The 111398-nt window shown below is 70.7% G+C and carries 108 protein-coding genes, 1 tRNA gene, 13 pseudogenes and 1 riboswitch (2 of these 123 cut by a window edge); of the genes and pseudogenes, 56 read left to right on the plus strand and 66 right to left on the minus strand.

Features of this window, described 5'->3' with window-relative positions:
• Positions 1-365: the 5' portion of an SAM-dependent methyltransferase gene (locus WJ438_RS22160; RefSeq protein ID WP_406726778.1), read on the minus strand. It extends 328 nt beyond the left edge of the window; 365 of the gene's 693 nt are visible here — the first part of the coding sequence; it begins with the start codon at positions 363-365; its stop codon lies beyond the left edge, outside the window.
• A gap of 133 nt (positions 366-498) precedes the next feature.
• Between WJ438_RS22160 and WJ438_RS22165 the strand changes: the two are divergent.
• A pseudogene (locus tag WJ438_RS22165) lies at positions 499-804 on the plus strand (hypothetical protein); the annotation flags it as partial.
• 302 nt (positions 805-1106) lie between these two features.
• Here WJ438_RS22165 and WJ438_RS22170 read toward each other — a convergent pair.
• The 7 genes from WJ438_RS22170 to WJ438_RS22200 all read right to left on the minus strand — a co-directional run bounded on the left by WJ438_RS22170 (position 1107) and on the right by WJ438_RS22200 (position 6051).
• Entirely contained in the window at positions 1107-1571 is a 465-nt protein-coding gene (locus WJ438_RS22170; protein ID WP_406726779.1) for a hypothetical protein, read from the minus strand.
• Between the two features lie 203 nt (positions 1572-1774).
• Positions 1775-3877, minus strand: coding sequence for an ATP-binding protein (locus tag WJ438_RS22175; protein WP_406726780.1), 2103 nt, complete (start codon positions 3875-3877; stop codon positions 1775-1777).
• Between the two features lie 105 nt (positions 3878-3982).
• Complete coding sequence (locus WJ438_RS22180) at positions 3983-4300, minus strand: hypothetical protein (protein WP_406726781.1); 318 nt, start codon at positions 4298-4300, stop codon at positions 3983-3985.
• Positions 4297-4647 (minus strand): RRQRL motif-containing zinc-binding protein, encoded by a 351-nt coding sequence (locus WJ438_RS22185; RefSeq protein ID WP_406729772.1) that lies wholly within the window; start codon positions 4645-4647, stop codon positions 4297-4299. Before WJ438_RS22185 ends, WJ438_RS22180 begins: the two co-directional genes overlap by 4 nt.
• Positions 4647-5507 (minus strand): protein spdB, encoded by an 861-nt coding sequence (locus tag WJ438_RS22190; protein WP_406726782.1) that lies wholly within the window; start codon positions 5505-5507, stop codon positions 4647-4649. The genes WJ438_RS22185 and WJ438_RS22190 overlap by 1 nt, the downstream gene beginning before the upstream one ends.
• Positions 5504-5785 (minus strand): DUF6303 family protein, encoded by a 282-nt coding sequence (locus tag WJ438_RS22195; protein WP_406726783.1) that lies wholly within the window; start codon positions 5783-5785, stop codon positions 5504-5506. The genes WJ438_RS22190 and WJ438_RS22195 overlap by 4 nt, the downstream gene beginning before the upstream one ends.
• The gene (locus WJ438_RS22200; protein ID WP_406726784.1) at positions 5782-6051 is read right to left on the minus strand and encodes a DUF6284 family protein; all 270 of its coding nucleotides are present in this window, start codon (positions 6049-6051) and stop codon (positions 5782-5784) included. The genes WJ438_RS22195 and WJ438_RS22200 overlap by 4 nt, the downstream gene beginning before the upstream one ends.
• Before the next feature lie 506 nt (positions 6052-6557).
• Here WJ438_RS22200 and WJ438_RS22205 point away from each other — a divergent pair.
• Both WJ438_RS22205 and WJ438_RS22210 read left to right on the plus strand, forming a co-directional pair.
• Positions 6558-7325 (plus strand): GntR family transcriptional regulator, encoded by a 768-nt coding sequence (locus WJ438_RS22205; protein WP_406726785.1) that lies wholly within the window; start codon positions 6558-6560, stop codon positions 7323-7325.
• Positions 7322-7891 carry a GNAT family N-acetyltransferase gene (locus WJ438_RS22210; RefSeq protein ID WP_406726786.1) on the plus strand — a complete coding sequence of 190 codons (570 nt, stop codon included), beginning with the start codon at positions 7322-7324 and terminating at the stop codon, positions 7889-7891. Before WJ438_RS22205 ends, WJ438_RS22210 begins: the two co-directional genes overlap by 4 nt.
• 86 nt (positions 7892-7977) lie before the next feature.
• On the opposite strand, the gene WJ438_RS22215 is transcribed toward WJ438_RS22210, so the two are convergent.
• Entirely contained in the window at positions 7978-9432 is a 1455-nt protein-coding gene (locus tag WJ438_RS22215; RefSeq protein ID WP_406726787.1) for a hypothetical protein, read from the minus strand.
• 802 nt (positions 9433-10234) lie between these two features.
• Here WJ438_RS22215 and WJ438_RS22220 point away from each other — a divergent pair.
• Positions 10235-10315 (plus strand) — tRNA-Ser (locus WJ438_RS22220).
• A gap of 141 nt (positions 10316-10456) precedes the next feature.
• Here WJ438_RS22220 and WJ438_RS22225 read toward each other — a convergent pair.
• From WJ438_RS22225 to WJ438_RS22245, 5 genes and pseudogenes are all read right to left on the minus strand, one after another.
• The gene (locus tag WJ438_RS22225) at positions 10457-11512 is read right to left on the minus strand and encodes an HNH endonuclease (protein ID WP_406726788.1); all 1056 of its coding nucleotides are present in this window, start codon (positions 11510-11512) and stop codon (positions 10457-10459) included.
• Between the two features lie 130 nt (positions 11513-11642).
• Complete coding sequence (locus tag WJ438_RS22230) at positions 11643-13124, minus strand: PIN-like domain-containing protein (protein ID WP_406726789.1); 1482 nt, start codon at positions 13122-13124, stop codon at positions 11643-11645.
• Between the two features lie 55 nt (positions 13125-13179).
• Positions 13180-14220 (minus strand): LPO_1073/Vpar_1526 family protein, encoded by a 1041-nt coding sequence (locus WJ438_RS22235; RefSeq protein ID WP_406726790.1) that lies wholly within the window; start codon positions 14218-14220, stop codon positions 13180-13182.
• Between the two features lie 651 nt (positions 14221-14871).
• A pseudogene (locus WJ438_RS22240) lies at positions 14872-15448 on the minus strand (hypothetical protein); the annotation flags it as partial.
• A gap of 637 nt (positions 15449-16085) precedes the next feature.
• Positions 16086-16464, minus strand: a pseudogene (locus tag WJ438_RS22245) (tyrosine-type recombinase/integrase); the annotation flags it as partial.
• A 181-nt stretch (positions 16465-16645) separates the two neighbouring features.
• Between WJ438_RS22245 and WJ438_RS22250 the strand changes: the two are divergent.
• The 6 genes and pseudogenes from WJ438_RS22250 to WJ438_RS22275 all read left to right on the plus strand — a co-directional run bounded on the left by WJ438_RS22250 (position 16646) and on the right by WJ438_RS22275 (position 21296).
• Positions 16646-16831 (plus strand): hypothetical protein, encoded by a 186-nt coding sequence (locus WJ438_RS22250; RefSeq protein ID WP_406726791.1) that lies wholly within the window; start codon positions 16646-16648, stop codon positions 16829-16831.
• A 231-nt stretch (positions 16832-17062) separates the two neighbouring features.
• Positions 17063-18337, plus strand: coding sequence for an ISL3 family transposase (locus WJ438_RS22255; RefSeq protein ID WP_406723578.1), 1275 nt, complete (start codon positions 17063-17065; stop codon positions 18335-18337).
• A gap of 112 nt (positions 18338-18449) precedes the next feature.
• On the plus strand, positions 18450-18677 hold the full coding sequence (locus WJ438_RS22260; protein WP_406726792.1) for a hypothetical protein: 228 nt from the start codon (positions 18450-18452) through the stop codon (positions 18675-18677).
• 6 nt (positions 18678-18683) lie between these two features.
• The gene (locus tag WJ438_RS22265; protein WP_406724448.1) at positions 18684-19727 is read left to right on the plus strand and encodes an IS630 family transposase; all 1044 of its coding nucleotides are present in this window, start codon (positions 18684-18686) and stop codon (positions 19725-19727) included.
• Positions 19728-19763: 36 nt separating this feature from the next.
• Positions 19764-20198 (plus strand): annotated as a pseudogene (locus WJ438_RS22270) (class I SAM-dependent DNA methyltransferase); the annotation flags it as partial.
• 87 nt (positions 20199-20285) lie between these two features.
• Entirely contained in the window at positions 20286-21296 is a 1011-nt protein-coding gene (locus WJ438_RS22275; protein WP_406726793.1) for an IS30 family transposase, read from the plus strand.
• On the opposite strand, the gene WJ438_RS22280 is transcribed toward WJ438_RS22275, so the two are convergent.
• From WJ438_RS22280 to WJ438_RS22315, 8 genes and pseudogenes are all read right to left on the minus strand, one after another.
• Positions 21256-21708 carry an NUDIX hydrolase gene (locus tag WJ438_RS22280; protein ID WP_406726794.1) on the minus strand — a complete coding sequence of 151 codons (453 nt, stop codon included), beginning with the start codon at positions 21706-21708 and terminating at the stop codon, positions 21256-21258. The genes WJ438_RS22275 and WJ438_RS22280 overlap by 41 nt on opposite strands.
• Positions 21705-22088 (minus strand): annotated as a pseudogene (locus tag WJ438_RS22285) (NUDIX hydrolase); the annotation flags it as partial. The gene WJ438_RS22280 and the pseudogene WJ438_RS22285, both read right to left, overlap by 4 nt.
• A 168-nt stretch (positions 22089-22256) precedes the next feature.
• Entirely contained in the window at positions 22257-22631 is a 375-nt protein-coding gene (locus WJ438_RS22290; protein ID WP_406726795.1) for a hypothetical protein, read from the minus strand.
• Positions 22632-22650: 19 nt separating this feature from the next.
• Complete coding sequence (locus tag WJ438_RS22295) at positions 22651-23238, minus strand: class IV adenylate cyclase (protein ID WP_406726796.1); 588 nt, start codon at positions 23236-23238, stop codon at positions 22651-22653.
• A gap of 11 nt (positions 23239-23249) precedes the next feature.
• Positions 23250-23912 (minus strand): class I SAM-dependent methyltransferase, encoded by a 663-nt coding sequence (locus WJ438_RS22300; protein WP_406726797.1) that lies wholly within the window; start codon positions 23910-23912, stop codon positions 23250-23252.
• On the minus strand, positions 23830-24402 hold the full coding sequence (locus WJ438_RS22305; protein ID WP_406726798.1) for a hypothetical protein: 573 nt from the start codon (positions 24400-24402) through the stop codon (positions 23830-23832). Before WJ438_RS22305 ends, WJ438_RS22300 begins: the two co-directional genes overlap by 83 nt.
• Positions 24403-24463: 61 nt before the next feature.
• Positions 24464-25366 carry a radical SAM protein gene (locus tag WJ438_RS22310; protein WP_406726799.1) on the minus strand — a complete coding sequence of 301 codons (903 nt, stop codon included), beginning with the start codon at positions 25364-25366 and terminating at the stop codon, positions 24464-24466.
• A 106-nt stretch (positions 25367-25472) separates the two neighbouring features.
• Entirely contained in the window at positions 25473-26165 is a 693-nt protein-coding gene (locus WJ438_RS22315; protein WP_406726800.1) for an HAD family hydrolase, read from the minus strand.
• 95 nt (positions 26166-26260) lie between these two features.
• Here WJ438_RS22315 and WJ438_RS22320 point away from each other — a divergent pair, with 95 nt between their 5' ends.
• Positions 26261-27034, plus strand: coding sequence for a helix-turn-helix domain-containing protein (locus WJ438_RS22320; protein ID WP_406726801.1), 774 nt, complete (start codon positions 26261-26263; stop codon positions 27032-27034).
• A complete protein-coding gene (locus WJ438_RS22325; protein ID WP_406726802.1) occupies positions 27021-27488 on the plus strand; it encodes an NUDIX hydrolase in 468 nt (155 codons plus the stop codon). Before WJ438_RS22320 ends, WJ438_RS22325 begins: the two co-directional genes overlap by 14 nt.
• On the opposite strand, the pseudogene WJ438_RS22330 reads toward WJ438_RS22325, so the two are convergent.
• Positions 27476-28033, minus strand: a pseudogene (locus WJ438_RS22330) (HD domain-containing protein). The gene WJ438_RS22325 and the pseudogene WJ438_RS22330 sit on opposite strands and share 13 nt — an antisense overlap.
• 574 nt (positions 28034-28607) lie before the next feature.
• Between WJ438_RS22330 and WJ438_RS22335 the strand changes: the two are divergent.
• The 3 genes from WJ438_RS22335 (at position 28608) to WJ438_RS22345 (ending at position 30300) form a co-directional block, all read left to right on the plus strand.
• Positions 28608-28925, plus strand: a complete 318-nt coding sequence (locus WJ438_RS22335; RefSeq protein ID WP_406724450.1) for a transposase — start codon at positions 28608-28610, stop codon at positions 28923-28925.
• An 11-nt stretch (positions 28926-28936) separates the two neighbouring features.
• Complete coding sequence (locus WJ438_RS22340) at positions 28937-29842, plus strand: IS3 family transposase (protein WP_406729773.1); 906 nt, start codon at positions 28937-28939, stop codon at positions 29840-29842.
• Positions 29843-29985: 143 nt separating this feature from the next.
• Positions 29986-30300 carry a hypothetical protein gene (locus WJ438_RS22345; RefSeq protein WP_406726803.1) on the plus strand — a complete coding sequence of 105 codons (315 nt, stop codon included), beginning with the start codon at positions 29986-29988 and terminating at the stop codon, positions 30298-30300.
• Here the strand turns inward: WJ438_RS22345 and WJ438_RS22350 are convergent.
• A complete protein-coding gene (locus WJ438_RS22350) occupies positions 30297-30491 on the minus strand; it encodes a hypothetical protein (protein ID WP_406729980.1) in 195 nt (64 codons plus the stop codon). The genes WJ438_RS22345 and WJ438_RS22350 overlap by 4 nt on opposite strands.
• 66 nt (positions 30492-30557) lie before the next feature.
• On the opposite strand from WJ438_RS22350, the gene WJ438_RS22355 reads away from it, so the two are divergent.
• Positions 30558-31016, plus strand: a complete 459-nt coding sequence (locus WJ438_RS22355) for a helix-turn-helix domain-containing protein (RefSeq protein WP_406726804.1) — start codon at positions 30558-30560, stop codon at positions 31014-31016.
• 169 nt (positions 31017-31185) lie between these two features.
• On the opposite strand, the gene WJ438_RS22360 is transcribed toward WJ438_RS22355, so the two are convergent.
• Positions 31186-31788 (minus strand): hypothetical protein, encoded by a 603-nt coding sequence (locus tag WJ438_RS22360; RefSeq protein WP_406726805.1) that lies wholly within the window; start codon positions 31786-31788, stop codon positions 31186-31188.
• 832 nt (positions 31789-32620) lie between these two features.
• Between WJ438_RS22360 and WJ438_RS22365 the strand changes: the two genes are divergently transcribed.
• The 3 genes from WJ438_RS22365 (at position 32621) to WJ438_RS22375 (ending at position 33728) form a co-directional block, all read left to right on the plus strand.
• Positions 32621-32977 carry a PRC-barrel domain-containing protein gene (locus WJ438_RS22365; protein WP_277328617.1) on the plus strand — a complete coding sequence of 119 codons (357 nt, stop codon included), beginning with the start codon at positions 32621-32623 and terminating at the stop codon, positions 32975-32977.
• A 93-nt stretch (positions 32978-33070) separates the two neighbouring features.
• Complete coding sequence (locus WJ438_RS22370) at positions 33071-33241, plus strand: hypothetical protein (protein WP_406726806.1); 171 nt, start codon at positions 33071-33073, stop codon at positions 33239-33241.
• A gap of 136 nt (positions 33242-33377) precedes the next feature.
• Entirely contained in the window at positions 33378-33728 is a 351-nt protein-coding gene (locus WJ438_RS22375; protein ID WP_406726807.1) for a hypothetical protein, read from the plus strand.
• Positions 33729-34094: 366 nt separating this feature from the next.
• Here the strand turns inward: WJ438_RS22375 and WJ438_RS22380 are convergent, their stop codons facing one another.
• From WJ438_RS22380 to WJ438_RS22390, 3 genes are read right to left on the minus strand one after another with little or no spacing between them, the layout of a single operon-like run.
• A complete protein-coding gene (locus WJ438_RS22380) occupies positions 34095-34991 on the minus strand; it encodes an aminoglycoside phosphotransferase family protein (protein WP_406726808.1) in 897 nt (298 codons plus the stop codon).
• Between the two features lie 29 nt (positions 34992-35020).
• Complete coding sequence (locus WJ438_RS22385) at positions 35021-35995, minus strand: zinc-binding dehydrogenase (protein WP_406726809.1); 975 nt, start codon at positions 35993-35995, stop codon at positions 35021-35023.
• A 52-nt stretch (positions 35996-36047) separates the two neighbouring features.
• Positions 36048-37208 carry an FAD-dependent oxidoreductase gene (locus WJ438_RS22390; protein WP_406726810.1) on the minus strand — a complete coding sequence of 387 codons (1161 nt, stop codon included), beginning with the start codon at positions 37206-37208 and terminating at the stop codon, positions 36048-36050.
• 141 nt (positions 37209-37349) lie between these two features.
• On the opposite strand from WJ438_RS22390, the gene WJ438_RS22395 reads away from it, so the two are divergent.
• The gene (locus WJ438_RS22395; protein WP_406726811.1) at positions 37350-38063 is read left to right on the plus strand and encodes a pentapeptide repeat-containing protein; all 714 of its coding nucleotides are present in this window, start codon (positions 37350-37352) and stop codon (positions 38061-38063) included.
• A gap of 124 nt (positions 38064-38187) precedes the next feature.
• Here the strand turns inward: WJ438_RS22395 and WJ438_RS22400 are convergent, their stop codons facing one another.
• A complete protein-coding gene (locus WJ438_RS22400; protein WP_406726812.1) occupies positions 38188-38688 on the minus strand; it encodes a hypothetical protein in 501 nt (166 codons plus the stop codon).
• Positions 38689-38873: 185 nt separating this feature from the next.
• Positions 38874-39449, minus strand: coding sequence for a TerD family protein (locus WJ438_RS22405; protein WP_406726813.1), 576 nt, complete (start codon positions 39447-39449; stop codon positions 38874-38876).
• 153 nt (positions 39450-39602) lie between these two features.
• Between WJ438_RS22405 and arfB the strand changes: the two genes are divergently transcribed.
• Positions 39603-40040, plus strand: a complete 438-nt coding sequence (gene arfB / locus WJ438_RS22410; protein WP_384208899.1) for an alternative ribosome rescue aminoacyl-tRNA hydrolase ArfB — start codon at positions 39603-39605, stop codon at positions 40038-40040.
• A 15-nt stretch (positions 40041-40055) separates the two neighbouring features.
• On the opposite strand, the gene WJ438_RS22415 is transcribed toward arfB, so the two are convergent.
• Complete coding sequence (locus WJ438_RS22415) at positions 40056-40640, minus strand: flavin reductase family protein (protein WP_406726814.1); 585 nt, start codon at positions 40638-40640, stop codon at positions 40056-40058.
• Between the two features lie 293 nt (positions 40641-40933).
• Here WJ438_RS22415 and cdgB point away from each other — a divergent pair, with 293 nt between their 5' ends.
• Together cdgB and WJ438_RS22425 are read left to right on the plus strand one after the other, a co-directional pair.
• Positions 40934-42619: a diguanylate cyclase CdgB gene (gene cdgB / locus WJ438_RS22420; protein WP_406726815.1), complete on the plus strand. Its 1686-nt coding sequence runs from the start codon at positions 40934-40936 to the stop codon at positions 42617-42619.
• A 117-nt stretch (positions 42620-42736) separates the two neighbouring features.
• Positions 42737-43678 (plus strand): carbohydrate-binding protein, encoded by a 942-nt coding sequence (locus WJ438_RS22425; RefSeq protein WP_406726816.1) that lies wholly within the window; start codon positions 42737-42739, stop codon positions 43676-43678.
• Between the two features lie 19 nt (positions 43679-43697).
• On the opposite strand, the gene WJ438_RS22430 is transcribed toward WJ438_RS22425, so the two are convergent.
• The 3 genes from WJ438_RS22430 to WJ438_RS22440 form a co-directional block, all read right to left on the minus strand.
• Complete coding sequence (locus WJ438_RS22430) at positions 43698-44627, minus strand: 1-phosphofructokinase family hexose kinase (RefSeq protein WP_406726817.1); 930 nt, start codon at positions 44625-44627, stop codon at positions 43698-43700.
• A 142-nt stretch (positions 44628-44769) separates the two neighbouring features.
• On the minus strand, positions 44770-45957 hold the full coding sequence (gene nagA / locus WJ438_RS22435; RefSeq protein ID WP_406726818.1) for an N-acetylglucosamine-6-phosphate deacetylase: 1188 nt from the start codon (positions 45955-45957) through the stop codon (positions 44770-44772).
• Complete coding sequence (locus WJ438_RS22440) at positions 45957-46913, minus strand: ROK family protein (protein WP_406726819.1); 957 nt, start codon at positions 46911-46913, stop codon at positions 45957-45959. The genes nagA and WJ438_RS22440 overlap by 1 nt, the downstream gene beginning before the upstream one ends.
• A 131-nt stretch (positions 46914-47044) precedes the next feature.
• On the opposite strand from WJ438_RS22440, the gene WJ438_RS22445 reads away from it, so the two are divergent.
• Together WJ438_RS22445 and WJ438_RS22450 are read left to right on the plus strand one after the other, a co-directional pair.
• The gene (locus tag WJ438_RS22445) at positions 47045-48313 is read left to right on the plus strand and encodes an extracellular solute-binding protein (RefSeq protein ID WP_406726820.1); all 1269 of its coding nucleotides are present in this window, start codon (positions 47045-47047) and stop codon (positions 48311-48313) included.
• A 60-nt stretch (positions 48314-48373) separates the two neighbouring features.
• A complete protein-coding gene (locus WJ438_RS22450) occupies positions 48374-48607 on the plus strand; it encodes a DUF3263 domain-containing protein (RefSeq protein ID WP_406726821.1) in 234 nt (77 codons plus the stop codon).
• 49 nt (positions 48608-48656) lie between these two features.
• Here WJ438_RS22450 and otsB read toward each other — a convergent pair whose 3' ends face one another.
• The 3 genes from otsB to WJ438_RS22465 all read right to left on the minus strand — a co-directional run bounded on the left by otsB (position 48657) and on the right by WJ438_RS22465 (position 52288).
• On the minus strand, positions 48657-49562 hold the full coding sequence (gene otsB / locus WJ438_RS22455; RefSeq protein WP_406726822.1) for a trehalose-phosphatase: 906 nt from the start codon (positions 49560-49562) through the stop codon (positions 48657-48659).
• Between the two features lie 83 nt (positions 49563-49645).
• Entirely contained in the window at positions 49646-51061 is a 1416-nt protein-coding gene (locus tag WJ438_RS22460; protein WP_406726823.1) for a trehalose-6-phosphate synthase, read from the minus strand.
• Between the two features lie 261 nt (positions 51062-51322).
• Positions 51323-52288, minus strand: coding sequence for a glucosyl-3-phosphoglycerate synthase (locus WJ438_RS22465; protein ID WP_406729774.1), 966 nt, complete (start codon positions 52286-52288; stop codon positions 51323-51325).
• Between the two features lie 205 nt (positions 52289-52493).
• Positions 52494-52687: riboswitch (SAM riboswitch) on the plus strand.
• Between the two features lie 18 nt (positions 52688-52705).
• On the opposite strand from WJ438_RS22465, the gene thrC reads away from it, so the two are divergent.
• The 5 genes and pseudogenes from thrC (at position 52706) to WJ438_RS22490 (ending at position 58560) form a co-directional block, all read left to right on the plus strand.
• Positions 52706-53998, plus strand: coding sequence for a threonine synthase (gene thrC / locus WJ438_RS22470; RefSeq protein WP_406726824.1), 1293 nt, complete (start codon positions 52706-52708; stop codon positions 53996-53998).
• A gap of 124 nt (positions 53999-54122) precedes the next feature.
• Positions 54123-54398 carry a MoaD/ThiS family protein gene (locus WJ438_RS22475; protein WP_406726825.1) on the plus strand — a complete coding sequence of 92 codons (276 nt, stop codon included), beginning with the start codon at positions 54123-54125 and terminating at the stop codon, positions 54396-54398.
• Between the two features lie 430 nt (positions 54399-54828).
• Complete coding sequence (locus WJ438_RS22480) at positions 54829-55032, plus strand: cold-shock protein (RefSeq protein ID WP_004986573.1); 204 nt, start codon at positions 54829-54831, stop codon at positions 55030-55032.
• 504 nt (positions 55033-55536) lie between these two features.
• On the plus strand, positions 55537-57159 hold the full coding sequence (gene groL / locus WJ438_RS22485; RefSeq protein ID WP_406726826.1) for a chaperonin GroEL: 1623 nt from the start codon (positions 55537-55539) through the stop codon (positions 57157-57159).
• Between the two features lie 271 nt (positions 57160-57430).
• Positions 57431-58560: pseudogene (locus tag WJ438_RS22490) on the plus strand (NADH:flavin oxidoreductase).
• Positions 58561-58620: 60 nt separating this feature from the next.
• Here WJ438_RS22490 and WJ438_RS22495 read toward each other — a convergent pair.
• The 3 genes from WJ438_RS22495 to WJ438_RS22505 form a co-directional block, all read right to left on the minus strand.
• Positions 58621-59190, minus strand: a complete 570-nt coding sequence (locus tag WJ438_RS22495; protein WP_406726827.1) for a hypothetical protein — start codon at positions 59188-59190, stop codon at positions 58621-58623.
• 38 nt (positions 59191-59228) lie between these two features.
• A complete protein-coding gene (gene murQ, locus WJ438_RS22500) occupies positions 59229-60167 on the minus strand; it encodes an N-acetylmuramic acid 6-phosphate etherase (RefSeq protein WP_406726828.1) in 939 nt (312 codons plus the stop codon).
• Between the two features lie 125 nt (positions 60168-60292).
• The gene (locus tag WJ438_RS22505) at positions 60293-61201 is read right to left on the minus strand and encodes a MurR/RpiR family transcriptional regulator (RefSeq protein ID WP_406726829.1); all 909 of its coding nucleotides are present in this window, start codon (positions 61199-61201) and stop codon (positions 60293-60295) included.
• A 55-nt stretch (positions 61202-61256) separates the two neighbouring features.
• On the opposite strand from WJ438_RS22505, the gene WJ438_RS22510 reads away from it, so the two are divergent.
• Complete coding sequence (locus tag WJ438_RS22510) at positions 61257-61676, plus strand: hypothetical protein (RefSeq protein WP_406726830.1); 420 nt, start codon at positions 61257-61259, stop codon at positions 61674-61676.
• The gene (locus WJ438_RS22515) at positions 61673-61966 is read left to right on the plus strand and encodes a DUF4031 domain-containing protein (RefSeq protein WP_406726831.1); all 294 of its coding nucleotides are present in this window, start codon (positions 61673-61675) and stop codon (positions 61964-61966) included. The genes WJ438_RS22510 and WJ438_RS22515 overlap by 4 nt, the downstream gene beginning before the upstream one ends.
• Here the strand turns inward: WJ438_RS22515 and WJ438_RS22520 are convergent.
• From WJ438_RS22520 to WJ438_RS22530, 3 genes and pseudogenes are all read right to left on the minus strand, one after another.
• Positions 61948-62990 (minus strand): annotated as a pseudogene (locus WJ438_RS22520) (GNAT family N-acetyltransferase). The gene WJ438_RS22515 and the pseudogene WJ438_RS22520 sit on opposite strands and share 19 nt — an antisense overlap.
• Before the next feature lie 34 nt (positions 62991-63024).
• Positions 63025-63687 (minus strand): hypothetical protein, encoded by a 663-nt coding sequence (locus WJ438_RS22525; RefSeq protein ID WP_406726832.1) that lies wholly within the window; start codon positions 63685-63687, stop codon positions 63025-63027.
• A gap of 51 nt (positions 63688-63738) precedes the next feature.
• The gene (locus WJ438_RS22530) at positions 63739-64740 is read right to left on the minus strand and encodes a type I restriction-modification enzyme R subunit C-terminal domain-containing protein (protein ID WP_406726833.1); all 1002 of its coding nucleotides are present in this window, start codon (positions 64738-64740) and stop codon (positions 63739-63741) included.
• Here WJ438_RS22530 and WJ438_RS22535 point away from each other — a divergent pair.
• From WJ438_RS22535 to WJ438_RS22560, 6 genes and pseudogenes are all read left to right on the plus strand, one after another.
• Positions 64735-65181, plus strand: a pseudogene (locus tag WJ438_RS22535) (DUF5753 domain-containing protein); the annotation flags it as partial. The gene WJ438_RS22530 and the pseudogene WJ438_RS22535 sit on opposite strands and share 6 nt — an antisense overlap.
• Entirely contained in the window at positions 65178-65381 is a 204-nt protein-coding gene (locus WJ438_RS22540) for a DUF397 domain-containing protein (protein WP_406726834.1), read from the plus strand. The pseudogene WJ438_RS22535 and the gene WJ438_RS22540, both read left to right, overlap by 4 nt.
• A gap of 158 nt (positions 65382-65539) precedes the next feature.
• Complete coding sequence (locus tag WJ438_RS22545) at positions 65540-66445, plus strand: DUF3800 domain-containing protein (protein ID WP_406726835.1); 906 nt, start codon at positions 65540-65542, stop codon at positions 66443-66445.
• Positions 66446-66640: 195 nt separating this feature from the next.
• Positions 66641-67519: an alpha/beta hydrolase gene (locus tag WJ438_RS22550; RefSeq protein WP_406726836.1), complete on the plus strand. Its 879-nt coding sequence runs from the start codon at positions 66641-66643 to the stop codon at positions 67517-67519.
• A 63-nt stretch (positions 67520-67582) separates the two neighbouring features.
• Positions 67583-68263, plus strand: coding sequence for a maleylpyruvate isomerase family mycothiol-dependent enzyme (locus tag WJ438_RS22555; protein WP_406726837.1), 681 nt, complete (start codon positions 67583-67585; stop codon positions 68261-68263).
• A gap of 104 nt (positions 68264-68367) precedes the next feature.
• Entirely contained in the window at positions 68368-69066 is a 699-nt protein-coding gene (locus WJ438_RS22560) for a copper homeostasis protein CutC (protein ID WP_406726838.1), read from the plus strand.
• A 20-nt stretch (positions 69067-69086) separates the two neighbouring features.
• Here WJ438_RS22560 and WJ438_RS22565 read toward each other — a convergent pair whose 3' ends face one another.
• Complete coding sequence (locus WJ438_RS22565) at positions 69087-71168, minus strand: HelD family protein (protein WP_406726839.1); 2082 nt, start codon at positions 71166-71168, stop codon at positions 69087-69089.
• A gap of 350 nt (positions 71169-71518) precedes the next feature.
• On the opposite strand from WJ438_RS22565, the gene WJ438_RS22570 reads away from it, so the two are divergent.
• The gene (locus WJ438_RS22570; RefSeq protein WP_406726840.1) at positions 71519-71722 is read left to right on the plus strand and encodes a hypothetical protein; all 204 of its coding nucleotides are present in this window, start codon (positions 71519-71521) and stop codon (positions 71720-71722) included.
• Here the strand turns inward: WJ438_RS22570 and WJ438_RS22575 are convergent, their stop codons facing one another.
• The gene (locus WJ438_RS22575) at positions 71723-73516 is read right to left on the minus strand and encodes an alpha/beta hydrolase (RefSeq protein ID WP_406726841.1); all 1794 of its coding nucleotides are present in this window, start codon (positions 73514-73516) and stop codon (positions 71723-71725) included.
• A gap of 189 nt (positions 73517-73705) precedes the next feature.
• Between WJ438_RS22575 and WJ438_RS22580 the strand changes: the two genes are divergently transcribed.
• Positions 73706-74086, plus strand: a complete 381-nt coding sequence (locus tag WJ438_RS22580) for a hypothetical protein (protein WP_406726842.1) — start codon at positions 73706-73708, stop codon at positions 74084-74086.
• A gap of 15 nt (positions 74087-74101) precedes the next feature.
• On the opposite strand, the gene WJ438_RS22585 is transcribed toward WJ438_RS22580, so the two are convergent.
• From WJ438_RS22585 to WJ438_RS22595, 3 genes and pseudogenes are all read right to left on the minus strand, one after another.
• Complete coding sequence (locus WJ438_RS22585) at positions 74102-75745, minus strand: DNA repair helicase XPB (RefSeq protein WP_406726843.1); 1644 nt, start codon at positions 75743-75745, stop codon at positions 74102-74104.
• Positions 75746-75883: 138 nt separating this feature from the next.
• Entirely contained in the window at positions 75884-76252 is a 369-nt protein-coding gene (locus WJ438_RS22590) for a DUF1801 domain-containing protein (protein ID WP_406726844.1), read from the minus strand.
• Positions 76253-76299: 47 nt separating this feature from the next.
• Positions 76300-78884: pseudogene (locus WJ438_RS22595) on the minus strand (helicase-associated domain-containing protein).
• Positions 78885-79003: 119 nt separating this feature from the next.
• On the opposite strand from WJ438_RS22595, the gene WJ438_RS22600 reads away from it, so the two are divergent.
• A complete protein-coding gene (locus tag WJ438_RS22600) occupies positions 79004-80041 on the plus strand; it encodes a hypothetical protein (protein WP_406726845.1) in 1038 nt (345 codons plus the stop codon).
• A gap of 42 nt (positions 80042-80083) precedes the next feature.
• On the opposite strand, the gene WJ438_RS22605 is transcribed toward WJ438_RS22600, so the two are convergent.
• The 4 genes from WJ438_RS22605 to WJ438_RS22620 all read right to left on the minus strand — a co-directional run bounded on the left by WJ438_RS22605 (position 80084) and on the right by WJ438_RS22620 (position 84045).
• Positions 80084-81073 (minus strand): ABC transporter substrate-binding protein, encoded by a 990-nt coding sequence (locus WJ438_RS22605; protein ID WP_406729775.1) that lies wholly within the window; start codon positions 81071-81073, stop codon positions 80084-80086.
• A gap of 76 nt (positions 81074-81149) precedes the next feature.
• Positions 81150-81995, minus strand: a complete 846-nt coding sequence (locus WJ438_RS22610; RefSeq protein WP_406726846.1) for an ABC transporter ATP-binding protein — start codon at positions 81993-81995, stop codon at positions 81150-81152.
• Entirely contained in the window at positions 81992-83056 is a 1065-nt protein-coding gene (locus tag WJ438_RS22615; RefSeq protein WP_406726847.1) for a FecCD family ABC transporter permease, read from the minus strand. Before WJ438_RS22615 ends, WJ438_RS22610 begins: the two co-directional genes overlap by 4 nt.
• Complete coding sequence (locus tag WJ438_RS22620; RefSeq protein ID WP_406726848.1) at positions 83053-84045, minus strand: FecCD family ABC transporter permease; 993 nt, start codon at positions 84043-84045, stop codon at positions 83053-83055. The genes WJ438_RS22615 and WJ438_RS22620 overlap by 4 nt, the downstream gene beginning before the upstream one ends.
• Before the next feature lie 153 nt (positions 84046-84198).
• On the opposite strand from WJ438_RS22620, the gene WJ438_RS22625 reads away from it, so the two are divergent.
• The gene (locus tag WJ438_RS22625; protein WP_406726849.1) at positions 84199-84840 is read left to right on the plus strand and encodes an HAD family hydrolase; all 642 of its coding nucleotides are present in this window, start codon (positions 84199-84201) and stop codon (positions 84838-84840) included.
• 165 nt (positions 84841-85005) lie between these two features.
• Here the strand turns inward: WJ438_RS22625 and WJ438_RS22630 are convergent, their stop codons facing one another.
• A complete protein-coding gene (locus tag WJ438_RS22630) occupies positions 85006-85254 on the minus strand; it encodes a hypothetical protein (RefSeq protein WP_406726850.1) in 249 nt (82 codons plus the stop codon).
• A gap of 162 nt (positions 85255-85416) precedes the next feature.
• Between WJ438_RS22630 and WJ438_RS22635 the strand changes: the two genes are divergently transcribed.
• Entirely contained in the window at positions 85417-85800 is a 384-nt protein-coding gene (locus WJ438_RS22635; protein WP_406726851.1) for a cold-shock protein, read from the plus strand.
• Between the two features lie 24 nt (positions 85801-85824).
• Here the strand turns inward: WJ438_RS22635 and WJ438_RS22640 are convergent, their stop codons facing one another.
• From WJ438_RS22640 to WJ438_RS22655, 4 genes are all read right to left on the minus strand, one after another.
• A complete protein-coding gene (locus WJ438_RS22640) occupies positions 85825-86703 on the minus strand; it encodes a 1,4-dihydroxy-6-naphthoate synthase (protein WP_406726852.1) in 879 nt (292 codons plus the stop codon).
• Entirely contained in the window at positions 86693-87388 is a 696-nt protein-coding gene (locus WJ438_RS22645; RefSeq protein ID WP_406726853.1) for a futalosine hydrolase, read from the minus strand. The genes WJ438_RS22640 and WJ438_RS22645 overlap by 11 nt, the downstream gene beginning before the upstream one ends.
• A gap of 62 nt (positions 87389-87450) precedes the next feature.
• Positions 87451-87948: a DUF2771 domain-containing protein gene (locus WJ438_RS22650; RefSeq protein WP_406726854.1), complete on the minus strand. Its 498-nt coding sequence runs from the start codon at positions 87946-87948 to the stop codon at positions 87451-87453.
• Between the two features lie 63 nt (positions 87949-88011).
• The gene (locus WJ438_RS22655) at positions 88012-89451 is read right to left on the minus strand and encodes an MFS transporter (RefSeq protein WP_406726855.1); all 1440 of its coding nucleotides are present in this window, start codon (positions 89449-89451) and stop codon (positions 88012-88014) included.
• 308 nt (positions 89452-89759) lie between these two features.
• Here WJ438_RS22655 and WJ438_RS22660 point away from each other — a divergent pair, with 308 nt between their 5' ends.
• The 3 genes and pseudogenes from WJ438_RS22660 (at position 89760) to WJ438_RS22670 (ending at position 91230) form a co-directional block, all read left to right on the plus strand.
• Positions 89760-90686 (plus strand): DUF3027 domain-containing protein, encoded by a 927-nt coding sequence (locus WJ438_RS22660; protein WP_406726856.1) that lies wholly within the window; start codon positions 89760-89762, stop codon positions 90684-90686.
• Positions 90687-90850: 164 nt separating this feature from the next.
• Positions 90851-91024: pseudogene (locus tag WJ438_RS22665) on the plus strand (transcriptional regulator); the annotation flags it as partial.
• Positions 91021-91230 carry a DUF397 domain-containing protein gene (locus WJ438_RS22670; RefSeq protein WP_406726857.1) on the plus strand — a complete coding sequence of 70 codons (210 nt, stop codon included), beginning with the start codon at positions 91021-91023 and terminating at the stop codon, positions 91228-91230. The pseudogene WJ438_RS22665 and the gene WJ438_RS22670, both read left to right, overlap by 4 nt.
• A 153-nt stretch (positions 91231-91383) precedes the next feature.
• On the opposite strand, the gene WJ438_RS22675 is transcribed toward WJ438_RS22670, so the two are convergent.
• The 8 genes and pseudogenes from WJ438_RS22675 to WJ438_RS22710 form a co-directional block, all read right to left on the minus strand.
• Positions 91384-92220, minus strand: coding sequence for a M23 family metallopeptidase (locus WJ438_RS22675; protein WP_406726858.1), 837 nt, complete (start codon positions 92218-92220; stop codon positions 91384-91386).
• A 187-nt stretch (positions 92221-92407) separates the two neighbouring features.
• Entirely contained in the window at positions 92408-92626 is a 219-nt protein-coding gene (locus WJ438_RS22680; protein WP_406726859.1) for a hypothetical protein, read from the minus strand.
• Entirely contained in the window at positions 92617-93135 is a 519-nt protein-coding gene (locus WJ438_RS22685) for a hypothetical protein (protein WP_406726860.1), read from the minus strand. Before WJ438_RS22685 ends, WJ438_RS22680 begins: the two co-directional genes overlap by 10 nt.
• A complete protein-coding gene (locus tag WJ438_RS22690; RefSeq protein ID WP_406729776.1) occupies positions 93132-93974 on the minus strand; it encodes an alpha/beta fold hydrolase in 843 nt (280 codons plus the stop codon). The genes WJ438_RS22685 and WJ438_RS22690 overlap by 4 nt, the downstream gene beginning before the upstream one ends.
• An 11-nt stretch (positions 93975-93985) precedes the next feature.
• Positions 93986-94861 carry an alpha/beta fold hydrolase gene (locus WJ438_RS22695; protein ID WP_406726861.1) on the minus strand — a complete coding sequence of 292 codons (876 nt, stop codon included), beginning with the start codon at positions 94859-94861 and terminating at the stop codon, positions 93986-93988.
• Between the two features lie 2 nt (positions 94862-94863).
• Positions 94864-95103: a hypothetical protein gene (locus tag WJ438_RS22700; protein ID WP_406726862.1), complete on the minus strand. Its 240-nt coding sequence runs from the start codon at positions 95101-95103 to the stop codon at positions 94864-94866.
• A gap of 77 nt (positions 95104-95180) precedes the next feature.
• Positions 95181-96200: pseudogene (locus WJ438_RS22705) on the minus strand (MFS transporter); the annotation flags it as partial.
• A gap of 570 nt (positions 96201-96770) precedes the next feature.
• Positions 96771-97472, minus strand: a complete 702-nt coding sequence (locus WJ438_RS22710) for a TetR/AcrR family transcriptional regulator (protein WP_406726863.1) — start codon at positions 97470-97472, stop codon at positions 96771-96773.
• Positions 97473-97639: 167 nt separating this feature from the next.
• Between WJ438_RS22710 and WJ438_RS22715 the strand changes: the two genes are divergently transcribed.
• The 10 genes from WJ438_RS22715 to WJ438_RS22760 all read left to right on the plus strand — a co-directional run bounded on the left by WJ438_RS22715 (position 97640) and on the right by WJ438_RS22760 (position 109908).
• Complete coding sequence (locus WJ438_RS22715) at positions 97640-98584, plus strand: PDR/VanB family oxidoreductase (RefSeq protein ID WP_406726864.1); 945 nt, start codon at positions 97640-97642, stop codon at positions 98582-98584.
• A 122-nt stretch (positions 98585-98706) separates the two neighbouring features.
• Positions 98707-100056, plus strand: coding sequence for a Rieske 2Fe-2S domain-containing protein (locus WJ438_RS22720; RefSeq protein WP_406726865.1), 1350 nt, complete (start codon positions 98707-98709; stop codon positions 100054-100056).
• Positions 100056-100754, plus strand: coding sequence for an alpha/beta fold hydrolase (locus tag WJ438_RS22725; protein ID WP_406726866.1), 699 nt, complete (start codon positions 100056-100058; stop codon positions 100752-100754). The genes WJ438_RS22720 and WJ438_RS22725 overlap by 1 nt, the downstream gene beginning before the upstream one ends.
• A gap of 3 nt (positions 100755-100757) precedes the next feature.
• Positions 100758-100889, plus strand: coding sequence for a hypothetical protein (locus tag WJ438_RS22730; RefSeq protein WP_406726867.1), 132 nt, complete (start codon positions 100758-100760; stop codon positions 100887-100889).
• On the plus strand, positions 100886-102202 hold the full coding sequence (locus WJ438_RS22735; RefSeq protein WP_406726868.1) for a M20/M25/M40 family metallo-hydrolase: 1317 nt from the start codon (positions 100886-100888) through the stop codon (positions 102200-102202). Before WJ438_RS22730 ends, WJ438_RS22735 begins: the two co-directional genes overlap by 4 nt.
• A gap of 73 nt (positions 102203-102275) precedes the next feature.
• A complete protein-coding gene (locus WJ438_RS22740) occupies positions 102276-103238 on the plus strand; it encodes a catechol 1,2-dioxygenase (protein ID WP_406726869.1) in 963 nt (320 codons plus the stop codon).
• Positions 103235-104083, plus strand: coding sequence for an alpha/beta fold hydrolase (locus WJ438_RS22745; RefSeq protein WP_406726870.1), 849 nt, complete (start codon positions 103235-103237; stop codon positions 104081-104083). The genes WJ438_RS22740 and WJ438_RS22745 overlap by 4 nt, the downstream gene beginning before the upstream one ends.
• Entirely contained in the window at positions 104080-105138 is a 1059-nt protein-coding gene (locus WJ438_RS22750; RefSeq protein ID WP_406726871.1) for an LLM class flavin-dependent oxidoreductase, read from the plus strand. The genes WJ438_RS22745 and WJ438_RS22750 overlap by 4 nt, the downstream gene beginning before the upstream one ends.
• Complete coding sequence (locus tag WJ438_RS22755; protein ID WP_406726872.1) at positions 105135-106463, plus strand: MmgE/PrpD family protein; 1329 nt, start codon at positions 105135-105137, stop codon at positions 106461-106463. The genes WJ438_RS22750 and WJ438_RS22755 overlap by 4 nt, the downstream gene beginning before the upstream one ends.
• A gap of 313 nt (positions 106464-106776) precedes the next feature.
• A complete protein-coding gene (locus WJ438_RS22760) occupies positions 106777-109908 on the plus strand; it encodes a sacsin N-terminal ATP-binding-like domain-containing protein (protein ID WP_406726873.1) in 3132 nt (1043 codons plus the stop codon).
• A gap of 48 nt (positions 109909-109956) precedes the next feature.
• On the opposite strand, the pseudogene nhaA reads toward WJ438_RS22760, so the two are convergent.
• Positions 109957-111398: pseudogene (nhaA, locus tag WJ438_RS22765) on the minus strand (Na+/H+ antiporter NhaA); it runs 448 nt beyond the window's last position.

Below are 111398 nucleotides of genomic sequence, written 5' to 3' on the forward strand. Positions count from 1 at the left end.
AGCTTGGGCACCGCACCGCCCACGTTCTCGATGACCCAGGGACGTCCCGTCGCCTCAAGTGCGGCGCGGGTGGGGGCGATCAGGTCGGGGTGGGTGTTGCCCTGGATGCGCTGGCAGTCGCTGTCGTGCTGGCAGGGCGGGGAGGCGTGGATGAAGTCGAACGCGGCCCCGTGCTCCAGGACGAACGCGATCGCGTCCGCCTGCACGAACCGGAACGGGTAGCGCGGCTGCGGGGCGAAGTCGACGCCGGTCACGTCGAACCCGGCGTCGGCGTAGCCCTTGGCCGCGCCGCCCTGGCAGCAGAACAGGTCCAGCAGGCGCGACCGTCGGCCGCGCACTCGCCGGATGGTGGTGGGTTGGGTCATGCTGGGAGACCTCCAACAGGTCTGTAGCGGACTGGTTGGCAAGGGCGGCCCCGGTTCTTTGGCGAGATGCGGGGGCCGCCCGCTTTCGTATGTGGGGCAGAACTGCGTACGCCGGATGATCGGCGCGGGCAGAATGTGGCCGGTGAGCACAGTGAGGCGGCGAGACAAGTCACCGGGCAAGCAGTTCTGGCGCAAGTTCGAGGAGGAGGTCGAACGCGCCGTAGCCGGGCTGGGCAACGCGCGCGTACAGCGCGACGTGTACATCCCCGGAGTACTCAGTGGACGTCGCCGGCAGATCGATGTCCTCGCCACAGGCGAGGTGGCCGGCCGCCCGATGAAAGTCGTCTTCGAAGCTAAGTGCCACGGGGGCACCGTTCAGATCGGCAGGGTCGATGAGCTTGTCGGCAAGGCTCTCGACGTGGCAGCCCAAAGCGCCGTCCTGTACTCACCCAAGGGGTTCTCTGTGGGTGCACGGGCGCGTGCCGCTGGTACGCAGAACAGCCCGCTTCACGTTGGTGTGGCGAAACTGGAAGTCGACTGGATGCGGGATGAGCCTGCCGCCGGCGAGACGGTGCCGATCAGGTACCTTCCCGGTCAGATCCCGCGGAGTGACAACGTCATGTACGACATGGCCCAGAGGCTCCCTGACCTCGGGTCGTATCCGGCCGAACCGGTGGAGACGGACGACTACGGCCGGTTCTTCCGGGAGAGGCCCCCTTATTCGTCTCCCGCTAGCAGCGCTCAGCCGTGGAAGTGGTTGCGCTTGAAGACGGCCTTGCGGATGTTCACGGTGGTGCCGCCCTGGTGGCCGCTCGTGCTGAAGAGCTGCACGGCGATCCAGCCGCCGAAGATGACGGCGGCCAGGACGATGAGCTGGGTGATGAACGCGGTGAGCGCGGCGATGAACGAGGTGAGCAGGATCAGTCCGCCGCACACCGCGAGGAACCCGACGCCCCCGAGGGCGACGTTCACGGCCGTGCGGGAGACGGCCGGCTTGACCGCGACCGGCTCCGGGCGGGCCGGTTCGATGGCGTAGCCGGTCACCACGCGGCCGTCGGGCAGGACGATGCTCGCCACCGCCGGCACGGTGCCCGGCTGCACCGCGACGACCGGCACGGCGACCGGGATGGCGGGCGTGATGGGGGTGGGCTGGTGGACTTCCACGGCCCGTTCGGCGGGCGGGTGGTGGGCAGGTTCGGGGTACATACGGAATCCCTTCCGGCACGTGGCCAGGGAGGCAGAGACACCCCCGTCGGGGTGCCGGGTGGAGGGGTGTTCGGGGAGCTGACCTGCGTGCCTCCCTGACTCCCTGAACGATCATTTGGGCTGGTCAGGGCCAGGGAGGCGGGTCAGGGAGGCGGTCAGGGAGTTCTCCCTGCCTCCCTGGCCCGTCGGCGGTCGGTTCCCTGTCATCCGTCGGCGGAAGCGGAACCGTCGGTGTCGCGGTGGGCGAGGGCGCGGGCGACGACCATGCGGCCGTCGGACTTGTACGGCTCGGCGCCGGCGTCCTCCAGCACGCGCTTGAGGTCGCCGGGCGTCCACCGCCCGTAGGCGTCCTCGTTGAGCGCGGACAGCCGCTTGAGGACGTCGGCGGTCAACACGCGGGAGGCGGTGCCGAGGACGGCGGCGATGTCGGCGAGCGGGTCACGCTCCTTCCCCCGCTCGATCACGTGCAGCGTGGTGACGCCGTCGCGCAGGGCCTTGGCCCGCTCGGCGATCTCGGTCGCGGTGTCGGTGTCGATGTAGTGCGTGCGCACCGTGAGGGACGACTGCCCGGCCGGGATGGCGATCCCGTCCGAGGCGACCACGACCGTGCCCTTGTCCAGACCCGGACGCAGCAGGTTCGGCGCGGCGCCGCCGTCGACGGCCTTGTCCCCCAGCGCCATGCGGGCCTGCGACTCGGTGCCCAGGGCGAGGGAGGCGCGGGTGTGGGCGCCCTCGCGGACCAGCTTGGGAAGGTTCTGGTCGGTGGGGTCCTGCGTGCCCTGCCAGAGCAGCACGTTGACCGCACGGCCCTGGTTGTGAATCTTGCGGGCGGCCATGAAGTAGCGGGAGGTGGCCTTGGAGCCGCCGTAGGGGCGGGAGTCCTCGTCCTTGACGGGGCACATGAACGCCACCTGCGCCTCGTCGACCAGCAGGATCAGCGGCGGGAATGCAGTACCGGGCGGTGCCGTCAGACGCCGTTCCATCTCCGAGACGCCGCCTTCGAGCATCTCGGTCGCCTCGATCACGTGGTCATCGGTCGGCCCCTGGATCAGGACGGTGGCGAGCCCGTCATACATGGCCCAGTCGCCGGCGCCCTTGAGGTCCGCGATCCGAAATTCCACGGATCGGTCGAGGGCGAGCCACAGGGCGAGCGCGCGCAGCGCGGCGGTCTTGCCCTGGTTCGACAGGCCGGTGATGAGCAGGTGGCGCTGGTACAGGCTCAGCGCGGCGGCGTCGCCGCGCAGGTCCTGGCCCCAGGGCGCCTTGCCCTTGGCGTAGTCGGCGGTCAGCGTGTCGTCGACGGCCAGCGGGGACGGGCCGATCGGCTCATCCAGCGCACCCGAGTCGGCCACCCACAGCCGCACCGTGCGGGCGGCGGTCGGGATGGTGATGAACACCTCGTGTTCGTGTCGGGTCAGGTTCTCCGCCAGCTTCCGGCGCTTGTTCTGCACCTCGTTGGTCGACACCCCCGAGGGAAGCGTCACGTCGACCTCGACACCGCATCCGGCGATCCGGATCGGTCCCAGCATGGAGGCGCCGGCGTCGCCCATCTCCTTGATGGCGTTGCGCAGGGCGGGGACTCCGAGGTCGCGCAGGGCCTTGACCACGATGGACGGGGTGATCGGCTCGCCCTCGCCCGACCGGACGTTCGCCGGCAGGGCCCAGGCGGGGGCGGCGTGCTGTTTGCGGCCGACGGACCACAGGGCGAGCAGGGCCAGGAACGGGCCGATCGTGAGCGCCGGACCCCACACGACCTGCACGATCCGGATCAGCAGGGCGATGAAGTCGATGGTCGCTGACAGCGGGGTGATCACATCGCCGACGTGGCCGGTGTTGAGGGCCATCACGACCCCGAGGGCGACCAGGACACCGATGCTCATGCCGGCGCCGACGGCGACGCCCTTGGCGGCCTCCACGGGCGAGTGGAGGAGGTCCATGCGGCGGTGGTGGCGGGCGGCGCGGAAGCGCTGCAACCGCTCCTCCCACTCCTCGGCCGCTTCCAGGTTCCCCGCGGCTTCCGCCGCCCGGATCATCCGCTCGTAGCGGGCGCCGGTGCGGCCGTCCCAGGTGCGGCGGGCCACGATCCGCCCGCCGTTGAGGGTGTAGAGGCTGTGTCGGGCCACGGCGCGGACGGTCGCCCGGGTCGTCTCGTGCGTGACGGCGGTCTTCACCGCGCGGCCGGAGCGGACCCACAGCGGCACCGGTCGGGCGGACGGGGCGTCGGGGACCACGGTGAGGGTGGTCACGGTCGCCGTGTCGGCCGGCGGGTCGGTGTGCTTGTGGAGGTGGACGACGTTCTCAGACATGCTGGGAGATCTCCTGACTGCCCCGTCCGGGGCGGGAGTGAGGGAGAGCCGGGGTGGCCGTGCCTGTGGAAAGAGCGGCCACCCCGGCATGCGGGGGTTGGCTGGTCACCACCAGCCGGACGACTTCTTGGCGGCCTTGGTCCGGGCGGCCTCGGTGATGAGCCGCTGCCGCTCGCCGTGCAGGGCGTTCAGTTCCGCGGTCAGCCGCATCTCGGCGGCCGACCCGGTGGACTCGATCCGCTGCTCTGTGCGGCCGGCGCTGCGGCCCCGCACGACGCGGTAGGCGCCACCGGCGACGGCGCGGGCCATGGCGCGGCGCTCGCGGCCGTTGAGCGGCCACAACTCGCCCCGCCGCACGGCCTCCAGCTTCTTGGCCGTCTGCCGGATCTCGCGGTCCAGGCGGCGGATGTCGGCGTTGCTCATCGGGTGCTCCCTTCCGGCCCGTGCGGGTCGGGGTAGGCGCAGGGCACGCAGGTGCCCAGCGCGGCGGGGATGACGTAGCCGGCATCACGCCGGCAGGCGGGACACGTGCGGCGGGCGGCGTTGGCCTTGGCCAGCGCCGCCCGCCGGGCCGGGGTCATCGGCCGGACCGGCACGGCTAGGTCGACGCGGTACAGGTAGGCGACCAGCGGCCCCCGCCGGTGGCGCGGCCGTTCGAGCTGCGCGGCCACGTCCTGACCACCGGGCCGCAAGCCCTGCGCGCGGAGTTGGCGGCGGGTGGCGTCGCCGGCCGGGGCCAGCCGCCACCGGAACACCGGCAGCGCCCCCATCACGCGACGCGCTTCCACGCGGCCCGAAGACGGACCTCGGAAGCGGAGTGACCGGCCGCGCGGAACCGGGCGGCCATCTCCCGGTAGGAGAGGGCGGGTGTCTCGCTGGTGCGGATCTCGTCGACGATGACGTCCAGCGCCTCATCGTCGAGCGCGGGCGCGGCCTCCAGCGAGCGGGCCGCCAGCGACTCCGACGGCCCCCACACGGGCAGATCCCAGCGGGGCGTGACGTCGGGCGTGACGCGGGCCGTCACGCTGGTCAGCGCCCTGCCGGTCTCCTCGCCGGCGCGGGCCGTCTCCAGCGTCGACCACGCGGAAGACAGCGTCTGCGCGGTCTTGGCCTGGACGCGGGCGACGCGGGCTCCGGCCTCCGTCACGGCCGTCAGCCGGGTCTCCTCGGTGGCCGCCTCGGCCCGCAGTTGGGCGCGGGCCACGGCCGCCTCGTCGCGCGCCTCCTGCTGGATCCCCCGGATCGCGTCCAGCGCGACCGGGGTGAGCGCGGTGCGCTCCCACATGCCGTGCACCAGCCACAGGGCCTTGGCGGCGAGGGGCAGCCACGCCACGGCCAGCCACGCGCCGGCGGAGTGCTCCGCGGTCAGCGCGTGAGCGACCAGAACAGCGGTGGCGAGGATGCCGAAGGACCAACCGACAGCGGTCACCGTGCGGTTGTGGTCGCCCTGCGCGGCGAGTCGGCGTTCATAGGCGAGGGTGGCCAGCCATCCCCCGTCGATGCCGAGACCGACGACCAGCGCGACGGGCCACGGCATCGCCGTGCCCAGCCACATCACCACCACGGCGAGGGTGAGCACCATGGACACGGCCGTCATCGCGACGGCCGGCAGTACGGTCTTGGCACTCATGCGGCGCCCCCGTCCCGACCGCGCACCGCGACGGCGGCGATCAGCAGGACCGGGGTGGAGTCGTCGTCGGGGTCCCGGCTGTCCTCCGTCCAGGACCACGCCGCACCCGGCGCCACCTCGTAGCCGAGTCCGGCCAGCGCGCACCGGCGCTCCGCCCCGGTGGGCACCGGCCCGGTGCGCTCCCAGCGGAACGTGGGCCAGTCCGGCTCGCCGTACAGCACGACGTACAGGCGCCACGCGCGGCCGTCGCTCGACATCTGCGCGGTCAGCGTCTTCACGCGGCACCTCCGGGAAGGCTCGCGTCGGCGGTGCGGTTGACCAGGGCGACGCGGGCGGCCAGCGCGCGGCGGCGGGCCCGGCGGATGCGGCGGGCGTCCAGCTCGGTCGGCGTGCGGTCCAGGGTGACGATGTGCGCGTCGAGCAGGTCGACGTCCGCCAGGATGACGGGCATCTCCCGCTCGATCGCGTCCAGCTCGGCGTTCGTCGGCTCCATGAAGTCGGCGAACGCGGTAACAGCGTCTTGAACGGTGACGATGTGGCTCATTGGGTCGTGGTTCCTCTCACAGGTGGAACGGCCCGAACCGCGCCCCCGGTGTTCCAGCACCGGGGGCGCTTGCCGTTGAAGTCGGACGATCCGGCTCCCCTCAGCGCCACTCGTACGAGACGAGCAGCGGAGGCAACCGGCCGCAGCACAGAAGGCGCTGCAGTGGTCGTGGTCGTACGGGTGTCTCCTTCGGGAACACGGGCTCCCGTTTCAGGCGTATGGAGACGTGACCTTTCGGTCTAAAGCCGTCCCGAGTGACAAGGGTCGGGTCCGCCCTCGGCCCGCTCTGTCCCGGGCCCCTGGTCGTGCATCTCGGGTCGCGCACGGCGGCGCACAACCCGAGACGGGAATATCAGCGCAGGTGGGCATACTTGATGGATCTGCACCACCTGCTCAACTTGTTGGTACAAGCTGATGCGGTGATGCTGCCCTCACGGAAGGTGATTCGTCAAGCGATCGGAGCGAACATGTACCAACAAGTTGAGCGAGTGCGTCATGATGGGCGCATGAGTAAGCAACCGAAGTACCGACAGGTGGCCGACGCCCTGCGCCGCGAGATCGTGAACGGCGCGTTCGACTCCGACCGCCGGTTGCCCTCGGAAAGCGAGCTGGCAGCCCGGTTCGACGCCTCCCGGAACACCGTCAGGTCCGGGCTCGCCCTGCTGGTCAGCGAGGGGCTGATCACGTCCAGCCAGGGTCTCGGCTACGAGGTCCGCTCGCACGAGGTCTTCGAACTCAACGCCTCCCGCTTCGAGAACCTGCAGTTCCCGCAGAACGGGGACTCCTACAACACCGACGTGACGAACGCCGGCCGACGCCCCCACCAGACGTTCCGGGTCGAGATGCTGCCCGCGCCCGCAGAGGTCGCGGAGCGCCTGAGGGTGGAGCAGGGAAGCAAGGTCGTCCTTCGGTTCTGTCACCGGTACGTGGATGACGTGCCGTGGTCCACGCAGGCGACGTACTACCCGGCTTGGCTGATCGAAGGCTCTCCCCGCCTGGCCGACCCCGGGGACATCGAGGAGGGGACCACGAGGTATCTGGCCGGCCGCGGAATCGAGCAGATCGGCTACTTCGACGAGATCGCGACCCGCATGCCCACGCCGGAAGAGGCGCGCCTCTTGGAGGTGGGGGCCGGCGTGCCCGTCCTGCTCTGGACGCGCACGGGCTACGCCCCCGACCGGCCCATCCGGTGCACCATCACGACTTTCCGGGGCGACCTGAACCGGATGAACTACGAGATCGGCGACCTCGCTGGCCGAAGCGAGAACACGTGATCATCACTCCTGCGGAACCGCAGGACCTGGCCACGCTGCTGTCCTTCCGTGAGGAGGCGGCGGCTTGGCTGCGCGGGCTCGGCTCCGACCAGTGGAGCCGCCCGTACCCGGCGGACAAGCTGTTGGCCACGATCGAATCGGGCACCGTGTTCATGCTTCGCGACGGGCACACGACCGCTGGCACGATCACGCTCACTCCGGACGCGGAAGACGGGCTGTGGACCAGCGAGGAACTGGCCGAACCGTCGATGTTCGTCAACAAGCTCACCATCGCTCGCGAGTACGCCGGGCAGAACCTCGGCGGCCGGCTGCTCGACTGGGCAGGCGACCGCGCACATCGTACGGGCGCTCAGTGGCTCCGTTTGGACGCCTGGACGACGAACGAGGGGCTCCAGCGGTACTACATCGGACAAGGCTTCATCCATGTCCGTACGGTCCGCGAGGGCACCGCGGTGAACGGCGGGCCGCGGGTTTCCGGGTGGCTCGCACAGCGAATGGCACGGCCCGCAGACGATGGATTCACGGACCGCACGCCAGCTCCCGTACGGCTTCCCTTCGCGGCTTGAGCGGAAAGCTTCGCTGAGGCATCAGAACTTTCTCTGCCCTCATCAAGGGATGCCGGCACACTTACCCCACCGTAGGTAAGGTGACTCTACGGTACGCCCCAGCTGATTCGGTTCGTGCCGTAGGCGAGCAAAGTTCCTAGCCAAAGCATCATAAGGACTGAACTCGTGGCGATTACCCAGCCTTTATTAAGCTCAGTGCTTAGAGTTGATGTCTCACGTACGAGCAATAGAGATGCCGCAATAGCCGTTGGGACCAAGATGACGCCAACATCTTGCCCCGACAGCTGACTATCGCCGCCTGCGCCTAGCCAGTTAAACAGGAAGACAACAAATGCGACTAGTGCCGTAAGGGTAAGGGTAAGGATCGCAGATCTACTAATTGCCGCAGGCAAACTCGCCCCTAGCGGTAGCTTTACCACAATTTTTTCTGGTCGTTGGCCGCTATCAGAAAAGGACATAAATTCTCGTGTGGAATGCTGAAAATCCGGGCCGACACCTTTAAGGCTGACTCCTTTCTCATCGAAAATGGATGTCTTGCGCGGCGTCAGCTCAACATTCGTATCGGTCACCAGAATACTAACGTGATTGCTTCTGGCATCCCGAAATACGACAGGCTGTTTAGAGTACCTCCGTCCCCAGGGTTTGGCTGCCGTGAGATCAAGCCCTCGCTTTTCTGAGGTCTCGATGAGGAATGATTTGTCAAGGGGGACTGTGCACTCCACGATGGCATTCCAGTGAATACCAGACGCTGCGTAGGCACCCATCAGTTTCGCAGCAGCGTCGTCACCCTGATTTGCTTTTTGTTTGACTTCGTTCAGAAAGGCGGTGAGTGACTCCAGGCAGGTCGTCACTTTAGCTTCGTCGGAAAAGGCTTTCCTGAATTCTGGCAACGCTAGCAACGGGTACTCCGCCGCGCTATCGATCTGCGAGGGCACAAGGCTCCTCACTTTTTTTGTCACGCTGTCGACTGCATTGAGCCAGTTGTTGATTGTCCGCTTGTTGATTTGCCCATTTTGGTCTCCGAGGATTCGATTTTCATTGAGATAGTTGCGCAATCTGATGCTTGCGTTATGGCTGCGGATATCTTGCCATGGGCTCGATGCGAACCCGACAATCGATCTAAGCCACTCTTCAAGAAGTCGACGATCCTCCATGGGCACTTTCGCTTGCTTTGCCAGCAGTGCGATATGCCGCGCCTGGATGTGTGCTTGCCGGGATTTCTCAATGAGAAAAGCCGGTTCCCCGTCTACGGTCACGGAGAAGTCAAACGATGGACTTCTTGGGAAGCTTCCAACGGGTAGGTACAATTGGACATGCGTTTGCCCCTTATCAATTACACCCTCAAGAAGGTCGGCCAGAGGCTCCCTTAGGGGTAGGGCTTGAATGGACTTTCTTCGATCGCACCAATTAGCACTTCTCATGTCGATGCGCTCATTCGCACGCAACCGCCAATGTGCGCTGTTGTCCAGCAAAAGAATTGCCGCCGTTTCGCGACAGAGCTCCGAAAGTTGAGCTTGGGTGCGTCCTGCTTGGCTGGCCATGACGAACTGCGCTCCCGTCAGATCTGATCTTTCGTTATAACAAGATCCCCGCTGCCTCCATGGATAGAATCAAGGGATGCGCAAGTTAAGCCATTAGAGCCGGCAATTCACTCGATTGGGGGCAGTCGCATTGACTCCACCAATCTTGATTGGTATCGCTTGGGGAACTCGAACCCGCGGAACGGATGCGTTCCATGATTCTCGGAAATGGGCGAGAATTGTGACTGATATCCCTAATGGCGAGTCAGACGATCGAGCTCTATTCGATTTCCATTCGGTCGAAGGGTGCGAATTTGACTCGGATGAAGTGTTTAATCGACAGTTCGATGTCTTTACCAAAGGGTACAAAACTCGAAATCGTTGCCCGGAAGTTCGGTCTATCAGGGAGTCTCACAAAGGGAAGCGTCGATCCGACCTTTAGTGGTATTTCGGTTGGGCGATAGCCTTTTCTTGACATCGCTGGCGTCCCGGTGGCGCTTCCCGTGGTCCCATGCAACCGACCGAGGGGTCTTGTCACCTCTGTTCCGTTCGGCACCGTTCATTGTCCTGGTCTTTGTCCGGTGCGCTAGCGGACGCCTCCGTTAACCGCAGTGCGCGCATCCCTTATGAGCTTGCCGCGTGAAGGCTCACGACTGGCCCCTGAACGGTCATGCGGACAGTTGGAAAGCCTGCACGGCCGAAGCGACCGGCCTTGCCCCAGCCCGGCTCTACGTCATGGCCGCTAGTCGAGCGAATCTGCGGCCATCCTCCGGCCAGGCGACCGCTTGATGGACTCGCATTAGCGGGGAACACGCAGGTGATCGGCTGGTTCGGCAGCAGCGAGCAACCGGTCTTGAAAACCGTCGTGGCAGCGATGTCACCGTGGGTTCAAATCCCACCGCCTCCGCACGATGAGCACTGAGAACGGCCTCTGACCTGGGTAACTGGTCGGGGGCCGTTCTCATGCTCGGTTCTCCGTGCCTGACCGCGACTCCCCGTGGTTTCCCGCTCAATCGGGCACGGCAGGGGCACGGGCTTCGGGAGGCTACGCCTTGCCGGCGGCAGGCTCGGCGGCTTCCGTGGTCTGCTGGGCGGGGATGTGCGCCACGGCGTCCCGGCGGCTCTCGATGAGATTCCGCAGTTCCCTCGGGGTCGGCCAGGGCGCGCAGCGGTGAATCATGCGGTGGCAGTTCGCGCAGATGAGTGCGAGGTCGCTGAGCTTGGTCCGGCCCTCGCCGGCCTCGTGCAGGGGCACGACGTGGTGGCACTCGATGTAGCCGCTGCCGCGGTCGCCGTAGACCTCCTCGAAGTCGAAGCCGCATGCCTCGCAGGCCAGCGTTCCGCCTTGCCTGAGGACCGCGGCAATCTTCTTCTTCCGCAGGCCCTTGTTCCGCTCCCGGCGCCTGTGCCGGCTCATCAGCAACCGGCCTTCGGGCGCGCTGTAGTCGTCCAGGTCCTCGTCGTCGTCCAGCGGCAGTGTCTGGAGGTCTCCCGCGGTGATGCCCTGCCGGATGAGCTGGGCCACCTCGGTCATCTCGGCCGGCCGGGCCCGGAACTCGTGCAGCACCTCGACATCGAGGGCACCGCCGTTGGTGGGCTTGCCCCGGTAGTCCGGGTGGCGCGTGGCGATGTCGAAGGTCTTGCGGGCCACCCCGTTGGGATTACGGAACTTCTCGTTGCGGTCGGCCTCGGCGTGGATCGGCATGAGCTGCAGGAGGCCGGACAGCTCGACGACGCGCGGGTCGTTGGCGTCGAGCCCCTTCCACCCGCTGGCCATCACAAGGTGGCAGGCCAGGATGATCTCGTCGCGGGCCCAGTCGGGGTTCTTCACGGCTTTGACCTCGAATCCGGCTCGCTTGAGCCAGGCCGCGGCGTGGTCCTTCCCGCCGCTGAACTCCTCTGGCAGCAGCGCGCGGCCGTGGTCCCGCTTGTGAGCCGCCCCGGCGATGGCCTTCGAGTCGTACTCCCGCCCCTCGTGCAGGAGGAGATACGCGCGGGACTTGCTGAAGCGGTACTTGGCCAAAAACGCGGTCTGGCCAAGCTCGTCGTACTCGGTGATGGCCTGGAGCACGGCATCTCGTGTGATCGCACCTTTGCGCATGGTGGAAGTGTAGAGGCGACCACTGACGGCCACGAGGTGCGCATGTCCTCGGCCAGCCGCATCTCAGAGCACACACATGAAATTGGCGTATGGGAATCATTCGGCGAGTTAAGGGAGCCCCGTCAAGGCGTTAGTAGCCCCATGTGAATCCATCAGGCTGTACGATTACGTTGGCGTAATCCAGCGACAGGATCCCCTCGTCTGCGGTGGACGAGAAGAAAAGCAAAACAGCCGTCAATGGGTAAGTTGAGCTGACGTGCCCTGGTACGTCGCCATCCAGCCCGAATACCCCAGTCAACTCCGCATAGCTCCTGAAAATGTGCTCTAGTCTCGCGCTACTCTGAAGGCGGAGTCTAGTGTCCGTGGCTGACATCGTGCGGTTTCCGAGGCGGTAAGGGATAATTAGGCGCCCATCAAGAATTGGGTACTCGCTACCAGCTATGCGGGTGATCATACCGCCACGCCGAATTACTTCGTCGCAAATCTCTTCCCGCGCAAAGCTCGCCACGACACTACCGTAAACTTTCTTGTACTCGCTAGACAGCGCACCCTTTGTTGCATCCAGGGCAGTTTCGTGGGCTCTGAGCAACCGTGTCCAAATTGCGGGGATGAAGTCTTTAGGAAGGGTGTCGTTCGCGGTCCCTCGTTCCGTGGTAGCTAGGTCGCTTACCGAGCGCTCATCGACTTGCATACCGAAGACGTCATTGGCTTTGACAAGTAGTTGACTTGGCGTCAACATAAAGAAATTACTGTTGGTCCTCTTCCGAATCTCAACGCCCAGCTCCGTCCGCGGACGTGCAGAAACCTTGCCGTCCCCAGGGATCCACCAGTCATCCTTGATGTCGCCCGTGACGAGCAGCACGTCACACTGGCGCGCAGCGGCTTCGGCTATTAGTTGGATCCACAGCATGTAGTCGCCTGCGGCTTGCCTTGGCGGCTTAGACTCAAAATCTGCATATCCCGGCGGGATCTTTTCGTTGGCGCGACGTTGCGCCTCCTGTAGGGCAGTCTCGAATTCATCGGGCGGTAGCGGGCTGCCGATGCGGCCATGCAGTAGCGGTTCCAGTTCGGTCAAAACTGGATCAGTGTGAGTGTCGGATGTTCCCTCCAGGGCATCCTTTTCTGCTTGTTCTTTCACAATGACTTTAAGCTGCTCCAGGCTTTCAGACAAGGAGGACCTGGAAAATTCGATGCGTTGGCGAACCGCTTCATCGTTATTGAGATGGACATCTTTCATCCATCGGCTCAGTGCGTCGTTTGCCGACCTGGATACCTTATCCAGAGCGGAGATCGCTTCTCGCGCCTTTGTGTGATGATGCCCTCGAACGGATGGCAGATCTCGATTTCGCCAAAACTCCGTCAGTACCTGGTGGGGAATCCAAAGCTGGTGGCGAAGCCGACCCAGCACGGCGAGTGTGTCTTTCCGTGTGCGTTCGTTAGACCGGTACAGGTTAAGTAGCACATTGGTGTCGAGCGCAACCATTCCAGAGGTGAAGACGCGGGCGTAATCGTTCCGAGTTGGGGTGCGATAGGCCTCATCACAGTCAAAGATTCCGCGTTCTCTTGGGGAGAGGCTGTCCGCTTCGCCTGTTGTTTCACCTGGCATAGCCATGCTGCTCCTGGTTGCCGTAGCACTTGCCGACCTGTTCTCCCTACCCGACCGCTCCTCACGAGATCCAGATATCGAGATCAGCCGTGAAGTCGGAACCGAGGGTCTTCTTCAAGTTCGCGTGCGCGATGGCCATTCCCACAATAGATGGAATACTATTCTTGAGTACGGTGCTCTTCCAGAGCTGCATGAATTTATCCATGCCTGGCACGCTATCGACCAACTCGCGCTCGATCTCGTCCTCGGGCATAGGGTTGGCTTTCAGTAGGTTAAGCAGCTCATCCTTATCGCCTTCGAGTCCGAACTGGGGGAGCAACGCTTCGAGTTGTCGCTCCGTTGAGGAGTTGACCTGTAGTAGCTTATTGTCACGGAGGCATGGAATGATCAGCGGGCCACCCTCGTACTTTCCAACAGCAGGGAACATTTCACCGTTTAGGCCATTGCAATAGAGTCCCGGATATGTCTCCCTGAATGTAGATGGAACTTGCCTCTCGGATATCATCTCGATTCGTGTTGCGCCAGTGTCGGCGAGGTATTGGATGTCCGCATCAGAGGCTGTGAGGCCAGCCAGGAAAGGGGAAAGGTTCTTTGCGAGGCGCACGTAGAGGTCGGCAGGATTGACAGGCGCGCCGAACGTTACGGCAAGCGTGAGAAAGAGCGCCGTGATTAGCTGCACATGCCGGTAGGACAGCTTGCCAGTTGCTACGATGGCTTCCGTCAAAGCTAGCTGCTGAACGTTCCGATCCGTGGTTTCCGTGCGCTTTACCAGAATTTCCACGAGGACTTGACCCAAATCGTGGTCACCCATCTTGGCGTATGCCGACTGGGCATCCAAGAGAGCGGATTGGACTCCTGGATCCCTTGCATTCTCCAATGCGTTGGGGTGGCCATCCTGAATCTTTTTAAGATAGTTAACGGTGAACTCTTCAACGCGGTCTCGGGCTTCTTCGAACGCTGCTTGAGAAAGTGTTGAGAGCTTGCTATCTACATAGTGCGACACCACCGCCAGGACGTCGTCATATCCCAGGCCGAAATTAGCCACAGCGGCTTGGATATTCTGTGAATTGTCGCCCGAACGCTGCTTTTGCCACCATGCCATGATCTGTGATTCCTTAGAACCTGTTGCTGTCTCCGAAGTTGATATCCCCGCCTGCCTGAATATTTTTAGAGTTATCTCCGCTGCGCTGTGACTGGTGGATGGCCTCTCGCCCGGGACGGCGCGGAGACTGAATTGCGGTCCGCGTGTTAATGGCTCCCCAAGTAGAGAGCGCTAGACCCGCGAGAGCCACAAAAAGGCCAACAATCCCTGACACCTGATTAGCCTTCTCGAGGCCGATCTTTGCCAGGTAGATTCCTAGTCCCAGGCATGCCAGGCCGAACGCAGTTGCCAGCGCCCAAGCGACGATTCGTTGCAAGCGAGTCATTCGGCCATTGTTAGGGTCAGGGGCGTCGCGCGCTAGCCATTCTCGCGATCAGTGTGATTTGTTGGCATATGCGCAGTTTGGCTGCGAGATGTGTTGAAGTGCCTGCATTGGCCTTGTGGTCTGTGGCAGTGACTGACCAGTTCGGGCCGTCCCTGGGCCGTCCAAGGCTCCCCGAGGCCACCCAACGACGACCGAAAGTGACAGTCGGCCCACAGCGCTACGCAGCGAAACCGCAGGTCAGAGCGTCCCGACCAGATGGGTTTCCACCCAGGGGTGGGCGGTACGGCAAGATGGGGGTGTTTCTTGCCGGCTGAGGCACCAGGAGACAGTGGCTCGTGGCGGTGCCAGATGAGGTAGCGGTCCTCGCGGCGCAGCTCGGCCGAGCCCCATTCGATTCGCATCACGCCTTCGCTCATGGAGCACGCGTAGGCAACCAGGACGAGGCGCACGTCTTCTGGCAGGAGGCTGAGGTCGGGGTGCGTCTCCGGCTCGTCGAACTCGTCGAAGTCCAAGTCGAACGCCGGCTGCCTGAGTTTCCGGACCGTGGCGACGAATCAGATCCGCGCGGAAGCCGGTGGTGCGGCGTAACCGCGCGGCCGTGACGGGGACATCCTTCTTCGCGTAGCAATACGGATAGATCAGGTGGTCGCGAACGAGCATCAGCGTTCGGCTCTGTAGGCGCACCGGAGTGGCGTCCGAGAGTGCGGCCAGACTGGCAGCCAGTTCCTCGTACTGGGCGGCGTATAGTCCGTGTCCGTATGCCTCCAGTGTCTGGGTATGCACTCCCTCGTGGCCGCTACGCGCCCTGGCATGTGCCCGGACCAAGCTGGCTGGGATCAGCTCGACCAACTGGCCGGCCGTGTCGCCGAAGGTCTCCCGCGCCCACGCTGTCACTATCCCCATGACCTATCGCCCCTCCCCCTTATGGCGCCTGAGTGCCGAGCAGCGTTCAACGAAACCGTGCTGTGTAGGAGTGAGCACCGCAAGAGGGCATCCGGCGCGCACCGGGGCGCGTGGCTCCCAGCAGAGGTCTGCGGCGGCGAGTGAGAGGGCCCAGCGGCCGTAGTGAAGCTGGGCGAGGAGCTGGCATCAACGGCGGTGGACGGCAGCAGTCGTGACCGCTCCTCACGGCGCGGGCAGCCGTGGCAGCTCGAGCCAGTACGAGTGTCCGGACGAACTCCTAAAGCGGTGTTGAGGGGAGCCCGCTGTAAATCTGCCGACTCGGGCGGCTGTGGTCTCGGTCCTGGTCTCAATAGCCACTAGTTCCGCAACCGTCCACCGTCGTCCGATGAGGTCCGCCAACTCTTCTGAACAGGCACGGAGCACCATCCGCGGATACCCCCGGACGTCCCAGGACCAAGATCGGACAACTTGTAATGCGTAGGTCGTCGGTTCGAATCCGACAGGGGGCTCCGGAAAAGGCCAGGTCACATAGCCCGTGACCTGGCCTTTTGTGGTGCTCGGGGCATGATGCGTCCCACGGCCCGGGTACCGTGGGATGGCTTGCGTGAGCGATGCGTGAGCGGAGGAGGACTCGGCCCTACTTCCTGGGCTTCTTCTGCCGGGCCTTCTTCCTGCCCTCGGCCGGGGTCTTCTCGGCGCGCTTGGCCTTCTTCCGGGCCTTCTCCGCCTGGCGGGCGGCTTCCCTCCGCCTTCGTCTTGCGTTGGAGCGGGACCAGCTTGGCGATGGCCTCGGCGGCGCTCCTGCCGACGTGGGGGAGGACGCTCTGGTAGATGTCCCGGGTGATCCGGGTGTCGCTGTGCCCGAGGGTGTCCGACACGATCTTGACGTCGATGCCGGCGGCGAGCATGAGCGTGGCCGCGCCGTGGCGGAGGTCGTGCAGCCGGATCGGCGGAAGACCGGAAGCGGTGACGAGCCGCTCGAAGAGGTCGGTGACCTTGCCGGACTGTGGCCAGGCTCGACGGATCAAACCCTCAGCAAGGGACTGGGCGTCGGTCTGGCCCATGAGGCGGGCCTTGAGCAAGCTCTCTTCCGTGCCAAAACCCAAATTGCATGCTGCTCTCGCGTACCGCCTGCGGTAGCTAGGTTCGTTCTGTCAGAAGCTTCGTCAGAGGCTCCGGAACGAGGGGAGTTGTGGCGTGCAGTACAAGGCGCTGCTGTTTGCGTTGGTCGCCTTGGCGTCGGGGATCGTGGGGTTGCTGGCTGGCATCCTGCAGTTTGCTGACGGGGGCCAGGTGGTGGGGGCGGTTAAGAGCGGCGGAGTGGCGTTCGGCGTCGCCATGGGCCTCGGTATGGCGACCGTCACCTGGCTGAAGACGTCGTGACGGCGCAAGATGAGGCCGCCAGTCCTCTCGCGTTCAGGCGCGTGTGGCGCGCGATCGACACGTTGTCCGAAGTGGTTGCTCCGGAGACTGTGTACCAGGTCGCACTCCAGGTGATTTTCGGCTCTCCTGCCGTATGAGTGGGTGTCCTGACCTGCTCTGATACGTGAAACACGCCGTCCCCTGTGACCCTTGAGGTGTTGAGGCTCAAGTTGGATCAAGCAGGAAAACGGCGTGTCTGTCTTCAGGATATGGAAGCGGACGCTGACGGTCGACCACACGGTGATCGAAGGTGTCCGGATCGATGAGAGCGAGCGGTGCGTGATCGTGTCGGTACGGCCCGACGCGCGGCGGCGGGGGCGGTGCGGGGTGTGCCGCCGGCGGGCCCCGGGCTATGACGCGGGACGGGGCCGGCGCCGGTGGCGGGACCTCGACCACGGGGCGATGCGCGTGTTCCTGGAGGCCGCCGCACCCCGGGTGGCCTGCCGGACCCACGGGATCGTGACCGGTGCGGTGCCCTGGGCCCGCCACGACGCCGGACACACCCGTGCCTTCGACCAGCAGACCGCGTGGCTGGCCGCCGAGTGCTCCAAGTCCGCGACCGCGCAGCTGATGCGGACCTCCTGGCGCACGGTCGGCGGCATCGTGGCGCGCGTGGTCGCCGACCGCGACCGGACCGTCGACCGACTCACGGGGCTGGTCCGGATCGGGATCGACGAGATCAGCTACCGCAAGGGGCAGAAGTACATGACCGTGGTCGTGGACCACGACACCGGCCGGGTCGTCTGGATGGCCGACGGGCACGGCAAGACCGTCCTCGCCCGTTTCTTCGACAACCTCGGCGAGACGCGGGCCGCCCGCCTCACCCACATCAGCGCCGACGGCGCGCTCTGGATCGCCGAGACACTGGCCGAACGGGCCCCGGCCGCCCTGCGTGTGATGGACCCCTTTCATGTGGTGGCCTGGGCCACCGACGCCCTGGACGTCGAGCGCCGGGCCTCCTGGAACCGGGCCCGCCACCAGGCCGCCGACACCGACGGCCGCGAGCGTGCCCGGGCGCTGAAGGACTCCCGGTTCGCCCTGTGGAAGAACGAAGCCGACCTCACCGACCGCCAGGCCGCGAAGCTCGCCTGGATCGCGGCCACCGACCCCCGCCTGCACCGCGCCTGGCGCCTCAAGGAAGCTCTGCGGGCCGTGTTCTTGCTGGCCAAGACCCGTCCCACCGCCGCGTTGCAGGCCCTGGACCGGTGGATCGGCTGGGCCCGTCGCTGCCGCATCGACGCCTTCGTCGACCTCCAACGCCGCATCCGCCGCCATGACGACGCCATCCGCGCCGCCTTGACCACCGGCATGAGCAACGGGCTGATCGAGTCCACGAACACCAAGACCCGCCTCATCATCCGCCGCGGCTTCGGCTTCCACAGCGCGGACGCGATCATCGCGCTCGTGATGCTCACCCTCGCCGGCGACAAGCCCGCCCTCCCCGGCCGCCAACCCGCCACGGAGTGACCCACTCATACAGCAGGAGAGCCTGATTTTCCTTCGGGGGGTGCGAGGACCGTTCTGGTCCAGGCTCATCAGACGCTTCGGGCCTGCGGAACCGGCGCTGAGCATGGCGTGGGTGAGTACAGGAATCGACAGCGTCTTCAAGTTAGAGAGGCGCGGCGCAGGAGCTGTCGGACTGTTTGGTGAGGCGGATCGGCGGCTGGCGGCGCTGATCGCCGAGGTGGATCAGGTGCAGTCGGCAGAGCAGGCGGTCAGTCTGTTCGACGCGTGCCTCGATCGGTACTCGCACCGGTTGGGCGAGGGAGGTATTGAGCCGAAACGATCTGGTTGCCTCGCGCGTTGAGTGTGCGTGATCGAGTCGGGAGATGCGCGGCGGCTGGCGCCTGCCGCGCAGGAAGTGGTGCGGCTGCGGGTGGTGGCCGCGCTGGAGTCGGGGCGGGTACGGACGTACCGGCAGGCGGCCGAGGTGTTCGGGGTGTCGGAGCGTTCCGTGGGCACTTGGTGGCGCAAGTACCGCCGGCTGGGACGGGAATCGCTCGCGACGCCGGCCAAGTCCCGCTCCGGACCCGGCGAGTTGATCGGTGCCGAGGACCGTGTGGTGCTGTTCCAGGCGATGGCCGACTACACGCCCGAGGAACTGCTGATCGGCGGTCCGTTGTGGACCCGGGCGCTGGTCGCCGAGCTGATTCGGATGGTCGTCGGCGTCACCATGACCGAACAGGGCGTGGGCAAGTGGCTGCGCCGCCACGGGTTCACCCCGCAGCGCCCGGCCCGCCGCGCCTACCAGCAGAAGCAGGAGAAGGTGACGGCCTGGCTGAAGGAGGAGTATCCCGCCCTCGCCGAGCGCGCCCGCAGCGAGGGCGCCGTGGTGGCCTGGGCGGATCAGTGTGGGCTGCGCTCGGACACCGCCCCGCCCGGCCGATCCTGGGCACCGAAGGGCGACACCCCTGTCGTCCGGGTCAACGGCAAGCGGCTGCGCGTGAACATCATGTCCGCCATCGCCTCGCGCGGCGCCCTGTGGTTCACCGTCTTCACCGGCCGCTTCACCGCGAAGGTGTTCATCACCTTCCTGGACCGGCTCGCCCGCCAGGCCGGCCGCAAGGTCCATGTGATCGCCGACCGGCACCCGGTCCACCGCAGCAAGGCCGTGACCGCCTGGCTCGCCGACAACGCGGAGCGGATCGAACTGCACCTGATGCCCGGCTACAGCCCCGAACTCAACCCCGACGAGATCCTCAACGCAGATGTCAAACGGCACGTGCATGCCTCACGAGCCCGCTCGGTGGACGACCTCGCCCGCGAGACCCGACGCTTCCTCCATCGCCGCCAGCGCCAGCCCCACATCGTCCGCGGCTACTTCCATGCCCGCCACGTCCGCTACACCATCCAGTAGGAAACCAGACCGTTTCGGCTCAATAACTACTACACGCCTCAGTGCATCGCCCGGCTGATGGCGGGGTTGGCTGGGCCCCGAGCCGGTGAACGTGTGCTGGATCCGGTCTGTGGATCGGGAAGGCTCCTTGTGGAGGCCGCGCAGTGGGCGCGTCGTCAGTTGGACGGGAGCGGGGTACCGCTTGTCTACGGTAGGGATGTCAGTGTCGAGGCTCGTCGGGTGGCGGCGATGAACTTCGTACTCAACTCGCTGACCGGAGATCTCGGAGCCAGAGCCGTCGACAGCCTACGGGGCGGATCGACCGGGCTGGCTGCTGATGTCGTGCTCGCCAACCCACCCTTCAAGGTGCCTGGTTGGGGTCATGACGAACTCATCGGAGACCGTCGCTGGAGCCTTGGCCAGCCGTCCAAGGGGAGTGCGAACTTCGCCTGGGTTCAGCATGTCCTCAGCGAGCTCTCCCCACGGGGGTGAGCTGTCGCTTGATCTCAACCGGTCGAAGCAACTGATCTTGGTCTCGTAGGCTCGGGAGGCCCGATCCCCGACCGGAGAGCACCACCCATGAGCACGGCCTCCTCCCGTACCCCGCTGTCCCTGCTCGACCGGGAGGAGATCTCCCGGGGCCTGGCCGAGGGACTGGAACAGAAGGAGATCGCCGAGCGAATCGGCCGCAGTCCCTCGGTGGTCAGCCGGGAGATCCGCCGCCACGGCGGCCGGGAGCGATACCGTGCCGCGCACGCCAACTCCCATGCGGCCATGGCGCGTCGGCGCCCCAAGGTACGCAAGCTGGACCGGCTTCCCGGGCTGCGCCGCGAGGTCCTGGCCCGGCTGGGCCGCGGCCACTCGCCCGACCAGATCGCCGGCCGTTTGCGCCGCGAACACGGTCACCGAGACCCTGACAGGGTGATCTCCCACGAGGCCGTCTACACCTGGATCTACGCCCTTCCCACCGGCGAGCTGGCCCGGCACGGCGTCCGGCTGCGCTCCGGCCGCACCACACGCCGCCCGCGCGGCCGCGCCGGCACCCCCGGCGCCCGCATCGTCGGCATGCGCTCCATCGACGAGCGCCCCGCCGAGGCCGCCGGCCGGGCTGTGCCCGGCCACTGGGAGGGTGACCTGATCATTGGCCGGAACGGCCAGACCGCGCTGGGCACCCTGGTCGAGCGCACCAGCCGCTTCTTCCTGCCCGTCCCGCTGCTCGCCGGCAAGAACGCGGGCGCGGTCTGCGACGCCCTCATCGAGACGGTCACCGGCGTGCCCGAGATCCTGCGCAAGTCCCTCACCTGGGACCGGGGAAGTGAGATGGCCCAGCACCAACGCCTGTCCTTGGCAACCGACTTGGCCGTCTACTTCGCCCACCCGCACTCCCCGTGGGAACGCGGCACCAATGAGAACACCAACCGGCTGCTGCGCGAGTACTTCCCCAAGAGCACCGACATCGCCGGTGACCCCGCCTACCTGAAATGCGTGGCCGAAGAACTCAATGCCCGGCCCCGCCGTATCCTGGCCTACCGCACCCCCGCCGAAGTCTTCACCGAGCTGTTGACCAGCTCAGTTGCTTCCACCGACTGACACCACCCAGTGCCGCGTTTAGGTACTCCTGTACCGGCTCGAACAGCCCGTACGGCACGTACTGCGGGATCTCCTCGTGGGCGACCCAAGCCAGTTCGGCCAGCTCCTCGGTGTCCGCGACGTGGGCCGTACCGTCCAACACCTCGCAGGCGGTGTACGACATCAGCCGGCCCGCCTTCGGGTGGACCCGCTCGCCGAGCAGCTTCACAGCCGCCACGGTCAGCCCGGTCTCCTCCTGGGTCTCCCGCACAGCGGCGTCCTCGCGGGCCTCGCCGGGCTCGACCTCTCCGGCCGGGAACTGCCAGGAGAGCTGTCCCTCGCTGACCCGGCGACGCACCATCAGCACACGCCCCTCGTTCACGACGATGGCAGCGGCGATGCCCGGCCGCTCGTCCGTGTTCTGCTGCGTCACGTCTGCTCCTCCAGGACGGCCAGGACGGGTGGGAAGATCGTACCGACGGGGATGAAGTGGGGCACCGCGTTTCTGGGGACCCACATGACGTCGATGTTCTCGGCCGCGTTGCTGTTGGTGGCCTCGTCGGCCAAGTACTCGCACAGCACGCCGGCCACGGGGTGAAGCCGGTTCCCGAGGTGCTGCCGGACCGCGCAGTGAACACCCGTCTCGTCCAAGGTCTCCCGCATGGTGGTGGTCTCCGCCTTGCCTCCCGGCTTGATGACCCCAACCGGGAACTGCCACGTGATTCCAACGGCGTCGTCGTCCCGCCGGCACACCAGGAGGACATCGCTGCCGCGGACGACCACCGCGGTGGCCACCCGCAGCGCTTGCGCGTCTGGCGGCGGCGAGTCCGCTGGACCTGTTCCCTCGACAGCACAGGTAGCGGAAGCGTCGGGCCGTTCGTCGCGGACAGCGCTCCGCTGGAAGCGTGCACGGCCAAGGCCCGACCTGGTCACGGGGCTCACGCCGCGGGGGACGGCAGGCACCTGTGACCAGGGCGGGGTTTAACCTCGGCGGAGGAACCTGCTCTGGCCCCGGTGCTTGCCGGCCCTCCTGCCGGAGGTCGGCTGTCCCACCGCGGCGGCTTCGCTCGGCCGGGCGGAGCGGTCCGGTTGGTCCCTGCTGAGGAGGGACTGCCAGACCCGCTCCTGTAGCACGCGGATGCAGGGGCCGCACGCGTACATCGGCGCCTGGGCGCCGGCGACTCTGGCGGGGCCGATCCACAGGACGCGCGTCCACCGCTGCCCGCAGTAGAGCCAGCAGAATCCGTCGACCCATTCGTTGCCGTCGTCGGTGGTTGCCGGTGTGGGCAGTCCTCCGCGGGCGAACTCGGCGATTCCGGGGATCACCCTGTGCTGTAAGGCGACTTCCGTCAGCATTGCTTGTCCGCCTCCGTGATCAACGGCCTTGGGCCGTCGGGGACGCGTCCTCCTGCTTCTCGGCGTCGGAGAACAGAAGGGTGGGTTCGGCGAGGATGTCGCGGCCGGTCTCGCTCTTGTAGATCTCGTCGACGCTGCCGAACCGGGCTTCGGAGTAGTCGAGGTCTAGAAGTGCTGCGGCTTGCCGGACCAATGCCTCGTCGGGCCCTTCGATCTCCAGGAAAGTGGGCAGGTCGGGCCAGGTGTCGAAGTCGAAGGCGACCTCGCCCAGGCGCCACTCCTCGCGGTAGTTCTCCTGGTAGCGGACCTCGGTGAGGCCGACTCGACGGAGGATGTCAGCCATGGCGTGCAGGTCGGTGACCTCGGTCTCGATCTCCTTGGTGCCGTCGATCGTCGTGGCGTCGGTGACCTGCTTGAGCGTGAGCGTCGAGCGGGTGCCCTCGTCCCGAAGGCGGACCCAGGCCCCGCCGTCGAGGGAGTCGTTCTCGAAGATCTTGCGGGTGAGGAGGGTGCGGGGGAGCGCCTGGACGGCGCCGAGGGCGGTCAGCTTGACCTGGAGGCCGGCGGCGTCGACGGCCAGGAACTTCGCCTCGTACTCGTGCTTCATGGGTTCTTCTCTCAGAAGTGGTCGGTGAGAGTGGACGTTCGGGCTGCCATGAGCAGGCCCATGCGGTGGATGTGGTCGTGCAGCTGGCCGACATGGGGTCGCTCGGTGAACTCGCTCGTGCGCAGAGTGAGCAGGACCTCCCAGTCGCCGAGGAAGTGAGGGAGCAGGCGCTCGGGGGAGGTGTAGTGCTCGGTCATGTGGTGACGTCTTTCGACGGGCATCATGAACTCCGCGCCGAACACACCGCCCGGGCGGACCAGGCGTTGCATGCGGTCGACGAACTCGGCGAGCGGGCGGTGGTGGTTGGCACTGTAGTGCCACGAGCAGCTCGTCCAGACCGCCTCACACTGCAGGCCCAGAGGCTCACCGTCGAGGAAGTCGTCCTCAACGACCTGTACGCGGTCCTGGAGTTCTTCGAGCTTCAGTCGATCGATCAGGCCCAGCGCGTGTGCATGGCTGTCACCCGGGAGGCGGACATCCCCTCCGTGCAGGGCGAGCGCGTCGCGCTCGATGGCGACGACGTGGTAGCCGGTGGCGGCGAGGGGCAGGACGAACTTGCCGTCGCTGGCACCGACGACCGCGACGGTGGCGTCAGGGGCGACGTGTTCCCGCAGCGTGGCGAGGAACTGGGGGAAGAAGGTCAGGGTGTGCTCCCACAGGCTCTGTGTCTGCATGGGAGTGCGCTCCTTGCGTATCGGTGGCGGTGATCACGCGGAGGACCTCTTCGGGGCTGAGCTCCGTGGTGTCGATGCGATGCATCGGGAACGAGGCGTAGGCGTCCGTCACCCGGTCCGTGGCGGTCTCGATCAGTGCGTCCCATCGCGATGTCGGCTTGTTCCGCGAGGCGAGGCGGCGCTGCCGTTCGTCGTCAGCGCAGACGAGGTGGTAGGTGACGGGTGTCGGCAGCCAGCTCGGCAGGGTGACGCCGAGCCGGGCGCCCAGGGCCCGGTGGCTGGCGAGACACCGGGCGAAGTAGCTCTCGACGACGACCGGGACGCCGTCTTCGAGGTGGTGCTGGATCTCCTCGGCCGCGGTGAACAGTGCGGAGAGGTAGAGGCACATCCGTGCCTCGACGTTGGTCCGCTTGTCCACCGCGTGTCTGAGGGGCTGGTACAGGGCAGGCACGGTGGGGACGAGGACGGCTTCGCGGGCAGCGGCGAGCATCGGTGCGATGGTCGACTTGCCAGTGCCCCGTAAGCCTTCCAAGCTCTCGAATCGCGGGTGGTCAGGCACGGGCGTACACCACGTCCGGCACCGGGCGCGTGAGCTCGTCCGTGGCGGAGGGCCTGTGGACGATGCGGCCCGCGGCCTTCTCGTACCAGAACGCGTGGGAGTCCTTGCCCACGGCCTTGCAGGACATGGTCAGCGCACCGCGTGGGTCGGCCTCGATCCGGTCGATCTCGCGAGGTCCGCCGGACGGTGCGCAGACCTCCGGGGCGCCGTGCTCGGAGAGGTCCTCGTCGACGATCATCTCAAGGGGCAGCTCGGCCGTCGCGAGCTCTTCGCGGAGCCGGCCGCAGGCAGCCGGGTCGGTGACCAGCAACTCGGGATGGTCGGCGGCGTTGCCGACCGGACGCAGATGGTGGAGCTTGAGTTGCCGGACCCCGAGCTGCGCCAGGACGCCGGCGAGGGGGAGGACCTCGTCGATGTTCCGCGAGGTGACGGTCATGGTCGCGCCCGTCGGAACGCCGAGGTCCCGGGCGAGACTGAGCGAGTTGAGGGCGCTGCGGTAACTGCCCTGCCTGCGGATGCCGTCGTTGGTCGATCCGACGCCCTCCAGCGAGACCCTGAGCAGGTCCAGGTGCGGAGCGATCTCGGTCAGGCGCCGCTCGATCCGGTAGCCGTTGGTGCAGATCTCGACGCGCTGGCCCAGCTCCTCCTTGGCATGGCGAACCACCTGTGCGAGGTCCCGGTGGACGAACGGCTCTCCGCCGAGCAGGGTCACGGCCTGCGTGCCGTACTCGTCCCGCATCAGGGTGAGAAGACTGACGGCTTCCTCGGCGGTGAAGGCGTCGGCGTACTGAAGCCGCTTGCCGTGGAAGCAGTGCAGGCACGTGAAGTTGCAGCGGTAGAGCAGCTGCAGGTACAGCATTCGGATCTTCCTGATCCCGGTGACTTCCCCGATCACATCGGCTCCTTCAGCTGACTGGCTGTTGGGAGCCCTGATAGTGGCTTTCTGCCCGGGGACCTCGTCACCGCGTTCAGGGACGGTCCGAGGACGTCCTGGGACGTTTTCAGTGACCTGCGAAAGACTCCAGGATGCCTAGAACGTGCTTCGTGTCCGACAGGTCGGGCAGGACTTCAGCGGCGCCGGCGGCGGTCAGTTCCTCCGGCCTGTGGATGCCGGAAGCGACGGCGACGATCCCGGAGCCCGTGGTCAGGGCCGCTTCCACGTCACGAGGGGTGTCCCCCACCAGGACGGTGGGGACGCCAGCCGGAACGCCGCGAAGCCGCTGCACGCGCTCGCGGGCGACAGCGACCAGCTCAGGGCGGAGCTCGGCGTCAGCTCCGTAGGCACCCACAGGTAGGTCCAGTAGCGAGTCGAGGCCGAACGCAGCCAGCTTCACACGGGCGTTGGCGGCGATGTTGCCGGTCAGGACGGAGGAGACCCAACCGCTCTGGGCGGAGGCGGCCTTCAGCGCCTCAGGGACGCCGGGCAAGGCCGTGCCGCGCCTGCGCAGATCATCCAGCCGTGCTTCTCCCGCTTGGGCGAGCGCGGATTCGACGGAGTGCCAGTCAGGGACGGGCAGCCCGTCACGGACGAACATGTCGCGCATGATCAGTCGATCCGTACGCCCCTCGGTACGCGCCGGCTCCATAGGCTCCCGTCCCGAGAGGGCCGAGAAGGCAGCGGCGTAGATCTCCTTGCTCACCCCCGCGTTCTCGATGAGGGTGTGGTCGATGTCCCACAGGACGATGAGCTCCATGGCGCCAGAGTAGGCAGTCGGCGGGGTTGCGCTTCAGCGGCTACGTCCCAAAACGTCCTTGCGCGATCACGCGCTGCACCGCTTCGATGGCTGCTGTGAACGACCGACTGCGTGCTGTGCTCGGCCAACGTGGCGTCTCGCCCGAGTCTCTTGCCGAGATCTGCGAGGTGGACCCCAAAACGGTGAGCCGGTGGCTGGGCGGGCGGGTTCCCCATGCTCGGCACCGCTTCCGCGTTGCGCGACACCTGCGCGTGGAAGAGACCTTCCTCTGGCCCGCCTCATCCAAGGGCTCCGGCCGGCCGCGGGACGGGTTAGGCACCGAGCTGGTCGACACCTACCAGAACCGAGCCAGCGTGCCCCGGGACGTCTGGCTCTCGCTGTTGCGAGAGGCCCAGCAGGAGGTCAGCGTCCTCGTCTTCTCTGGCACCTTCTTCGCCCAGTCCAACCCCCACGTCGCCAAGATGCTCTCCGAACGTGCCGCCGAGGGAGTGCGGGTGCGCCTGTGCTTCGGCGACCCGGACGGGCAGGCAGTCTCCATCCGGGGCCGTGAGGAGGGAATCGGCGACACCCTCGCCGCCAAGATCCGCGCCTCGCTGACGTACTACCGCCCGCTGCTGGGGGAGGCCGGGTGCACCGTACGGCTCCACGACACCACGCTCTACACGTCCATGTTCCGCTACGACGACAACCTGCTCGTCAACCCCCACATCTGGGGACAACCGGCCAGCGCCAACCCCCTGCTCCACCTCAAGAGGGCAGACGGCACAGGGTGGTTCGACAACTACGCTCAGAGCTTCGACGCCGTCTGGGCCGCCGCGCGGCCATGGACACCCGACCAGGAGAGGACCGCCGCCCATGGGCAGGACTGAGTACTACAACGACCCGGCCGCCCCGAAGGCGAACACCCTCATCCCGGCCAGCAACCTGCTCGTCGTTGACGAGGCCGGCGCCATCCTCCTCCAGCGCCGCCGCGACACCGGCCAGTGGGCACTCCCCGGCGGAGCCCAGGACATCGGCGAAACCGCGGCCGAGTGCGCCGTACGCGAGTGCCTGGAGGAGACCGGCATCATCGCGGAGATCACCGGCTTCCTCGGCGTCTACACCAACCCCAACCACATCGTCGCCTACACCGACGGCGAGATCCGCCAGCAGTACGAGAACACCTACATCGGCCGCCCCGTCGGCGGAGCGCCCACGGTCAACGACGAGGCCGACGGAGTCCGCTTCGTCCAGCCGACCGACTTGGACCAGTACGACATCCACCTGAGCATGCGCCAGCAGATTGGGGACTACCTCGCCGGCACCTACCCCTACCTCGGCTGAGCCGCCAGCGCGGCCTCGATCCTCTCGACCGAGGAGAAGATCTCCGGTGCCGCCCGCCGGATGAACCGCCCGACCACGCTGTCCGCGCCATAGCGGCCGACGATCTCCGCGACCCGCTCCTGCGCGGTGGTCCGGCCGCCGTCGGGCGTCGTCGTCATGTCGCAATACACGAGAGCGTCCACCACCAGCGGATCTTCCAGCAATGGGAACTCTGTTGCCAGCTCATGCTGCAGCCCGCGTTCCTCCGCCTCCATCAACGCGAACGAGTGGTTCGCCACCAACCGCACCAGGCGTTCATCGGCACTGTGTTAGTCCCGGAGGAATCTTGCTCCGTCAAGCGGATGGAAGCCGGTGACCACCAACCGCGGTGCGTAGCCCACGTCATGCAAGGTGGCAGAAGCAACGAGCAGGTCAGCGTCCCTGCCCACGGTTTTTCTGATCTCGGCGGCACGGCGGGCTACCCCTTGTGTATGCGCCCAGCGGCGCGGAAGCACACTCTTGAGCTCAGTCTCTGCCACACGCGTCGACCACTCCACGACGTTCATGCACGCCCTCTTCCCAACAGACACCGACGACACACTCGCCCTTGGGACTCGGGGAGAGACGAAGACGACTCTGACCGGAACACCCGGTGTCAAATTTGGCTCTCCTGCCGTATCTCGTCCTTCGCAGTTTGCTCGGCTGCTGGTGAGGAGTGGGGGCAGGGGGTTTTCCAGTAGCGGGGTCGCTGTCATCGCAGATGCGAGGAAGCATCGACGGTAGAAAGTTCGCACTCCCGGGAGGAGTGACCCGTCGATGCTTCCGTCTCCGGACTGGCTCGCGCAGCGATCGACGCACCCAACAGAGCACGGATTCAAGGACGAAACTCCAGCCCCTGAGCCTGGATCCACCGTGTGAATCCTGATCAGGCTTTTGGGCCGGTTCCGGGAGGGCTTTCCGGGTTTCGGGCAGGGATGGGTGCCGGATGGCCGTTCCGGTGGCGGGGTCTCCAAGATCTTTCGGGGCGTGGGCGGGCGTTCGGGTCGGGCGGTCAGGTGCGCAGGCGGTGTCCGGTAGCCGTCCACAGGTGAATCGCCCCGGGTTTGATGGAGACATCGAAGACCCGGAAGGATGCCGACCATGGCTGCGCCCAAGAAGTACCCCGACGAACTGCGTGAGCGCGCGACGCGGATGGCGGGCGAGGCCCGCAAGGACCCCGCCGGCCGGACGGGAGCGATCCGCCGCATCGCCGAACAGCTCGATGTCCACCCCGAGGCCCTGCGGACCTGGGCCAAGCGGGCCGAGACCGACGAGGGCCTGCGCGAGGGCACCACCAGCGCCGACGCCGCCCGGATCGCCGAGCTGGAACGCGAGAACAAGGAGCTACGCCGGGCCAACGCCCTCCTGACGTCCGCCTCGGCTTTCTTCGCCGCGGAGCTGGCCCGCCCACTGCGCTGAAGGTCGCCTACATCGACCGGCACAAACAGGAGTTCGGCGGCCAGCCGAGCTGCGAGGCCCTGAAGGGCACCGACGCCGAGATCGCGCCGAGCACCTACTACGCGGCCACCGGCAGGCCGCCCAGTGCCCGCAGCCTGCACGATGCGCGGCTCACCGAGGAGAGACGCGTGCTCCACGCCGCCCACTACGGCGTCTACGGCGCCCGGAAGATCCATGCCGCGCTGCGCAGGGCCGGCCGGAACGTGGCCCGCTGCACCGTGGAGCGGCTCATGCGCGAGGCCGGCCTGCGCGGCGTGAGCAGGGCCAGGGGACCGCGCACCACCAGGCCCGCTCCCGAGACCGGCCGCCCCGCCGACCTGGTCAAACGCGAGTTCACCGCGAGCGGGCCGAACCAGCTGTGGGTGGCCGACCTCACCTACATCAGTACCTTCTCCGGCTGGGTGTACGCCGCGTTCGTCAGCGACGTGTTCTCCCGCATGGTGGTCGGCTGGCAGGTCGCCACCAGCCTCTACACCGATCTCGCCCGGGAGGCCCTGGAGATGGCCGTCTGGCGCCGCCGGCGCGGCGGTGCGGACCTGGCCGGGCTGATCCATCACTCCGACCGCGGCGTGCAATACCGTGCCCCGCGCTCCACCGGACGCCTCGCCGATGAGGCTGCTGTGGCCTCGGTCGGCTCGCGTGGCGACTCGTACGACAACGCCCTGGCCGAGGCGTTCAACAGCCTGTTCGAGGCCGAGCTGATCCGCGACAAGGGGCCGTGGACCGGCATCGACGACGTCGAGGTCGCCGTGGCGGAGTACATCGACTGGTTCAACCGGCGACGCCTCCACGGCGAGCTCGGGCGCCTCCCGCCCGCCGAGTACGAGGCCCTCCACACCGCATCACCCGCACCAGAACTCACCTTGAAAACCAGCTAACCCACCGTCCACCAAACCCGGGGCTTGACAGTCCGGCCCATCAGGAGGGTCGTGGGCTACGGAAGCGCGTGGACGCAGAGTGCAGTGGGTGTCATGATCACGGCGGCGTCCGGCGCGGGTCCGGCGCGCAAGGAGGGGGAACCATGCGGCTCTATCTCGCCATACCTTCTGTGGTGATGGCGTTGCTCATCGCTGCTTCGGGCCTAGCGGCGGTTACCCGTGGCTGGGTGCTCCCCTGGAACCGGCGTTCGGTTCGCCGTGTTCGCCTCTATGGCTGGGGTCAGTTGGTGATGGCCTTCGGCCTGTGCTGCCAGGTGCTCTTCGGGCTGGTGATCACCGGCCCCGGCATCCGGGAGTGGGGGGCCCCGTCCGGCATCGCGCTTCTGCTGACCGGCATCATCGTGATGATGGTGAGCCAGCGCCCGGGCGCTAATCGACAGGGCAGCGGCATGCCCTAGCCGTGGAAGTGGTTGCGCTTGAAGGTCGCCTTGCGGATGTTCACCGTGGTCCCGCCGCGGGGGCTGCTCGGACCGAGGACCTGCACGGCGATCCAGCCGCCGAAGATGACGGCGGCCAGGGTGATGAGCTGGGTGATGAACGTCTCGGTGTGAGGTCTCAGGAGATGCTTGACCGTTTGTGCTCGGGACATGGTTGACACGTTCGGCTGGACGTTCGCCATCTCCCGCCCGGCGGTGAGGCAGGGGTGCTTCCGTCGGTGGTCGTGGACGTACAGCAGTTGGTCGAGTACCGCTACCGGGCTGTCCGCGAAGTGCTCGGCGGGTCTCCGATCGGTGAGGTCGCGGCGCGGTATGGCACCTCGCGTCAGACGTCGCACAGCCGGCGGCGTCGGTTCGAGCGGGAGGGCATGCCCGGCCTGCTGGACCGCTCGCGGCGCCCGCGGAACAGTCCCATGCGCCTGTCCGCCGAGGTGGAAGCCGAGATCTGCGAACTGCGCCGCCGGCATCCCCGGTGGGGTGCCCGCCGGATCTCGCACGAACTCGCGCGCCGCGGGCTGGAGCCGGCACCGTCACGGGCCACGGTCCACCGGGTGCTGTCCCGCAACGGCCTGGTCCGCGCCCAGGAACAGCAGCATCCGCGCAAGTACCGCCGGTGGCAGCGCGAGGCGCCCATGCACCTGCAGCCCAGCAGACCTCAGCGACCGTCCCGCCCGTAGTTCGCATCGAGGGGCGCACCGCGACACCCCCGCTCGGGCCGTCTCTGGGCCGTCCGAGGGCGGCCGACGACGACAGATGACGACAGTCGACGACGGCTCTCCCCCTGCTCAGAGACGGTGCTTCGGGTACCGGCGCAGGTGCCGATCAGTGAAGCAGTGTTGAGGAAGATCAGAGAAGGTCCCGCCAGAAGGGGACCGTCGCTCGCGGGTTCCAGCTCTCGTCGACCTCACCCCGCGCCTCATCGAACTCCTGATGCACATAGTCGACCAGGTCCAGCCCGTAATAGATGATGTCGGTCTGCCACATCGAGAGCACCGGATGCCCGAAGCTTCCCCGGCCGGCGGGCAGGTAGCGGTGGGCATACACGGGCACCAGCACCGGCGCCTCCGCCAGATGACGCCGCGCCGTATCCAGTGCTGCGGTCCCGTCGACTGGACGCTCCCCCCAGCCCTCGTACCAGAACCCGTTGTGCTCAACGGCGAGCAGAACGCCCTCGACCGGCCAGTCGAGCTGTCGACGCAAGCTGTCCAGATCACCGCCGCGCCACTCCGGCCAGGGCCTGGACCAGGTCTGCCCCTCCTCGGGAGGGACGTTGACCGGGAGGCCGGCCGCAAGGAACGCCCGGTGATCGCCCGCGAACTCGAAGCCGTACTCGCGCTCGATGCGCTCGAACTCAGCGTCCGTCAGCCCCGGCTCAAACTCATAGAGGCCTGTCTCTGCCAGACGACGTGCGGCCTCCGCACCCAGACGTACTCCCACACAGCTGATCACTACCGCACGCTAGCGCCAACCGAAGCCTGCAGTCATCTAAGTTGCGCGCGCTCCGTATCAATGACCGAGGCTTCTGACATCCACGGCTGACATCAACGACGCCGGACGGGAACGTGCACCAACGTCTCTGTCCGGCTGTCGCACCAGCCGACGACCGCAGTCGAAGCGGGCTCGGATCGAACTCCTCAAGCGGTGTTCTCGGGGCCTCTTCTCCCAGGGGTGCCTAGCAATGGAGAAGCCGCAGGTGATCGGGGTTGAGGGGAGCCCGCTGGAAGTGGGCTGGTTGTGCTCTGGACTATCCGAGGGTGGCCAGCAGCAATGGCCAACGACCGGGAGCGACCGTGAGGCCGCGGCAGCCTGCCGCGGCCTCACGGATTGGTCGAACTCCGGAAGCCATGCGGCGAGCACCCGACCATCGAGGCCACGGTCAAGAACATGCCTCCGGCGGGGGATCGGCCGGCACCGGGATGGAGGGGGCGCCGTTGCCGACTGCGGGTCCATCGTGGCGTGTGTGAGGGGCTTCCATCCCGTCCGCCGTCGACCCAGGCAGAGCCGAGCAGACGCGGCCCCTGGGGTCCAGGTCGTTCGTACAGTGGCGCGCTGCACCTGGACGCCATGGACCACGCCCGCTCCACGGTGTGTGGGTCGACGGCGGACGGGATGGGAGCTGGGGTGAGTGGTGGGTTGGCGGGGAGGCGACGGTCTGCGACCAGGCGTTTTCGACAGCATGCACCAGCGGTCAGAGTACGATGGAGAGGTGGTAAACCTCGCGTAGCCACTCCTCCTATCGGATGCAGTGCCTGCGGGAGGCGCGGACCGCAAGGAGCAAGGCATGATCCATTCAGCCGATATCCGCGAGTGGCGCAACCGGGACGTGATCGATCCCAAGGGACGCAAGATCGGAGCCCTGGAAGCGGTCTACGTGGACACCACCACCGACGCGCCGACCATGGCCACCGTCCGTACCGGACTGCCGACTCGGCACCGACTGGTCTTCGTGCCCCTCGACGAGGCAACGCTGGGCCCCGGGTACGTGAAGGTGGCGCACGGGAGAGGGCTGGTGAGGAAGGCGCCGTCCATGGGCATGGATGACGTCTTGCCGGTCGAGCGGGAAGAAGAGGTCTTCAAACACTACGAGAGGCCTTACGAGCGCGGTACTGGGAGCGGGCGCCGCCTCGCACGCCGCTGACCAGCCTCCGTCGCAAGAGCACCGAAGCCCGACCAAATCGCTGGTCACAGCGGGGATCATCGCCCGCAGCAGAGGCTTGAGGGTGTGCTCACCATGGCGCTTTTCCTGTTCCTGATCCTCGTGGCCATCGTCCTGGGAATCATCGGCGCGGTGGCGGAGGGGCTGTTCTACCTCCTGATCATCGGCATCGTGGTCTTCGGGGCAGACCTGGTCCTGTTCGGTATGCGCTGGTCCCGGCGCTCTCATCGACACTTCGTCCGGTGATGCCACCACTGGTCGGCGACCCAGTACGGGCGAGAAACGGCGAAGTGAGCAGCTCAAAGACGTCGGGGCAGTTGTTGTAGGCGGGGGTGGATCCGATGCGGCGCATGGTGCTCCTTGCAGTGACAGGATCGGTGCTATGGGCACCGAGACGGACTGGGTGTACCGGGTGTTCGAGCCGCACGGCTCGGAGGGATGGCGCCCCTACGGCAGCGACCCGGAACGGTGGCGGGGCACGATCACCGCCGACGATTCGAGCGAGGGCCCCCAGTACGCCCTCTCCCTCGTCGTCGTCGACCTGATGACCGAGTGGCAGGTGCGCGGCCTGCACCGGGCGAAGCACGTGCGGGTCTACCTCTGGCGCGACGAGGAGGGCGACCCGGAGGACGCCGACGCCATCGTGGAGGTCCGGCCGAGCACCCACGCTGAGTTACCGGCGAGCGACCGGATCCGCGCACCGGCGGGATACCGGCCCGGGGACGAGCGATAGATGTCTGGTCAGGCAAGCGAGAGAGGCCGCCGCGCGAGCACTGGCTGCCGTTTTCCCCAGGTGTCCCCCCGTAGCGCCAGGATCAAGGAAACTCGCAGGCCGCAGCAGGTGCACGTAGCCCGCTGTAAATCCGCCGACTCGGGCGGCTGTGGTCGCGGTCCTGGTCTCAATGGCCACTGGTTCCGCAACCACCCACCGTCGTCCGATGAGGTTCGCCAACCCTTCTGAACAGGCACGGAGCACCATTCGCGGACGCCCCCGGACGTCCCAGGACCAAGATCGGACAACTTGTGACGCGTAGGTCGTCGGTTCGCATCCGACAGGGGGCTCCGGTTCCCGGGCCGGATCTCTCCGGCCCGGGATTTTTCATGGTGTCCGGGTGTCCAGGCGGCGGGCGATCTCCAGTTGGCGGTCCTCCAGGCGGCGGCCGTCCTCGAGGTCCCAGAGGCAGTTCTGCAGCAGCCGTCCGTACGTCCACGCGCGTGCCCGCTCGCGGTCCAGGCCGAGGACGTCGGTCATCGCGTCGAAGCGCCAGCGGACGTCGTCGGCGTCGAAGCGGTTGGCCAGGGCGGGCCGGAGGTCGAAGCCGGGGTCGCCCGCCAGGGGCTTGGGGTCGATGGCGAGCCAGGGGGCGCGGTCGGCGGCCAGGACGTTGCCGTAGTGCAGGTCCCCGTGCAGGAGGCGGTCGCCCGGTTCGTCCGCCACCTCTCGCAGGGCCGCGGCGCAGTCGGCGACGGTGCGGCGGACGGCCGGGTCCGGGATGCGGTTCAGGGCCCCGGGTGTCCGCTCCAGCAGGGCGTGCGCGAGGTCGCCGAGGCGGCGCAGGCCCGCCGGGGCGGGGGCGCTGGTGAGGTGCGCCAGGAGGCGGGCGACGACCAGGACGGCCTCGTGGGCGTCGGGCAGGCGGGAGAGCGTCCGGGTGGGGGCGAGGCGTTCCAGGAGCAGGGTGTGGGTGGTCTCGTCGTGGTCGAGGAGGCGGACGGCTCCGTCGCCGTTCCAGGTGCGCAGGGCGAGGGGCTCGCCTTCGCTCTCCTCGTCGCGGAGCTGCAGTTTGAGGACGGCCGGAGTGCCGTCCGCGCGGGTGACGAGGAGGACGAGGGCGGTCACCCCGTGCAGGGGAGCGCCGATGACGCGCAGGCCCCAGCGGCTCAGGACGTCGGCGGTCAGTTCCGGCAGCCCGGCGATGAAGGCTCTGCCCGCCTCCTTGTGGTACTTCGCCTGGGACGCGGCGAGTTCCTCGGGGATGTCGACCACCTTGCGCACGGTAGTGGGGTGCGGGCGGTGGTCGGTGACTATGGCTCCAGTACGACCTTTCCCGTGGTGCCCCGGGTTTCGAGGGCGCGGTGGGCGGTGGCGGCCTCGGCGAGGGGGAAGCGGTGGACGGCGGGGGTGAGTCTGCCTTCGGCGGCTTCGGTGAGGGCGCGCAGTTCGAGGGTGCGTACGGGGTTGGCGCCGCCGGCCCGGCGCATCATCTCGGGGCCGAGGACGTTGAGGGAGACGCCGTCGACGAGGTGGGGGTCGGTGCTGTCGAGGCCCTGGGCGGACCAGCCGAAGACGACGTGGCGGCCGCCGGGGGCGAGGAGGGCGACCGCCGTGCGGGCGGTGTCGCCGCCGACGCCGTCGTAGACGAGGGTGATCTTGCCCTGGTGGTCGGCGAGGTGGGCGGGCCAGGCCGGGTCGGTGTAGTCGAGGGCGAGGTCGGCGCCGTTCGCCGCCACCCGGGCGGTCTTCCCGGGGCCGCCGGCGAGGCCGATGACGGTGGCGCCGGCGTTCTTGGCGTACTGGACGAGGAGGGTGCCGATGCCGCCGGCCGCGGCGGGGACGAGGACCACGTCGCCGGGGCCGGGCTCGGCGAACTGCACGATGCCCATGACCGTGCGGCCGGTGCCGATCATGGCGACGGCCTGGGCGAAGTCGAGGCGCTCGGGGATCTCGTGGAGGCGGTCGGCGTCGGTGACGGCGAGTTCCGCGTAGCCTCCGGGGGCGAAGCCGAGGTGGGCGACGACGGGCCGGCCGAGCCAGTCGTCGGAGGTGCCGTCGCCCAGGGCGTTGACCACTCCGGCGACTTCGCGGCCGGGGATGGTGGGCAGGGCCGTCGGGGCGGGCGCGGGCCCCTGGTGGCCTTGGCGCAGGGCGGTGTCCAGGAGGTGGACTCCGGCGGCCCGGACGGCTATACGGACCTGGCCGGGGCCGGGCTGCGGGTCCTCGACCTGTTCGTGGACGAGGTTCTCGGCCGGGCCGAAGGCGTGCAGGCGGACGGCGTGCATGAGGATCCCCAAGGGTGCGGAGCGGCATCGGTAGCGCCTCCACTGTTCGACCTCAAGCCTGCTTGAGGTCAAGCTCGTGGCGCCCCAGGGCGAGGGAGACGGCGGTGAGGGCGCTGTTGAAGGAGACCTCGGAGAGCACACCGGGGGCGGCGACCTGGTCGCCGGCGAGGTAGACGCCGTCACCGCGGTCGACGGCGGGCCGGTCGCGCCAGCTGGTGCCGGGCAGGTCGACGGCGCCGGTGCGTCCGGCCGCGACCGCCTCCCGCCGCCAGGTGACGCGCTCCCGCCAGCCGCCGAAGGCGAGGTCCAGGAGTTCTTCGGCGCGGGCGGTCCCGTCGGACTTGGACTCGTGCGGGGCGATGGGTATCTGGCCCTGGATGAGCTGCTCGCCGGCGGGGGCGAGGGTGCGGTCCTGGGCGGTGAACCGTTCCAGCCAGCCGGTCGCGTCCAGGTCGGACACGACGAACGCGTCGCCGCGCCGGGTGCGCAGGGCGAGGTCGATGAGGACGGTGCGGCCGCTCGGCCAGGTCAGGGTGGGGTCGCCGAGGAGCCGCCGGGCGGCGTCCAGGGAGGTGGCGACGACGACCGGGGTGTCGGTGGGGAGGGTGTCGACGCGGGACAGGGTCTCCATGCGGACGCCCAGGTTCCAGGCGCGGTTGGCCATCCGGTCGATGAGGCTGCCCCAGCCGCCGCGCGGGTAGTGGGCCTCCGGGGGCAGTTTGGTGGCGCGGCGCAGCCGTTCCTGTACGTAGGCGGCGGACAGAGAGCCGGGGTCGTGGTGGAAGAGGGCGACGGCGGAGTAGTGGGCGGCGGCCCGTGCGCCTTCCTCGCCCGCGATGCCGGTCGCCCAGGTGTGGAAGTCGGTGTCGACGGGTGCGTGGGCGCCGCCGCGGCGCAGCAGCTTCAGCATGGCGAGGGGCGGTGTGCGGCGCAGTGCGCCCCGGTGGCGGAGGCGGAGGCGGGTGGCTTCCAGGGGTGGGAGGGGGGCGAGGGGGCCGATGAGGCGGCGTTGCCGGAGCCAGGACCAGTGCGGGCCGCCGCTGTAGAGGGCGTGGGGTCCTTCGTTGGTCCGGTAGGGGCCGTCGGCGGTGCGGGCCCGGCCGCCGAGGGTGTGGTGGGCCTCGTGGAGGGTGACTTCGGCACCTGCCTCGGCGGCGGTGATGGCGGCGGTCAGTCCGGCGAAGCCGCCGCCGATGACGGTGATGCGGTGCATGGCTGGGGTCTCCCTTGGTCGGGGTCGCGCCTGGTGGATCGGGTTGTTCGTGGCTACGACGGCCCGGGGCCCCAGGATGTGACAGGTCCGGGGTTTTCGCAGGTCAGGGGGATTGTCAGTGGTGGGGTGCAGGATGGGCGGATGGCGAGGAGAGCGGCGGGTGGTGCGGGAGCGAGGGTCGGTGCGGGAGCGGTGGGTGGTGCGGGGGTGAAGGGCGCGCGGCGGCCGGAGCTGCGGCTGCCGGTGCTGGAGCGGTACGAGGGGGGCGGGCTCGAGCCGGACGGGGACTACGACGGGCTGGAGTTCCGGGAGGTGGACCTCTCGGGGGAGGACGGCGCGGGGGCGCGGTTCATGGACTGCGCGGTGACGGGGTGCGCGCTGGACGAGACCCGGCTGTCCCGGGCCAGGCTGCTGGACTCCGTCCTCGCCGAGGTACGGGGTGTGGGCACGGACCTCGCCGGGGCGACCCTGCGCGATGTCGAGCTGACGGACGCGCGTCTCGGGGGGACACAGCTGCATGGGGCGGGGCTGGAGCGGGTCCTGGTCCGGGGCGGGAAGATCGACTTCCTGAATCTGCGGTCCGCGCGGCTCAGGGACGTCGTCTTCGAGGGCTGTGTCCTGGTCGAGCCGGACTTCGGCGGGGCGAGGCTGGAACGGGTGGAGTTCGTGGACTGCGTGCTGAAGGGCGCGGATCTCAGCGGAGCCACCCTGACGGACGTCGATCTGCGCGGTGCCGCTTCGCTGGAGATCGCCCGGGGTGTGGACCGGCTGGCGGGAGCGGTGATCAGTACGGGGCAGCTGCTGGATCTGGCGCCGCTGCTGGCGGGGGAGCTGGGGATCCGGGTGGAGGGCTGAGCAGGCAGGGGGCGAGCCGGCGGGAGGGCTGAGGGGGTGCGGTGGGCTACGGAAACCGTGCTGCGTAGCGGCACGGCAACGCGCAGGAAGGCCAGAATCCTCAGGCTTCAGCCCGATGAGCAAGTCACATCAGGCGGGAGTAGCTGGCCTGGAGGGTCCAGACGGCCGGGTTCTCGCCGAGGTCCTCGTGCAGGTCGATCAGGTCGGCGAGCAGGTCGTGCAGGAAGTCGCGGGCCTCGCGGCGGAGTTCGGTGTAGGAGAACGTCAGGGGCGGTTCCGACGCGGGCAGCCACTCGGCCTCGATGTCCACCCATCCGAAGCGGCGCTCGAAGAGCAGCCGGTCGGTGGATTCGGTGAAGTCGAGCTCCGCCCGCTGGGGGCGGGAGGCGCGGGAGCCCGCCGGATCCTGGTCGATCCGTTCCACGATGTCGCACAGCGCCCAGGCGAAGTCGAGCACCGGCACCCACCCCCAGGTGGTGGACAGTTCCCGGTCCGCCTCGGTGTCGGCGAGGTAGACGTCGCCGCAGAAGAGGTCGTGGCGCAGGGCGTAAACGTCCGCGCGGCGGTAGTCGATCTGCGGGGGGTCGGGGAAGCGGTTGGAGAGGGCGTAGCCGATGTCGAGCACGGAGATGATGGTGTCACGACGGACGCGGTGCTCCACCCGACGGCCCCCGGGTGGGGGCGGACCGTGCGTCGGCGCCCCCCCGCTCAGGGCGTGTCGGAGCCCCCGGCCGGTGTGCTGCGCGGTGCGCGGAGCGGTGCGCGAGGTGCTGGGCGGCCGGGGGCTCCGAGAGGGCTGCGGGGCGTCCGTCAGACGTTCACGCCGAAATCCTGGGCGATGCCCGTCAGGCCCGACGCGTAGCCCTGGCCGACGGCGCGGAACTTCCACTCGGCGCCGTTGCGGTAGAGCTCGCCGAAGACCATGGCGGTCTCGGTGGCCGCGTCCTCCGACAGGTCGTAGCGGGCGATCTCGGTGCCGCCGGCCTGGTTGACGATGCGGATGTAGGCGTTGCGCACCTGTCCGAAGTTCTGCGAGCGGTTCTCGGCGTCGTAGATCGAGACCGGGAAGACGATCTTGTCGATGTCGGCGGGCAGGGCGGCGAGGTTGACGTTGATGGCCTCGTCGTCGCCGGCGCCCTCACCGGTGCGGTTGTCGCCGGTGTGGACGATGGTGTTGTCCGGGGTCTGCTTGTTGTTGAAGAAGACGAAGTGACCGTCGGAGTAGACCTTGCCCTGCGGGTTGACCGCGATCGCGGAGGCGTCGAGGTCGAAGTCCGTGCCGGTGGTGGTGCGGACGTCCCAGCCGAGGCCCACGGTGACGGCGGTCAGGCCCGGAGCCTCCTTGGTGAGCGAGACGTTGCCACCCTTGGACAGGCTTACAGCCATTGTTGGGAGTCCCTTCCCTCGTGTACGTAGGGCTACGAAGTTACAGCTACACCCTTGAACGCGAGAGGAGCACGCGAGGTTCCAGGTCGCTTTACTTTCTTTACCGGGACGACCCGGATAACCGGGTGACGTGGACCGGTCAGAGGAGGGAACATGTACGGCATGTCCGGTCCCTATGTCATCCGTGGCTCCGTCTCCCTGCCCGAGGCCGAGCTGATGTGGCGTTTCTCCAGGTCGTCGGGGCCGGGCGGGCAGCATGTGAACACCAGCGACTCGCAGGTGGAGCTCCGCTTCGACCTCGCCGCCACCGACGCGCTGCCCGAGGTGTGGAAGCAGCGGGCGCTGGAGCGGCTGGCGGGGCGGCTGTCCGGGGGTGTCGTCACCGTCCGGGCCTCCGAGCACCGTTCCCAGTGGCGTAACCGCGAGACCGCCGCCGTACGCCTCGCCGCGCTCCTCGCCGAGGCCACCGCGCCCCCGCCCAGGCCCCGCAAGCCGACCCGCATCCCGCGCGGCATCAACGAACGCCGGCTGAGGGAGAAGAAGCAGCGCTCGGAAACGAAGCGGGGCCGCTCCGCGCGGGACTGGGGCTGATCGGGACGGCGGCGCTCAGGCCAGGTGTCGGTAGCGGCCCCGGAAGTAGGTCAGCGGCCCGTCGGCCGCGCTGGGTACGTCCGCCGTCAGGACGCGGCCGATCACCAGGGTGTGGTCCCCGGCCGGCACCCGCTGCTCGGTGCGGCACTCCAGGGTTGCGAGGGCGCCGCCCACCACTGGGGCCCCGCTGTACTCGCCCCGCACGTACGGGATGTCCTTGAAGAGGAGGCGGTCGCTGATCCGGCCCTTCATCGCGAAGCGGCCCGCGATGTGCCGTTGGCTCTCGGACAGGACCGAGACCGACCACAGCGGCTGCTCGTCGAGCAGGTCGTCCATGCGGGAGCCCTCGCGCAGGCTGACCAGCACCAGGGGCGGGTCCAGGGACACCGACAGGAACGCCGTCGCCGTCATGCCCACGTCCTCGCCGGCCGGTGCCCGCGGGTCGTCCGGGTCCAGCGGCGGTTCCTGCGCGGTCACCAGGACCACACCGGCGGCCAGACGCGACATGGCGGCGCGGAACTCGTCGTTGCTCACCCCCTCAGCATGCAGGGTGGCGGGCGGAGCGCTGCTCGTGGACGGGGGTACAGGAGTGTTCGGCACACCGGAAACGCTAATCTCCGCTCCGTACGCACCACATCGGACCTCGGCCCGAACGGGGACCTAGGACCAGCGGCGGACCGGAGCGCGGGTCACACGCGGGCCAAACCATGGGAAACCCTAAAAAGGTCCCTCAATTATTCACGTTTGGTTGTGACTTGAGCCACAGGGAGCGGTAATTGTTGACCCTGTGTACCGGGTGGGCAGCGCGCTGTGATTCAGTGGCGGGGATACTGCCAGGACGATACGCCGATGAGATCGCTTGATTCGCTGCGAGGTCCCGGGGGAGGGTGAGCATGGAGACCGACTCGGAGCCCTACGTCCGTCTTGCCTCCCTGCGGCAACTGCACCAGGGCATGGCCAACATGAACACGGCCCGCAGTCTGGCCGACACCCTGCAGACCGTCGCCGACGGCGTCGTCGACGCCCTGGGGTACGAGCTGGCCTGCGTCAACCTCGTGCGCCCCGACGGCGATCTGGTCGTGGCCGCCTTCTCGGGAAACGCCGCCGCCGAAGCCCTCATCACCGGCCGGGTCGGCTCACGCGAGTCCTGGGAGCGCCGCCTCTCCATGGGCGAGTCCTGGGGCGACCTGATCTTCATACCGCACACCGAGGGCTGGGTCCTCGACGACGACGACGTCCCGCAGTGGTACACCGACGGCCCCGCCCCCCGCTTCGAGGACGAGTGGCACCCCTCCGACCGGCTCTTCGCCCCGATGTACGCGCCCGGCCCGCAGGGCAGCGGAGCCTGTGGCGAGCTGATCGGTGTGCTCTCCGTGGACCGCCCGCGCAACGGCCGGCTGCCCGGCGCCTGGGGCCGCGAAGCGCTCCAGATGTACGCCTTCCAGGCCGCCATCGCGATCAGCAACGCCCGGCTGCGCTCCAACATGCAGCGCGCCCTGGTCCGCCTGGAGCGCGAGCAGCAGGCCCTGCGCGCCAGTGAGGAAAGTTTCCGGCAGGCCTTCGAGTACGCCCCTTCCGGCATGGCCGTCGCGGAGATGGGCGGCGACCAGCACGGCCGCATCCTGCGCACCAACGACGCGCTGTGCCGGCTGCTCGGCCGCCCCGCCTCCGCGATGCGCCGCTACTCCTTCTCCGACCTCGTGCACCCGGAGGACATCGGCACGCTGCTGCGGACCTCCGCCGAGGGAGGCCGCGCCGAGCTGCGGCTGGCCCGCCGGGACGGCACCTACCTCTGGGTGTCCCTGCGCAACTCCGTCGTCGCCGACGCGGCCGACGGGCCGCGCTTCCTGCTCACCCACGTCGAGGACATCGAGGAGCGCAAGCGCCGCGAGCTGCACCTCGCCCACCGCGCCTCCCACGACTCCCTCACCGGCCTGCCGAACTCCGCCGAGCTGCGCGCCCGGCTCTCCGCCCGCCTGTGTCAGCAGCGCCCGCAGGGCGCGCTGCCCGCCGCCGACTCCATGGCCGCCTTCGAGTCCTTCGACTCCCATGACGCCGCCCACGGGCCGCCCGCCTTCGACCGGGGCCACGACTTCGACTTCCCGCCCGAGGCCGGCGTCTTCGAGGGTTACGACCACCATGTGCACGCCATCGCCCCCGACGAGGACCGCGACGACGGCAGCAAGGGCCTCGCCGTGCTCTTCTGCGACCTCGACGGCTTCAAGTCGATCAACGACCGGTTCGGGCACAACGCGGGTGACGCGGTACTCATCGAGGTGGCCCGCCGACTCAGCGACGGTGTCCGGGACGGCGACACCGTCGCCCGGCTCGGTGGTGACGAGTTCGTGATCCTCGCCAACGGGCTCGGCCGGGCCGACGCCCAGGACCTCGCCGTACGGCTGCGCAACGAGATCGTCCAGCCCATCCGGGCCGAGGGTCGGGCCGTGCGGGTGGGGGCCAGCTTCGGCATCGGATGGGCACACTGCGGCATGACCGCGGACGAAGTGTTGAAATCCGCTGACGAGCGGATGTACGTCGAGAAACGATCTCGTCCCAAACAGCATCGGCGGGCGGGATGAACCGCAGGTCAGCCGGTTGAGGCGGCCGGAGACACCCGTTCGGGTCACTCGAAGCGGGTAGGCTCGCCTTCCTCAGCACTCGTACCGCATCCGATCCGCAGCTAGGAGTACCAAGGGATGACGCCCGGCAACAACGGCGCGAGCACGCCCGAGGACGACGACCCGTTCGGCTACCTCTACGCCGACGGGCAGGCCAACGGAGCCCAGCCGCCGTCCGGGGGTTACGGCTACCCGAACTCGGTCAACCGGGTGCGGGCGGTCGGCACACGCCAGTACGGCCAGCAGGGCCCCACCGCGCAGGCGCCGCAGCAGCAGGGAACGTACGGCCAGCCGGCCGCGCACTACGCGGCACCGGAGACGCTGCCGGGCGGCGCCGGCGTCCAGCAGCCCCGCGGCGGGCACGGCGGCGGGGGCGGCCGGGGCCGCGGCCCGAACACCAAGGGCCTGCTCATCGGCGCCGTCGCGGTGGTCGCCGCGGTGGTCATCGGCATCAGCGTGGCCATGATCAGTGGCGACGGCGAGGACGACAAGGGCGGCAACCAGGCCGACTCGTCCCCGACCCAGTCCCAGACCACCACCGAACCGAGCCCCTCGGCGAGCGGCGGTGACGACGAGAAGGAAGCGGCCGAGCTGCCGACGATCGACGCGAAGGCACTCCGCCTGGACGGCGGCGCGGCCCTGGCCTCGGACATCGAGGGCGCGCAGTCCGACGGTGGCATCTATGTGACGAACCTCAACCAGCCGGGTTCCACGGTCACCTGGATGGTCGACGGCATTCCCAAGGACGGCGCCTACACCGTCTTCGTCCGCTACAGCACCACCGACGAGCCCCAGTCGATGACGCTCACCGTCAACGGCAAGGAGTTCGGCAACAAGCTGAACATGGACAACTGGGCCCGCGCCGAGGACGGCGACTTCTCCAAGGGCTGGACCAAGACCTTCGCCTGGCCCACCCTCAACAAGGGCACCAACACGATCTCGGTCTCCTGCAACGACGGCGACAAGTGCAACGTCCTGCTGGACCAGCTGTGGCTGAAGGAGGGCCAGGTCAAGAAGTAGGGCTCCGGGAGGTCGGCTCCTAGGCCGCGTCGGCTTCGCCCGTGACCGTTATGCGGTGCAGCAGGTCCTCGTAGGCCTCGGGGTCGAACTCGCCCGCTGCCGGGGCCAGTACGGTCGCCGCCGAGAGTGCCGCCGCCCGGGTGAGGCGGGCCGGCCACGGCAGGTGGTCCACCAGGCCGGACAACAGACCGGCGACGAGTGAGTCGCCGGCGCCCGTGGGGTTGCCGCGCAGGGCGGCCGGTGGGGTGGCGCGCCAGCGGCCCTCCGGAGTCACCGCGAGCAGCCCCTGCGGTCCCAGGGAGGCGACCACCGCGCCGGCGCCGCGGCGCCGGGCGTCCTGGGTGGCGCGCGACGGCTCGTGGGAGCCGGTGAGTTCGGCCAGTTCCTCGGCGTTCGGCTTGACGATGTCGGGGCGCCCGGCGACCCCGCGGCGCAGTGCCGCCCCGCTGGTGTCGAGGAGGACGGGTACCCCGGCGGCGCGGGCGGTGCGGGCCAGCCCGGCGTAGGCGCCGACCGGGACGCCCGGGGGCAGGCTGCCGCACAGGGCCACCGCCGAGACGACGGTCAGCAGATCCTCGTAGACCTCCTGGAAGGCGTTCCACTCGGCGGGGGAGACGGTGGGGCCGGGCTCGTTGAGCTGAGTGGTGGTGCCGGAGCGTTCGTCGACCACGGCGACGGTGCGCCGGGTGGTGCCGGACACCGGGACCAGCGCGTCCGTCAGGCCCGGTGTCGCGGTGAGCCCCTCGCGCAGGAGCCGGCCGGTGAGGCCGCCCGTGAAGCCGGTGACCGTCACCTCGTGGCCGAGGGCGGCGAGCACCCGGGCCACGTTGACGCCTTTGCCTCCGGGGCGTTCGATCACCTCGGTGACCCGGTGGGAGGCGTGCGGGCGCAGGGCCGGTACGCGGTAGGTGATGTCGAGAGCGGTGTTCAGCGTGACCGTGAGGATCACCGGGCCGACCTCCCCCCATTGGCTACGTCTGCCGTCTGCCATGCGTTCCCAGGTTCCGTGACTCCGGGGTTCTGATCATGCCAAACAGACGGCGGTCGGCCCACCCCCGAGGTCGGCCACCTGCTCCTGTCCGGCGGACGGATCAGCACGGTGGGGGAGTGACCACCCATTCGCCCCGGCGCATCACGCCCTTGAGGGTGAACTCCGCGTCGAGAACCACCAGGTCGGCGTCCTTACCGGGTTCCAGGGAGCCGATCCTGTCGTCCACGCCCAGCAGCCGGGCCGGGTTGGCGGACAGGGCCGCGACCGCGTGCTCGACGGGCAGCCCGTCGACGGTCACCGCGCGCTTCAGCGCACGGTCCAGGGTGAGCGTCGACCCCGCGATGGAGCCGCCCTCCACCAGGCGGGCCACGCCGTCCTCGACGTCCACCTCCAGCGGGCCGAGCATGTAGCGGCCGTCGCCGAAACCGGCCGCGTCCATCGCGTCCGTGATGAACGCCACCCGCTCGGGGCCCGCGTGACGGAACGCCAACCGAAGGGCGGCCGGGTGCAGATGCGTACCGTCGTTGATCAGCTCGACCGTGACCCGCTCGTCCTCCAGGAGGGCGGTGATCGGGCCGGGGGCGCGGTGGCCGAGCGCCGGCATCGCGTTGAACAGGTGGGTGGCGACCGTGGCGCCCGCGTCGATGGCCGCCACGGTCTGCTCGTACGTCGCGTCGGTGTGGCCGACGGCCGCGATCACGCCGTGTTCGGCCAGTAGGCGTACGGAGTCGAGGCCGCCCGGCAGTTCGGTGGCCAGGGTGACCATCCTCGCGTGACCGTGCGCCGCGTCGATCAGCTTGCGGACCTCCGCCGGGTCGGGGTCGCGCAGCAGTTCCTCGGAGTGTGCGCCCTTGCGGCACGGCGAGATGAACGGCCCCTCGAAGTGGATGCCGGCGATGTCGCCCTGCTCGGCCAGTTCCGCCAGCAGGCCCGCGCGCCGGGCGAGGAAGTCCAGGTCGCCGGTGACGGTCGAGGCGACCAGGGTGGTGGTGCCGTGCAGGCGGTGGGTGTGGATGCCCTTGAGGACGTCGTCGACCGTTCCGGAGGTGAAGGACGCGCCGCCGCCGCCGTGGTTGTGGATGTCCACGAAGCCGGGGGCCAGCCAGTGACCGGTCAGGTCGAGCGTCTCGGCGACGTTCCCAGGAGCGTCGGACCCAGGAGCGTCGGAGGAGGCGTTCGCGGGGGCCGTGGCGACGATCCGCGTGCCGTCGACGATCACGCGGCCGTTGTCCACGGTCCCGGTGGGCAGTACCACCCGGGCACCGGTGAGAACCTTCGTAGGGGCCATCAGGTGGTTACCTCCGAGGAGTCGTCCGAGGGGGCGGTGGTGGCGAGGAGATCCCAGGCGAGAAGTCCCGCGCCCAGGCATCCGGCGGTGTCCCCGAGGGCAGCCGGGACCAGGGCCGGCAGTTTCTGGAAGGTGATCCGCCGCTGGACCGCCTCCCGCAGCGGTGTGAACAAGGTTTCTCCCGCCTCGGCCAGCCCGCCACCGATGATCAGGATGCGCGGGTCCAGCAGGGTGAGCGCGGTGACCAGCCCGTCGGCGAGGGCGTCGACCGCCTCCTGCCAGACCGTCCGGGCCCGTACGTCGCCGGACTCCACGGCCTTGGCGCAGTCGGCCGCGTCCGCGCCCGGGTCGCCGCAGGCCGCTGCCCATGCCTCGCTGACCGCCGCCGCGGACGCGAACCGCTCCAGGCAGCCGCGCTGACCGCACGGACAGGGGGCACCCCCGGGCCGTACGACGATGTGGCCGATCTCGCCCGCGAAGCCGTGCGCGCCCGCCTCCACCCGGCCGTCGATGCCGATGGCGCCCGCGATGCCGGTGCCCAGCGGCACGAACAGGAACCGGTCGGCACCCCGGCCCGCCCCGACGCGGCCCTCGGCGAGTCCGCCGGTGCGCACGTCGTGGCCGAGGGCGACGGGGATGCCACCGAGCCGCTGAGCGAGCAGCGCGCGCAGCGGCACATCGCGCCAGCCGAGGTTGGCGGCGTAGACGGCGACGCCCTCCGTCTCGTCGACGATGCCGGGGACGGCGAGGCCGGCGGCGGACGCGGGCTCGCCGTAGCGCTCGGTGCCGTGGGCGCGGAGTCCGGCGGCGAAGTCGAGGATGCCGGCGACGACCGCGTCCGGGCCGCGGTCCCGACCGGTGGCGCGCCGGGCCCGGTGCAGCAGTGCGCCGTCCGCTCCGACCAGGGCGGCCTTCATCCCGGTGCCGCCCACGTCGAGGGCGATGACATGTTTCACGTGGAACAGTGTGGCCCCGGGACCCGCAAGAGGTCTAGTCCACTTACGTGGTGTAGACCTTACTCCGACTATCGGACTACCGGAAAAATTTCGAACTAATGGCGCGCGGCGCCGGGTTGGGGCAAGAAGCAGTGCAGCGGCGGGGCGTGGCAAGGACGATCGCGGCGGTGTCCGCACTGGGACTGGCGGGGGTCCTCGGCGGATGCGGAGTCGGCGGAGGCTCCTCCGAGGTGACCCTGAAACTGGTCGCCGCCGACTACGGCACAGACGAGGCCAACAGCTCCAGGAAGTACTGGGCCGCGCTGACGGAGCAGTACGAGACCGAGCACCCGGGCGTGAAGATCGACGTCAGCGTCCACTCCTGGAACGACGTCGACCGCAAGGTCAAGGAGATGGTCGACGCGGGCGACCCGCCGGACATGGCCCAGATCGGCGCGTACGCCGACTACGCCGCCAAGGGCCTGCTCTACAAGGCCGACGACGTGCTCTCCATCCCCGTCCAGGCCGACTTCGTCTCGCAGTTGGCCAACGCGGGCCAGGTCAACGGCGTGCAGTACGGCATGCCGTTCGCCTCCTCCACGCGCGTGCTCTTCTACAACAAGGCCCTGTTCGAGGACGCCGGTCTCACCCCGCCGAAGACCTGGGACGACCTCGCCGCGAACGCCGAGGCCCTCAAGGCGGAGGGCGTGAAGTACCCCTACGCGCTGCCCCTCGGCCCGGAGGAGGCGCAGGCCGAGACCATGCAGTGGCTGCTCAGCGGCAAGGGCGGCTACAGCGACACCCTGGACTCCTACGGCTTCGACTCCGCGGAGAACACCGCGACCCTCACCTGGCTGAAGGACGAGCTGGTCGGCAAGGGCCTGACCGGCCCTGTGGCGCCCGGCAAGCTCGACCGCGCCGCCGCGTTCGCCGCCTTCGCCGAAGGTGACGTCGGCATGCTGAACGGCCATCCCTCGCTGATCGAGATGGCCGAGAAGAAGGGCGTGGAGTTCGGCACCGTGCCGACGCCGGGGATCGACGGCGAGAGCCGGGCCACGCTCGGCGTCACCGACTGGATGATGGCCTTCAACGAGAACGGCCACGGCGACGAGATCGGCGAGTTCCTCGACTTCGTCTACAGCGAAAAGAACGTGCTCGCCTTCTCCCGCGACTACAACCTGCTGCCGGTCACCACCTCCGCGTCCCAGGCGATGGACGAGTCCGAGCAGGACAAGGACCTCAAGCCCTTCCTCGACGAGCTGGCCACCTCGGAGCTCTACCCGGTCGGCAACACCTCCTGGGCCGCGGTCAACGTGGCCATCAAGCAGCGGATCGGCAAGGCGGTCGCCCCGGGCGGCAGCCCCAGGGGCGTGCTGGGCGGGCTCCAGGCGACCGCGACGCGCGCGGAGAGCTCGCGGTAGGAGTGTCCCCGTGGCCCTTGCCGGTGACCGGCTGTCAGTGGCAAGGGCTACCGTCGGGGCATGGATGAGGAACGGCTGGCCCGGCGCGAGCAGGACATCATCGCGCTGGAGCGCCGCGGCTTCCTCGGCCCCGGCGCGAAGGAACGGGCGATACGCGAGGAGCTGGGCCTGGCCCCGGTGCGCTACTACCAACTCCTCAACGCCCTGCTCGACGACCCCCGCGCCCTGGCCCACGACCCGGTCACGGTGAACCGGCTCAGGCGCGTCCGCGAGTCCCGCCGCACGGAACGCTGAACGCGGGACGGCCGCGACGCCGGGGCCGCGCCCGTGGGGGCAGGTCGGGTCAGCCGGGCCGCAGGGCCGACGCCAGTGCCCGGAGCAGGCGTACGACTCCGGCGGGGCCGTCGACCACCACGTCCGCGCGTTTCCTCAGCTCCGCGACCTCGTCGCTGCCGCTGCACACCAGCAGGCCGGGGACGCCGTCGGAGCGGAGCTTCTCGACGGCGGCGTAGGCGGGAAGGTCGCCCAGGTCGTCCCCCGCGTAGAGGACGGACCCGGCGCCGATCTCGCGGGCGTACTCCAGCAGGGCCACGCCCTTGTCCATCCCCGGCGGACGCAGCTCCAGGACCATGCGGCCGGGCTCGACGACCAGGCCGTGCCGGGCCGCCAGATCGGTCAGCGGCTCGCGCAGCGCCTCGAACGCGGCCTGGGGATCGGAGGCCCTGCGGGTGTGGACGGCCACCGCGCGGCCCTTCTCCTCGGTCCAGACGCCCTCCCCGGCGTCGACCCGGTCGAGCAGCCCCGGCAGTCCCGCGCGGACGCCGGCGACACCGGGGTGCGGGGCGGGCGCGGTGATGTCGCCGGTGGCGGCGTCCCAGCGTTCGGTGCCGTAGTGGCCGAGGACGACGAGGTGCTCCAGACCGGGGACGTCCGCGAAGCCGCCGTTGCGCACCGCGATCTCGGGCGGCCGGCCCGTGATCACCGCCACGGAGGCGACCTCCGGGGCGAGCGCGGCGAGTGCGGGCACCGCACCGGGGTGGGCGCGGGCCTGCTCGGGGTCGGGCACGATCGGCGACAGCGTGCCGTCGAAGTCGAGGCCGATCAGCGCCTTCCCCGGCCGCGCCAGCAACGCGTCGAGCCCGTCCCGCCCGGCCCGCGTGGCGGGCGTCGGCAGGGGGTCCGTGGCGTCCGGGCCGGCGGTGTTCGAGTGCGTGGCATTCGGGTCCGTGGAATCCGTAGGGCTGCCCATACCGACAACCTATCCACGCTCACCCCGTCGCACGCCAGCCCGACCGGCCCCGTACAGGGCAGGCCCTCTACGGGCCGCCGGGCCTACGACTCTTCGCGGAGGGCGTTCAGCTGGTCCAGGAACCACTGTTCCGGTGGCAGCGCGGTCGCCGCCGCGGTCAGGCGCTTGGCGCGTTCGGCCCGTTCCGCCGGGCCCATCGTGAGGGCCTCGTGCAGGGCGCGCGCCGTGTCGACCACGTCGTACGGGTTGACGGTGATCGCGTCCTCGCCCAGCTCCTCGTGCGCGCCCGCCTCCCGGGACAGCACCAGCGCGCAGCCCCCGTCGGCGAGGATCGGGATCTCCTTGGCGACCAGGTTCATGCCGTCCCGGATGGGGTTGACCAGCGCCACGTCGGCCAGCCGGTACGCGGCCAGCGAGCGCGCGAAGTCGTCCCTGACGTGCAGCACGACCGGACGCCAGCCGGGTGTCCCGTACCGCTCGTTGATCTCCTCGGCGACCCGTCGCACCTCGGCGGTGTAGTCGCGGTACACGGCGAGATCCTGCCGGGACGGGTAGGCGAAGGCGAGGTGCACCACCCGTTCGCGCCACTCGGGGTGGTCCTCGAGGAGCTGCCGGTACGCCAGCAGTCCGCGCACGATGTTCTTCGACAGCTCGGTCCGGTCGACCCTGACGACCGTCCGGCGCGCGGTGCCGTCGGGAGCCGTGCCGATCTCCTCGCGCAGCGCGACGATCCGCTCCTCGACGTCCGCCTCCCGCGCGCGCCAGCGCAGGAAGTCCCCGTCGACACCCAGCCCGTGCACGCCGATCCGGGTGTCGCCGAGCCCGCCCGCGAACCGCTCGCAGCACGCGGTGAACGCGTCCGCCCAGCGCCGGGTCAGGAAGCCGAGCCGGTCCGCGCCCAGCATCCCGCGCAGCACTTGCCCGGCGATGTCGTCGGGCAGCATCCCGAAGTACTCCGGCGGCGCCCACGGCGTGTGCGAGAAGTGGCCGATGCGCAGGTCGGGGCGGAGCTCCCGGAGCAGCCCCGGGACCAGCGTCAGGTGGTAGTCCTGCACCACCACCGCGGCCCCCTGCGCCGCCCCCTCGGCCAGCGCCTCGGCGAAGGCCCGGTTGTAGGCCTCGTAGGAGGCCCACTGCCGCCGGAACTCCGCGTCGAAGACGGGCTCCAGCGGCGTCTGGTACAGCATGTGGTGCACGAACCACAGCACCGAGTTGGCGATGCCGTTGTACGCGTCGGCGTGCACGTCCGCCGGGATGTCCAGCATCCGCACGCCGGCCTCGCCGACCCCGCGCCGCACGGCCTCGCGGTCGCCGTCGGACAGCGCCGAGCACACCCACAGCGCTCCCGCGTCCGGCCCGATCGCCGACAGCCCGGACACCAGCCCGCCACCGCCCCGTCCGGCCCGCAGCGAACCGTCCTCGTCCACCGCGTACGAAACGGGGCCGCGATTCGACGCGACCAACACCCGAGCACCCCGAGCGCCCTGCATGGAAGCCATACGCCTCACTCGATCTCCTCGCCCATGCTATTTCTCCCCTTGCCCCCTACGGGATCGGTTCGGGCCGGACCGCAATCCTTGGATGGGAGCCCCTTCCTTCGGGCAGGGAGCGGAGTCACACGCCTCAACCTAGCCCGTCGCTGATGCGCTCAAACGCACGATGCGACGGTATGAGAGGCGCCCTGGCGTCACGGGTCCTATGCGGCGTGGCGCACACGTCGACGCCGCGGGGAGGAAGTCCTTGCCACGCGGCGAGCGTGCTTACGCCACCTTCCGCGCCCGATACTCCGCGATCTCCGCCATGGGTGGCCGTTCCTCCGTGTCCACCGAGTACGTACGAGGTACGAAGGTGTTGCCGATCCGTTCGAACTGGGTGAGGGTGGGGCGGATCAGGTGGCTGCGGGCCAGGCGGAGCTGCGCGGTGTGGTAGATCGCGGCGGCCATACGGCCGAGGGCCTGGCCGTTCTGGTGGCGGTGCCTGCGCACCCCGACGTCGACCTGGGCGAGGGCGTCCAGGCCCACCAGGTGCAGGGCGTCGACCAGCATGCCCAGCTCCACGCCGTAGCCGACGGGGAAGGGCAGCCGTTCCAGGAGCGAGCGCCGGGCCGCGTACTCGCCGCCGAGCGGCTGGACGAAGCCGGCCAGCCGCGGCCAGTGCATGTTGAGCAGCGGGCGCGCCATCAGCTCCGTGACCCTGCCGCCCTGACCGGCCGTGGTGGCGGTGCCCCCGTCGGACACCGTGAAGGGGCGGTCGTACATCGCCTTCACCAGGTGGACGTCCGGCTCGGTGAGCAGGGGACCGACGATGCCGGAGACGAAGTCGGCGGAGAACTCCCTGAGGTCCGCGTCGACGAAGCAGACGATGTCCCCCCGGGTGACGAGCAGGGAGCGCCACAGCACCTCGCCCTTGCCGGGCACGGCGGGGATGCGGGGCAGGATCGTGTCCCGGTGCACCACGGTCGCGCCCGCCGCCGCGGCCACCTCGGACGTGCGGTCGGTCGAGCCGGAGTCCACGACCACGATCTCGTCGACCAGCGGGACCCGGAGCATCAGGTCGCGCCGGACGACCCCGGCGATGTCACCGACCGTCGCCTCCTCGTTGAGCGCGGGCAGCACCACGCTCACCGTCTGGCCCGTGGCACGCTTCGCGGCCAGGATGCGGTGCAGCGGGCGGTCGGCCACGGACCAGGAGCGGTCGGCCAGCCAGCGCTCGACTTCTTCCAGCACGGTCTGCGGCTCCTCACCTCTGTGATCCATACCTCTGCGATCCATACACCCGTGATCCATCTCGCGGTTCGGACGCGCACTCTCCGCCGTCCTGGCCGTCGGTTACAGTCTTGAACAACGCGGATGACCATTGCACGCCGGGGGCCACGTCCCCCTTCCGTCCGCGGCGCACGACCGCGCCACCGCATGACACACAACCGAATACAGCTCATCCAGAGGGGCAGAGGGATACGGCCCGATGAAGCCCCGGCAACCCTCCAGCCGGTCTCGTGGATCACCGTCGATCGACGATCACAGCGGAACACCGCACGCTGATCGCTGATCGTCCACGCGAGGCTCCCGGCTAGGGAAGGTGCCAAATCCGTCTCACGGCGAAACACGTCGTGAGGAAGATGAGGAGAAAGGGCCTCGCCTCACATGGCTGTGCAGACTGTCGCAAGCACCACCGACTCCGCCGCGCCCTCCGTCGATCTCGGCCCCGCCGCCGCGCTGTCCTGCCGCGAATGCGGCCACCGCGTCCCCCTCGGCCCCGTCTTCGCGTGCCAGGAGTGTTTCGGCCCGCTGGAGATCGCCTACGACTTCTCGGCCTACGACACCGAGGAACTCCGCCGGCGCATCGAGGCGGGCCCCGCGAACATCTGGCGCTACGCGCCCCTGCTGCCCGTCCCCGCCGACGTGGCGACCAGGCCGAACATCAACCCCGGCTGGACCCAGCTCGTCCAGGCCGACAACCTCGCCCGCGAACTCGGCGTCACCGGCGGCCTGTTCGTGAAGGACGACTCCGGCAACCCGACCCACTCCTTCAAGGACCGGGTCGTCGCCCAGGCCCTGGAGGCCGCCCGCGCCTTCGGTTTCACCACCCTGTCCTGCTCCTCCACGGGCAACCTCGCCGGTGCCGTCGGCGCCGCCGCCGCCCGCGCCGGCCTGCGCTCCTGCGTGTTCATCCCGCACGACCTGGAGCAGGGCAAGGTCGTCATGGCCGCCGTCTACGGCGGTGAACTCGTCGGCATCCAGGGCAACTACGACGACGTGAACCGCTTCTGCTCCGAGCTGATCGGTGACCCGGCCGGCGAGGGCTGGGGCTTCGTCAACGTCAACCTGCGGCCGTACTACGCCGAGGGCTCCAAGACCCTCGCGTACGAGGTCTGCGAGCAGCTCGGCTGGCGGCTGCCCGACCAGATCGTCGTCCCCATCGCCTCCGGCTCGCAGCTCACGAAGATCGACAAGGGGCTGCAGGAGCTGATCGGGCTCGGCCTCGTCGAGGACAGGCCGTACAAGATCTTCGGCGCGCAGGCCGAGGGCTGCTCGCCGGTGTCGACCGCGTACAAGGCGGGCCACGACGTCGTCCGGCCGCAGAAGCCGAAGACCATCGCCAAGTCGCTCGCCATCGGCAACCCGGCCGACGGCCCGTACGTCCTGGACATCGCACGCCGCACCGGCGGCGCGGTGGAGGACGTGACGGACGACCAGGTCGTGGACGCCATCCGGCTGCTCGCCCGGACCGAGGGCATCTTCGCCGAGACCGCGGGCGGTGTGACCGTCGGCGTCACGAAGAAGCTGATCGAGAACGGCGTCCTGGACCCCGCCCTGACCACCGTCGTACTCAACACCGGCGACGGTCTGAAGACCCTGGACGCGGTGGCCGACACCGGCCTCACCGCCACCATCCGTCCGAACCTGGAGTCGTTCCGAGAGGCCGGCCTCGCCTGACCTTCTCCTCGGATCCCCGAGAAGGCCGGCGGGCGCCCGCCGGGCTTCCTGCTTCACAGGCCGAAACCGCGGACCCGGCGGCCGACACATAGAGTGTTTTCATCGTTACTGGAGGTCAAGTCGCATGAGCGTGACCGTTCGCATCCCCACCATCCTGCGCACCTACACCGGCGGCAGGGCCGAGGTGAACGCCGAGGGGGCGACCCTCGGCGACGTCATCGCCGACCTGGAGAAGAACCACACCGGGATCTCCGCCCGGGTCCTGGACGACCAGGGCAAGCTGCGCCGTTTCGTCAACGTCTACGTCAACGACGACGACGTCCGCTTCGCGCAGGGCCTGGAGACGGGGACCCCGGACGGCGCGGGTGTGTCGATCATCCCGGCCGTCGCCGGCGGCTGACCCTTACCCTCGGTAATCGTCATTACCGAGAGCTCGCCGTATTGCCCCCTCCGTGAGAGAAGCGGAGGGGGCAATTCCATGGGGTTGAGCACGGTAGAGTTGGGGAACGCGGTCCCGAATCCCCGTTCTGGAACCGTCAATTCCTGCCGCACGCCCGACTGGATGTAGCCAAAGTCTGGGCCCCGTCTGCGGCATTTGCGAGTCTTGTCTGGCCTGACTTGCCCTGAAATCAGGCGAATTCCCGTCACATTCCGGACCGGCGACGTCCAGATTTCTCGTCCGATTGACCTGTTGCAGAGGGCAGTTGGGCAGATACATTCGGCCGCGGTCGACGCGTTCCGGCGCACACCCCCAACCGTTAGGGGGTGAGGTCTGACCCGGATCCGCGAAGTGTGGATCTGTGCAAGGGCCAGTAATAGGGGAGTTAGGCATGGCTCAGGGCACCGTCAAGTGGTTCAACGCGGAGAAGGGATACGGCTTCATCGCGGTCGACGGTGGTGCGGATGTTTTCGTCCACTACAGCGCGATCCAGATGGACGGCTACCGCACCCTTGAAGAGGGCCAGCGGGTCGAGTTCGAGATCTCGCAGGGCCAGAAGGGCCCGCAGGCCGACATGGTTCGCGTCACCGCCTGAACGCGCTACCAACCGCAAGAATTTCCTGCTGACGAAGAGCCCGCACACCTCCGGGGTGCGGGCTCTTCGCCGTGCCCGGGCCCGGGTGGTGACCGGCGCCCAGGGGTGTTCGCGCGCGGCTGACTCCTCCCGGCGATCCCCGGCGGCGCATACTCCCACCCGTCACCCGACCACCACCCCTCATCGGTCCCGCTTCGCGGGAGCGCCCTTGAACCGTCACCCGACCACCACCCCTCATCGATCCCGCTTCGCGGGAGCGCCCTTGAACCGTCACCCGACCACCACCCCTCATCGATCCCGCTTCGCGGGAGCGCCTTGCACTCGAGGGGGTCGAGTGCTAATCATTGGCGTTAGCACTCTGAAGGTGAGAGTGACAACGTAAGGACCGGGTCGGTGAGGCCCGCAGGCCGGTGGGGCAAGGAACCACCGGGTCTGTGAGCCGTCCGTCGCGGGCGCGGGCGCGGTCCGAAGTAATCACCCCCAGTCCTGGAGGGACCACTTCACATGGCCAAGATCATCGCGTTCGACGAGGAGGCGCGGCGCGGCCTCGAGCGCGGCATGAACCAGCTCGCGGACGCCGTCAAGGTGACGCTCGGCCCCAAGGGCCGCAACGTCGTCCTCGAGAAGAAGTGGGGCGCCCCCACGATCACCAACGATGGTGTGTCCATCGCCAAGGAGATCGAGCTCGAGGACCCGTACGAGAAGATCGGCGCCGAGCTGGTCAAGGAAGTCGCCAAGAAGACGGACGACGTCGCCGGTGACGGCACGACCACCGCGACCGTGCTCGCCCAGGCCCTGGTCAGGGAGGGCCTGCGCAACGTCGCCGCCGGCGCCAACCCGATGGCCCTCAAGCGCGGCATCGAGAAGGCCGTCGAGGCCGTCTCCGGTGCCCTGCTGGAGCAGGCCAAGGACGTCGAGACCAAGGAGCAGATCGCCTCCACGGCCTCCATCTCCGCCGCCGACACCCAGATCGGCGAGCTCATCGCCGAGGCCATGGACAAGGTCGGCAAGGAAGGCGTCATCACCGTCGAGGAGTCCCAGACCTTCGGTCTGGAGCTGGAGCTCACCGAGGGGATGCGCTTCGACAAGGGCTACATCTCGGCGTACTTCGCCACCGACATGGAGCGGATGGAGGCGTCGCTCGACGACCCGTACATCCTGATCGCCAACTCCAAGATCGGCAACGTCAAGGACCTGCTGCCGCTCCTGGAGAAGGTCATGCAGTCGGGCAAGCCGCTGCTGATCATCGCCGAGGACGTCGAGGGCGAGGCCCTGTCGACCCTGGTCGTCAACAAGATCCGCGGCACCTTCAAGTCCGTCGCCGTCAAGGCCCCGGGCTTCGGCGACCGCCGCAAGGCCATGCTCGGCGACATCGCCATCCTCACGGGCGGCGAGGTCATCTCCGAGGAGGTCGGCCTCAAGCTGGAGAACGCCACGCTCGACCTCCTGGGCAAGGCCCGCAAGGTCGTCATCACCAAGGACGAGACCACCATCGTCGACGGTGCCGGCTCGACCGACCAGGTCCAGGGCCGGGTGAACCAGATCCGCGCCGAGATCGAGAACAGCGACTCGGACTACGACCGCGAGAAGCTGCAGGAGCGCCTGGCGAAGCTCGCCGGCGGTGTCGCGGTCATCAAGGCCGGTGCCGCCACCGAGGTGGAGCTCAAGGAGCGCAAGCACCGCATCGAGGACGCCGTGCGCAACGCGAAGGCGGCCGTCGAGGAGGGCATCGTCGCCGGTGGCGGCGTGGCCCTGCTCCAGGCCGCCCAGGTGTTCGAGAAGCTGGAGCTCGAGGGTGACGAGGCGACCGGCGCCAACGCCGTGAAGATCGCGCTCGAGGCCCCGCTGAAGCAGATCGCCGTCAACGCCGGCCTCGAGGGCGGCGTCGTGGTGGAGAAGGTGCGCAACCTGACCCCGGGTCACGGGCTGGACGCCGCGACCGGCGACTACGTCGACCTGATCAAGGAAGGCATCATCGACCCGGCCAAGGTGACGCGCTCCGCGCTGCAGAACGCCGCGTCGATCGCCGCGCTGTTCCTCACCACCGAGGCCGTCATCGCCGACAAGCCGGAGAAGGCCGCCGCGGCCGCTCCGGGCGGCATGCCGGGCGGTGACATGGACTTCTGAGCCTGACTCACCTCAGGTTCGGACCCGGTCCGTCAGTACCGAGGGCGGCACCCCCTGTTTCCGGCAGGGGGTGCCGCCCTCGGGCGTTTCCGGAAGCGGGCTCGGCCGGCGGCCCGATCGGGGGCAGACCGGCCTGAGGGCGGGGTGTGGCCGGGGTCACAGGCGGGCCCGGTGGGCGGGTGGAATGCCTTGCGGCTCCTGCTGGTTGCCGCTGGAGTGCGATTGATGCACGCGCACATACTGACTGGTATATCCAGCGAGGAGCCCCCGCATGACCGTCACTGCTTCCACGGCCGCCGCCCGAGCCTCGGCGATTCTGTCCCGGCCGGTCTCGATCAACGGCCTGACCGTGCCGAACCGCATCGCGATGGCGCCGATGACCCGGATGTTCTCACCGGGCGGTGTGCCCGGTGAGGACGTGGTGTCGTACTACTCCCGGCGGGCCGCCGCCGGTGTCGGACTGATCGTCACCGAGGGCACCTACGTGGGCCACGAGTCGGCCGGACAGAGCGACCGGGTGCCGCGCTTCCACGGCGAGGAGCAGCTGGCCGGCTGGGCGAAGGTCGCCGACGCGGTGCACGCGGCGGGCGGCACGATCGTGCCGCAGCTGTGGCACATCGGCATGGTCCGCAAGCAGGGGCAGGCGCCGTATCCGAAGGCCCCGGCGGTCGGTCCGTCCGGCGTGCGCACGGACGGCACCGAGGGCACCGGCAAGGCCATGACGCACGCCGACATCGACGCGGTGGTCGAGGCGTTCGCGCAGGCCGCGGCGGACGCCGAGCGCATCGGCTTCGACGGCGTGGAACTGCACGGCGCCCACGGCTACCTGATCGACCAGTTCCTCTGGGCGGGCACCAACCGCCGCACCGACGCCTACGGCGGAGACCCGGTGGCACGCGCCAGGTTCGCCGCGGAGATCGTCGCGGCGGTCCGTGAGCGGGTCTCGCCCGAGTTCCCCGTCCTCTTCCGTTACTCGCAGTGGAAGCAGGACGCCTACGACTCCCGCCTCGCCGAGACCCCCGAGGAGCTGGAGGCGATCCTCGCCCCGCTCGCGGCAGCCGGTGTCGACGCCTTCCACGCCTCCACCCGCCGCTACTGGCTCCCGGAGTTCGAGGGCTCGGACCTGAACCTGGCCGGCTGGACGAAGAAGCTGACCGGCAGGCCCGCCCTCACGGTTGGTTCGGTCGGCCTGAACGGGGACTTCCAGGACGCGTTCCGGGGAAGGGCGCCGAGCTGGGCAGCCTCGACAACCTGCTCGACCGGCTGGAGCGCGACGAGTTCGACCTCGTCGCCGTGGGGCGCGCGGTGCTCCAGGACCCGGACTGGGCGGCGAAGGTCCTCGGCGGACGCTTCGACGAGCTCAAGCCGTACGACGCGGCGTCGCTGAAGACGCTGAGCTGAGCCGAAGACGCTGAGCTGAGCGGCGGGCGATTCCAGTGCGCGGCCTGTGGGCCCCCTCGGCTACAGGCCGCTCATCGGCTCGATGTCGGCCCGGACCGGCGTGCCCCACACGCGGAGTACCTCGTAGTCGGTGAACTCGTGCACGAGCCGGTACGCCGTGGCGGGGCGGGACCCGCGTCGCTGGGCCGCGATGTACAGCTCGGCCTCGCGCCGGTCCCGGCGCGGGGTGCCGCACAGCTGCCACGCCTGACCGTTCCACAGCTCCGGCAGCCAGCGCTGCTGCGGCTGGGGCCGGTCGCCGTGCATCCCGTACCGGGACGGGACGGGCTCGGTGGGCGGGTGGTGGGGCGCCGGTCCGTTGAACTCGGCGCGCCGGGCGGTGCGGCGCCGGGTCTCGCACAGCAGGCACAGGTCGGGGGCGCTCTCGTCGACCGGGCCGGTGGGGTGCTCGGGGCAGCGTGTGCTGGGCGCGGCCGTCTCGACGCTCTCCTCCAGCCGGTCCAGCGCGCGTTTCAGGTCCGCCCGGACCTCGTGCAGCTTGGCGTCCGGTGTGTCAGCGGCCAGGGCCTCGCCGTGCTCGCCGAGGACACGCAGGGCCCGGCCCAGAGCGGTGAGCTGCGCGTGGTTCATGTGGCTCGTCTCCGTGGGGGGTTCCAGTATCCCAGCCGTCACGGTCGGCCGGCCGCTGCCTCCAGCGCCGCGCGCAGGTGGCCGTCCGCCTCGTTCAGGAGGCGGGTGGCCGTCGGGCCGTCCACGTCGGCGAGCAGGATCAGGATGGCGTGCTTGACCTCGCCGTCCGCGGCGGCCAGGGCGCGTTCGATGTCGGCGTCCGCCGCGCCGGTCGCGAGGGCGACGATACGGCGGGAGCGGGCGCGCAGCTTCTCGTTGGAGGCGCGGACGTCGACCATCAGGTTCCCGTACGTCTTGCCCAGCCGGATCATCGTGATCGTCGAGACCATGTTGAGGACGAGTTTCTGGGCGGTGCCGGCCTTGAGGCGGGTGGAGCCGGTGAGGACTTCCGGGCCGACGACCACTTCGACGCCGTGCTCGGCCGCCGCGGCGAGCGGACTGCCCGGATTGCAGGCGAGGCCCACGGTCAGCGCGCCCCGCGCGCGGGCGTGGGTGACGGCGCCGACGGCGTACGGGGTGCGCCCGGAGGCGGAGATGCCGACCACCGAGTCGTCGGCGGTCAGCCCCAGCGCGGCCAGGTCGGACGCGGCCAGCTCCGCCGAGTCCTCGGCGCCCTCGGCCGAGGTGACCATGGCGCCGGGCCCGCCCGCGATCAGGCCGACGACCCTGGCGGGGTCGGTGTTGAAGGTCGGCGGGCACTCGGAGGCGTCCAGGATGCCGAGGCCGGCGGTGCCCGCGCCCGCGTAGACCAGCCGGCCGCCCCGGGCCATCCGGTCGGCGACGGCATCGATCGCAGCGGCGATCCGCGGCAGCTGCTCGGCCACGGCACCGGCCACGGTGGCGTCCTCGTCGTTCATCAGCCGGGCGAGGTCGAGGGTGGGCAGCCGGTCGATGTCCGCCAGCTCCGGACGGAACGCCTCGGTGGTCAGGGTCTCCAACTCGGCGCGAAGACCACGGGGTTCGGACGTGTGGGTCATGGAACGGTTCTCTCCGGTGTCTTTGTCCGGTGTTTGTGTGTCCGGCGTCTGTGTCCGGTGCCTCCGGCCAGTGCGGGGACTGTGGTGGGGGCGTGATCGGCCCCGGCCCCCCGAGCCCCCGCCCGCTACCGCGGACCGCTCCGGTGCCGGTGGGCCAGGGCCTCGTACGACGCGGACAGGGCCGGGGCCGCCGACTCGTAGGTGCGCTGGGCGATGCCGACGAACAGGCAGTCCACCACGAGGAGTTGGCTGGTCCGGGACGACATCGCGGCCGGGCGCAGCTCGCTCTCGCGGGCCGTGGACGTGGACAGTACGTGATCGGCGTACTGGGTGACGGGGCCGTTCGGGCGGCCGGTCACCGCGATCGTCGTCGCCCCGCGGTCGAAGGCCACCCGCAGCGGTTCGATGACGTCTCCGGTCGACCCGGAGTGCGTGATGGCGACGGCCACGTCACCGGCGCGCAGCTGCACCGCGTTGGTGACGGCGAGGTGCGGATCGCTGGGGGCGTGGGCTATCAGGCCTATGCGCAGCAGCTTCTGGGTGAGGTCCTGGGCGACCAGGCCGGAGGCGCCGATGCCGTACACGTCCGTCCGGCGGGCGCCGGCCAGCGCCGCGACGGCCGCGCCGAGCTGGACGGTGTCCAGTCCGGCGGCGGTGTCGGCGAGGGTCTGCTGCTCGTCGTAGGCGAGCTTGGCGACGACGTCGGCGATGGGGTCGTCCACCGCGATGTCGGTCGTGATGGCGGGCGCGCGGCCGGACTGCTGCTGGGCGGCGAGCCCGGCGAGGGCGAGGCGCAGGTCGCGGTAGCCGGGGTAGCCGAGGAGACGGGCGGTGCGGACGACGGTGGCCTCACTGGTGCCGGTGAGTTCGGCGAGGCCGGTGACCGTGAGGGCCGCGCAGCCGGCCGGATCGCCCGCGACGGCCTCGGCCACCCGCTGCATGGAACGGGTCATCGAGGGAGCCAGCGTGCGCACCTTGGCCGCGAGGGCGGCGGGGGCGGGCGGAGCGAAAATTTCCTTCACGTCCTGGGTCACCTTTGAAAGATATTTTCGTTTCGGTGGTGCGGTCAAGGGTGCGCACAATAGGGGCATGGACCCCCACGACGATCCCGGCGGCACTCGCGTCAGCCCCCTGGAGCAAGCGTTGCACGCGGCCCGCGCGCTCGTGCTCGCGGACCTGGTCGCGCACGAGGTCGCCGAGGCGGACGTCGTCTCGCTCGTCGAGGAGTCCGTCGCGCACCGCCGCTGGTGGGTCGAACAGTGGCCGGAGGGCGTCGGGTTCGTGGCCGGTCTGGTCGCCCAGGACGTGCAGGACGCCCTGCTGGAGCGGTACGGCCGCTGGCCGCTGTGCCCGGTGTGCGGCTCCGGCGACCCGCACGCGCTGGAGGTGGAGCCGGAACTCGGCCCCGATCCGCACTGGGTGTGCCACCTGGCGGGCGTGAAGGTGGCGGCGGTGGGGGCGCTGGGCACGGCGACCGGCGGGCCCGCCGACGGGACGGCCTCGGAGTGACCGTCTACATCGACCCGCCCACCTGGCCGGGACACGGTCGGCTGTGGTCCCACCTCGTCAGCGACGTCTCCTACGACGAACTGCACGCCTTCGCCGCCGCCCTCGGTGTCCCCCGCCGGGCCTTCGAACGCGACCACTACGACATCCCCCAGCACCGGTACGCGGACGTCGTGCTCGCCGGGGCGGTGGAGGTCAGCAGCCGCGAGGTGGTGCGGCTGCTGTACGGGGCGGGGCTGCGGGTGCGCAAGAGCGCGGTGCGCGACGGCGCGGTTCAGCCGCGGATTTCGTAGACGTACTCGCCCGCGTTCTCGGCGACCCGGGTGAATCCGGCGCGGGTGGCGACGTTCTGCGAGGGCACGTTGACGCGGTCGATGACGGCGGCGACGGTCCGTACACCGTCCTGCGCGAGCGCCCACGCCGACAGCGCGCGCAGCGCCTCGGTGGCGTAGCCGTGGCCGCGGGCGCCCTCGACGAGGTCGTAGCCGATCTCCACGCGGCCGTCCCCGTCCGGAACGCGGTGGAAGCCCATCGCGCCCACCGCGAGGTCGTCCGCCCGCCGGACCAGCACATACATGGTCCACTCAGGGTGGAACACGCCTTCCTCGTGCTGCTTGACCATCAGCCCGGCACCCACCCGGGTGCCGTCGGCGGGCGCCGAGCCGACCCACCTGTAGCCGCCGTCGCCGCCCGTACTCAGGTCGGCGGCGGTCGCGGGCGTGACGCCCTCCAGGTCGAGCCGCTCGCTGCGGAGCACCGGACTGCTGATCCAGCGCCACCGGCCGACGGGCTCGCGGTCCGGCAGGTCGCCGCGGCCGGTCGCCCACAGCAGGGTGTGCCAGGGGTGGGCCCCGGCCGGACGTGCGGGAAGATCCGGGTGAGGGCGAACGGGACGAGCTCGGCGGGCGGGTCGTACGGCACGCCCAGGCCCTCGGTGATGTCGTGGGTGTGCAGCAGGACCTCGGTCACCGCCATCGCGGCGAAGCCCTCGCGGTTCGGGTGCCGGAAGGGGTACGGGTGGAAGGCGCGCACCGCACGCGGGGTGGTACGGATCGCGGCGGTCAAGAGGGCGCCGGTCGTCTCGATCACCGACAGGAGACCGGCGTTGTCGGTGCCGTCGTCCGGCGTCATCTCGAAGGGCACGTACGCGTCCTGCGCCCGGCCGGCCAACTGACCGGCGTACGTGAGGAGATCGGAGGCGATGTGCACCGCCGTCGCGCGGCAGTCCCACTCCAGCCGCCCGGCCCGTACCCCCTCCCACTCCCGCTCCCGGACCGCCCCCAGTGCCGCCACGCAGTCCGCGACGGCTTCCTCCACCTGTTCCGCTCCCAAGGCGCGCATGAGGGGCAGGCTATGAGGGCGGCGGCGCCGGGGTCGACAGCATGTCCAGCTCGGAGCCGATGTTGTACCGGGCCGTGGCCTCCCAGTGCTCCCGCCCGTACGGGGTGCGGAACAGGTGGGGCAGGTCGAGGAGTCGGCGCAGGACGGCGGCCCGGCCCTCGCGGAAGGCGCCGCCCGGCACGAAGTGGTACTCCGCGCGGACGGCGGCGGTGTAGACGGCGTACGCCGACGGGGGCGAGGCGAGGACCGCCAGGTCGGCGTCGCACAGCACCTGACCGTCGCGGTCGTCGTCGGCCGGGTCGTGCGTGACGGTGAGCCGCACCAGCCGGGCGACCTCGGCCGTTTTGTCGTCGGGCACCCCGGCCTCGGCCAGCGCCCGCTCGGCGAGCCGCGCGGACCGCTCCTCGTTCTCGGAGCGGTCGGGCAGATACACGGCATCGTGGAACCAGGCCGCGAGCCGCACGACGTCCGGGTCGTCCGCGTACTCCTCCAGCTCGTCGACGTGGTCGAGCACGGCGGTGAGATGGGCGAGCGTGTGGTAGTGCCGCTGCGGCTCCTGCCAGCGGGCCAGCAGGTTCTCGGCGTACGGCACAGGATCGGGCCCGCCCCCGGGGCCCCTGGCCCCCTCCAGAGCACGCACGAAACGGTCACGCAGGACGTCGGTGTCGGCCATACCGCCATTCTTCCTCCTGTGCGCCCGGCCCGGGCTTCCGGAGCAGCTTCGTCAAGCTGCGAGGCCCGCATCCGGAACGGCGCGGGAGCGCAGGGTGCGGAAGACGACCTCCAGGGCGTCGATCTCGTCGTCGGTGAAGTAGTTGTCGATGATCCCGCGACTGCTGAAGAGGCTGTGCTCGTACAGGTCGCGGATGCCGATGAGGCCGTTCGCCGCCACGTACCGGACCATGAGGCCGACGAGGTCGATCTGGTCGGCGGAGAGGTCATGGTCGGCGATGAAGCCGGAGAAGGCTTCCTGGGCTGCGGCCTGCTCCAGACCGCCGATGCGGCGGAGGAACACGCCGAGTCCACCGTCGGCCGCCCGCTTCTGCTCCAGGTCCTCGGCGGAGGCGACCCCCTCGGTGAGGAAGACCTCCTCCAGGGTGGCGAGATCCTCGGCTGTGACCTGCTCGTTCTCCCGCAGCTTGCGAACGGCTTCCTGCTTGCGGTGGCTCTGGAGGTAAGCACGTGCCTTCTGCTTGAAACGCTCCTCGTCCGTGCCGACGGGCAGCCCCTTGAGCTCGACCTCCGTCAGGTCCCCGTGGTCCTCCGCTATGTCCGTGTAGACGATCTTCCGGGCGGCCGGAGCGTCGACCAGATGAGCCAGGCCTCGCACGCGGCGCCGCACGTGCTCCAGCATCGGGACGGTCACGTTCTGCCACCACGCGTCGTCGGTGACGGCCTCCAGCAGGTCGGCCTGGTCCCGGACGGTGGGGATGTTGGTCTTGCCGAGGAGGTCCTCCGCGAGTTCCTGGACCTGGACGCGCAGACGCGTGTAGTCGGATCCGCCGTCCAGGGCCGCGAGCTGGAGGCGGTAGGCGATGAGGTCGAACCGCTTGGCCTCCTCGCCCTTGTCCTCGCCCTCCGGCCAGTAGTCAGACGGCAGGCCGAGGACGTCCTCGCTCAGCGCGTGGGCCGCGTCGTCGCCGATGCGGTGCCAGGCGGCGAAGTCGCCGCCGGACACCTCGACGTGACGGCGGTGCGGTCGCACGAGGAAGTTGTCGAGGTTCATGCCCCACGCCGGAACGAGGCGGAGATCGAGCAGATGGTGTCGGCGCGGCTCGCGCGACACAAGCTCTTCGGCCGCAAGCCCGCGCCCGTACTCAGCTTCGTCCTGGAGGAGGCCGTCCTCCAGCGGCCCATCGGGGGTGCCGAGGTGCTGCGGGGGCAGCTTGAGTAATTGCTCCTCACCGGCCAGAACCCGAACGTAGAGATTCAGGTGATGCCGACCGAGGCGACGGATCACGCTTGTGTGGACGGTCCGTTCACGCTGATGGTGCCGGAAGGAGGAGAGCAGGTGGCCTACTTGGAGAGCCAGGGAAGCGGTCGGGTGCTCACCGATAGGGAAATTGTCCGTGGCATCGCGGCGCGGTATGGAATTATCCGGGCTCAGGCGCTGGCCCCGGAGGAGTCCCTGCGCCGCATCGAGAAGCTGCTGCAAGGAGACTCATGACAAGCGAGCAGTCCTACGGCCAGTCGCTCAACTGGTTCAAGTCCAGCTACAGCGGCGGCTCTGGGGGCGACTGCGTCGAGGTCGCCGGCCTCCCCGCCTCCGTCCACGTTCGCGACTCCAAGGACACCGGCCAGGGCACCTTCACGGTGGCCCCCGCCACTTGGTCCGCCTTCGTCGCGTACGCGAGCCACGCTCACTGACCGAAAACAGGCGTCAACATGGCGTGACAGTCGGCTTGACTCGCTTCCGTCGGGCTTGGCAGCATCGGCGGTAGCAAACAAAACACGGTGCATATGGCTGCACCAGGTCCTGGGGCCGCTCCTTCGGGGGCGGCCCGAGTGCTTTCCGGGAGGGATCGTTGTACCTGTGCTACATCGACGAGGCGGGTAACGGCCAGACCCTCGATCCCGCCAGACCGGATGCCCCACCCGTTCTCGTCGTCGGTGGCTTCACCGTTCACGATTCCCAGATCAAGCAGTTGACCTGGGACTTTCTCAACATCAAGAAGAAGTATCGGCCGCAGTTGCGCCGTGCCCTGCACCTCTCCGACGTGATTCACACGGAGATCAAGGGGTCCGACGTCCGCAAGGACATCCGTGTGGGGAACCGTGACCAGAGCCGGGCGGCGATGCTCCTCGTCGACTCGATTGTCGGCTTACTCGAGCGCTACAACGCACGCCTTCTGGGCCGTGTGTGGGTGAAGCAAGAGGGCCTCGCCTTCAACGAGACCGGCGTGTACAGCACCTCGGTCGGGAGCTTGACCGAGACCTTTCAGGCTCAACTGCTGGACTGTCACTCGCGGGGTGTCATGATCCTCGACAGCCGGACCAAGTCCAAGAACGCACCGAACGTGCACTGCGTCACGACGCGCAAGTACCGCGCCGGCGGTGACATCCTCAAGGGCATCATCGAGTCGCCGGTCTTCGGGCACAGTGACACCCACACGCTGCTTCAGGTCTCGGACCTCGTCGTCTCCTCCCTGCTGTTTCCCATCGCATGTCACGCCTACCTGAGCGACGTGACATGGAACGTGCACTGCGATGACGCATACCGCCCGCTGCGGGAGCAGTTCGGGGAGCGGCTGAAGAAGCTTCAGTTCCGGTACCAGGACCCGGTGGGCAAGTGGCGTGGTGGGATCGTGGTGTCCGACCGGCGGACAGCACAGCCGTCGAGCCTGATGTTCGGACCGGGGAAGCCCGTCACGTCCGGGGTCGTCATTCCCGCGCAGCAGGCGGACGACGGGGGTCTGCCGAGCACGTTGTAGTGCGTCTAGCGGAGGTGTGTTCCTGCTTGGGGCGCGCCCTCTGGGCAAGCGGAAGGGGCGGTTACGGGTAGTGCGGGCGATCTTCCGCTGGGTAGTGTGAACCGCCGGAGCGCGAACACCTGTCCGCACGCCGCTCTCGAGGCTCCTCGATCGACCGCGACGCGCGTGCCGCCGACCCGAAGGAGACCGGAAGAAGTGAGTAGCCAGGTGCACCCGACGTTCGTACTGGTCCACGGAGCCTTCGCGAACTCCTTCTCCTTCGCGCCGCTCCAGGCCGAACTCGGCCTGCTCGGGCACCGTTCGGTCGCCGTCGACCTGCCCGGCCACGGCTTCGCGGCGACCTACACCCGCGCCTACCAGGCGCCGCAGGATCCCGAAGGTCTCGCCACCGCGCCCGGTGCGATCAAGGGCGTCACGCTCGCCGACAACGCCGCGCACCTGATCGGGGTCCTGGAGCGGGCCAGGCGGAACGGCCCGGTGATCCTCGTCGCCCACAGCCGCGGCGGCGTCACGGCCACGGCCGCGGCCAACGCGCGGCCCGACCTGATCGACCGCGTCGTCTACGTCGCGGCCTGGTGCCCGGTCGCGCTCGACGTCGGCGACTACTACGCCGAGCCGGAGATGGCCACGGTCGACGCCGCCTCCCTGGGACTGGCGATGGCCGGGAACCCCGCCGAACTCGGCCTGCTCCGCGTCAACTTCCGCACCGCGGACCCGGCCGCCCTCGCGGCGCTCAAGGCGGCCTTCCTCGCCGACGGCACCGACGAGGAGTTCCTGACCTTCCTGAACACCTTCCAGCCCGACGAGAACCTGGACATCGGCACCTCCGCCGACCGGGCGCAGGCGGCGACCTGGGGCCGCATCCCGAAGACCTTCGTCCGCCTGGCCGACGACGCGAGCATGCCGCTCGCCCTGCAGGACCGGCTGATCCGTGAGGGGGACGAGCTGACGCCGGACAACCCGTACGACGTCCGCACGCTCCCGGGCAGTCACCTGAAGTGGCTGGTCGATCCAGCGCCGGCGGCCCGGATCCTGGGCGAACTCGCCGCGCTCCCGGCCCCGTCCACGGGGTGACTCCCGCACCCGTCCCGAAACGGTTCCCCTCCTGGGGACGGATCCGCCACTAGCGTGGACCGTATGACGACTCCTGCCGATGTGCACGACGTACGTGATCCCGAGCTGCCCGGGCGGCTGCTCACCGACGAGCGGGATGTGCTGGTGCCGCTGTTGCGGGCCAGGAGGGACGAGGACTTCGCGTTGCCGGTGGCGGCGTGTCCGGGGTGGACGGTGCGGGATGTGCTGGCGCACTGCTCGGCCGCGTTCACGCGGGTGCTGGAGAACCGGTTCGAGGAGGAGGCGTTCTCGCCCGCGTCCAACGACCGGGACATCGCCGAGCGGGCCGAGTGGAGCAACCAGCGCGTCGTCGACGAGCTCGAGCGCGGGATGACCGAGGCGGGGCCGGTGATCGCCAAGGCGGGCGGGGCGCTGGACATCCTCGCGCTGGGCGAGTGGGTGCACGCCGGTGACGTGCGTGAGGCGTTCGGGGAGCCCGGCGCGTACGCGGGCGAGGGGCTGCCGTCCGCGTTCTCCCTGCTGGCCTACGTGACCAGTCGGAAGGGACACCTTCCGCTGCACGCCGACCTCGACGGCATGGACGAGCCGCTTCGGCTGGGCGGGCTCTCCGGGGAGCGGCCCCCGGCGCGGTACATCGGGGACGGGCCGACGCTGGTGCGGCTGTACGCGGGGCGGCCGGTGGACGGCGCCGCGTACGAGCTGGCCGGGGCGGAGGCCGGTGAGCTGAACATCTTCGGCGAGTGAGGCACGGCGAGGGCTCCAGGGGCGCGGATCCTCGGTGGGCGGGCGTAGGGTGGATTGGACTAGACCTCTAGTCGCCGCCGATCGATGCCGAGGAATGGGGTTCCATGAGCAAGCGTGCAGTCCTGGAGGTGATCGCCCTCGACGTCGAGGACGCGGCCGCCGCGCAGGCCGGAGGCGCGGACCGGCTCGAACTGGTCACCGACATGGCCGCCGACGGGCTCACCCCGTCCGCCCGCACCGTCGCCGCCGTGCGCGGGTCCGTCGACATCCCGTCCCGGGTGATGCTGCGCCTGGCGGGCGGGTTCGCCGCGGGTGACCTCGGCCGGCTGGTGGACACGGCACGGGAGGCGCGGGACGCGGGAGCGGAGGAGTTCGTCCTCGGGTTCCTGGACGCGGACGGCGGTGTCGACCTCGGCGCGGTGGAACGGGTCGTCGGCGCGCTGGACGGCTGTCGCTGGACCTTCCACCGCGCCATCGACCGCGCCGCCGACCGCGACGCCCTGCGCAAGCAGCTCGACGGCCTGCCCGGCCTCGACACCTACCTCACGGCCGGCGCGCCCGGCGGTGTGGCCGACGGGCTGCCGACGCTGCTCGCCGAGGCCCGGCGAGGGGGACGGGGCGAACCCGGGTACGAGCAGCAGCTTCTCGTGGGCGGCGGCCTGCGGCTGGAGCAGGTGCCCACGCTGCTCGGCGCCGGGATCCATGCCTTTCACATCGGGGGCGCGGCCCGGCCCGCCGGGTGGGCCGGGCCCGTCTCGGTGGAGGCCGTCGCACAGTGGCGCCGGGTGGTGGACGGGGGCTGACCCCGTCTCCGCGGATCGGCTCAGTTCAGCAACTGCTCCGGCAGCGGGGCCGCATGCGTCACGATCAGGCCCGAGACCGCTCGGGTCAGGGCGACGTACAGGCGGCGCAGGCCGGTGCGTTCGTCGGGCTCGGCGTCGACGACGGCGCGTGGCTCGTCCAGGACCACGTAGTCGTACTCCATGCCCTTCGCCAGTGACGCCGGGACCAGGGTGAGCCGGGTGCCGTACGTCGTCTCCTCGCCCGGACCGACGTATCCGATGCCCGCCGCCGTGAGTTCCCCGGCCAGCTCCGGGACGCGGGCGTCCGCGGTGATCAGGCCGACCGAGCCCTCGTGGCCCAGCAACTCGCTGCAGGCCGACACCACTTCGCCGCCGCCGGTGATCGGGCGGACCTCGAAGACGCCCGGGTTGTCGCGGATCGACGCCACCGGCGTCAGCCCCGGCGCGATGTGCGGGAGCAGCCGGGAGGCGTACGCGATCACGTCCGTCGGGACGCGGAAACCGGCGGTCAGCTCCTCGACCACGGCGTCCCGCTTGCCCAGGTGGTCCAGTGCCTCCTGCCAGCTCCGGGTCGCCCACGGTGTGGTGCCCTGCGCCAGGTCGCCGAGGACGGTCGCGGAACCGGTCGTGCAGCGCCGGCCCACCGCCCGGTACTGCATGGGGGAGAGGTCCTGCGCCTCGTCGAGCACCACGTGCCCGAGGGAGTGCGTGCGCTGGATCAGGTCGGTGGCCTCGTCGACCAGTACCGCGTCGGCCGCCGACCACTTCGCGGACTTCACCGACCGCGCCGGCTTCGTCCACAGAATCGCCTTCTGCTCGTCCTCGTCCAGCAGTCCGGCCGCGTGCTCGGCCAGGAACTCCGGGTCCGCCAGCAGCCGCAGGACGAGCTTCGCCGGGTCGACGGCCGGCCAGACCGCCTTCACCGCGGCCTTCACCGCGCTGTTGCGGGCCACCGTGTCCTGCACCCGGTCGTCCGGCGCCTCCCCGGCGCGCTCCATCCGCACCAGCACGGTGTGCGCGATGCGCTGCGGAAGTGCCTCGCGGGCGGCGCCGTAGCGGATGTCGCGGGCGAGCAACTGGCGGACGATCTCCTCCAGTTCGTACGCCGGTACCCGCCAGCGGCGTGAGCCGCGCACGACGACGACCGGTTCGGTGGGCATCGTCACGTGGGCGTAGAGGGCCCGGCGCAGGACCTCGGCCATCCTCGCGTCGCCCTTGACGAGCGCGGCCCGCGCGTCGTCCGTTCCGCGCACCTCGACATGGGCCACCAGGTCGTCCACCGTCGCCTGCCCGACCGCCAGTTCGCCCAGCGCGGGCAGCACCTGCTCGATGTAGTGCAGGAAGGACCGGTTCGGCCCGACGACCAGCGTGCCGGTGCGGGCCAGCCGCTCGCGGTGGGCGTACAGCAGGTAGGCGACCCGGTGCAGGCCGACGGCGGTCTTCCCGGTGCCGGGGCCGCCCTGTACGCAGACGCTTCCCGACAGGCCGGACCGTACGATCTCGTCCTGCTCGGGCTGGATGGTGGCGACGATGTCCCGCATCGGGCCCACCCGCGGCCGCTCGATCTCCTGCTGGAGCAGTCTGCTGGTGACGGCCGCCTCTGCCGGGTCGGACAGGTGCTCGTCCTCGTACGCCGTGAGGTCGCCACCGGTGTAGCCGAAACGGCGGCGCAGCGCGATGTCCATCGGGTCCTTCTTGGACGCCCGGTAGAACGGCTGCGAGACCGGCGCACGCCAGTCGATCACCATCGGATCGCCGTCCGCGTCGTGTACATGACGGCGCCCGACGTAGAAGCGTTCCCCTTCCGCGCCTTCCGCCCCCTCGGCGCCCGGAGCGTGCAGGTAGTCGAGCCGGCCGAAGAACAGCGGGGTGTCGCTGAGGTCGGCCAGCGCCTTGACGCGCTCCGCCATCTGCCGTTCCAGGATCTGCGCGTTGACCCAGTTCGCGGTGACGTCGCGGAGGTCGAGGGCCTCGACGTCCGCGCGCATGGCCCGCAGGGCGGTACGGGACGCGGCGAGGTGGGCACGCTCGCGGTCCAGCGGGCCGGCGTCGGTGGGCGCGGACGTGGGCGTAGGTGCGGGTTCGGGGACGTGCGCGGGCACGGGGCTGCCTCCGGCTGGTGCTGACGGTGATGCCGCGTGAGCACGGCATGGGTGACCGGCCGGTTTCCGTCCGGACGGTGGCACTCCGGCGAGGGAGGCGGGAAGGCCCCGGACAGCGCGGCCGGGACGAGCGGGAGATCCTAGTCGGCTCCCCGCGCCGAGGGCGAACGGTTTTCTTCCCGGGCGTCGGCGTTCGTGGCTCACTTCGCACCCCGTACCCCTCAGGGGTGCTCGGGGTTCCGGGTCCTCCTCGCAGGGGAGACCGGTTGCCTCGGGGGGGACCGGGCGGGACCCGAAGTCGGGCCCGAGGACTGATGCCCCGAACGGGTGGTCCGGCGCACTCTGGACACATGGGCACAGCGACCTTCATTCCGGACAGCCGGGCCGGTGGCCAGGGCGCCCCGCACCGCGGTGCCACTGCCCTCGGATCCGTCCACCACTCCCCGCACCGTGTCGGCAACGCCCTGCGCGCCGTCAAGGTCTTCGCCGAGGCCTTCTTCTCGGTCGCCGTCCTCGGCGAGTACAACGAGGAGGCCGGCGTCCGCCGACGCTGATCACGCACGCGGCGGAAGCAGACCCTCGACGACCTCCAGGGGCCAGGCGCCGGGGGGCAGTGTCCTGTCCGGGGCCGTGGCCCGCGGCAGGTCCCCGGCAGGCGTCCCGGCCTGCGCCCGCGTCGGTTCCGACGCCGACGGCGCCGCGGTCGGCGGGGCGAACGGCGGGAGGTCCTGCGTGCAGCGCGCGCCCTCCGGCGGCGGCGCGCCCGTGAGGAAGTACCGCACCACGTGCCGTCCCACGCACGCACTCGGGTTGTCCAGCGCGGTGTGCCCGTACCCGTCCAGGGTCAGTAGTCGCGCGTTGCCCAGCTCCTCGGCCATGTTTTGGCCCGCCCGGTACGGAGTGGAGGGATCGTGGGTCGTGTTCACCACCAGCACCGGGTGGGCGGCCGCCCGGTTCCACGGGCCGGTGTACGGGTCGGCCGCCCGGGCCGGCCACGCGGCGCACGGCTCGTTGGCCCACACCCACCAGCGGGCCAGCGCCCCGGACTCCGCCACCGCCCGCCGCTCCAGCTCGGGGTAGCTCAGCGGTGACCGCGGGTTGGGGCTCTCCGCGCACATCACCGCGAACGCCTGCTCGAAGCCCGGGTAGCGCGCCGGAACGCTCGCCGGAACGCCCGGTTCCAGGAGGGGCCGGCCGGACCACAGCGACTCCAGCAGGTCCGCGACACCGGCCCAGCCGGGGTGCACGGTGTAGAGCCCGCCGCGCACCTCGCTCACGGCCCTCGCGTACGTCCCGTCGCCGGCCGGCCGCGCGGCGAGGCGCCGCATCAGGGTGTCGTACTTGTCGCGAGTGGCCGCCGGGGTGCCCGCCGAGAAGACACAGCTGGTCACGGGTGCGTGCCCGCAGAGGTCGAGGAACTGCGCCAGCGTGTCGGCCGAACCCAGGTGGGAGCCGAGCCGCAGGAACGTGTTCACCGCCCCGGCCTCACCCACCGCCCGGGCCTCACCCACCGCGCCACTCTCACCCACCGCGCCACCCTCACCCACCGCGCGGACCTCGTCCGCCGCGCGGGCCTGGCCCATCCAGGCGAGCGGGTCCACGTTCCCGTCGAGGACGAGCCGCCCGACCCGCTCGGGGAACAGGTTCGCGTAGGTCGCGCCGAGCAGGGTGCCGTACGAGACGCCCCAGTACTGCAGCCGCTCCTCGCCCACCGCGGCACGCAGCAGGTCCAGATCGCGGGCGGTGTCGGCGGTCGAGACATGGCGCAGCAGCTGCGGATCGCGCCGCTCGCACCGCTTCGCGAGGTCGGCGTACGCGGCGACGTACGCCTGCTGCTCGCGCTCGCCCACCGGGAACGGCGGGACCTTCGCGTGCCAGGCGACGGCCTCCCCGGCGGTGTCGAAGCAGCGCACGGCCGTGCTCTCGCCGACCCCTCGCGGGTCCCAGCTGACGATGTCGTAGCGGTCCCGCAGCTCGTCCGGGAACTCGTCGTACAGCTCCGGCAGGCCCACGGTGCCGGGGCCGCCCGGACCGCCGGGGTTGAAGAACAGCGTGCCGACCCGCTTGTCCGGCGCGGCGGCGCGGTGCCTGATCACCGCCAGCTCGATGGTGCGGTCCCCGGGGCGGGCGTGGTCCAGGGGCACGTTCGCCGTCGCGCACTCGAACCCGGTCTGCGTGACGTCCGGGCAGTCCTGCCACCGCAGCACCACCCCGCCGTCGCCGCCACCGCCGCCCGGCCCGCCCGCGGACGCCGGGCCGACCGTCCCGAGCAGCAGCACCAGCGCCCCGGCCGCCGCGCCGACGGCTCTGGTGAGGGGTATGCGTGTGGCGGTGGCGGTCCGTGGCATGGCGGGCCCTTCCCTCGCAGCGACCGGGAGTCGGGCCCGCGGCAGCGGGCCCGTTGTCATACCACCGGCGGTCCGCCGACCGGGCAACCGACACGCGTCCGATCGGGTGCTGAAGTGAGTAATCCGCACACGCCCCTCTGAGTACGTACGCCGATGCGCGGGCACCGGTCACGCGGCTTGACTGGGCCCATGAGCCACGACCGCTTCGCCCCCCTGACACCCGGGGTGCTCCACCCGGCCGACCGGGACCCCCGGGCCTGGGTGGCGCCCACCGTCGCGACCGTGCTCCTGACGGTCCTGGAGCCGGTGGCGCTGCTGGTGGGAGCGATGTCCGCCATGGCGACCGACAGCTGCGGCCCCGACGACTGCTCGCAGGACCTGATGACCGCACTGGACGTGGTCCACTGGACGATGCTCTTCGGCGGCATCCTCACCCTCTGCGCCTGGCTCACGTCCTGGGTGCTGCCGTGGAAGCCCCGCTGGTTGGCCCTGCGCGTCGCGGCGGCCTTCCTCTCGCTGGTGCCACCGCTGTTCCTCATCCTGCTGGTGTTCAACCTCCCGAAGGGATGACCCGGGGACGCACGCTCAGCCCTCCGTGAGGAGTTCGTCCGCGTCCACGATCCGGTACGCGTAGCCCTGCTCGGCCAGGAAGCGCTGGCGGTGGGCCGCGAAGTCCTGGTCGATGGTGTCGCGGGCGACCACGGAGTAGAAGTGGGCCTGGTGGCCGTCCGCCTTGGGCCGCAGCACCCGGCCCAGCCGCTGGGCCTCCTCCTGCCGCGACCCGAAGGTGCCCGACACCTGGATGGCGACCGTCGCCTCGGGCAGGTCGACCGAGAAGTTCGCCACCTTGGACACGACGAGGACGCCGATCTCGCCCTGCCGGAACGCCTCGAACAGCTTCTCCCGCTGCGCGTTCGACGTCTCGCCCTTGATGACGGGGGCGTCCAGATGCTCGCCCAGCTCGTCCAACTGGTCGATGTACTGTCCGATGACGAGGATCTGCTGCCCCGCGAACCGCCGGACGATCGCCTCCGTCACCTTCCGCTTGGTGGCGGTCGTCGCGCAGAAGCGGTACTTCTCCTCGGTCTCCGCGGTCGCGTACGCGATCCGCTCGGAGTCGGTGAGGTTGACCCGGACCTCCACGCAGTCGGCGGGCGCGATGTAGCCCTGCGCCTCGATCTCCTTCCACGGCGCGTCGAACCGCTTCGGCCCGATCAGCGAGAACACGTCCGACTCGCGGCCGTCCTCGCGTACGAGTGTCGCCGTCAGGCCGAGCCGCCGCCGGGCCTGCAGATCGGCCGTGAACTTGAAGACGGGGGCGGGCAGCAGGTGCACCTCGTCGTAGAGGATCAGGCCCCAGTCCCGGGAGTCGAAGAGTTCCAGATGGGGGTAGACGCCCTTCCGACGGGTCGTCAGCACCTGGTAGGTGGCGATGGTGACGGGGCGAATCTCCTTCTTCGTCCCGCTGTACTCGCCGATCTCTTCCTCGGTCAGCGAGGTCCGCCTGACCAGCTCGTGCTTCCACTGCCGGGCCGAGACGGTGTTGGTGACCAGGATCAGCGTCGTGGACTTGGCCTGGGCCATCGACCCGGCGCCGACGAGTGTCTTGCCCGCGCCGCAGGGGAGGACGACCACGCCGGAGCCGCCGTGCCAGAAGTTCTCCACGGCCTGCTTCTGGTACGGCCGGAGCGCCCACCCCTCCTCGCGCAGCTCGATCGCGTGCGCCTCGCCGTCCACGTAACCGGCGAGGTCCTCGGCGGGCCAGCCCAGCTTCAGCAGCGTCTGCTTGATCTGCCCGCGCTCCGAGGGGTGCACGGCGACGGTGTCCGGGTCGATGCGGGCGCCGACCAGCGGGGCGATCCGCTTGGAGCGCAGCACCTCCTCCAGTACGGGCCGGTCGGTGCTGGTGAGGACGAGACCGTGCGCCGGGTGCTTGAGCAGGCTGAGCCGGCCGTAGCGGTCCATCGTCTCGGCGATGTCGACGAGCAGCGCGTGCGGCACCGGGTAGCGGCTGTACTGCACCAGCGCGTCCACGACCTGCTCGGCGTCATGGCCGGCGGCCCGCGCGTTCCACAGGCCGAGCGGGGTCACCCGGTAGGTGTGGATGTGTTCCGGGGCCCGCTCCAGTTCGGCGAAGGGAGCGATGGCGCGACGGCACTCACCGGCCTGCTCGTGGTCGACTTCCAGGAGAAGCGTCTTGTCGGACTGGACGATGAGCGGACCATTCACGCGCGGCTGCCTTTCTGCGACGGGCTCGGCACGGGCACTGCACGGGCACAGCTCGGCCAAACGTCCAGTTTGCCTGATCGCCCGCCCTCCGGGACCCGGAGTGACGCCCGCCACTTCGGTCCCGGGGGCGGGCGCCCGTCAGCAGACCGGGCCCGGCTCGGCCGCCGTGGCCCGGAGCGGGTCGCGCACCAGATCGAAGTCGATGGTCGCCGGGTCCTCCGGCTTTCGGAACCGCAGGCGGTCCTTGCCCATGTCCCGCCCGGCCGGCCGGGCAGGCCGGTTCTCGAAGGCCGCACGGACATCGCCGCGCAGGAGGTGGAAGGACGGGTAGTGCTTCTGGACGGCGAAGGCGATCTCGGCCGTGCCGTCCCGTTCGCAGGCGGGCACGCCGTACGCCCTCACCCCGGTGAAGCCCGTGAGCTCCGCCCTGCACAACCGCCGCGGTCCGGTCGGCGCGGCCCCGCGTGGCCCCGGGACCTCCGCGAGACGGCTCGCGACGTCCTGCACCGTGCTCCGCACCCTGGAGGGAGCCCACGCCGCGCCGCGGAGCGGGCTCAGCCCTCGCCGTCCGCCAGTTCCGCGACGCCCGTGATCCGGTGCAGCGGATAGGTACGGACCTCGTCGGCGGTGTGGTCGTACGCCGTGACGAAGCCGCCCTCGACACGGACCGGGGCGATGACGCGCTGGCTGGCGGCACCCTCGGCGTTGACGTAGCCGATCCACAGCGCCTCGCCGGTGAGGACGGCGGCCTGCACGGTGGCGAGGGTCTCGGCGGACCCGGTGCGCGGCAGCTCGCCGCCCCCGCTCCCCCTCCCGTCCCCGTCCCGGGGCCTGCGGGGGGCGGTGGAGGCGAGGTCACCCGCCCGTACGGCGCGGATCGCCGCCGTGAGCAGGGTGTCGTCGGGCACCGGCGGCCCCTCCGGAACCGGCTCGGGCGGTGTACGCGGCGGGGTGCGGCGGGCATGGGCGCGGGTGATCAGGACATCGCCCTCGGCGGACTCGGCGGCCGGCGCGAACCCCATCCGGCGCAGCCCCTCCAGCAGGCCGGCCGGGTCGGCCTGCGCGGCCAGTACGGTCGGCGCGAGACGGCGCAGCCCCAGCCCTGCGGCCCGCTTGTCGGCGAGGATCTCGCTCAGTACCGCTTCGTCGTCGCAGCGTACGTACGCGGAGGCCGCGCCCACCCGCAGATGTCCGTGCCTGCGGGCCACGTCGTCGATCAGGTACGACAGCGGTTGCGGCACCGGCGTGCGGGAGTGCGCCGCGAGGAAGGCGTGCAGGTCGGCGGCGGCCTGTCCGGCGTCCAGGGCACGGCGTACCGAGCCCGGCGTGAACCGGTAGACGGTCGCCCCGCCCTTCGACTCCACGTCCGCGAGCACGCCCAGCGTGTCCGCGAGCGGCCGTTGCAGCGGGCCCGGCGCGACGGCCGTCAGGTCGGCCTGGAGCAGGACGTGGTCCAGCGGCTCGGGCAGCAGCGGTGCCAGCAGCCGGGCGGCGGCAGCGATGTTCCTCGGCTCGGCGGGGAGAGGGGGGCCGGCGGCGGGGCCGGCCGGTGGTGGACCGGCAGCCGGTCGCCCGGCCCGGCCGGCGCCGGTTCCGCCGCGTGAGCCGGTTTCGGTGCGGGCAGGCCGAGCAGCGCCCGCCCGTGCGTGGACAGCGCCCCCCGGCCGGTGATCCCCAGCATCTCCGCCTCGGTGAGCGTCCACCGGGCGAGCCGGGAGCGCAGGTCGTCGACGTCACCCCCGCCCTTGCGCGGCGGGCGTTCCCACCGCAGCCGCGCCCCCACCGACTCGGCCACCGCGGCCGCCCCCTCCGGCAGCCCCGCCAGCAGCGCCAGCACCCGGTGCCGCACCTCGGGCGCCGCCGACCGGTCGAGTCCCGGACCGAGCGCCGACAACATGTGGTCCTGCGCGTCCCGCCCGCCGACCAGCCCCGAGGTCCGGGTCGCCGCCAGCCACGCCGTGGCCAGCACCGTCCAGCGCTCGGCGGCGGGCCGCTCCAGCCACGTGTCGTAGGCCGGGGTCGCCGCGTACCGCTCGTCGTCCCCCACTGTTTTGCCGCCGTGGGAGGTGCCCCCACCCCCGTCGGAGGCCAGCAATCCCGCCGCGTAAGCCAGTTCGACCCAGAACGCGGCGACCGGCTCGGGCACGTCCAGGGCGACGGCGGTCCGCTTCAGGTCCCGCACGCTCAACCCGCCGGACCGCAGCACCGCCGGACCGCCCTCGTCCCAGTCCTTCAGCAGCTCCTCGACGGCCGCCAGCGCCGTGTACGCCTGCCCGGCCGCCGCCGCGTCCACAGCCTGTGGACTGTGCGCGGTCGCGGTCTCGACCGGAGGCGGCACCGGCTCGGTCACCCGGTGCGCCCGCCCGCCCCGCAGGTGCAGCGCCACCTCACGCGGCAGTACGACCGTCCCGGGCGCCGTCGGCAGCAGCAGCCCCCGGTCCAGCAGCAGGCGCAGCCGGGGCGCCGGATCGGCGGTGACCTGGCCGTAGGGCGGTCCCCACACCAGCCGCTCCAGTACCTCCACCGACTCGGACGGCACCTCGGCGAGCAGCGCCGACATCCGTGCCCGGTCCGTGAACAGCCCGGTCAGGGCCGTCACCGCGGAGACCGAGTCATGGGTGGACGGCAGCCCGACCGTCGTGACGATCTCCTGGATCCGGCCCGGGGACATCCCGGCCGCCGCCTCCCGCACGGTCGGGCCGAGACCGGTCGGCGAGGGATGCTGCGCGGAGGGGGAGAGCAGCTCACGGGCCGTACGGACCAGTCGCATCCGGTCGTCGCCGCCCCACACCAGTGCCTGTTCGCGCAGCGTCCGCACGGCGTGCGGCAGCGCGGCGGACACCGCGGGATCGCCCTCGTCGCCCGCCAGCAGCCCGAGCAGCTCGTCGTACGGCGCCGGATCGGCCGCCACGGCCAGCGCCTGCGCGGTCTGCAGCGCGAACCGGTCCAGTCGCTCCAGGGCCCGCACGACCGAGGCACGGGTCCCGGCCCGGGTGGCCAGCTGGGTGAGGTCGGTGGGCACGGGCGTGACGAGGTCCGGCCGGCTGCGCAGGAGCGCGGCAAGCTCGGCGTCGTCCCGTCCCCGGAGCGCCTCCGCGAGGGATCGGGGGGCCGCCGCGGGCTTCTCCTCGGTGCTCATCCGCATCACGGTAGCGGGTGGGTACGCCGGTGGGGTGCGTGGAGTTGGGTCGGCCGACCCAACTCGCGGTACCGTCGTCCGACGCCGTGTACCAACGCATCCGCCCCGGAGGGGACTTCGTGGGTATCGAGAGTGACCAGGTCGTCTACGAGTACCTGAGCCGCGTCGGTGACGTGGCGCAGCAGCGGCAGCTACCGTCGGCGACCCGGATGAGTCTGGTCGCCCGGCTGCGTGACGAGATCGACCGGCGCCGGGCGAGGGCCGCGGTCGACTCCCCGGCCGCCGTGCGCCGCATCATCTCCCGCATGGGCACCCCGGACGAGGTCGTGGCGGCGGCCACGGGCCCCGCCGGGGCGGCAGGGACCGACGGCGCGGATCCCCGGCCGGACGGGGCCGCCGGGGCCACCGCGGGCAGGTCCGCACCGCCGCCCGCCGCGGTGCCCACCCAGCGGAGCGGCGACCGCAGCGGGCGCGCGAGAGGCGTCCTGCGCCGCGCCGTCCCCCGCCCCCGTCCGGCCGGGGACCCACGCCCCGCCCCGGCCTCCGTCACCGACGCACCGTCCCCGCCGCATCAGGCCGGTACGGACGAACTCGGGGACAGCGCCAACCAGCCCGACTGGTGGCGGGTGGACAGCAGCCCCTTCGGCGTCGGCGACGAGGTCACCGGTTTCGTCGGCGGCGTGGAGATCCCCGAACTGCTCAAGCCCCCGCCGTTGACGGGCACGGAGGGAGCGGCCGCCGAGTCGACCGCCCCGGCCGCAGCCGTCGAGACCGAGACACCCGCCCCACGCCGCCGCCTCCTGCGCCTGCCCTCCGGCGGCTGGAGCAATCCCCTGCTCCTGCTCGCCGCGGGTCTGCTGGTCGTGGGCGCCGTGCTCGGCAGCCTCCCGCTGCTGGCCCTCGGCTGGCTGGTTGCCTATCTGTCCCGCCGCCTGACCCCGGCGCAGGCCAAGTGGGCGGTGCTGGGGCTGCCGGGGCTGGTTGCCGCGGTCGGCGTCGTGTGGCTGTGGGGCCGCACGGACGGGCGCTGGGGCGACCCGATCGCCCGGGGCCACATGAACGACGCGGTCGCCGAGACCTGGCCATGGGTGCTGCGCGGAGCGGCCGTCGCCTCCGCGTTCTACCTGGTGTGGCGGGCCCGCCGCTCCCGCGGCTGACGCGCGGAGGCGGAGCGGGAGGGGGCGGGCGGACGCCGGGAGTCACTTGGCGAGCTTGGACTCCAGCTCGTCGAGGATCTTGTCGGCGGCGGTGTAGCCGATGCCCATGAACCACAGGTCGTCGTTGACGTGGAAGGCCCGGTCCGCCTTCACGGCCTTCATGTTCTTCCACAGGGAGCTGTCGAGGATCTTGGACTCCCCGGACTTCGAGGAGTCGCCGAAGGACGTGTAGAAGACGGCGTCCGCGTCGGCCTGGTCGATCTGCTCGGGGCTGACCTCGTACGCGAAGCCGTTCTCGGCCTTGTCAACGATGGCGGGCCGGCCCAGGCCGACGTCCTCGAGGACGGTGCCGATGTAGTTCTTGCGGCCGTAGAGGCGGATGTCGCCGCCCTCGATGAACCGGGTCGCGCTGACGGTGGTCTGCGCGGCCTTGTCCTTCCCGCCGAGCGCCTCGGTGACCTCCGCGGCATGCTTCTCGTACTCGGCGACGACCTTCTTCCCCTCCTCCTGCTTGCCCAGGGCCTCGGCGTGCAGCAGGAAGTTCTCCTTCCAGGGGTAGCCGACATCCTCGGCGAAGACGGTCGGGGCGATCTTCGACAGCTCGTCGTAGCGGTCGGCGTCGCGGAGCTTGCTGCTGAGAATCAGGTCCGGCTTGAGTGCGGCGATCTTCTCCAGGTTGGGCGCGGCGATGTTGCCGACGTTCTCGATGCCGCTGAGCTGGTCCTTGGGCAGGTAGCTGAGGAAGCCGGTGGCGACGTCCGCGTGGGTGGCACCGACGGGCTTGACGCCGAGGGAGAGGACGGAGTCCAGCTCGGCGGTGTCGAGGACGACGACCCGCTTGGGGTTCTCCGGCACCTTCACCTCACCCATGACGGTCTTCACGACGCGTGTGCCGCCGTCGCCGGACGCCTTGTCCGTGCCGGAGCCGGAGTCCGTGCCGGAGCCGCAGGCGGCCAGGGCGAGGGAGCCCACGAGCGCGGTGGCGACGGACAGCGTGGTGCGGCGGCGCCATGGCGTGGCCGCGGAGGTCATGAGGGTCATGGGGTTCCTTTCTTCGTGGACGGCGTGAGGTCCGCAGGGCTGCCGAGTGGCGGCCGGGGACGGCGGCTCACGTCGTCCGTACGGGGGACATGACGGTGTCCGTGGGGGGTGTCTCGGGGGATGGTGCGGGCTGCCAGGGGCGGCCCGGCACCACGAGAGGGCCGCCGGTGACCGGGTCCGGCACGACCACGCAGTCCAGGCCGAACACCTCGTGGACCAAGGAGGCGGTGACGACGTCCGCGGGCGGGCCGTCGGCGACGACGCGGCCCGCCTTCATGGCGATGAGGTGACTGGCGTAGCGGGCGGCCTGGTTCAGGTCGTGCAGGACGACCACGACCGTGCGGCCCTTGTCGTGGTTCAGCTGCCGGACCAGGTCGAGGACCTCGACCTGGTGGGCGATGTCCAGGTACGTCGTCGGCTCGTCGAGCAGCAGCAGGTCCGTCTCCTGTGCGAGCGCCATCGCGATCCACACCCGCTGTCGCTGGCCGCCCGACAGTTCGTCCACCGGGCGGTCGGCGAGAGCGGTCACGTCGGTGCGGTCCATCGCCTCGGACACCGCCCGCTCGTCGTCGTCCGACCACTGCCGCCACCAGCGCTGGTGCGGCTGGCGCCCGCGGGCCACCAGGTCGGCGACCGTGATCGTCTCGGGGGCGACGGGCGTCTGCGGCAGCAGCCCCAGCCGCTGGGCGATGTGCCGGGTGGGCAGCTCGGCCAGGGAACGCCCGTCCAGCAGCACGGCGCCGCCCCTCGGCTTCAGCAGCCGGCCGAGCGCGCGCAGCGTCGTCGACTTGCCGCACGCGTTCGGGCCCACGATCACCGTGACCTCGCCGTCGGGTATGTCGAGGTCCAGGGCCTCGACGACGGTGCGGTCCTCGTAGGCGAGCGTCAGCCCGCGGGCGCTGAGCCTGGTCATCGGGTGCCTCCGTTGCGGCTGCGGACGATCATCCAGATCAGGTACGGCGCCCCCACGGCCGCCGTCAGCACGCCCACCGGAAGTTCCGTGGGCGAGAACAGACGGCGGGCCAGCAGGTCGCCGAGGACGACGATGACGGCGCCGAGCAGCGCCGAGCACATCAAGGGGATCTGGGCGGTACGGGTGAGGCGGCGGGCGATCTGCGGGGCCAGCAGCGCCACGAAGTCGACGGGGCCCGCCGCGCCGGTGGCCAGGGACGCCAGGACGATCCCCAGCAGCGCGAGCCCGAACCGGACGCGCCCCAGCCGCACCCCGAGTCCGGTCGCCGTGTCGTCGTCGAGCCCGACCGTGCGCTGGGTCCGTGCCGCCCATGCCACCGCGGGCAGGAGCAGCAGCAGCGCCCAGCCGAGCGGCGCGGACACCTCCCAGCCGCGCCCGTTGAGCGAGCCCGCCATCCACATCTGGGCCTGCTGGGCGACGGCCTGCTCGCCCTTGGTCATGAACAGGGTGGTGACGGACCGCAGCGCGATCGCGAAGCCGATGCCGACCACCACGAAGCGAGCCGCGTGCAGTCCGCCGCGCCAGGCCACGAGGTAGACGAGCAGCGCGGCGAGCAGCCCGCCCGCGACCGACAGGTACGGCAGGACGGTGTACGAGGTGAGGCCGAAGGTCAGCGCGCCCACCGTGACCGCACTCGCTCCCTGGCTGATGCCGATGACGTCCGGGCTGGCCAGCGGATTGCGCGCGACCGTCTGGATCAGCGCGCCCGCCACGCCGAAGGCGGCTCCCACCAGCAGGGCGACCACCAGGCGCGGCGCCCGTAGCGTGCCCACGACCAGTTCGTCCGGGGACGGCCGGCCGAGGACGACGTCCAGCGCCGAGGAGGGGGCGACGAAGGTCTCGCCCACGCACAGGTACGCCAGCGAGACCGCCGCGAGGCAGAGGGCCAGCGCCGCGGCGACGACGGTGGAACGCCGGTGCAGCAGGAACGTGGCCCGTCCCGGGCGCAGTACGGCGTACCCGGCGGGGCGAAGGGGGCGTGTCGGCGTGGCCGCGGTCACGCGGGCACCGCCTTCCGGCGTACCAGGAGCACCAGGAACGGCACTCCGATCAGTGCGGTCGTCACCCCGGCCGGGACCTCGCCGGGCGGGAACACGATCCGGCCGGCCACGTCGGAGACCAGCAGCATCACCGGCCCGAGGAGCGCGGCCAGCGGCAGCACCCACCGGTGGTCGCCGCCGACGATCGCGCGGGCGATGTGCGGTACGGCGAGCCCGACGAACGCGATCGGCCCGGCCGCGGCCACCCCGGCGCCGGTGAGGACGGTGGCGCCCAGCCCGCCGACGACCCGGACGACAGCGACCCGCTGCCCCAATCCCCGGGCCATGTCGTCGCCGAGGGCGAGCGCGTCCAGTCCGCGCGCCACCGACAGCACCAGGACGACACCGACCAGCAGGAACGGCCACAACTGGCCGACGATGTCGGCGTCCCGCCCGGACAGCGAGCCCACCTGCCAGAAGCGGAACTCGTCGAGTGCGGCGCCCCGCGTGGTCAGGACGGCGGTGACGACCGCCACCAGCAGCGCGTTGATCGCGGCGCCGCCCAGCGCGAGCTTCACCGGTGTCGCCCCACCGCGCCCGCGGGCGGCGATGGCGTACACCGCGACCGAGGCCAGGGCGGCGCCCGTGAACGCGAACCACACGTATCCGGCGAGGGTGTGCACCCCCGCGTAGGCGATGGCGAGTACCACCCCGACCGAGGCTCCCTGGCTGATGCCGAGGATGCCGGGGTCGGCGACGGGGTTGCGGGTGATGCCCTGCAGAACCGTTCCGGCCAGTGCGAGTCCGGCGCCGACCAGCACACCGATCAGGGTGCGCGGCAGCCGCATCTCACGTATGACCTCGGCGGCGTCACCGTGCCCACCGTGCAGCAGGGCGTCGAACACCACCGACGGTGCGATCGGACGGGCGCCGACGGCCAGGCTCAGCAGCGTCGCGATTCCCAGGGCCACCACGGCCGCCGGGATCGCGACGGCACGTCTGGCTCGCATGGGCAGGGCTCCCTCTGTGACGAGTCGGGCCGTAAGAGATGAGGTAAGGCTTGGCTAAGCTTAGGTCAGGCCCGCGCACGTGGTGCGCGGGGGCGGTACACGGCCTGTGCACACCGGCGGGGTGTTCCACGGCGCCCCGGCACAATGGCGGGTATGGCCTCCACGACTCCGCTCCGGTCCGTCCCGCTCACCGTCGGCTTCGACCTCGACATGACGCTCATCGACTCCCGGCCCGGTATCCGCGCCTGCTACCAGGCGCTGTCCGAGCGGACCGGGACCCACATCGACGCCGAGCTCGCCGTCACCCGGCTGGGGCCGCCCCTGGCGGACGAACTGATCCACTGGTTCCCGGCCGAGCGGATCGAGGAGGTGGCGGACCTGTACCGGGAGATGTACCCGACGTACGCCATCGCCCCCACGCCGGCGCTGCCCGGCGCCCGCGACGCCATGGCGGCCGTACGGGAGGTGGGCGGACGCGCGATCGTCGTCACCGCGAAGCACGAGCCCAACGCCAAGCTGCACCTCGCCCACCTCGGCATCGAACCGGACGCGGTGATCGGCGACCTGTGGGCCGAGCAGAAGGCGCTGGCGCTGCGCGAGCACGACGCGGGCGTGTACGTCGGCGACCATGTGGGTGACGTACGCGGCGCGCGGACCGCCGGAGCGCTGGCGGTCGCGGTCGCCACCGGCCCGTGCGACCCCGCGGAACTGCGAGCGGCGGGCGCGGACGTCGTCCTCGCCGACCTGACCGAATTCCCCCGCTGGCTCTCGGACCACCGCGCGGAGCGCCCCTGACGGCTCACCGTCCGGCGTGCGCTTGGACGGAGTCGCCGCCCGGCGCGGGCCCGGCGGCCGACTGCCGGGCGTGCGTCTGGTGGGGCCGGTGCCCGGCACGCGGCTGACGGGAGTACTGCCGGGCGCGTACCTGGCGGGGTGCTGCCCGGCGTGCGCCTGATCGCGTCACTGCCCGGCGCGTGCCCGACGGCGTCCCGCGGCGGCCGAGCGCAACACGCCCGCGCCGGCCATCAGGAACCCGACCCCCATGAGCATGCTCAGCCCGAACATGTACGTCGGGAAGGGTTCCGTACCGAGAAACAACGGGGCCACCGTGACCAGAGTGGCCACGGCGCCGATGAGGAAGACGATGCCGCCGGCACGGACCAGGCCGTCGCCGGGCGCCGCGGAATTCGCTTGGGTTTTGTCAGCCACCGGACCAGGGTAGTTCCTGGCGGAGGGAACTACCGGGCGCCGTCTTGTCACCTGCCCGAAGACCATTAGCCTTGGTTGCGGCGGGTCACCAGGACCCGCCCGACTGCTATCAAGAGCCGTTTCAGAAGCAGTTTTCCGACGAGTACGAGGACGAGGACGGACGTGCCTACCGGCAAAGTCAAGTGGTTCAACAGTGAGAAGGGCTTCGGCTTCCTCTCCCGCGACGACGGCGGTGACGTCTTCGTCCATTCCTCGGTCCTCCCCGCCGGAGTCGAGACACTGAAGCCGGGTCAGCGGGTGGAATTCGGTGTGGTCGCCGGGCAGCGGGGCGACCAGGCCCTCTCCCTGACCGTCCTCGACCCGACCCCGTCGGTCGCGGCCGCCCAGCGCAAGAAGCCCGACGAGCTGGCCTCCATCGTCCAGGACCTGACGACCCTGCTGGAGAACATCACGCCGATGCTGGAGAAGGGCCGCTACCCGGATCGCACCTCCGGGAAGCAGATCGCCGGGCTCCTGCGCGCCGTCGCCGACCAGCTGGACGTCTGACACCGACACCGACACCGGTACCGCTCAGGGGAACCGCAGTGCGTCCGGGCCGAGGGGCGGTACCAGTCCCTCGGCCGCCGCACGCGTCAGCAGGCCCCGTACGGCCGCGTAGCCGTCCTCGCCGAGGTCGGCGGTGAACTCGTTGACGTACAGCCCGATGTGCTGGTCGGCGACGGCCGGGTCCATCTCCTGGGCGTGCGCCATGACGTACGGCCGGGCCGCCTCGGGGTCGTCCCAGGCGGCCCGTACGGAGCGGCGGATCGAGTCGGCGAGCAGGGTCAGCGTCTGCGCTCCGAGGGACCGCTTGGCGATGATCGCGCCCAGCGGGATCGGCAGCCCGGTGGTCCGCTCCCAGTGCTCACCCATGTCCGCGAGCTGGTGCAGCCCGTAGTTCCGGTAGGTGAAGCGCGCCTCGTGGATGACGAGCCCGGCGTCCACCCTCCCGTCCCGTACGGCGGGCATGATCTCGTGGAACGGCATCACCACGATCTCCCCGACCCCACCGGGCACCACGTCCGCCGCCCACAGCCGGAACAGCAGGTACGCCGTCGACTTCTCGCTGGGCACGGCGACCGTGCACCCCGCGAGGTCCGGTCCTTCCTCCCGGCTCAGCACCAGCGGCCCGCAGCCCCGGCCCAGCGCGCCCCCGCAGGGCAGCAGCGCGTACTGGTCGAGGACGTAGGGGAGGGCCGCGTACGACACCTTCAGCACGTCCGTCTCACCGCGCTCGGCCATGCCGTTGGTGAGGTCGATGTCGGCGAAGCTGACGTCGAGGGCGGGCGCGCCGGGGACGCGGCCGTGCGCGAGGGCGTCGAAGACGAAGGTGTCGTTCGGACAGGGGGAGTACACGATCCCCAGCTGCCGCCCGTCGGCCGTGGGCGTGGACTGCTGCTCATCGGTCATGCCGGTTCCCATTCTCCAGGACGGGCGCGATCTTGCCGAAGCCCTCGGTCAGGGCGGTCAGGGCGTCGCCGACGCGCCAGGCGGCGCGGTCGCGCGGGCCGACGGGATTCGACACCGCCCGTATCTCCAGCACGGGCACGCCGTGCGCGGCGGCGGCCTCGGCGACGCCGAAGCCCTCCATGGCCTCGGCGAGCGCGCCGGGGTGGCGGCCGCGGAGCCGGGCGGCGCGGGCGGCGGTGCCGGTCACCGTCGACACGGTGAGGACGGCACCGGTGAGCGCGCCGGACGCGGCGGCCACGTCCCGGACCAGGGCGGCGGGGGGACGGTGGGTGACGGTGCCGAAGCCGAGGTCGGTCACCGGCAGGAAGCCGTCGGCCGTCTCGGCGCCCAGGTCGGCGGCGGTGATCTCGTCGGCGACGACGAGCGACGCGAGGGGCGCGTGCGGCAGGAAACCGCCGGCGATCCCGGCCGAGACGACGAGGCCGTAGGGGCGGCCGTCCAGAGCGGCGGCGGTGAGCGCGGTGGCCGTGGAGGCGGCGGCGCGGGCCGGGCCGACACCGGCGGCGATCAGGTCGGGGCCGTCGGCGATCCGGACGACACTCACCCCGGGCAGGGACTTCTCGTGCGCGGCGCCCGGGAAGGCCCGAGCCACCGCGTCCCGTTCGGCGGGCACGGCGGTGGCCACGAGGACGCCTCCCCGCGCTCCCGGTCTCGTGGGAGCGGGGGGCGTTCCGGCGGACGACGTGATCAGGCGTCCTTCTTCAGCCGGAAGGACCACAGGCCCGTGGCCTCGTTCTCGCCCTGCTTGACCGACACCAGGGTCGAGTCGCCCTGGGCGCCGTACTGGGCGTTGAAGAACACGCTGCCGGGGATGGTCCGGTAGGTCTTGGTGCTGGAGTCGGTCAGCGGCTGGCCGTTCATCAGGATCGTCCAGCCCTTGTCGGCGAGGTCCGGGTCGACACCGAAGCGCACGGTCTCGTCCGGGTCGACCGAGATCTCCTTGATGTCCTTGTCCTTCAGGCACTTCGCCAGGTCGGCGGCCTTCAGGGCATCGTCCTCACCGCCGCAGGTGGCCTCGGAGGCCACCGAGGAGCTACCCACGGTGATCGTGGACATCGCCGTCGGCTTGTCACAGGCCGACAGGACGAGCAGTCCGGCGGATACGGCGCCGGCGGCGACGACGGCACGGCGGCGTCGCACAGCGCGGTGGCTTCGAGCGGCTGCGCCGCGGGGCAACGTGGTCATGGACGAAGGTTATCGGTCACACCCGGTCCGCTCCTCACGTGGGGGTACGGCGTGGCCGGAGCGTTACGCCACCCGCGCGCGTCCCCGGCCCCCGTGCCGGGCGGAGCCGATCAGCCCGCGGACGGTGGTCAGCCAGCCCGTGGCGACGATCGCGGCGCCCACCGCGAGGCCCAGCGACCCGATCAGCGGCATCGCGATGCCGATCGCCCCGCCCAGCACCCACGACATCTGCAGCAGCGTCTCGGAGCGTGCGAACGCCGACGTACGGACCGTTTCCGGCACGTCCCGCTGTATCAGCGCGTCCAGGGACAGCTTGGCCAGCGCCTGCGCGAAGCCGGCGACCCCGGCGAGGCAGGCCACCACGACCGCGCCGAACAGCGCCGCCGCCGTGACCGCCGCGGTCACCACACAGGCCACCACCGTCACGATGATGATCTCCGGCGCGCGGGATCTCAGCGACGCCCCGACGGCCGTACCGAGCGCGTTGCCCGTGCCCGCCGCCACCCCCACGATGCCCAGGGACACGGCGGCGCTCTGGCCGGTCATCGGGTGCTCGCGCAGCAGGAACGCGAGGAAGAAGATCAGGAAGCCGGTCAGGCAGCGGATGGAGGCGTTGGCGGCCAGCGCGTGGGTGACGGCCGGGCCGACCGTGCGCAGACCGGGCCGCTTGACGGGCTTGAGGTGCGGGCCGTGCAGATGGGCCTCGTCCGCCGCGAGCAGTGCCGTGTCCTCGCCCTTGGCGGAGTCCACCTTCGACGGCAGCCGGAAGGACAGGAACATGCCCGTGACGAAGAGCACGAACGCGCCGTACAGCGGCCAGCGCGGCCCGATCTGGTGGAGCCCCGCGCCGATCGGTGCCGCGATGCCGGTGGCCAGCAGCCCACCGAGGGTGACCCGCGAGTTGGCCTTCACCAGGGAGAACGCGGGCGGCAGCAGCCGGGGCACGACGGCGCTTCTGACCACTCCGTACGCCTTCGAGGAGACCAGTACGCCGAGCGCGGCCGGATACATCTCGATGCTGCCGGTGATCACCGCGCCGGACAGCACCAGGGCGAGCAGCGCACGGGCCAGCATCGCGCCCGCCATCGCGGCCCGGCGGCCGTGCGGGACGCGGTCGAGGAGCGGGCCGACCACCGGAGCCAGGAGGGTGAACGGTGCCATCGTGATGGCGAGGTAGAGCGCGACCCGGCCACGTGCCTCGTCCGTCGGCACGGAGAAGAAGACGGTGGACGCGAGCGCGACGGTGATCATGACGTCGCCGGCGCCGTTCACGCCGTGCAGCTCGATCAGTTTGCCGAGCCCGGACTCTCCGGCGCCCTGCGCGTGGGTGGCCCGGCGGATTCCGCGCGCGGTTCCGGTCACCGGGAAGCGCAGGCCGCGGCCGAGCGCGCGCAGGCGGCCACCCGGCCCGCCCGTGGTGACGCGTCGGCCCTTTCCTTTGACTCTGACCCCGTTCGGCCCACCGGTCCCGGTGGCGCCCTGGGGTGTCCTCGCGGTAGCCACGACGTTCATAGTGCCCCGATACGGCGGTACGTAGTGCCGTAACCGCCCCGACGGCCCGGCGGTGTGCGGCTGTCCGGCGGAACGCGGCGCCGCCGCGCGGCGCTCGAGAACACTCGAGAACAACCGTCGGTGTAGGCCCAGCGCACGCGAGAAGGTAGCGTGCGTATCTCAGCCATCCCGCAGAATGGATGGAGGCGCGCCCGAGCACGATTAGGCGCGGACGTCGACGCGGTCCTCCGGTCCGCTCCGTCCGCCCCCGCGCTGGGAGTGGCGCACTCGTGAGACGGCGTAGGAGAGAAGCGATACCTGTGAAGGCAGCGACAACGCGAAGCCGCACCCCCGACCGCCTGTGCGCCGAGGCGGTCGACCTCGCCCGCTCCGCAGCCGAGGAGGTCGCCGCGCCCGGGGTCGTCGGCGAGCACGAGGGGCTCGTCTCCGAGGGCGACCGGGTCGTCACCCATTACTTCGCGTGCCGGGAGATCGGCTACCGCGGCTGGCGCTGGGCCGTCACCGTCGCCCGGGCCTCCCGCGCCAAGATCGTCACGGTGGACGAGGCGGTCCTGCTGCCCGGCCCCGACGCGCTGCTCGCGCCGGAGTGGGTGCCGTGGAGCGAGCGGCTGCGCCCCGGTGACATGGGCCCCGGCGATCTGCTGCCCACCGACGCCGAGGACCTGCGGCTGGAGCCCGGCTGGTCCGGCGAGGACGCGCCGCCGCCGAACTCCCCGCTCTCCGAGGAGTTCGCCGAACTGGCGGAGGCCGAGGACGCGGACGTCACCGAGGGCACACCGGCGCACCAGACGACCGCCCCGGTCCGCGGTTCGATCGCGGCGGTCGCCGAGGAACTCGGCATGCGGCGCGCCCGCGTCCTGTCCCGCTACGGCCTGCACACCGCCGCCGACCGTTGGGAAGAGGCGTTCGGCGCCAAGACCCCGATGGCGCAGGCGGCCCCCGCGTCCTGCGCCAGCTGCGGCTTCCTCACGCCGATCGGCGGCTCGCTCGGCCAGGCTTTCGGCGTGTGCGCCAACGAGTTCTCCCCCGCCGACGGCCGCGTCGTCTCCCTCTCCTACGGCTGCGGCGGCCACTCGGAGGCCGCGGTCATGCCCAAGCCGCCCCGGCCCGCCCCGCCCCGGATCGACGAGACCCGCGTCGACCCCTTCCCCCTCCGCCCGTCCCCGGATTCGGGATCGGTACCGGCGACGGAGGACGAGTCTTCGGCGGACCTGGGGCACTCGTAGGCGGTGCCCCGGAGTCAGCTCATTCGTCTCCGGAGATCTCTTCGGTCTTCGGTCTTCGGTGCGGTGACGGCGCGGGTGAGCCAGAGGCGGAGGACCTCGGGATCGGTGCAGTCCGTGATGCGTGTGCGGACGCCGTCGGAGACGTCGAGACCACGTTGTCGCCGAAGTTCCCGGACGGGACGGCCGTGGGGCGTTCCGACGGCGCGTTCAACGGTCGGCCGACTGCTGAACCCGGGGACCTGCGCATCCTTGAGTTGCGGTATGGCACCATCCGGGCGCAGGCTCTCCCGCCGAGAGAGTCGCTCGCCTTCATCGAACAACTGCTGGGAGAGACGTGATCCGTAAGGCCTCCGTCAGGGACGCCTCTGAACTGACGTGGTTCAAGAGCAGTTACAGCAGCGGCACGGACGGCGACTCCTGCGTTGAGCTCGCCGTTACTCCCGGCACCGTGCACGTCCGCGATTCCAAGAACACCGAAGGCCCCCGCATCGCCTTCGCCCCGGACGCGTGGACGTCCTTCGTCCCGTACGTGTCCGAGGCCTGATCGCGCGCCCTGGTCCGCCCTTCCACTCCAGCGGCAGGCGGACCAGCTGGTCCAGCTCTTCGGCGTCCGGGGAGTCCGCGATGACGGCCCGCGCACCGGGCCCGGTCGACCACGAGGGGAACGGCCGGGCCCGGCACATTCGGTGACGACACGTCAGCAGTTCGGGATCACCCTGCCGTTGTTGTCACGCGCCTCGTCGTTGCCCCAGCGTGACAGGTAGTACGCGGAGACGTACGCTCCACGCCCGTTCTTGCCCGCGTAGGTGGTGTCGAGGTCCGTCTTCAGCCACCAGTGGTTGTAGGTGCCGTTCGCGCCGCGGATCTCCTGGCCCCACACCTTGCAGTACACGTAGTTGGTGCCCGCGTTCAGCACACCCTGCGGGTCGTTGGTGTTCGGCTGCGCGTAGCCCGTGGCGTTGGCGAAGGTGTCGACCCAGTACTTGCTGGTGCCGCAGCCGTTGTCGCTGGTCAGGTAGTACTGGTGGTAGCTGCCGGGGTAGGCCAGCGCGCTGCCGTTGATGCGGATGTTCTGGCCGACGCCGTTGTAGAGCTGCTCGTAGTGGATGTGCGCGCCGAAGCTGTTGCCGGTGTTGCCGGTGGTGCCGATCTGCTGTCCCTGGCTGACATACGCGCCGCTGGCGACGGAGAAGGCGCCCAGGTGGAAGTAGTACGTCTGCCAGCCGCCGCCATGGTCGATCTTGATGTAGTTGCCGGCGCCGCTCGCCTGGTAGTGCCGGGTGGCGGTTCCGGCGGCCGAGGCGAGCACGGGCGAGCCGTTGGTGGTGCCGCCGTCGGCTCGGACGAAGTCGAGTGCGCGGCGGACCTCGGCCGAGTGGTGGCTGTAGGTCCACTTCTGGCCGCAGGCGAAGGGCGCCTTGAAGTTCGGTGTCGCAGTGGTGGCGGCGTTGGCCGACGGAACGGTGCCGAGCAGCAGTGCGGCCAGCACCAGCAGTGCGGTGGCGGCCGGGGCCCAAAGGCGTCTGAGGGACATGGGGAACGGTTCCTTCCAGGGGGAAAGCAGGAGGAAGCCGCGGTCCGGTCGGACCGCGGCTCACGGCACAACGTAGAGAAGTGACGCGTCCATAACAAGGTCTGCAGGGACCTTTCACCTGGTGTTCCGGCCGTGGGATCGTCCGCCTCGGACACCTGGGCCCGTTTCGTCCCCTACGCGTCCATCCCTACGGGTCCAAGGACCGACCACGCCCTGCTGTGTCCGCCCGCTGATCGAAACGGCCCGCGAGCAAGGCGCCGTAGTGGCTCGGGCGGGCGGGGATGTCCAGGGTGTGCGGCAGGTGCCAGAGCAAGGCCCGGTTGCTCGACACGACGGGGAGGCCGAGCCGGTCTTCGATGTGCTGCGGTTGGTCCGCGACGCGGATGCCCGCGCAGCTCAGCAGCACGCCGTCGCTCGGTGACGGATCGAGCGAGCGGGCCAGGCGAGCCGGCTGCCGGGCTCGATCATGGCCTGCTCGGTGTACCCAGGTGGGTGACGACGTCGACGCTGTGCGACCGGAGGAACTCCTGCTCCGCCTCGACGACCTCGTTCGGATACGGCGTCAGCGGAGCGGGCGGCGGACACCGGCGGACCGAAGTGCCGCGAGCACCGCTTCGCTCGTGGTGACCGAGTCGATTCCGGTCGCTTCGCTGATCCGGTCCGGCCCACGAGCAGCGTCACGGCGGTGCAGTTGACCGCGATGACGTCGACGTCGGCGTCCGCCAGGAGCCGGGCGTGCTGCTCCAGGTTCTCGACCAGGCCGAGGTCGTCGGCGATGCCGGTGTTGCGGAACGGCAGGCGGGTGGTGAGGAACTGCACGCCGTCGGGAGCCATCAGCTGGATCTCGTAGTCGCACAGCCCGCCGGACGGGTACAGGTGGCCGATCCGGGCGAGGTGGCCGAATCCGAGGCTCACCCGGCGACCCCGCGGCCGGCCGTCGGGTCCGGGACGTCCTCGTCGAGGTGGGAGGCGACGAGCTCGGCGAACCGGGCCGACTGGTCGACCATGGGGGAGTGGCCGGCGCCGGGCATCTCGATGGAGCGGGCCGTGGGGATCCCCGCGGCGAGCACGGCGGCGTGTTCGGCGGTGCGTGCGCAGTCCTCGCTGCCACGGATCACGAGCGTCGGCGCGGTGATGCGTTCGAGGCGGGGGCGGAGGTCCAGTTTCCGTGCCGCGCCGAGGACGGCCGCAAGGTACGCCGGGTCCGTCCGCAGCACCGCCTGGACATAGGTCTCCCAGGTCGGGGCGTCGGGGCGGCCGGTGAACAGCATTCCGACGGTGTCCTCGGCTGCGGCGCGGGAGGCGGCCCCGCCGTCGCGAGCGACCTCGATCCACCGGTCGACGGCCCGGGCGAAGCCGGGGAGTGCGCCCTCGGTGCTCGCCCCCGTGCCGACCAGGACGAGGCGGCGCACCCGCTGCGGCACCGTGGACGCGATGACCTGCGCGACGATCCCGCCGACCGAGTTGCCCACCACGTCGACCCGGTCGAGGCCCTCGGCGTCCATCATCGCCACCACCGCGTCGGCGAGGGTGGTCGGGCCGGCGTCGGCGGACCACTCGCCGGCGGCGGGTGAGTAGAAGTCGACGGCGTAGCGCGGGCGTCCGGCGAGGTGCTCCATGGTGGAGGTCCAGAACTGCCAGCAGCCGAACCACGGGTGCAGGAACACGACCGGTGTCCCGTCGGCGGAGGGTTCCGTCACATGGTAGGAGAGTGACGCCCCGGGCAGGGGGGTCGTCCGGTGCTGGGTGTACAAGGCTCGGCTCCTCAGGGGTCGGCGGTTGTGCGCTCGGTGAGCGGTCGGGTGGGGGCTGCGGCGGTGGGGTCCGGGGAGCGGCGCAGGTCCCGCAGGAACGTGCGGACCGTCGCGGCGAACTGTTCGGGTCGGTGGTCGACGGCCGGCACGCCGGTGCCGGGCAGGACGGCCGTACGGGCTCCGGGTATCGCGGCGGCGATCTTCGGGAGGTCCGGCAGCGAGAACTCGTCCAGCTCCCCGCAGAGGGCGAGGACCGGCGAGCGGACCAGCCCGATCCGCTCCTCCATCCGGTAGCGGTTCACCGCCAGGTGCCCCTCCTCGACCCGGTCGAGGACGCCCAGCCCGTCCCGCACCAGGCGGTCGAGCAGGTCCGGCCGGTCCGCCGGGTAGTACCGGGAGCGGTTGTTCCACAGCTGGAGAACGTGGGAGCCGTCCGGGGCCGGCACGACGTGGTCGATGGGCGCCCGCCGGGCCACGAGCCGACGACGTTCGGCGTCGACGAACGGCATGCCCGAGAGCACGAGGCCGTGGACCCGGTCCGGGGCGGCAGCGGCGGCCTCGAGGGCGGTCACCGCGCCGGTGTGGTGCCCGACCAGGGCGACCCGGTCGAGGCCCAGGTCGTCGCAGAGGTCCAGCACCCCGGTGGCGAACAGTTCGATGCTGAAGGGCTCGGCCGGACGGGTGGACTCCCCGAAGCCCGGGGTGTCCACCGCGATGGCCCGGAACCCGTCGCCGAGCAGCGGCAGCACGTCGCGGTACTCGTCCCACGACCGTGGGGTCTGGTGCAGCAGCAGTACCGGGGCGCCGCTGCCGTGCTCGGAGTAGTGCACCTGGCCGTGGCGGGTGTCGGCGAAGCCGTGGCGCACCAGGGTTTTCGGTCGGGACATGCTCACCGGGTGACCTGTTCGGCCTCGGCCGGTACCTCGGTGGCCTGCGCATCGGTGACCAGTTGCGGATCGGTGGTGGCCGGCAGCCGCAGGAAGAGCCCGGCCACCAGGGACAGCAGCGAGATGGCCGCCATGTAGCCCGCGATGGCGGGCCAGCCCCCGGTGGTCTGCAGGAGCCAGGCGGAGACGGCGGGGGCGGCGGCATTGCCGGCGATGAGACCGACGGTGAAGCCGACCGACATACCCGTGAACCGGACGGCCGGGGGAAGACCTGGGAGAAGTAGGCGGGGACCACCGCGTAGTTCGCGGAGTAGCCGACGAACAGCAGCGCGAAGCCCAGCAGCATCAGGCCGTAGTGGCCGGTGTCCAGCAGGGCGAACCAGACGAAGGGCAGGACGACGAGGGAGGCGGCGCCGGCCAGGAACACCGGCCGTACGCCGACGCGGTCGGAGAGCCGGCCGAACAGCGGCAGACAGACGAGGATCACGGCGCACGCGGGCAGGAGCACGGTGAGCATCGTGCTGTTGTTCAGACCGAGAGCGACCTTTCCGTAGGTCAGCGAGAAGACCGTCGTCATGGTGAAGGCGCTGCCCGCGGCGATGATGCCCACGGCCACCAGCAGCACCGTGCCGAGGTGGTTGCGCAGCACCTCGAGGATCGGTACTTCCTGGACGGTGCCCTGCTCCTTGGCCGCGGCGAAGTCGGGTGACTCCTCCAGGGAGTACCGTGCGACGAACCCGATGACCACGAGGATGCCGCTGAGCAGGAACGGAACGCGCCATCCCCAGGACAGCATCTGGTCGTCGGGGAGCTGGAAGACCAGCAGGAAGACCAGGTTGGCCAGTACCAGGCCCGCGGTGGCTCCGGTGTTGACGAGCGAACCGAACAGGCCGGGCTTGCGCTCCGAGTGCTCCACCGTCATCAGTACCGCGCCGCTGTACTCGCCGCCGACGGAGAAGCCCTGCAGCAGCCGGGCGACGATGAGGAGGACGGGGGCGGCGATGCCGATCTGGGAGTAGGTGGGCAGCAGCCCGATCGCGAAGGTCGCCACGCCCATCAGGATGAGGGTGGCGACAAGCACGGTCTTGCGGCCGATGCGGTCGCCGAAGTGGCCGAAGACCAGGGCGCCGAGCGGTCGGGTGAGGTAGCCGACGGCGAAGCTGGACAGCGACAGCAGCGTGCCCACCGCGGGGTCGGTCGACGGGAAGAACAGGTCGGCGAAGATCAGTGACGCGGCCAGGCCGTAGATCGCGAAGTCGTAGTACTCGATGGTGGTGCCGATCCAGCTCGCGAAGACTGCCCTTCTGCCCTGCTGTCTTGCAGATGGCGTCGTGGTCATGCGTCCTCCGAAAAAATGGGCCGAGGCGGTCGGCCAAGTCGAAAAGGGACGTCGGCGAGGTCTGGGGGCTCTGGTTCAACGGCTCCCCGGCCTGCGGGCATGCGGGTTGTTCTCGGGTCCGTGCCGTCGCGGGTGCGCGGGCCTGGACGCTGCGGGGACTGCCCAGGATGACACCGGCGAGCGACCTGGGATGTGTGCCGGTCGCACGATGCTCCGTACAAAGTCTCGTGCAATGACCCGTACTGTGTACGAACCTCTCTGTTCGCGTCAAGAGGTCGGGTTGGCTGAAAAGCGCCCGCCGACTGCCGCGTGCGAGGGGGCGGGGGTGGTGGGCGGCCCGCGCTCCGGCTGATCGGAAGGATCGGAAGCCGGTGCCCCGGCGGCGCCGCGATGTCGGTCGGCGGCCGTGCGGGCGGCTCGGCTCCGGACGACCGGTGCGCGGCAGGCGAGGGCCTGTGCGGTCGGGTCCGGGTCCGGCCGGGCCCGGCGCGGCCGGGCGGCCCGTCGGGCCGAGGTGCGGGGGCGGGTGCCGGGGACGGCGGCCCCGGCGGGGGTCAGTGGGACGGGACGTCAGGTCCGGGCGGTGTCCCCGGCGAGCGTGCGCAGCGTGCTGTCGATGTACGCCTCGAGACCGGCCTCGAACTGCGCGTCGGAGGGCAGCTCGGTGACCTCGTCGGCGAGGCCCACCACCAGCGGGAACTCCTCGATCGGGAGGGCCGCGTAGAAATGGCTGCGCTGCCGGCGCTGTTCGGCGCCCTCGTCGGTGGCCAGCCTGCCCCACGGCCGGGGCGTCTGGTAGCTGGCGAAGCCGATGGCGTAGGTGATGAGGAAGCCGTAGCAGCGTACGGCCAGGGGGCCCGGGACCCCGGCGTCGACGAGCCGCCGCAGCACCGCCTCCATGGCGCCGCGCAGCGCGGTGGGGCTGTCCGTGATGCGAGTGGAGAACAGCCGGACGACGCTCGGGTGCTCGCGCATCATCGCGAGGAAGGCGTGTCCGACGGTGCGCAGCGCCTGCGCCGGGTCGGCGTCGGGCTCGGCGGGCAGGCGCATCCGCCCCAGCACGTGGTCGGCCATCCCGTCGAGGATCTCTTCCTTGCTGCGGAAGTAGCTGTAGAGGGTCATCGTGCCCACGCCCAGCTCGGTGGCCAGCCGCCGTACGGTCAGCCGATCCAGGTCTCCCTCCGCATCGGAGATGCGCAGGGCCGCGTCGATGATCCGCTCGGGTGTGAGCGAGTTGTCACCGCGCTGGGACCGCTTCTGCTGCCGCGCCATGGAGCCCCTCCTGATCGCTCTGCGGTCACACGGTACCGGACACCGTCCCGTACATCCGTTCCGAATGGCCGCCCTGCGCGACGGGCTCTGCGCACCCTCATGTCCGGGGGGCTTCCCAGATCCTCTCGTATTGCGTACCGTACTAAGTACTGAACCTGGAGGTGAAGATGTCCGACAGCGAGAACGGCGTCCTGGAACTCGAGGTCGTCGCCCTGCGGCTGGAGTCCGACTGCGTGCTTTCCGTCGAGCTCGCCGACCCCGAGCGACGGCTGCTGCCCGCCTGGGAACCCGGGGCTCACATCGACCTCGGGTTGCCGGAGCACATACGCCAGTACTCACTGGTCGGCGATCCGGTGGAACGTCACCGCTACCGCATCGCCGTCCTGCGGGAGCCGGACTCCTCCGGGGGATCGGCATACGTGCACGAGGTGCTGCGGCCCGGCGAGATCGTCGAAGTCGGAGGGCCGCGCAACCACTTCCCGCTCGTCGAGGCGAAGAGCTATCTGTTCATCGCGGGCGGTATCGGGATCACGCCCCTGCTGCCGATGATCCGCCGGATCGACGCGCAGGGCGGGGACTGGCGACTGCTCTACGGCGGGCGCACCCGCCGATCGATGGCGTTCCTGCCCGAGCTCGCGCCGCACGAGGGCGCGGTGGAACCGCGGCCGTTCGACGAATTCGGCCACCTCGACCTCGAGGCGGCCCTCGGTTCGCCGGCCGACGGGACGGCCGTGTACTGCTGCGGCCCGGAGGCACTGATCGCGGCCGTCGAGCAGCGGTGCGAGAACTGGCCGGCGGGTGCTCTGCACGTCGAGCGCTTCTCCGCCCGGCCCCGTGACGACGAGAACGACCTGCAGGCGTTCGAGCTGGTCCTGGGCCGCTCCGACCGTCGACTGGCCGTACCCGCCGACTGCTCGGCCCTCGACGTCCTGGACGCGGCCGGCATCGCCGTCCCCAACGCCTGCCGGGACGGTGTCTGCGGCAGCTGCGAGCTCCCGGTCCTGGAAGGCCTGCCCCTGCACCGCGACTCGCTGACCGATCCCGACCGCACCGACGTCTTCCTGCCGTGCGTGTCGCGGGCACAGACCGGCGAGCTCGTGCTCGACCTCTGAGCGGGCGGTTTCGCCGACAGCCCGCCGAGACCGGCCGATCCGAACCGCCCCTGGGACCAGTCGATCCCCCGACTCCGACGATCGCACGGTCCCCGTACGAACCCCCGTTGACTGGAGACATTGTGAGCGCACCCACCGACCCGACCCCCGAGGCCGCACCCCGTCGGGCCCCGCGTTCCCGCGGTGCCGCGGCCCGTTCGACGACGCCGGTCGAGCCCGGCCCGCCCGTGCAGGAGGGCTCGGACTGGTCGGCGTGGCCGACCTACAACTCGGCCGAGCTGGGGTTCCGCGACTACTGGTACCCGACCATCTGGGCGCACCAGGTCCAGCAGAAGCCGGTACCGATCACCCTGGCCGGCGAGCGCGTCGTGCTGATCCGCGACGGCGACACCGTGCGCGGTCTGCACGACCGCTGCCCGCACCGCGGTGTGCCCCTGTCGCTGGGCCGCCGGCAGTTCCCCGGCACGATCAGCTGCGCCTACCACGGCTGGACCTTCGGCCTGGAGAGCGGGAAGCTCGACGCCGTCATCACGGACGGGCCGGACAGCCCCATCTGCGGCAAGGTCTCCGTCGCCACCTACCCGGTGGAGGAGCGCCTGGGCCTGCTGTGGGTCTACATAGGCGACGTGGCTCCCGGCGAGGAACCCCCGCCGGTCGAGCGCGACATCCCCACCGAGCTCACCGAGAACACGCTGGTGCTCGGCGGACGGTCCGAGGTCCGCGACGGCAACTGGCGCTTCGGCGCCGAGAACGGTTTCGACGAGGGCCACGCCAAGTACCTGCACAACACCGCACTGTGGCGGCTGTTCAAGGTCATGCCCACGTGGAACGAGACACGCATCGTCGAACGTGACGGCTGGCTGATCCGCGTGCAGGACAAACTGCACTGGGAGGCGGAGTTCCCCGGCGTCGGCACGTTCACCAACAAGCGCTGGTGGAAACGCGTACCGCTGCCCGACCACCCCGGCAAGAACGGCGACGCCAACCCCGTGATCGCCGCCATGGACATCCCGGGCTTCGTGTCGGTCCGGATGCCCGGACTGCTGCGGGTGGCCTACCCGAAGTTCATCCACTACGAGTGGTACGTCCCCGTCGACGCCGACCACGTGCGCTACGTGCAGCTGATGGTGCGCTTCGAGACCGGTGCCACGGCACTGGCGTTCAAGGCGAAGTACCTGTCCGCCTTCCGGTGGCTGTTCCACGGCCAGTTCACCCGGCAGGACGCCTGGATGGTCAACGTGACGGACGCCCCGCCGGAGCGGCTCTACCGGCCCGACCTGTTCGATCAACGCCTGGCGCCGGCACGTCGAGCAGATCAAACCGGTCGTCCAGCCCACCGAACGCCGTGTCGGCCACTGAGCCGCCCGTCGAACCGGCCCACGGCTGGGCCGGCGCCGCCCACGGCCCGGTCACCGTCGTCCTGCACGGCGGTGGCCCGGGCTGCCACGCGGCCTCGGACTTCGCCGCGGTGATGGCGCTGCGGCCGGAGCGCCGGTGGCTGTGGGTGGACCTGCCCGGCTACGGCGGCTCGGCCACCGGGCAGCCGGCGCCGCAGCGGTCCGTCACGGCCTCCGCCGACGGTCTCGCCGCGCTGCTGGAGCGCATCGGGCCCGAGCGGGTCGACGTACTGGCCCAGTCGTTCGGCGGGTCGGTCGCGCTGTGGCTCGCGGCCGACCGGCCCGAGCGGCTCGGCCGGATCGTGCTCATCGGCAGCCAGCCCACGCCCACCCCGGGCGGGGCGGGACCGCTGCGCACGGACCCCGGGCTCGCCGTCCGGGCCCGCGCCGAGTACTACGGCGGCGACGGCCCCAGCCCCGCGAAGATGCGGGCGCTGCTGGCCGGGCTGGAGTGGTACGACGCCGCCCGCATCCCGGAGCCGACGGTGCTGGCCCGGTTCCGGGCCAGCACCACGGCCGGCGCCCTCGCCACCGCCCTCCTGCCCGCCCCCGCCGAGGACCTGGGCCCCGTTCTCGGCACCGTCCAGGCCCCCACCCTGGTCCTGTGGGGGCGCCACGACCCCTTCGCCGGTCCGGAATACGCGGCGGCGCTCGCCGACGCGCTGCCCCGCGGTGACCTTGCCGTCGTCGGCCGAACCTCCCACCACCCCCAGGCCGAGCGTCCCGCCACCGTCGCCGCGCTCGCCGACGCGTTCCTCACCGACAGGAGCTGACCCATGTCCTCTCGCACCGCCGTCCTCCTCACCCTCACCGCCGTCGCCGCCGCCGTGGCCGCGCAGCGCACCGGACTGCTCGTCCGGCTGGGGCGCGGCACCACCGTCCGCACCGTCCGCCCGGGTGCGCGATGAGCCGGCTCAGTGAACGGCAACAGGCCTGGGCCGAGGCCGCGTGGAAGCTCGTCACCCCCGAGCGGCTCACCGAACTCGTCGTCGGGATGGTCGACATCCCGAGCCCGACCGGTGAGGAGGCCGAGCTCGCCGGCTGGCTGACCACGACCCTCGACCGCGCGGGGCTCGACGCGCACTACCAGGCGATCGACGACCGCCAGGCCAACGCCGTCGCCCGGCTGCGCGGTGACGGCAGCGGCGAGGACCTGCTGCTCTACGCCCCGATCGACACCCTCACCGTCGGCGACCCCGACGAGGACGTGCCCTGGGTCGGGCCCGAGCTGCGGGCGGACCTGCGGCCACGCGCCGAGGTGCACGGCCACCACGTGCTCGGCCTGGGCGCCAGCAACCCCAAGGGGCACGGCGCGGCGGTCGTCGCCGCGGCGGAGGCGATCGCCCGTGCCGGAATCCCGCTGCGCGGCGACCTCGTCGTCGGCCTCGGCGCCGGCGGGATGCCGACCAACGGCCGCACCACCCGCGGTCTGACCCGGCACAACGCGGGCCAGGGCAGCGGCTGCTCATTCCTGCTGGAGCAGGGCTGGTGGGCCGACCACGCCCTGATCGCCAAGCCGGGATGGGCCGTCTCGTGGGAGGAGGTGGGGCTGTGCTGGTTCGAGATCCGCGTGCGCGGCACCTACACCTACGTCGGCAGCAGGCACCGGATGCCGTACCGCAACGCCGTCGCCCACGCCGCCACCGTGATCGACGCCCTGGAACGCTGGTTCCCCGAGTACGCCGCCCGGCACACCGACGGGCTGGTCGCACCACAGGGCATCGTGTCCTCCGTGGAGGGCGGCTGGCCGCGGATGGCGGCCGTGACCCCGGCCCTGTGCCGGATCATGGTCGACCTGCGCACCAACCCCCGCTCGACACCCGCCGACATACGGCGCGAGTTCGCCGCCGCCGTCGACGCGATCACCGCCGCACACCCGGAGATCGAACTCGACTGGGACATGGTCCTGTCCATCCCCGGCACGCACACCCCCGAGGACGCCCCGGTCGTCGCGGCGGCCATGGCCGCGTGGGAGGAGATCGCCGGCCGCCCGCACGAGCCCATCACGGCCAACAGCGGCGCCACCGACGCCAACATCCTGCGCTCCCGCGGCCTGCCGACCGCCCGGATCGGCATGGACCGGATCGGGCCGGACGCACCACTGCCGCTGGACTTCCCCTCCGGGATGAACGTCGTCGACATCCGGGAAGCCCACCGGCTGACCCGCACCCTCGTGCACACCGCGATCGCGCTGTGCACCCAGGAACGGAGCACGAGCTGAACACCTGCGCCGGATCACCACCGAACGCGGCAGCGCCGCCGGCGCGGCCGAAGCGCATCAGCGAGGAGGAGTCGTGAGCCAACTGGTCCTGGGCATCGGGGCGTCGCACAGCACCCTGATGAACACGCACTGGGCCGAGGTCGACCACCTCCCCGCCGCCCACCGGTTCCGCGACGGACTGGCCGAGGCGCGCGACGCGCTCGCCGCGGCCCGCCCGGACGCCGTCGTGGTGATCGGGTCCAACCACTTCCGCGGCATGTTCCTCGACCTGATGCCGGCCTTCACCGTCGGCGTCGGCGAGGTGCACGGAGCCGGAGAGGCCGGCACACCGGGCGGGCCGCTCCCGGTCGACACCGACCTGGCCCGCAGTCTCGTCGACGGGCTGGTCACCGACGGGTTCGACCCGGCGTTCTCCCTGCGGCTGACCGTCGACCACGGCATCACCCACTCGCTCCAGCACCTGGTGCCCGCCCTCGACATACCGATCGTCCCCGTCGTGATCAACATGTTCGCGCCGCCGCTGCCGTCACTGCGCCGCTGCCACGCGCTCGGTGCCGCACTCCGCGACGCCATCCGTGGCGACGGTCAGGACAAGCGGATCGCGGTCATCGCCTCCGGCGGGCTGTCCCACCGGCTTCCGTGGCCCAAGTGGTTCGCCGCCATGTCGGACGACGACCGTTTCCTCGTCGAGGCCTGGCTCAACGGCCGCACCTCCTGGAACGAGTACGAGGTACGGCGCCGGCAGATCATCCGGGCCGCGGCACCGGACATCAACGAGGCGTTCGACCAGTGGTTCCTGCGCCTGCTCGAGACCGGTGACCTCTCCGAAGTCCTCGACCGCACCGACGAACAGATCGAACAGGAAGCGGGCAACGGAGCCCAGGAACTGCGCGCATGGATCGCGCTTGCCGCGGCGCTCACCTCCCCCGCGGGGTCGCCGGCCGGCCGCACCCTCGCCTACGGGGCCGTCCCCGACTGGCTGACCGGCATGGGCGTCAGCCTCCTCACCCCCTCCCCGAAGGAGACCTCCGCATGACCATCTGGACCGACCTGACCGGCACCGGCTTCGAGCTGTCGTACGCACCGGTGAAGGGCACCCGCACCCGCGTGCTGCGGGCCGGCGAGGGCGAGGCCGTCGTGCTGCTCCACGGCACCAGCGGCCACCTCGAGGCCTTCGTGCGCAACGTGCCGGACATGGCCGAGCACTTCGAGTTGCACGCCCTCGACATGCTGGGCCACGGCTACACCGACAACCCGGGCGGCGACCTGCGCATCCCGCGCTACGTGCGGCACGTGCTCGACTACCTCGACAGCCGCGGCATCGAGCGGGCCCACTTCGTCGGCGAGTCGCTCGGCGGCTGGGTGGCCTGGCTGGCCGCCGACCACCCCGAGCGGGTCGGGCGGCTGGTCCTCGTCGCCCCGGGCGGGACCGTGGCCAACCCCGAGGTCATGGACCGTATCCGCACCAGCACCAAGGCGGCCGTCACCAGCGACGACCGCGACCTCACCCGTCGGCGCCTCGAACTGCTCATGCACGACCCGGTGAACGTCTCCGAGGAACTCGTCGACGTGCGCCACGCCATCTACCACCGGCCCGAGTTCGTCGCCGGCATCGACGAGCTGCTGTGCCTGCAGAAGAGGGAGAACCGGACCGAGGACCTCCTCACCCCCGAGCAGATGGCTCGTATCACCGCGCCCACCCTGATCGTCTGGGGCGCGCAGAACCCCTTCGGCGATGTGCCGGAGGCGCACCGGATGCAGCAGTCGATCTCCGGCTCGGCCCTGGAGATCTTTCCCGAGTGCGGGCACTGGCCCCAGCACGAGCACGCGGACCGCTTCAACAAGCTCGCGCTGGAGTTCCTGGGCCGGAGTCGGGCATGAACGCCCCCACCGCGACGGCCGCGACCGGGCTGCGGGTCGGCGTGCGCATCCCGCCGTGCGACCGGGCGGACCGGCTGGTCGAGTCCGCGCGACGGGCCGAGGAACTCGGCTTCGACCAGGTGTGGTTCCCCGACTCCCAGCTGCTGTGGCGGGACGTGTTCACGGTGCTGACCGCCGCCGCCCTGCACACCGAGCGAATCGGGCTGGGCACCGCGGTCACCAACCTGGTGACCCGGCACCCGGCCGTCGTCGCCTCGGCCGCGCGCAGCGTGGCCGAGCTCGCCCCCGGCAGGTTCACGCTCGGCCTCGGCGTGGGCAACAGCTCGGTCGGCCCCGTCGGCCTGCGCCCGAGCACCGGGGCAGCGCTGCGTGAGGGAGTCGGCATGCTGCGGGCGCTGCTGTCGGGACACGAGTGGGACTTCGGCACGGTCCGCTCCCGGCTCCGCGACCCCCAGCCGGACGTGCCGGTCCATGTGGCCGCCAGCGGCCCGCGGAACCTGCGGCTCGCCGGGGAGGTGGCGGACGGCGTCATCCTGCTCAGCGGCGCCTCGCCGAAGACCCTGGCCGGTGCCACCGCCCGCGTGCGGGAGGGCGCCGAGGCCGCGGGCCGCACCGCCGAGGCGGTCCCGCTGACCGTCTCGGCGTTCTGCGCGGTGACCGACGACGTCGAGAAGGATGCGCGGCTGCTCAAGCCGGTCTGCGCGTCGATCGCGCAGAACGGCGGGGCACCCTTCCTCGCCCTCGCGGGGATCGAACTCGACGTCCCCGCGCGGGTGGAAGGGGTCTACCCGGATCTCGTGCACGCCGAGGACTGGGACGCGGCCGTCGCCATCTGCTCGGAGTGGGTCAGCGACGAGGCGGCCCTGCGCTTCGCCCGGGAGTTCTGCCTGTTCGGCACCGCGCAGGAGATCACCGAGCGGCTTCGGGAGCTGCACGCCACCGGCGTGACCGGCGTGTTCCTCCAGCACGTCGGCTCCTACGACCTGCCCACCGAGTTGATCGAAGGCGTCGGCTCCACCGTGCTGCCCGCCCTGCGGCCGGGAGCCGTCCGGTGAGCGTGCTGGAGGAGCTGGCCCGGCGCGGTCGGCGCGCGGCCGGGCGAGCCGACGCCGGCACCCGGTCGTCGGCCGCCCTCCACGTCCTCGACACCGTGGGGTGCGTCGTGGCCGGAGCCTCCCATCCCCTCGCGGCGCAGCTCGCCCGGTTCGTGGCGGACACCGGCGTGCCCGGTGAGCTGTGCACGCCTGCCCTGGCCGGGCGGCACGCGCTGCGCACAACCGTGTGGGCGGAGGCGGTGCTGGCGCACGCCGACGAGTACGACGCCCTGCACCCTGCCGCGGCGGTGGTGCCCGCGGCCGTGGTGGTCCCGACCGCCCTGGCCGTGGCCGACCGTGAAGGACGACCGGGCCGGGCGGTCGTCGACGCCGTGATCAGCGGATACGAGGTGGTCGTCGAGGCGGGACTGCGCTTCGGCGGACCCCGCCTGTACGGCACCGCCTGGTGGCCGACCGCGGTCTTCGGCGCACTGGGCTCGGCCGCCGCCGCGGCAAGCCTGCTGGACCTCGATCAGGAGGAGACCACCGCGGCCCTGGGTCTGGCCGCGGCCGGTCTCGGCGGGCTGCTCAGCGCGGACGAGCTCGGCGCGGGCCACTACCTGCTGGCCGGGCGTGCGGCGGCCGAGGGAGTGGAGGCCGCCCACCTGGCCCGTGTCGGCGCCCGGGCCAGCCGGAGTCTGCTGGACGGGCCCGCCGCCGCGGCGCTGGGCAGGAGCGCCGCACCGTCCTCACCCGAGGCGGAGCCGCACCTGAACGGCTGCGTGTTCAAGGCGTACCCGTGCGCCCGGCCCCTGCACGCGGCGCTGGATGCGCTGCAGGCGCTGTCGGTCCAGGGACTTCCGGTCACGACGGCCCGCCGCGTCGAGATCCTGCTGCCCGAGGCACTGCTGCGTTTCGTCACCGCAGACCGGGCGCCGGCGGGCCCCACCGAGGCCGCGGCCAGCGCGGTCTTCGCGGTCGCCGCGTGGCTCCACGGGGCCGCCGCGGACGTCGGCTTCTTCCGGGGCACGCTGCCCCCGAATGTGCCGGAGGTGGTCCTGGGCCACGCCCCCGAACTCGACGCTCACCTGCCGGGCCGCTGGGGTGCGCGCGTGATCGTCGATCTCGCGGACGGTCAGCGGATCGAGAAGGAAGCCCTGGGCGGAGGCGGAGGCGCTGCCCGAGCCCTGCCCGGTGAAGCGGTCGTGGCCAAGTTCCGCCGCACGACCGGCGCTGATGAAGGTGACCGTCCCTGGGAACAGTGGATCGCGCGATGCCTGTCCTTGGACACCGTGCCTGACGTCGGCGACCTGCGGCACGCCCTGTGCCGACTGCTGAGGCGGTGAGCACTCCCTCACGCCACGGGCAGGCTCACTCGACAGCGAGCCGCCCGACCGGCAACAGCCGGGCCGCCGACCCGGCACGGCGCAGCGGGGGGATCGCGGGCACGTCGGCCGGCACGCCATGAAGGTCACCGACGCCGTCCGTGCGACATCGCCGTCCGTGCGGCATCGCCGTCCGTGCGGGGCCGCTCCTGCCGTGCCCGGGCTCGTGCTGCTCGATGACGAGGGCCGCAGGCTTCGGGGACGTGCGTGGTCGCGTCCGGTGGCGCGGTACCTTCGACCTCACGCCGACCAGGGCCGATGAGGAGAGATCAACGTGAGCATGTTCGTACGGCCCGCGGACGAGGGCGCCGACCCGTTCGGGACGGCGCGACTGCGGCGTGGGGTGCTGGACGCCTGGGCCGCCAGTCCCGCCCGGTTCCGTGAGGACGCCAACGCCGAGGAGGATCTCGTTCTCGGCGGGTACCGGGACCGCCTCGTCGTCGAGCTGGCGCAGAACGCCGCCGACGCCGCCGCTCGCGCGGGGGTGCCGGGGCGGCTCCGGCTCACGTTGCGCGACGGGGTGCTCGTCGCCGCCAACACCGGCGCCCCGCTGGACGCGGCCGGGGTCGAGTCGCTGTCCACCCTGCGGGCGTCCGCGAAACGGGACGACCCCGAGAGGGCCGTGGGCCGGTTCGGTGTCGGGTTCGCCGCCGTCCTCGCCGTCACCGACGAGCCCGCCCTCGTCGGCCGGCACGGCGGGGTGCGGTGGTCCCTGGCCGAGGCCCGGGAACTCGCCGGTGGCAGCGCGGGGCACAGCGCCGGTCTCGGCGACGAGATCCGTCGGCGCGACGGGCACGTACCGCTGCTCCGGCTGCCCTTCGCCGCCGAGGGCACCGCACCCGACCCGTACGACACCGCCGTCATCCTGCCGCTGCGCGACGCCGCCGCCGCCGACCTCGCCGAGCGGCTGCTGCACGCGGTCGACGACGCCCTGCTGCTGGCCCTGCCCGGCCTGGAGGACGTCGTCGTCGAGATCGGCGACGCCCCGCCCCGCACCCTGCGCCGCAGCACCGACGGCCCCTTCATCGTCGTCGAGGACTCTTACGACGGCACCACCCGCTGGCGTACCGCCACTGCGCACGGGCCGCTCACCCCGGACCTGCTCGCCGACCGTCCCGTCGAGGAGCGGCTGCGGCCCCACTGGTCGGTCACCTGGGCCGTCCCCGTCGACTCCGACGGCAGCCCCGTCCGGCCCCGCACCAGCCCCGTCGTACACGCCCCCACCCCCAGCGACGAGCAGCTCGGCGTCCCCGCCCTGCTCATCGCCTCCTTCCCGCTGGACTCCACCCGCCGGCACACCGCCCCCGGCCCGCTCACCGACTTCCTGGTGGAGCGCGCGGCCGACGCCTACGCCGGTCTCCTCGCCCAGTGGCGTCCGGTGACCGCCGGGATCATCGACCTCGTGCCCGGCCCGCTCGGCAAGGGCGAACTGGACGGCGCCCTGCGCCAGGCGATCCTCGGACGGCTGCCGCGTACGTCGTTCCTGCCGCCGGCCGCGAAGCCGCGCGAGCAGGACGACGACTCCGATCTGCCCGAGTCCCTGCGACCCCGGGACGCCGAGGTCGTCGAGGGTGCCGGGGCCGACACCGTGCGGGTGCTCGCCGAGGTGCTGCCCACCCTGCTGCCCGCCGGTCTCGAACGGCGGACGGAACTGCGCACCCTGGGCGTGGCCCGGATCCCGCTGGCCGACGCGATCGACCGGCTCGCCGGGCTGGAGAAGGCGCCCGACTGGTGGTGGCGGCTGTACGAGAGCCTTGCCGGGGTCGAGCCGGACCGGCTCTCCGGACTGCCCGTGCCGCTGGCCGACGGCCGTACCGCCATCGGCCCCCGACAGGTCCTGCTGCCCGGTGCCGAGGCCGCCCGGATCGACCCGGAGACGCTGGCCCGGCTCGGCCTCAAGGTCGCCCACCCGGACGCCGCGCACCCCCTGCTGGAGAAGCTCGGCGCCCTCCCGGCCACCCCGCGCGCGGTGCTCACCACCCCGCAGGTGCGGGCCGCCGTCGCCGCCTCCCTCAACGACGAGGGCGGCATGAACTGGGAGGAGGAGGCACCCGACGCCGAGGAGCTCGCCGACACCGTGCTCGGCCTGGTGCGCGACGCCGGTCTCGAACCCGGCGACGAGCCCTGGCTGGGCGCCCTCGCCCTCCCCGACGAGGACGGCGAACTCTCCCCGGCCTGTGAACTGGTCTTCCCCGGCGGCCCCTTCGCCCGCGTCATGCGCGAGGGCGAACTCGCCTTCGTGGACACCGAGTGGGCGCAGAAGTGGGGCGAGGCCCCGCTGGCCGCCTGCGGCGTGCTGGTCGACTTCGCCCTCGTCCGCGCCACCGATGTCGTCCTCGACCCGGACGAACTCGAGCCGAGGGAAGGGGACTTCGCCGAACCCGACGACGCGGGTCTGCTCGACGCCGTGGACGTGTGGTGCGAGGACATCCTCGACCGCTTCCCCGACGGCCCGGTGCCGCCGGTCGCCACCGAGATCGTCGCCGTGCGCGACCTCGACCTCGTGGACGACGACCAGTGGCCCCAGGCCCTCGCCCTGCTCGCCCGCCCGCCGCTGCGCGACGCGCTCACCCAGCCGGTGCGGATCCTGCTGCCCGACGGCACCCACGAGGTCGTACGCCCGTACACCGCCTGGTGGCTGCGCGGGCACCCGGTGCTCGGTGGCCGCCGCCCGGCCGGGCTGCGCGCCGCCGGGAGCGACCCGCTGCTGCGTGGCCTGTACGACGAGGCCGACGCCACCGGCTTCGAGGACGAGCAGGTGCTGCGGGCCCTCGGAGTGCGCACCTCCGTGTCCGCGCTGCTCGACGAACCGGGCGGCGCGGCCGAACTCCTCGACCGCCTCGCCGACCCCGACCGCGAGGTCACCGCCGCCCAGCTGCACGCCCTCTACGGGGCGCTGGCCGACCTGGAGCCGGAGCAGGTGACCCTGCCGGACGAGTTGCGCGCGGTGGTCGACGGCCGGGTCGAGGTGGTGGACGCCGCCGACGCGGTGGTCGTCGACTCGCCCGACCTGCTGCCGTTCACCGCGGGTGTGGCCCTGCTGCCCGTCCGCCCCTCACGGGCCGCCGAGCTCGCCGAACTGCTCCAGGTGCGGCGGCTGAGCGAGTCCGTCACCGGGGAGGTCGGTTCCCAGGGCACCGAGCACGAGGTGCCGGAGTCCGTGCGGGTACTGCTCGGGTCGCGCACCCCGGGGACGTACGTCGAGCACGAGGAACTCGTCGTGGACGGCGTGGAGGTCGACTGGCGTCTGACCGACGACGGTGTGCTGCACGCCGCCACCCTGGAGGGCGTCGCGGCCGGACTGGCCTGGGCGGCCCGGGAGTGGCCGCGCCGCTTCGAGGTCGCGGCCCTGCTGGAGGACCCGTCCAGGACGGAGGAGCTGGCGCGGGACCGCTGGTTCGACTGACCGTGGGGTGGGGCGGGGCCGACCCCGCCCCACGGGCGGGCCCTTCGCTTACTTCGTGGGCGCCTGGGCGCCGGACTCCTTCGCGTACGCCTCGAGTTCGCGGGCGAGCGTCGCCGCGTCGTACGGGCCGGTGTGCCGGCGGTTGCCGACGAAGAACGTCGGAACCCCGCGGGCGCCGCTGGCCTCGGCGCTGGCGGCGTCCGCCCGTACCCGTTCGGCCGTCTCCTCGTCGTCGAGGTCGCGGAGGAACTTCTCGACGTCGAGTCCGAGGTCGGCGGCGTCAGCCGGCGCTGTCCTGGTAATCGAGCTCGTCCTGGTGCCTGTAGAGCAGGTCGTGCATCTCCCAGAAGCGACCCTGCAGGTCGGCGGCGACGGCCGCCCGTGCGGCGAGCTCGGCGTGCGGGTGCACGTCGGGCAGCGGCAGGTGCCGGAAGACGTAGCGGAACTGGTCGCCGAAACGTTGCCGCAGTTCCTGGGTGACGCCGGTGGCGCGGGCGCAGAAGGGGCACTCGAAGTCGCCGTACTCCACCAGGGTGAGAGGTGCTTCGGGAGGCCCGAGGATGTGGTCCGTCTCCGGGTCGACCGGGCGGTCCAGATAACGGGGCAGGTCCGCGTCGGTCTCCCCGCGCAGGACCGCGGCCAGATGGAACACGAGCCAGCCCGCGAGGGTGGAGAACAGGGCGGCCAGCAGGACACCGACGGTCCCCTCGGCACGGACCACCGGGTCGTCGAAGGCGAGCCCGACGATCAGCAGGGACACGGTGAAGCCGATCCCGGACAGGACACCGCCGCCCAGGACATGGCCCTGCCCCACCCCGGTCGGGAGCTTTCCGAGGCCGGTCCGGGTGCCGAGGTAGGCGCCGCCCCAGATGCCGACCAGCTTTCCGACGACGAGACCCACGACCACGGCCCAGGTGACGGGGGAGGTCAGGGCGTTGGTCAGGACGCCGTTACGCAGGTCGACACCGGCGTTGGCCAGCGCGAACACCGGGACGATGACGTAGCTGGACCAGGGGTGGAGCACCGTCTGGAGCCGCTCGTTGACGGAGACGGCCTGCTGGAGCCCCCTGCGTGCCGTCTTGCCGACGTCCGCGAGGGGGACTGACGGAAGGCGCGGAAGAGCCGCGCGGCCTTCTCCACTCCCTCGCGTGACGGGTTCCGGGCGGGGATCAGGAGGCCGCCGAGCATGCCGGCGATGGAGGCGTGGAGACCCGCCTGGAGGGTGGCGAGCCACATCACGAGGACGATCAGGACGTACGGGGCCGCCTGCCAGACGCCGAAGCGGGTCAGCGCGGACAGGACCACGCCCAGGAGGAGCGCGGCGATCAGCTCCGGCACATTGACGCTGCCGGAGTAGACCACGCCGATCACGGTGACGGCCACGATGTCGTCGATGACGGTGATGGCCAGCAGGAAGACGCGCAACTGCGTGACGAACCGCGGGCCCACGATGGCGAGCGCGCCCAGCATGAACGCCGTGTCGGTGCCGA

Source organism: Streptomyces sp. GD-15H (genome assembly GCF_045291515.1).
Taxonomy (GTDB): Bacteria; Actinomycetota; Actinomycetes; order Streptomycetales; family Streptomycetaceae; genus Streptomyces.

Bases quoted from the DNA above. Each gene is read 5' to 3' on its own strand.
- WJ438_RS22735 (WP_406726868.1), top strand. From the start codon at position 100,886: ATGAGCCGGCTCAGTGAACGGCAACAGGCCTGGGCCGAGGCCGCGTGG.
- WJ438_RS22620 (WP_406726848.1), bottom strand. From the start codon at position 84,045: ATGCGAGCCAGACGTGCCGTCGCGATCCCGGCGGCCGTGGTGGCCCTG.
- arfB (WP_384208899.1), top strand. From the start codon at position 39,603: ATGTACGGCATGTCCGGTCCCTATGTCATCCGTGGCTCCGTCTCCCTG.
- WJ438_RS22390 (WP_406726810.1), bottom strand. From the start codon at position 37,208: ATGCACCGCATCACCGTCATCGGCGGCGGCTTCGCCGGACTGACCGCC.
- WJ438_RS22200 (WP_406726784.1), bottom strand. From the start codon at position 6,051: ATGAGCCACATCGTCACCGTTCAAGACGCTGTTACCGCGTTCGCCGAC.
- WJ438_RS22560 (WP_406726838.1), top strand. From the start codon at position 68,368: ATGAGCAAGCGTGCAGTCCTGGAGGTGATCGCCCTCGACGTCGAGGAC.
- WJ438_RS22370 (WP_406726806.1), top strand. From the start codon at position 33,071: ATGGCGCTTTTCCTGTTCCTGATCCTCGTGGCCATCGTCCTGGGAATC.
- WJ438_RS22205 (WP_406726785.1), top strand. From the start codon at position 6,558: ATGAGTAAGCAACCGAAGTACCGACAGGTGGCCGACGCCCTGCGCCGC.
- WJ438_RS22405 (WP_406726813.1), bottom strand. From the start codon at position 39,449: ATGGCTGTAAGCCTGTCCAAGGGTGGCAACGTCTCGCTCACCAAGGAG.
- WJ438_RS22385 (WP_406726809.1), bottom strand. From the start codon at position 35,995: ATGCACGCCGTCCGCCTGCACGCCTTCGGCCCGGCCGAGAACCTCGTC.
- murQ (WP_406726828.1), bottom strand. From the start codon at position 60,167: ATGACCCACACGTCCGAACCCCGTGGTCTTCGCGCCGAGTTGGAGACC.
- WJ438_RS22480 (WP_004986573.1), top strand. From the start codon at position 54,829: ATGGCTCAGGGCACCGTCAAGTGGTTCAACGCGGAGAAGGGATACGGC.
- WJ438_RS22375 (WP_406726807.1), top strand. From the start codon at position 33,378: ATGGGCACCGAGACGGACTGGGTGTACCGGGTGTTCGAGCCGCACGGC.
- WJ438_RS22365 (WP_277328617.1), top strand. From the start codon at position 32,621: ATGATCCATTCAGCCGATATCCGCGAGTGGCGCAACCGGGACGTGATC.
- WJ438_RS22575 (WP_406726841.1), bottom strand. From the start codon at position 73,516: ATGCCACGGACCGCCACCGCCACACGCATACCCCTCACCAGAGCCGTC.
- WJ438_RS22175 (WP_406726780.1), bottom strand. From the start codon at position 3,877: ATGTCTGAGAACGTCGTCCACCTCCACAAGCACACCGACCCGCCGGCC.
- WJ438_RS22580 (WP_406726842.1), top strand. From the start codon at position 73,706: ATGAGCCACGACCGCTTCGCCCCCCTGACACCCGGGGTGCTCCACCCG.
- WJ438_RS22625 (WP_406726849.1), top strand. From the start codon at position 84,199: ATGGCCTCCACGACTCCGCTCCGGTCCGTCCCGCTCACCGTCGGCTTC.
- WJ438_RS22605 (WP_406729775.1), bottom strand. From the start codon at position 81,073: ATGACCTCCGCGGCCACGCCATGGCGCCGCCGCACCACGCTGTCCGTC.
- WJ438_RS22710 (WP_406726863.1), bottom strand. From the start codon at position 97,472: ATGGCGCGGCAGCAGAAGCGGTCCCAGCGCGGTGACAACTCGCTCACA.
- WJ438_RS22730 (WP_406726867.1), top strand. From the start codon at position 100,758: ATGTCCTCTCGCACCGCCGTCCTCCTCACCCTCACCGCCGTCGCCGCC.
- WJ438_RS22675 (WP_406726858.1), bottom strand. From the start codon at position 92,220: ATGTCCCTCAGACGCCTTTGGGCCCCGGCCGCCACCGCACTGCTGGTG.
- WJ438_RS22190 (WP_406726782.1), bottom strand. From the start codon at position 5,507: ATGAGTGCCAAGACCGTACTGCCGGCCGTCGCGATGACGGCCGTGTCC.
- WJ438_RS22315 (WP_406726800.1), bottom strand. From the start codon at position 26,165: ATGGAGCTCATCGTCCTGTGGGACATCGACCACACCCTCATCGAGAAC.
- WJ438_RS22290 (WP_406726795.1), bottom strand. From the start codon at position 22,631: ATGCTGACGGAAGTCGCCTTACAGCACAGGGTGATCCCCGGAATCGCC.
- WJ438_RS22300 (WP_406726797.1), bottom strand. From the start codon at position 23,912: ATGCAGACACAGAGCCTGTGGGAGCACACCCTGACCTTCTTCCCCCAG.
- WJ438_RS22395 (WP_406726811.1), top strand. From the start codon at position 37,350: ATGGCGAGGAGAGCGGCGGGTGGTGCGGGAGCGAGGGTCGGTGCGGGA.
- WJ438_RS22640 (WP_406726852.1), bottom strand. From the start codon at position 86,703: ATGACCGATGAGCAGCAGTCCACGCCCACGGCCGACGGGCGGCAGCTG.
- WJ438_RS22235 (WP_406726790.1), bottom strand. From the start codon at position 14,220: ATGGCATGGTGGCAAAAGCAGCGTTCGGGCGACAATTCACAGAATATC.
- WJ438_RS22460 (WP_406726823.1), bottom strand. From the start codon at position 51,061: ATGGCTTCCATGCAGGGCGCTCGGGGTGCTCGGGTGTTGGTCGCGTCG.
- WJ438_RS22540 (WP_406726834.1), top strand. From the start codon at position 65,178: ATGACAAGCGAGCAGTCCTACGGCCAGTCGCTCAACTGGTTCAAGTCC.
- WJ438_RS22715 (WP_406726864.1), top strand. From the start codon at position 97,640: ATGTCCGACAGCGAGAACGGCGTCCTGGAACTCGAGGTCGTCGCCCTG.
- WJ438_RS22725 (WP_406726866.1), top strand. From the start codon at position 100,056: ATGGCGCTGCGGCCGGAGCGCCGGTGGCTGTGGGTGGACCTGCCCGGC.
- WJ438_RS22555 (WP_406726837.1), top strand. From the start codon at position 67,583: ATGACGACTCCTGCCGATGTGCACGACGTACGTGATCCCGAGCTGCCC.
- WJ438_RS22450 (WP_406726821.1), top strand. From the start codon at position 48,374: ATGGATGAGGAACGGCTGGCCCGGCGCGAGCAGGACATCATCGCGCTG.
- WJ438_RS22275 (WP_406726793.1), top strand. From the start codon at position 20,286: ATGAGCACGGCCTCCTCCCGTACCCCGCTGTCCCTGCTCGACCGGGAG.
- WJ438_RS22525 (WP_406726832.1), bottom strand. From the start codon at position 63,687: ATGGCCGACACCGACGTCCTGCGTGACCGTTTCGTGCGTGCTCTGGAG.
- nagA (WP_406726818.1), bottom strand. From the start codon at position 45,957: ATGGCCCCTACGAAGGTTCTCACCGGTGCCCGGGTGGTACTGCCCACC.
- WJ438_RS22350 (WP_406729980.1), bottom strand. From the start codon at position 30,491: ATGTCCCGAGCACAAACGGTCAAGCATCTCCTGAGACCTCACACCGAG.
- WJ438_RS22510 (WP_406726830.1), top strand. From the start codon at position 61,257: ATGGACCCCCACGACGATCCCGGCGGCACTCGCGTCAGCCCCCTGGAG.
- WJ438_RS22425 (WP_406726816.1), top strand. From the start codon at position 42,737: ATGACGCCCGGCAACAACGGCGCGAGCACGCCCGAGGACGACGACCCG.
- otsB (WP_406726822.1), bottom strand. From the start codon at position 49,562: ATGGGCAGCCCTACGGATTCCACGGACCCGAATGCCACGCACTCGAAC.
- thrC (WP_406726824.1), top strand. From the start codon at position 52,706: ATGGCTGTGCAGACTGTCGCAAGCACCACCGACTCCGCCGCGCCCTCC.
- WJ438_RS22225 (WP_406726788.1), bottom strand. From the start codon at position 11,512: ATGCGCAAAGGTGCGATCACACGAGATGCCGTGCTCCAGGCCATCACC.
- WJ438_RS22650 (WP_406726854.1), bottom strand. From the start codon at position 87,948: ATGACCACGTTGCCCCGCGGCGCAGCCGCTCGAAGCCACCGCGCTGTG.
- WJ438_RS22305 (WP_406726798.1), bottom strand. From the start codon at position 24,402: ATGCTCGCCGCTGCCCGCGAAGCCGTCCTCGTCCCCACCGTGCCTGCC.
- WJ438_RS22570 (WP_406726840.1), top strand. From the start codon at position 71,519: ATGGGCACAGCGACCTTCATTCCGGACAGCCGGGCCGGTGGCCAGGGC.
- cdgB (WP_406726815.1), top strand. From the start codon at position 40,934: ATGGAGACCGACTCGGAGCCCTACGTCCGTCTTGCCTCCCTGCGGCAA.
- WJ438_RS22695 (WP_406726861.1), bottom strand. From the start codon at position 94,861: ATGTCCCGACCGAAAACCCTGGTGCGCCACGGCTTCGCCGACACCCGC.
- WJ438_RS22475 (WP_406726825.1), top strand. From the start codon at position 54,123: ATGAGCGTGACCGTTCGCATCCCCACCATCCTGCGCACCTACACCGGC.
- WJ438_RS22180 (WP_406726781.1), bottom strand. From the start codon at position 4,300: ATGAGCAACGCCGACATCCGCCGCCTGGACCGCGAGATCCGGCAGACG.
- groL (WP_406726826.1), top strand. From the start codon at position 55,537: ATGGCCAAGATCATCGCGTTCGACGAGGAGGCGCGGCGCGGCCTCGAG.
- WJ438_RS22700 (WP_406726862.1), bottom strand. From the start codon at position 95,103: ATGTCGGTCGGCTTCACCGTCGGTCTCATCGCCGGCAATGCCGCCGCC.
- WJ438_RS22335 (WP_406724450.1), top strand. From the start codon at position 28,608: ATGGCTGCGCCCAAGAAGTACCCCGACGAACTGCGTGAGCGCGCGACG.
- WJ438_RS22530 (WP_406726833.1), bottom strand. From the start codon at position 64,740: ATGAACCTCGACAACTTCCTCGTGCGACCGCACCGCCGTCACGTCGAG.
- WJ438_RS22230 (WP_406726789.1), bottom strand. From the start codon at position 13,124: ATGGCTATGCCAGGTGAAACAACAGGCGAAGCGGACAGCCTCTCCCCA.
- WJ438_RS22215 (WP_406726787.1), bottom strand. From the start codon at position 9,432: ATGGCCAGCCAAGCAGGACGCACCCAAGCTCAACTTTCGGAGCTCTGT.
- WJ438_RS22185 (WP_406729772.1), bottom strand. From the start codon at position 4,647: ATGGGGGCGCTGCCGGTGTTCCGGTGGCGGCTGGCCCCGGCCGGCGAC.
- WJ438_RS22610 (WP_406726846.1), bottom strand. From the start codon at position 81,995: ATGACCAGGCTCAGCGCCCGCGGGCTGACGCTCGCCTACGAGGACCGC.
- WJ438_RS22295 (WP_406726796.1), bottom strand. From the start codon at position 23,238: ATGAAGCACGAGTACGAGGCGAAGTTCCTGGCCGTCGACGCCGCCGGC.
- WJ438_RS22750 (WP_406726871.1), top strand. From the start codon at position 104,080: ATGAACGCCCCCACCGCGACGGCCGCGACCGGGCTGCGGGTCGGCGTG.
- WJ438_RS22495 (WP_406726827.1), bottom strand. From the start codon at position 59,190: ATGAACCACGCGCAGCTCACCGCTCTGGGCCGGGCCCTGCGTGTCCTC.
- WJ438_RS22345 (WP_406726803.1), top strand. From the start codon at position 29,986: ATGCGGCTCTATCTCGCCATACCTTCTGTGGTGATGGCGTTGCTCATC.
- WJ438_RS22170 (WP_406726779.1), bottom strand. From the start codon at position 1,571: ATGTACCCCGAACCTGCCCACCACCCGCCCGCCGAACGGGCCGTGGAA.
- WJ438_RS22745 (WP_406726870.1), top strand. From the start codon at position 103,235: ATGACCATCTGGACCGACCTGACCGGCACCGGCTTCGAGCTGTCGTAC.
- WJ438_RS22325 (WP_406726802.1), top strand. From the start codon at position 27,021: ATGGGCAGGACTGAGTACTACAACGACCCGGCCGCCCCGAAGGCGAAC.